At 69.4% G+C, this 113,677-nt stretch carries 100 protein-coding genes and 10 pseudogenes (1 of these 110 cut by a window edge); 47 read left to right on the plus strand and 63 right to left on the minus strand.

From position 1 onward, the window contains the following. Window positions 1-374: 374 nt before the first annotated feature. Window positions 375-1,313, plus strand: a complete 939-nt coding sequence (locus ACZ4UU_RS31645) for a phosphotransferase enzyme family protein (RefSeq protein ID WP_471906825.1) — start codon at window positions 375-377, stop codon at window positions 1,311-1,313. Between the two features lie 175 nt (window positions 1,314-1,488). Here ACZ4UU_RS31645 and ACZ4UU_RS31650 read toward each other — a convergent pair. Together ACZ4UU_RS31650 and ACZ4UU_RS31655 are read right to left on the minus strand one after the other, a co-directional pair. Beyond that, window positions 1,489-2,785 (minus strand): annotated as a pseudogene (locus tag ACZ4UU_RS31650) (transposase). A 78-nt stretch (window positions 2,786-2,863) separates the two neighbouring features. Next, the gene (locus ACZ4UU_RS31655; RefSeq protein ID WP_471906826.1) at window positions 2,864-3,808 is read right to left on the minus strand and encodes a cytochrome P450; all 945 of its coding nucleotides are present in this window, start codon (window positions 3,806-3,808) and stop codon (window positions 2,864-2,866) included. 579 nt (window positions 3,809-4,387) lie between these two features. Between ACZ4UU_RS31655 and ACZ4UU_RS31660 the strand changes: the two genes are divergently transcribed. After that, window positions 4,388-4,594 (plus strand): ferredoxin, encoded by a 207-nt coding sequence (locus ACZ4UU_RS31660; protein WP_471906827.1) that lies wholly within the window; start codon window positions 4,388-4,390, stop codon window positions 4,592-4,594. 201 nt (window positions 4,595-4,795) lie between these two features. Here the strand turns inward: ACZ4UU_RS31660 and ACZ4UU_RS31665 are convergent, their stop codons facing one another. The 4 genes from ACZ4UU_RS31665 to ACZ4UU_RS31680 form a co-directional block, all read right to left on the minus strand. Continuing rightward, complete coding sequence (locus ACZ4UU_RS31665) at window positions 4,796-5,338, minus strand: IS3 family transposase (protein ID WP_471907089.1); 543 nt, start codon at window positions 5,336-5,338, stop codon at window positions 4,796-4,798. Continuing rightward, window positions 5,326-5,622, minus strand: coding sequence for an IS3 family transposase (locus tag ACZ4UU_RS31670; protein WP_471906828.1), 297 nt, complete (start codon window positions 5,620-5,622; stop codon window positions 5,326-5,328). The genes ACZ4UU_RS31665 and ACZ4UU_RS31670 overlap by 13 nt, the downstream gene beginning before the upstream one ends. After that, a complete protein-coding gene (locus ACZ4UU_RS31675) occupies window positions 5,619-5,975 on the minus strand; it encodes a transposase (RefSeq protein WP_471906829.1) in 357 nt (118 codons plus the stop codon). The genes ACZ4UU_RS31670 and ACZ4UU_RS31675 overlap by 4 nt, the downstream gene beginning before the upstream one ends. 1,164 nt (window positions 5,976-7,139) lie before the next feature. Beyond that, entirely contained in the window at window positions 7,140-8,423 is a 1,284-nt protein-coding gene (locus ACZ4UU_RS31680) for a sensor histidine kinase (protein WP_471906830.1), read from the minus strand. A gap of 505 nt (window positions 8,424-8,928) precedes the next feature. Here ACZ4UU_RS31680 and ACZ4UU_RS31685 point away from each other — a divergent pair. Further along, window positions 8,929-9,858: an alpha/beta hydrolase fold domain-containing protein gene (locus tag ACZ4UU_RS31685; protein WP_471906831.1), complete on the plus strand. Its 930-nt coding sequence runs from the start codon at window positions 8,929-8,931 to the stop codon at window positions 9,856-9,858. Window positions 9,859-9,937: 79 nt separating this feature from the next. Here ACZ4UU_RS31685 and ACZ4UU_RS31690 read toward each other — a convergent pair whose 3' ends face one another. The 4 genes from ACZ4UU_RS31690 to ACZ4UU_RS31705 all read right to left on the minus strand — a co-directional run bounded on the left by ACZ4UU_RS31690 (window position 9,938) and on the right by ACZ4UU_RS31705 (window position 15,733). Continuing rightward, window positions 9,938-11,107, minus strand: coding sequence for an AI-2E family transporter (locus tag ACZ4UU_RS31690; protein WP_471906832.1), 1,170 nt, complete (start codon window positions 11,105-11,107; stop codon window positions 9,938-9,940). A 265-nt stretch (window positions 11,108-11,372) separates the two neighbouring features. Beyond that, window positions 11,373-12,029, minus strand: coding sequence for a response regulator (locus tag ACZ4UU_RS31695; protein ID WP_471906833.1), 657 nt, complete (start codon window positions 12,027-12,029; stop codon window positions 11,373-11,375). Beyond that, on the minus strand, window positions 12,026-13,339 hold the full coding sequence (locus ACZ4UU_RS31700; protein ID WP_471906834.1) for a sensor histidine kinase: 1,314 nt from the start codon (window positions 13,337-13,339) through the stop codon (window positions 12,026-12,028). Before ACZ4UU_RS31700 ends, ACZ4UU_RS31695 begins: the two co-directional genes overlap by 4 nt. A gap of 135 nt (window positions 13,340-13,474) precedes the next feature. After that, window positions 13,475-15,733, minus strand: coding sequence for an MMPL family transporter (locus tag ACZ4UU_RS31705; RefSeq protein WP_471906835.1), 2,259 nt, complete (start codon window positions 15,731-15,733; stop codon window positions 13,475-13,477). Window positions 15,734-16,142: 409 nt separating this feature from the next. Between ACZ4UU_RS31705 and ACZ4UU_RS31710 the strand changes: the two genes are divergently transcribed. Then, window positions 16,143-16,910 carry an SDR family NAD(P)-dependent oxidoreductase gene (locus tag ACZ4UU_RS31710; protein WP_133916177.1) on the plus strand — a complete coding sequence of 256 codons (768 nt, stop codon included), beginning with the start codon at window positions 16,143-16,145 and terminating at the stop codon, window positions 16,908-16,910. A 119-nt stretch (window positions 16,911-17,029) separates the two neighbouring features. Here ACZ4UU_RS31710 and ACZ4UU_RS31715 read toward each other — a convergent pair whose 3' ends face one another. From ACZ4UU_RS31715 to ACZ4UU_RS31735, 5 genes are all read right to left on the minus strand, one after another. Further along, window positions 17,030-20,257, minus strand: a complete 3,228-nt coding sequence (locus tag ACZ4UU_RS31715) for an ATP-binding protein (protein ID WP_471906836.1) — start codon at window positions 20,255-20,257, stop codon at window positions 17,030-17,032. Further along, complete coding sequence (locus tag ACZ4UU_RS31720) at window positions 20,254-20,952, minus strand: response regulator transcription factor (protein WP_048580963.1); 699 nt, start codon at window positions 20,950-20,952, stop codon at window positions 20,254-20,256. Before ACZ4UU_RS31720 ends, ACZ4UU_RS31715 begins: the two co-directional genes overlap by 4 nt. A 61-nt stretch (window positions 20,953-21,013) precedes the next feature. Further along, window positions 21,014-22,609, minus strand: a complete 1,596-nt coding sequence (locus ACZ4UU_RS31725) for a streptophobe family protein (protein ID WP_471906837.1) — start codon at window positions 22,607-22,609, stop codon at window positions 21,014-21,016. Between the two features lie 250 nt (window positions 22,610-22,859). Beyond that, on the minus strand, window positions 22,860-23,600 hold the full coding sequence (locus ACZ4UU_RS31730; protein ID WP_048580964.1) for an SDR family NAD(P)-dependent oxidoreductase: 741 nt from the start codon (window positions 23,598-23,600) through the stop codon (window positions 22,860-22,862). A gap of 93 nt (window positions 23,601-23,693) precedes the next feature. Beyond that, entirely contained in the window at window positions 23,694-25,133 is a 1,440-nt protein-coding gene (locus ACZ4UU_RS31735) for an aldehyde dehydrogenase family protein (protein WP_471906838.1), read from the minus strand. A gap of 392 nt (window positions 25,134-25,525) precedes the next feature. Here ACZ4UU_RS31735 and ACZ4UU_RS31740 point away from each other — a divergent pair, with 392 nt between their 5' ends. Beyond that, window positions 25,526-26,725 carry an NAD(P)/FAD-dependent oxidoreductase gene (locus ACZ4UU_RS31740; protein WP_471906839.1) on the plus strand — a complete coding sequence of 400 codons (1,200 nt, stop codon included), beginning with the start codon at window positions 25,526-25,528 and terminating at the stop codon, window positions 26,723-26,725. Window positions 26,726-26,783: 58 nt separating this feature from the next. Then, the gene (locus ACZ4UU_RS31745; RefSeq protein WP_471906840.1) at window positions 26,784-28,004 is read left to right on the plus strand and encodes a cytochrome P450; all 1,221 of its coding nucleotides are present in this window, start codon (window positions 26,784-26,786) and stop codon (window positions 28,002-28,004) included. 171 nt (window positions 28,005-28,175) lie between these two features. Here ACZ4UU_RS31745 and ACZ4UU_RS31750 read toward each other — a convergent pair whose 3' ends face one another. Continuing rightward, a complete protein-coding gene (locus ACZ4UU_RS31750; protein ID WP_471906841.1) occupies window positions 28,176-28,805 on the minus strand; it encodes a TetR/AcrR family transcriptional regulator in 630 nt (209 codons plus the stop codon). A 119-nt stretch (window positions 28,806-28,924) separates the two neighbouring features. On the opposite strand from ACZ4UU_RS31750, the gene ACZ4UU_RS31755 reads away from it, so the two are divergent. From ACZ4UU_RS31755 to ACZ4UU_RS31765, 3 genes are all read left to right on the plus strand, one after another. Continuing rightward, on the plus strand, window positions 28,925-30,127 hold the full coding sequence (locus ACZ4UU_RS31755; RefSeq protein ID WP_471906842.1) for a cytochrome P450: 1,203 nt from the start codon (window positions 28,925-28,927) through the stop codon (window positions 30,125-30,127). Between the two features lie 65 nt (window positions 30,128-30,192). Next, window positions 30,193-30,387, plus strand: coding sequence for a ferredoxin (locus ACZ4UU_RS31760; RefSeq protein ID WP_471906843.1), 195 nt, complete (start codon window positions 30,193-30,195; stop codon window positions 30,385-30,387). 149 nt (window positions 30,388-30,536) lie between these two features. After that, window positions 30,537-32,012 (plus strand): MFS transporter, encoded by a 1,476-nt coding sequence (locus ACZ4UU_RS31765; protein WP_471906844.1) that lies wholly within the window; start codon window positions 30,537-30,539, stop codon window positions 32,010-32,012. Between the two features lie 13 nt (window positions 32,013-32,025). On the opposite strand, the pseudogene ACZ4UU_RS31770 reads toward ACZ4UU_RS31765, so the two are convergent. The 4 genes and pseudogenes from ACZ4UU_RS31770 to ACZ4UU_RS31785 all read right to left on the minus strand — a co-directional run. Then, window positions 32,026-32,406 (minus strand): annotated as a pseudogene (locus ACZ4UU_RS31770) (hypothetical protein); the annotation flags it as partial. Between the two features lie 132 nt (window positions 32,407-32,538). After that, window positions 32,539-33,333: a DUF6281 family protein gene (locus tag ACZ4UU_RS31775; protein ID WP_471906845.1), complete on the minus strand. Its 795-nt coding sequence runs from the start codon at window positions 33,331-33,333 to the stop codon at window positions 32,539-32,541. Between the two features lie 219 nt (window positions 33,334-33,552). After that, entirely contained in the window at window positions 33,553-34,179 is a 627-nt protein-coding gene (locus tag ACZ4UU_RS31780; protein ID WP_471906846.1) for a hypothetical protein, read from the minus strand. After that, window positions 34,176-34,745: an RNA polymerase sigma factor gene (locus ACZ4UU_RS31785; protein ID WP_471906847.1), complete on the minus strand. Its 570-nt coding sequence runs from the start codon at window positions 34,743-34,745 to the stop codon at window positions 34,176-34,178. The genes ACZ4UU_RS31780 and ACZ4UU_RS31785 overlap by 4 nt, the downstream gene beginning before the upstream one ends. A 283-nt stretch (window positions 34,746-35,028) precedes the next feature. On the opposite strand from ACZ4UU_RS31785, the pseudogene ACZ4UU_RS31790 reads away from it, so the two are divergent. The 3 genes and pseudogenes from ACZ4UU_RS31790 to ACZ4UU_RS31800 form a co-directional block, all read left to right on the plus strand. Further along, a pseudogene (locus tag ACZ4UU_RS31790) lies at window positions 35,029-35,256 on the plus strand (MFS transporter); the annotation flags it as partial. 215 nt (window positions 35,257-35,471) lie between these two features. Continuing rightward, entirely contained in the window at window positions 35,472-36,197 is a 726-nt protein-coding gene (locus ACZ4UU_RS31795; RefSeq protein WP_471906848.1) for a carbonic anhydrase, read from the plus strand. Window positions 36,198-36,239: 42 nt separating this feature from the next. Continuing rightward, window positions 36,240-36,935 carry a type 1 glutamine amidotransferase domain-containing protein gene (locus ACZ4UU_RS31800; RefSeq protein ID WP_471906849.1) on the plus strand — a complete coding sequence of 232 codons (696 nt, stop codon included), beginning with the start codon at window positions 36,240-36,242 and terminating at the stop codon, window positions 36,933-36,935. A gap of 60 nt (window positions 36,936-36,995) precedes the next feature. Here the strand turns inward: ACZ4UU_RS31800 and ACZ4UU_RS31805 are convergent, their stop codons facing one another. From ACZ4UU_RS31805 to ACZ4UU_RS31875, 15 genes and pseudogenes are all read right to left on the minus strand, one after another. Then, complete coding sequence (locus tag ACZ4UU_RS31805; RefSeq protein ID WP_471906850.1) at window positions 36,996-37,970, minus strand: alpha/beta hydrolase; 975 nt, start codon at window positions 37,968-37,970, stop codon at window positions 36,996-36,998. Between the two features lie 76 nt (window positions 37,971-38,046). Then, window positions 38,047-39,033, minus strand: a complete 987-nt coding sequence (locus ACZ4UU_RS31810) for a zinc-binding dehydrogenase (RefSeq protein WP_471906851.1) — start codon at window positions 39,031-39,033, stop codon at window positions 38,047-38,049. 132 nt (window positions 39,034-39,165) lie between these two features. Further along, window positions 39,166-39,780, minus strand: a complete 615-nt coding sequence (locus tag ACZ4UU_RS31815; RefSeq protein ID WP_471906852.1) for a TetR family transcriptional regulator — start codon at window positions 39,778-39,780, stop codon at window positions 39,166-39,168. A 468-nt stretch (window positions 39,781-40,248) separates the two neighbouring features. Further along, complete coding sequence (locus tag ACZ4UU_RS31820; protein WP_048580978.1) at window positions 40,249-40,971, minus strand: FadR/GntR family transcriptional regulator; 723 nt, start codon at window positions 40,969-40,971, stop codon at window positions 40,249-40,251. After that, entirely contained in the window at window positions 40,962-41,975 is a 1,014-nt protein-coding gene (locus tag ACZ4UU_RS31825) for an aldo/keto reductase (RefSeq protein ID WP_471906853.1), read from the minus strand. The genes ACZ4UU_RS31820 and ACZ4UU_RS31825 overlap by 10 nt, the downstream gene beginning before the upstream one ends. 36 nt (window positions 41,976-42,011) lie before the next feature. Further along, window positions 42,012-43,061: a PfkB family carbohydrate kinase gene (locus tag ACZ4UU_RS31830; protein ID WP_471906854.1), complete on the minus strand. Its 1,050-nt coding sequence runs from the start codon at window positions 43,059-43,061 to the stop codon at window positions 42,012-42,014. After that, entirely contained in the window at window positions 43,058-43,711 is a 654-nt protein-coding gene (locus ACZ4UU_RS31835; RefSeq protein ID WP_471906855.1) for a bifunctional 4-hydroxy-2-oxoglutarate aldolase/2-dehydro-3-deoxy-phosphogluconate aldolase, read from the minus strand. Before ACZ4UU_RS31835 ends, ACZ4UU_RS31830 begins: the two co-directional genes overlap by 4 nt. After that, a complete protein-coding gene (locus ACZ4UU_RS31840; RefSeq protein WP_048580982.1) occupies window positions 43,708-44,469 on the minus strand; it encodes an SDR family oxidoreductase in 762 nt (253 codons plus the stop codon). The genes ACZ4UU_RS31835 and ACZ4UU_RS31840 overlap by 4 nt, the downstream gene beginning before the upstream one ends. Beyond that, the gene (locus ACZ4UU_RS31845) at window positions 44,466-45,509 is read right to left on the minus strand and encodes a (R,R)-butanediol dehydrogenase (RefSeq protein ID WP_053201127.1); all 1,044 of its coding nucleotides are present in this window, start codon (window positions 45,507-45,509) and stop codon (window positions 44,466-44,468) included. Before ACZ4UU_RS31845 ends, ACZ4UU_RS31840 begins: the two co-directional genes overlap by 4 nt. Window positions 45,510-45,596: 87 nt before the next feature. Next, a complete protein-coding gene (locus ACZ4UU_RS31850; protein ID WP_048580984.1) occupies window positions 45,597-46,478 on the minus strand; it encodes an amidohydrolase family protein in 882 nt (293 codons plus the stop codon). After that, window positions 46,471-47,796: an L-fuconate dehydratase gene (locus ACZ4UU_RS31855; protein ID WP_048580985.1), complete on the minus strand. Its 1,326-nt coding sequence runs from the start codon at window positions 47,794-47,796 to the stop codon at window positions 46,471-46,473. The genes ACZ4UU_RS31850 and ACZ4UU_RS31855 overlap by 8 nt, the downstream gene beginning before the upstream one ends. Before the next feature lie 227 nt (window positions 47,797-48,023). Beyond that, window positions 48,024-48,335 (minus strand): L-rhamnose mutarotase, encoded by a 312-nt coding sequence (locus ACZ4UU_RS31860; RefSeq protein WP_048580986.1) that lies wholly within the window; start codon window positions 48,333-48,335, stop codon window positions 48,024-48,026. Window positions 48,336-48,418: 83 nt separating this feature from the next. Continuing rightward, window positions 48,419-49,177, minus strand: coding sequence for an SDR family NAD(P)-dependent oxidoreductase (locus ACZ4UU_RS31865; RefSeq protein WP_048580987.1), 759 nt, complete (start codon window positions 49,175-49,177; stop codon window positions 48,419-48,421). Continuing rightward, window positions 49,174-49,413, minus strand: a pseudogene (locus tag ACZ4UU_RS31870) (fuconate dehydratase); the annotation flags it as partial. The pseudogene ACZ4UU_RS31870 and the gene ACZ4UU_RS31865, both read right to left, overlap by 4 nt. A 51-nt stretch (window positions 49,414-49,464) precedes the next feature. Then, window positions 49,465-50,316, minus strand: a complete 852-nt coding sequence (locus ACZ4UU_RS31875; protein WP_048580989.1) for a fumarylacetoacetate hydrolase family protein — start codon at window positions 50,314-50,316, stop codon at window positions 49,465-49,467. A gap of 621 nt (window positions 50,317-50,937) precedes the next feature. Here ACZ4UU_RS31875 and ACZ4UU_RS31880 point away from each other — a divergent pair. The 6 genes from ACZ4UU_RS31880 (at window position 50,938) to ACZ4UU_RS31905 (ending at window position 59,785) form a co-directional block, all read left to right on the plus strand. Continuing rightward, complete coding sequence (locus tag ACZ4UU_RS31880; protein WP_471906856.1) at window positions 50,938-51,996, plus strand: sugar ABC transporter substrate-binding protein; 1,059 nt, start codon at window positions 50,938-50,940, stop codon at window positions 51,994-51,996. 88 nt (window positions 51,997-52,084) lie between these two features. Further along, the gene (locus ACZ4UU_RS31885; protein ID WP_471906857.1) at window positions 52,085-53,671 is read left to right on the plus strand and encodes a sugar ABC transporter ATP-binding protein; all 1,587 of its coding nucleotides are present in this window, start codon (window positions 52,085-52,087) and stop codon (window positions 53,669-53,671) included. 2 nt (window positions 53,672-53,673) lie between these two features. Continuing rightward, window positions 53,674-54,714 carry an ABC transporter permease gene (locus tag ACZ4UU_RS31890; protein WP_471906858.1) on the plus strand — a complete coding sequence of 347 codons (1,041 nt, stop codon included), beginning with the start codon at window positions 53,674-53,676 and terminating at the stop codon, window positions 54,712-54,714. A gap of 21 nt (window positions 54,715-54,735) precedes the next feature. Then, window positions 54,736-55,440: a FadR/GntR family transcriptional regulator gene (locus tag ACZ4UU_RS31895; RefSeq protein ID WP_048580993.1), complete on the plus strand. Its 705-nt coding sequence runs from the start codon at window positions 54,736-54,738 to the stop codon at window positions 55,438-55,440. A gap of 113 nt (window positions 55,441-55,553) precedes the next feature. Next, complete coding sequence (locus ACZ4UU_RS31900; RefSeq protein ID WP_471906859.1) at window positions 55,554-57,788, plus strand: alpha-L-fucosidase; 2,235 nt, start codon at window positions 55,554-55,556, stop codon at window positions 57,786-57,788. A 137-nt stretch (window positions 57,789-57,925) separates the two neighbouring features. Next, entirely contained in the window at window positions 57,926-59,785 is a 1,860-nt protein-coding gene (locus ACZ4UU_RS31905; protein WP_471906860.1) for a ricin-type beta-trefoil lectin domain protein, read from the plus strand. Between the two features lie 79 nt (window positions 59,786-59,864). On the opposite strand, the gene ACZ4UU_RS31910 is transcribed toward ACZ4UU_RS31905, so the two are convergent. Then, window positions 59,865-60,134 (minus strand): aldehyde dehydrogenase family protein, encoded by a 270-nt coding sequence (locus ACZ4UU_RS31910; RefSeq protein WP_107083675.1) that lies wholly within the window; start codon window positions 60,132-60,134, stop codon window positions 59,865-59,867. 658 nt (window positions 60,135-60,792) lie between these two features. On the opposite strand from ACZ4UU_RS31910, the gene ACZ4UU_RS31915 reads away from it, so the two are divergent. The 6 genes and pseudogenes from ACZ4UU_RS31915 to ACZ4UU_RS31940 all read left to right on the plus strand — a co-directional run bounded on the left by ACZ4UU_RS31915 (window position 60,793) and on the right by ACZ4UU_RS31940 (window position 68,731). After that, window positions 60,793-62,184 (plus strand): MFS transporter, encoded by a 1,392-nt coding sequence (locus ACZ4UU_RS31915; protein WP_471906861.1) that lies wholly within the window; start codon window positions 60,793-60,795, stop codon window positions 62,182-62,184. Further along, the gene (locus tag ACZ4UU_RS31920; RefSeq protein ID WP_471906862.1) at window positions 62,181-63,713 is read left to right on the plus strand and encodes a carboxylesterase/lipase family protein; all 1,533 of its coding nucleotides are present in this window, start codon (window positions 62,181-62,183) and stop codon (window positions 63,711-63,713) included. The genes ACZ4UU_RS31915 and ACZ4UU_RS31920 overlap by 4 nt, the downstream gene beginning before the upstream one ends. A 17-nt stretch (window positions 63,714-63,730) precedes the next feature. Beyond that, complete coding sequence (locus ACZ4UU_RS31925; RefSeq protein WP_471906863.1) at window positions 63,731-64,603, plus strand: helix-turn-helix transcriptional regulator; 873 nt, start codon at window positions 63,731-63,733, stop codon at window positions 64,601-64,603. A 168-nt stretch (window positions 64,604-64,771) separates the two neighbouring features. Continuing rightward, window positions 64,772-65,385: pseudogene (locus ACZ4UU_RS31930) on the plus strand (dihydroxy-acid dehydratase domain-containing protein); the annotation flags it as partial. Window positions 65,386-66,109: 724 nt separating this feature from the next. Continuing rightward, window positions 66,110-67,216, plus strand: a complete 1,107-nt coding sequence (locus ACZ4UU_RS31935) for an NAD(P)-dependent alcohol dehydrogenase (RefSeq protein WP_471906864.1) — start codon at window positions 66,110-66,112, stop codon at window positions 67,214-67,216. Between the two features lie 54 nt (window positions 67,217-67,270). Then, complete coding sequence (locus ACZ4UU_RS31940) at window positions 67,271-68,731, plus strand: aldehyde dehydrogenase family protein (protein WP_471906865.1); 1,461 nt, start codon at window positions 67,271-67,273, stop codon at window positions 68,729-68,731. Here the strand turns inward: ACZ4UU_RS31940 and ACZ4UU_RS31945 are convergent. Together ACZ4UU_RS31945 and ACZ4UU_RS31950 are read right to left on the minus strand one after the other, a co-directional pair. Continuing rightward, window positions 68,719-69,306, minus strand: a complete 588-nt coding sequence (locus ACZ4UU_RS31945) for a nuclear transport factor 2 family protein (RefSeq protein ID WP_471906866.1) — start codon at window positions 69,304-69,306, stop codon at window positions 68,719-68,721. The two genes, ACZ4UU_RS31940 and ACZ4UU_RS31945, sit on opposite strands and share 13 nt — an antisense overlap. After that, window positions 69,306-70,235 carry a helix-turn-helix domain-containing protein gene (locus ACZ4UU_RS31950; RefSeq protein ID WP_471906867.1) on the minus strand — a complete coding sequence of 310 codons (930 nt, stop codon included), beginning with the start codon at window positions 70,233-70,235 and terminating at the stop codon, window positions 69,306-69,308. The genes ACZ4UU_RS31945 and ACZ4UU_RS31950 overlap by 1 nt, the downstream gene beginning before the upstream one ends. A gap of 102 nt (window positions 70,236-70,337) precedes the next feature. Between ACZ4UU_RS31950 and ACZ4UU_RS31955 the strand changes: the two genes are divergently transcribed. The 6 genes from ACZ4UU_RS31955 (at window position 70,338) to ACZ4UU_RS31980 (ending at window position 75,381) form a co-directional block, all read left to right on the plus strand. Further along, the gene (locus tag ACZ4UU_RS31955) at window positions 70,338-71,015 is read left to right on the plus strand and encodes a DsbA family protein (RefSeq protein WP_471906868.1); all 678 of its coding nucleotides are present in this window, start codon (window positions 70,338-70,340) and stop codon (window positions 71,013-71,015) included. Beyond that, window positions 71,012-71,878 (plus strand): SIR2 family NAD-dependent protein deacylase, encoded by an 867-nt coding sequence (locus ACZ4UU_RS31960; RefSeq protein WP_471906869.1) that lies wholly within the window; start codon window positions 71,012-71,014, stop codon window positions 71,876-71,878. Before ACZ4UU_RS31955 ends, ACZ4UU_RS31960 begins: the two co-directional genes overlap by 4 nt. A gap of 46 nt (window positions 71,879-71,924) precedes the next feature. Further along, window positions 71,925-72,791: an SDR family oxidoreductase gene (locus tag ACZ4UU_RS31965; protein WP_471906870.1), complete on the plus strand. Its 867-nt coding sequence runs from the start codon at window positions 71,925-71,927 to the stop codon at window positions 72,789-72,791. Window positions 72,792-73,156: 365 nt separating this feature from the next. After that, the gene (locus tag ACZ4UU_RS31970; protein ID WP_471906871.1) at window positions 73,157-73,918 is read left to right on the plus strand and encodes a nuclear transport factor 2 family protein; all 762 of its coding nucleotides are present in this window, start codon (window positions 73,157-73,159) and stop codon (window positions 73,916-73,918) included. 50 nt (window positions 73,919-73,968) lie between these two features. Then, entirely contained in the window at window positions 73,969-74,292 is a 324-nt protein-coding gene (locus ACZ4UU_RS31975; protein WP_471906872.1) for a MoaF-related domain-containing protein, read from the plus strand. A 90-nt stretch (window positions 74,293-74,382) separates the two neighbouring features. Beyond that, on the plus strand, window positions 74,383-75,381 hold the full coding sequence (locus ACZ4UU_RS31980) for a protein-ADP-ribose hydrolase (protein ID WP_471906873.1): 999 nt from the start codon (window positions 74,383-74,385) through the stop codon (window positions 75,379-75,381). Between the two features lie 312 nt (window positions 75,382-75,693). On the opposite strand, the gene ACZ4UU_RS31985 is transcribed toward ACZ4UU_RS31980, so the two are convergent. The 6 genes from ACZ4UU_RS31985 to ACZ4UU_RS32010 all read right to left on the minus strand — a co-directional run bounded on the left by ACZ4UU_RS31985 (window position 75,694) and on the right by ACZ4UU_RS32010 (window position 83,372). After that, window positions 75,694-75,849 carry a hypothetical protein gene (locus ACZ4UU_RS31985; RefSeq protein WP_471906874.1) on the minus strand — a complete coding sequence of 52 codons (156 nt, stop codon included), beginning with the start codon at window positions 75,847-75,849 and terminating at the stop codon, window positions 75,694-75,696. Between the two features lie 96 nt (window positions 75,850-75,945). After that, the gene (locus tag ACZ4UU_RS31990; protein ID WP_471906875.1) at window positions 75,946-76,932 is read right to left on the minus strand and encodes an electron transfer flavoprotein subunit alpha/FixB family protein; all 987 of its coding nucleotides are present in this window, start codon (window positions 76,930-76,932) and stop codon (window positions 75,946-75,948) included. 48 nt (window positions 76,933-76,980) lie between these two features. Beyond that, window positions 76,981-77,796, minus strand: a complete 816-nt coding sequence (locus ACZ4UU_RS31995; protein WP_471906876.1) for an electron transfer flavoprotein subunit beta/FixA family protein — start codon at window positions 77,794-77,796, stop codon at window positions 76,981-76,983. 131 nt (window positions 77,797-77,927) lie between these two features. Continuing rightward, entirely contained in the window at window positions 77,928-79,901 is a 1,974-nt protein-coding gene (locus ACZ4UU_RS32000; protein WP_471906877.1) for an oxidoreductase, read from the minus strand. 236 nt (window positions 79,902-80,137) lie between these two features. Next, entirely contained in the window at window positions 80,138-81,790 is a 1,653-nt protein-coding gene (locus ACZ4UU_RS32005) for an APC family permease (protein WP_471906878.1), read from the minus strand. A gap of 658 nt (window positions 81,791-82,448) precedes the next feature. Further along, window positions 82,449-83,372 carry a LysR family transcriptional regulator gene (locus tag ACZ4UU_RS32010; RefSeq protein ID WP_471906879.1) on the minus strand — a complete coding sequence of 308 codons (924 nt, stop codon included), beginning with the start codon at window positions 83,370-83,372 and terminating at the stop codon, window positions 82,449-82,451. A gap of 476 nt (window positions 83,373-83,848) precedes the next feature. On the opposite strand from ACZ4UU_RS32010, the gene ACZ4UU_RS32015 reads away from it, so the two are divergent. The 11 genes and pseudogenes from ACZ4UU_RS32015 (at window position 83,849) to ACZ4UU_RS32065 (ending at window position 92,484) form a co-directional block, all read left to right on the plus strand. Further along, the gene (locus ACZ4UU_RS32015; protein ID WP_107086853.1) at window positions 83,849-84,073 is read left to right on the plus strand and encodes a hypothetical protein; all 225 of its coding nucleotides are present in this window, start codon (window positions 83,849-83,851) and stop codon (window positions 84,071-84,073) included. Further along, window positions 84,070-84,243: a tautomerase family protein gene (locus ACZ4UU_RS32020; RefSeq protein WP_471906880.1), complete on the plus strand. Its 174-nt coding sequence runs from the start codon at window positions 84,070-84,072 to the stop codon at window positions 84,241-84,243. The genes ACZ4UU_RS32015 and ACZ4UU_RS32020 overlap by 4 nt, the downstream gene beginning before the upstream one ends. Then, window positions 84,240-84,812: an amino acid synthesis family protein gene (locus ACZ4UU_RS32025; protein WP_471906881.1), complete on the plus strand. Its 573-nt coding sequence runs from the start codon at window positions 84,240-84,242 to the stop codon at window positions 84,810-84,812. Before ACZ4UU_RS32020 ends, ACZ4UU_RS32025 begins: the two co-directional genes overlap by 4 nt. Next, window positions 84,809-85,960, plus strand: coding sequence for an amidohydrolase family protein (locus ACZ4UU_RS32030; protein WP_471906882.1), 1,152 nt, complete (start codon window positions 84,809-84,811; stop codon window positions 85,958-85,960). The genes ACZ4UU_RS32025 and ACZ4UU_RS32030 overlap by 4 nt, the downstream gene beginning before the upstream one ends. A gap of 10 nt (window positions 85,961-85,970) precedes the next feature. Continuing rightward, on the plus strand, window positions 85,971-86,492 hold the full coding sequence (locus ACZ4UU_RS32035; RefSeq protein WP_078916167.1) for a type II 3-dehydroquinate dehydratase: 522 nt from the start codon (window positions 85,971-85,973) through the stop codon (window positions 86,490-86,492). A gap of 14 nt (window positions 86,493-86,506) precedes the next feature. Beyond that, window positions 86,507-87,022 (plus strand): type II 3-dehydroquinate dehydratase, encoded by a 516-nt coding sequence (locus tag ACZ4UU_RS32040; RefSeq protein ID WP_471906883.1) that lies wholly within the window; start codon window positions 86,507-86,509, stop codon window positions 87,020-87,022. Window positions 87,023-87,122: 100 nt separating this feature from the next. After that, window positions 87,123-87,995, plus strand: a complete 873-nt coding sequence (locus ACZ4UU_RS32045) for an FAD binding domain-containing protein (RefSeq protein WP_471906884.1) — start codon at window positions 87,123-87,125, stop codon at window positions 87,993-87,995. After that, entirely contained in the window at window positions 87,992-88,465 is a 474-nt protein-coding gene (locus tag ACZ4UU_RS32050; protein WP_471906885.1) for a (2Fe-2S)-binding protein, read from the plus strand. The genes ACZ4UU_RS32045 and ACZ4UU_RS32050 overlap by 4 nt, the downstream gene beginning before the upstream one ends. Next, window positions 88,462-90,807, plus strand: coding sequence for a xanthine dehydrogenase family protein molybdopterin-binding subunit (locus ACZ4UU_RS32055; protein ID WP_471906886.1), 2,346 nt, complete (start codon window positions 88,462-88,464; stop codon window positions 90,805-90,807). The genes ACZ4UU_RS32050 and ACZ4UU_RS32055 overlap by 4 nt, the downstream gene beginning before the upstream one ends. A gap of 183 nt (window positions 90,808-90,990) precedes the next feature. Beyond that, a pseudogene (locus ACZ4UU_RS32060) lies at window positions 90,991-91,201 on the plus strand (IS256 family transposase); the annotation flags it as partial. A 143-nt stretch (window positions 91,202-91,344) separates the two neighbouring features. Beyond that, a complete protein-coding gene (locus ACZ4UU_RS32065; protein WP_471906887.1) occupies window positions 91,345-92,484 on the plus strand; it encodes an XdhC family protein in 1,140 nt (379 codons plus the stop codon). Window positions 92,485-93,075: 591 nt separating this feature from the next. Here the strand turns inward: ACZ4UU_RS32065 and ACZ4UU_RS32070 are convergent. After that, the gene (locus ACZ4UU_RS32070; RefSeq protein ID WP_471906888.1) at window positions 93,076-93,705 is read right to left on the minus strand and encodes a transposase family protein; all 630 of its coding nucleotides are present in this window, start codon (window positions 93,703-93,705) and stop codon (window positions 93,076-93,078) included. Between the two features lie 158 nt (window positions 93,706-93,863). Here ACZ4UU_RS32070 and ACZ4UU_RS32075 point away from each other — a divergent pair. The 3 genes and pseudogenes from ACZ4UU_RS32075 to ACZ4UU_RS32085 all read left to right on the plus strand — a co-directional run. Continuing rightward, window positions 93,864-94,133: pseudogene (locus ACZ4UU_RS32075) on the plus strand (Rv2578c family radical SAM protein); the annotation flags it as partial. Between the two features lie 185 nt (window positions 94,134-94,318). After that, window positions 94,319-94,834 (plus strand): annotated as a pseudogene (locus tag ACZ4UU_RS32080) (ADP-ribosylglycohydrolase family protein); the annotation flags it as partial. Between the two features lie 159 nt (window positions 94,835-94,993). Continuing rightward, a complete protein-coding gene (locus ACZ4UU_RS32085; RefSeq protein ID WP_471906889.1) occupies window positions 94,994-95,485 on the plus strand; it encodes an NUDIX domain-containing protein in 492 nt (163 codons plus the stop codon). 12 nt (window positions 95,486-95,497) lie between these two features. Here the strand turns inward: ACZ4UU_RS32085 and ACZ4UU_RS32090 are convergent, their stop codons facing one another. Then, on the minus strand, window positions 95,498-95,698 hold the full coding sequence (locus ACZ4UU_RS32090) for a type II toxin-antitoxin system VapB family antitoxin (RefSeq protein WP_471906890.1): 201 nt from the start codon (window positions 95,696-95,698) through the stop codon (window positions 95,498-95,500). Between the two features lie 77 nt (window positions 95,699-95,775). On the opposite strand from ACZ4UU_RS32090, the gene ACZ4UU_RS32095 reads away from it, so the two are divergent. Next, a complete protein-coding gene (locus tag ACZ4UU_RS32095; protein ID WP_471906891.1) occupies window positions 95,776-96,501 on the plus strand; it encodes an SIR2 family NAD-dependent protein deacylase in 726 nt (241 codons plus the stop codon). A 65-nt stretch (window positions 96,502-96,566) separates the two neighbouring features. Here ACZ4UU_RS32095 and ACZ4UU_RS32100 read toward each other — a convergent pair whose 3' ends face one another. Both ACZ4UU_RS32100 and ACZ4UU_RS32105 read right to left on the minus strand, forming a co-directional pair. Then, entirely contained in the window at window positions 96,567-97,049 is a 483-nt protein-coding gene (locus tag ACZ4UU_RS32100; RefSeq protein WP_471906892.1) for a methylated-DNA--[protein]-cysteine S-methyltransferase, read from the minus strand. A gap of 9 nt (window positions 97,050-97,058) precedes the next feature. Continuing rightward, entirely contained in the window at window positions 97,059-98,537 is a 1,479-nt protein-coding gene (locus tag ACZ4UU_RS32105; RefSeq protein ID WP_471907090.1) for an AlkA N-terminal domain-containing protein, read from the minus strand. A 166-nt stretch (window positions 98,538-98,703) separates the two neighbouring features. On the opposite strand from ACZ4UU_RS32105, the gene ACZ4UU_RS32110 reads away from it, so the two are divergent. Then, the gene (locus ACZ4UU_RS32110; RefSeq protein ID WP_217212654.1) at window positions 98,704-99,066 is read left to right on the plus strand and encodes an ArsR/SmtB family transcription factor; all 363 of its coding nucleotides are present in this window, start codon (window positions 98,704-98,706) and stop codon (window positions 99,064-99,066) included. Between the two features lie 9 nt (window positions 99,067-99,075). Here ACZ4UU_RS32110 and ACZ4UU_RS32115 read toward each other — a convergent pair whose 3' ends face one another. From ACZ4UU_RS32115 to ACZ4UU_RS32180, 14 genes and pseudogenes are all read right to left on the minus strand, one after another. Beyond that, window positions 99,076-99,552: a hypothetical protein gene (locus ACZ4UU_RS32115; protein WP_471906893.1), complete on the minus strand. Its 477-nt coding sequence runs from the start codon at window positions 99,550-99,552 to the stop codon at window positions 99,076-99,078. Window positions 99,553-99,668: 116 nt separating this feature from the next. After that, window positions 99,669-100,178: an O-acetyl-ADP-ribose deacetylase gene (locus ACZ4UU_RS32120; RefSeq protein ID WP_471906894.1), complete on the minus strand. Its 510-nt coding sequence runs from the start codon at window positions 100,176-100,178 to the stop codon at window positions 99,669-99,671. Window positions 100,179-100,216: 38 nt separating this feature from the next. Beyond that, window positions 100,217-101,404: a cytochrome P450 gene (locus tag ACZ4UU_RS32125; protein ID WP_471906895.1), complete on the minus strand. Its 1,188-nt coding sequence runs from the start codon at window positions 101,402-101,404 to the stop codon at window positions 100,217-100,219. Further along, window positions 101,401-102,816, minus strand: a complete 1,416-nt coding sequence (locus ACZ4UU_RS32130; protein WP_471906896.1) for an alkaline phosphatase family protein — start codon at window positions 102,814-102,816, stop codon at window positions 101,401-101,403. Before ACZ4UU_RS32130 ends, ACZ4UU_RS32125 begins: the two co-directional genes overlap by 4 nt. Further along, window positions 102,813-103,970 (minus strand): metabolite traffic protein EboE, encoded by a 1,158-nt coding sequence (gene eboE / locus ACZ4UU_RS32135; RefSeq protein ID WP_471906897.1) that lies wholly within the window; start codon window positions 103,968-103,970, stop codon window positions 102,813-102,815. Before eboE ends, ACZ4UU_RS32130 begins: the two co-directional genes overlap by 4 nt. 7 nt (window positions 103,971-103,977) lie before the next feature. After that, a complete protein-coding gene (locus tag ACZ4UU_RS32140) occupies window positions 103,978-104,832 on the minus strand; it encodes a TatD family hydrolase (protein ID WP_471906898.1) in 855 nt (284 codons plus the stop codon). 2 nt (window positions 104,833-104,834) lie between these two features. After that, entirely contained in the window at window positions 104,835-105,542 is a 708-nt protein-coding gene (locus ACZ4UU_RS32145) for an EboA domain-containing protein (RefSeq protein WP_471906899.1), read from the minus strand. Window positions 105,543-105,606: 64 nt separating this feature from the next. Continuing rightward, window positions 105,607-106,521: a sugar phosphate isomerase/epimerase family protein gene (locus ACZ4UU_RS32150; RefSeq protein ID WP_471906900.1), complete on the minus strand. Its 915-nt coding sequence runs from the start codon at window positions 106,519-106,521 to the stop codon at window positions 105,607-105,609. A gap of 35 nt (window positions 106,522-106,556) precedes the next feature. Then, window positions 106,557-107,579 (minus strand): SCO3242 family prenyltransferase, encoded by a 1,023-nt coding sequence (locus tag ACZ4UU_RS32155; RefSeq protein WP_471906901.1) that lies wholly within the window; start codon window positions 107,577-107,579, stop codon window positions 106,557-106,559. A gap of 264 nt (window positions 107,580-107,843) precedes the next feature. Beyond that, window positions 107,844-109,256: a phytoene desaturase family protein gene (locus ACZ4UU_RS32160; RefSeq protein WP_471906902.1), complete on the minus strand. Its 1,413-nt coding sequence runs from the start codon at window positions 109,254-109,256 to the stop codon at window positions 107,844-107,846. A 144-nt stretch (window positions 109,257-109,400) separates the two neighbouring features. Beyond that, the gene (locus tag ACZ4UU_RS32165; RefSeq protein ID WP_471906903.1) at window positions 109,401-110,246 is read right to left on the minus strand and encodes an inositol monophosphatase family protein; all 846 of its coding nucleotides are present in this window, start codon (window positions 110,244-110,246) and stop codon (window positions 109,401-109,403) included. A gap of 128 nt (window positions 110,247-110,374) precedes the next feature. After that, a complete protein-coding gene (locus ACZ4UU_RS32170; RefSeq protein WP_471906904.1) occupies window positions 110,375-112,201 on the minus strand; it encodes a gamma-glutamyltransferase family protein in 1,827 nt (608 codons plus the stop codon). Window positions 112,202-112,250: 49 nt separating this feature from the next. Then, a pseudogene (locus tag ACZ4UU_RS32175) lies at window positions 112,251-112,472 on the minus strand (site-specific integrase); the annotation flags it as partial. A 188-nt stretch (window positions 112,473-112,660) separates the two neighbouring features. Further along, window positions 112,661-113,065 (minus strand): type II toxin-antitoxin system PemK/MazF family toxin, encoded by a 405-nt coding sequence (locus tag ACZ4UU_RS32180; protein WP_471907091.1) that lies wholly within the window; start codon window positions 113,063-113,065, stop codon window positions 112,661-112,663. A 166-nt stretch (window positions 113,066-113,231) separates the two neighbouring features. On the opposite strand from ACZ4UU_RS32180, the pseudogene ACZ4UU_RS32185 reads away from it, so the two are divergent. After that, window positions 113,232-113,593, plus strand: a pseudogene (locus tag ACZ4UU_RS32185) (transposase); the annotation flags it as partial. A 74-nt stretch (window positions 113,594-113,667) separates the two neighbouring features. On the opposite strand, the gene ACZ4UU_RS32190 reads toward ACZ4UU_RS32185, so the two are convergent. Then, window positions 113,668-113,677, minus strand: partial view of a hypothetical protein gene (locus ACZ4UU_RS32190; RefSeq protein WP_471906905.1) — the 3' portion only. Its footprint extends 1,124 nt past the window's final position; the window shows 10 of its 1,134 coding nt (coding positions 1,125-1,134); its start codon lies beyond the right edge, outside the window; the stop codon is at window positions 113,668-113,670.

A 113,677-nucleotide genomic window follows, 5' to 3' on the forward strand; every position in this document is an offset into this window, starting at 1 on the left:
CCACGGCTTGTTGCTCACACACCCACGAACGGCCGAACGGTCACACCGGACACGCCCGCCAGCACCCCATCACAAGATCGTGTTACGAGCTCTTATGGGGCCGAAGCCCGCTAACGCAGTTTCTCTATCTCCCCCGGGAGAATTTACGAAAGTCAAGCAAGAACGGTCCGCCTCCCGAAACCCCTAAGCCCCCCTAGACACATCCCCTAGCAGCCTCTAAAAAGCATCCATGACCAGCTTTTCGGTCCGATCCGAGCCGGTCTGCACTAAGGTGCGATGCCGGACAGGCCCAAACGAACACTCGCTACGGCGGCGATACAAGACGCCTGCGCCGTCGACGTCAGAAGCATCTCGCGACGAACAGGGAAAGAGCTATGCCAGTTTTCGATCCACTACCGGAAGCCCCTGCCGCCGACCGGCTGCCGCTCCATCTATGGGACGGCCCGGAGTTCACAGTCGTACCCTGGCCCGAAGACTCCTGGCAGATCGGCTACAACTCGCACACCTGGCTGCTGTACGACGGAAAGGAAAACGCGGTCCTGAAGGCCGTGCCGAAGGAGCAGGCGGTAAAGTTCGCCTCCGGTCTGCGCGCCGCGGAAATAGCTGAGAAGGCGGGCATTCCCTCCGGTGCCCCCCGCCTGACCCGTGACGGCGAAATCGTCGCCGAACACGGAGACTGGTGCTGGGGGCTGCTGGAGTACGTCACCGGCAGGCCCACCGACCTGGAGAACCCGGCGGAATTGGCCCGTGCCGGCCAGACTCTCGGCAGGATTCACGCCGCCCTCCGCGACGTCCCTCCGCTGCCGCAGACCATGGTCTGGAAGCACATGGACTGGGTGCTTGAGGAGCAGCCCTTCCTGGAGGGGCTCGACTGGATTCAGCAAGCGATCCGCGAAGGGTTCGACAGCGTACCGGCGGAGATGTCGGACGGCCTGATCCACTGCGATCCGCGACTCACCGAGTTCCGTTTCGACGGAGACCTGGTCGGCCTCATCGACTGGGGTGAGGTGATGCACGGCCCGCACGTCTTCGACCTCGCGGGAACCCTGAGTTTCGTCGAGGACGACACCGACCCCACACCTTTCCTTACCGGCTACCTCCAGACGTCTCCGGCCACCGTGGACGAGTTCCTCCATCTGCCCACCATGCTCAAGATCAGAGCAGCGGTGGAGGGGTGGGTGTACGCGCGACGCCGCTACTACGGAATCGACCTCGGGCAGGTCGGCGAACACACCAACGACACCCTGATCGAGAGGTCCCGAAAGAACGTCCTGGCAGCGGACGCACTACCGAAGGATTTCTATCTACCCTGACCAGGGTGCCCGGGTCGGTCGCATTCCCGAGCTGGCCCCGATGATGTGAGATCCTCACGCAGGCGGGTGAAGTCACCCCGTTCCGTGGTGGGTCGCGGCCCGGCCGCGACCTGCTGCCCTGCCGAGGCAGGACCACCCACCGTCACGTAGTGGGCGGTCAGGAAGAAGCCGCTGGTCAGGTAGCCGGTCTCGGCAGGGCCGCGACACAAACGAAAGCGTTCACTAGCTCGTGCCGCCACGGCCAGGTGGCGGAGATCCGCAGACGGAGGCGGTGGCTGCCGCCGGTGATGCGGGCGGCGTCATGCAGTAGTCGGCAACGGAGCTTCTACGGCTCAGCGGTGGCCGACTCGCCCGCCGACAACAGTTATGTGGGGCCTTGGGGCCAGACGAGCAGGTCGACCGCGGTGAGAGCCAGTTGGAGCCGGGCGACATCGATGTGGAAGCGGTCGAAGCCGGTGGTCTTGGCGTGGAGGATGCGGTCCTCGACGCGGGCGTGCGCGCGGTGGCGGACACCTCCAGGTGCTGCACGGAGCCTTCGCCGCAGGGGGGTGTCGGTGAGGAAGACCCGGTGACGCATGCCCTCGTCCAGGTCGGACAACGAGAGCTGGGCGCCGGGACGCGGGCGTTCGCGCCGCACGATGATCCCGGGTGCCGGCGGGACAGCCGTCCAGGTCGACCATGCCGGTGAGCTCGGCGGCCTACGCATCGTGGCGCAAGGAGCCGTCCTGTTCCGGCGCGGGGTGCCATATCTGCTCGGGCAGGATCCGGATCGCGCGGCGGCGGCTCGGTGGCGGGGCCGACGAAAGAGCGAGCCCGGAACCCGCGGTAGCGCCGGGCACGTATGTGGTCCCTATGTGGTCCAGGAATGCTTTCGCGCCTCCGGCACTGTCGGTGCCGTGGCGGTGGGCGTCGGGGATCTGGGTCAGGGCGGTATCCAGGACGGCGAGGTGCTCGGCGGCTGTGTTGACGGGCTGCAGCACGTTGCAGGTGGGCGCTGTCTGCTCCTTCTCCGAGTGACAGGCCACCAGAGTGGCGCCGACGTCCAGAACCAGACCGGGCAGGTCGCACCGCCCGCGCGGGCAGCGGGGATGCCGTTCTCGGTCTCGTCGACCTGCAGTCAGGCGGCCTCCCCGGCGGCGGCCCAGGTCGCCAGTGGTGCTGCCAGGGCGGCAGGATCGATGCCGACCAGCAGCAGCCAGGCGGTCGGGGGAGACCACCCAAACGAAACCGCCCACAGCAATCCGCCCAGGATCGTGGCCGGTGCCGCAGCCGCAGTCGGTGAAGGCAGCGGCCAGGCCGGTGGCATCGGTGAGATCGGCCGGCAGGCGGGACCCGGCATGGCTGACCACTCCGCGACTGTCGGCCGAGGCGACAAACTCGAAGCGTGACCCGGTACCGTGCGCACAGAAAGTGCCATCGCTGAGACAACCGGACACCGCCGCAAGTGAGACGGGCGGGCTGGGGCGAGGCATTCCCCACCGCCACCCGCCCGATCACCGGTCCTTACCGGGCCCTGTTCCTGTGAGGGTTCCCACGGGACGAACCCGGTGTCAGACCGTCGGCGCGTCCCAGGCCACCGGCAGCTCCTTCACGCCGTACACCAACGAGTCATGCCTGAAGCGGATGTCCTCCGGTTCGATCGCCAGGCGCAGCGCAGGGAAGCGTTCGAAGAGGAGCTTGAACGCCAGCCTCAGCTCCACGCGGGCAAGTTGCTGGGCGATGCACTGATGAATCCCATGGCCGAACGCCAGGTGGTGCACGTTCTGCCGGGTCAGGTCCAGCACGTCCGGGTCGGGGTAATGATCGGGATCCCGGTTGGCCGCGACCATCGACGCAGTCACGGTCTCTCCGGGCTTGATCACGTGTCCGGCGAACTCGATCTCTTCGGTGGCCGTGCGGTTGAACTGGAACTGCACGACCGAGAGATAGCGGAGCAGCTCCTCCACGGCATTACCGATGATCGACGGGTCTTCCTTGAGCTTGGCCAACTCCTGCGGGTGCCGGAGCAGGGCATGAACACCGAGGCCCAGCATGTTCGCGGTGGATTCGAACCCGGCTACCAGGAGCATGACGCTGGTCCCGATGATCTCGTCGATCTCAAGACGGTCATCGGATTTCGGGTGGAGCAGACCGCTGATGATGTCGTCCTGCGGATTCTTGATCTTGTCGTTCACCAGCCCGGTGATGAACGCGAACAGCTCTTTCCTCGCGTGTTGCACCTCCTCGATCGGGAGGTCCATGTTGAGCACGGTCTGCGTCCATGCCTGGAAATCGTGGCGGTCGTGTGCCGACACACCCAGCAGATCACAGATGACGAGGGACGGGATCGGCAGCGCGAACGTCTCGATCAGATCAACACCAGGGCCTACCTGCTGCATCTCGTCGAGCTGCCGGGCCACGTGCTCGGCGATCCCGGGCTCCAGCTCGCGCACCCGGCGCGTGGTGAACTGTCCGGCGAGCATCCGGCGATACCGCGTGTGCTCGGGCGGGTCCATGCTCACCATGGCGCTCCGTCGGCAGCTTCGGCTTCTCGTAGGTGTGCCTGGTGCGCGCCGCGATGTCGCGGTTCGAACTGAACCGGGTGTCCAGCAGCAGAGCTTTGACGTCGTCCTGCTTGGTCAGCAGCCAGCCCACTTGGCCGTCCGCGTACCGCACCCGGCTCACCGGCTCCTCCGCACGCAGCCGCTTGTAGTCGTCCGGAGGGTTGAAGGGGCAGCTTCGCCGAAGGGGCAGATCGTGTACTTCTGACGTCGGTTCCGACACGTCCCATTCCTTTCCAGAGAGCCCGGCCGATGCCAGACGAAAGAATCCATTACGGTCGGCCAGATATGGAAGCGTCCGACGGCGCCTCAAAGACTATGATCCCGGCAGCGGGCAACCTACCGGAACACAAACAACATCTGTTCGTCTTTCGGTATACGTGAAATGGGGTGCACTTTACTCACCTTCCCGGTCTCTTTGTCGCCCGGTCGAAAAATTCTGCCGAAAACCATCGATCAGGAGCCGACGGGCGACCGCGCCTCGTTTTATTTCTTGCGATTGCACTGACGCGTCCTGCTGGATACACTCGCGAAATGCGAATCGAAGTGGACCGCGAAAAATGCACATCATGCGGCAGTTGCGCGATGTACTATCCCGAGCCGTTCGACCAGGATGAAAAGGATGGTCGCGTCAGACTCATCGTGGAATATCCCTCCGAGATTCAGGAGGCCGAGGCAGGGGAAGCCATTGACGCTGGGGGCGGAGACGGCACGGTGCGTCCATTCACAGGGTCGGTATAGGGCGCTGGCGAGTGCGTCGCGGATGGCGCGCATGGCTTTCCATCTGGGTGCCACACACACCGGTTCGGGGACCAGCCGGAAACACTCTGACACCTTCCGGGCAACCAGCCTTTCCCTTCCCCTCCTGATCCGGCACCCGCTCAGCTTCCCTTACCAACCCCGTGGGCCACACCCCCTAAGCACCCCCTGATCACCCATACATCAGCCTGGATCCACCGCTCGACAGTCAGTCTGTGGACTCTCGATGAAGGTGAAGACCTCGGCGCGGGCGGTAGCCCGGTCGGGCCAGATCCGGGTGCCGATTTCCTCCTTGAGCAGGGCCCAGAGACTCTCCGCGGCGACGTTGTCGAAGCATGATCCGGTGCGTCCGCAGCTCTGCCGCAGCCCCAACTCCCGTATCCGGCACCAGAATTGAGTCGAGGTGCACTCGCTGCCGCGATCGCTGTGGATCACGCGGCCCGGCTCCAGGTTCCCCCGGCCGTGGGCCAGGTCCAGGGCATCCACGACGAGTTCGGCGCGGTGGTGATCGGCCATGGCATAGCCGACGAACTCGCGGGTGGCCAGGTCCAGCCAGCAGGCGAGGTAGAGCCAGCCCTCGGCCGTCGGCAGGTAGGTGATGTCGCCGACCAGCTTGCTCCCGGGACGCTCGGCGTGAAAATCGCGGGCGATCAGGTCCGGGGCCGGCTTCGCCTTCTTGTCCGGCCGGGTCAGCGAGCGGTGTTTCCGCCGGGTTACGCCCCGGATGTCGCGCTTTGCATCACGCGGGCGACACGCCTTCGGTTCACCCGCCGTCCCAGGCGCCGCAGTTCGGCATGGATGCGCGGAACACCATAGGTCTTCCGGGAGGCGAGGTGCAGCACAGTGATCTCGTGCGCGAGCGAGTCGTCGGCGAGCTGGCGGGCGCGGCGGGCGGCCTCACTCTCGCGCCAGGCGTAGTAGGAGGAGCGGGTCACGTGCAGGACCCGGCACAGCAGAACGATCGGATAGTTCGCCTTCTCCGCGTGGTTGAACCGGCACAACTCGCTCACCGGTCGTTCTCCTTCACGAAGAAGGCGGTCGCTCTTTTCAGGATCTCGATCGTCTGCTGCTGTTCTCGATTCTCCTTGCGCAGCTGCTTGAGCTCCTCGCGCTCGGCACTGGTCAACTCGCCGGATTCGCCCTCGCCCCGGTCCGTCTTGGCCTTGCGGTACCAGCCGCGCAGGGAATCGGAGCTGATGCCGAGCTCCCGGGCAACGGCGGGTCCGGTGGCGAGCCAGTCGCGCAGGTCTTCGTCGGTGACGACGGGGACGAGGATCTGGTAGTCGGCGAGCAGGCCGAGGTCGATGGCGTCGGAGAAGGTGAGCCGGTAGGCGACGGGGCCGAAGAGGTTCTCGTCGTTCATGGAGGCCACCGCCTCCGTGTTCTCGTCCGGGCTGTCGTCGGGGTCCCCGACGCGGGGGGGTGGCGGTCAGGTAGAGGCGCCGGGCGGTGGGGACCTGGTCGTCGTGGTGGACGGCGGCCCAGGCCTTGCCTGCCGACACATGCCGGGCGATGGCCGTGATTTTGCTGACCGCGTCGCAGCGGCCCGCATGGCACGGCCAACGGGTCTCCGTCGGAGTTCCCCGGCCCGAGGGACGCCACCGGGCGCTGGAGACAACGGGGAGCCTGCGCGTCCTCCGAGGCGCGCCGGGGTGCGCACACCGGAGTACAGCCAGAACGAGATCCCGGCGTGCCGAAGATCGTAGGGCCGCTTGCCAGCTTGGAGGCGAGTTCTCTACGGGTCAGGGCACAGGTCGGGTCGCGGTAGCCGCGCCGCGCTTGAGGGAGTGCAGCTCGTCTACCGAGCCGCCGTCCGTCCACTCCTTGCCTGCGTTGACGACGCCACCCGGGAGGTTGAGCATCCCGTTCGGAGTCGGGCAGATGGTGCTGTTCGAACCGGAGGTGCATAACCTCCGCAGGCCGCATTGCCGCGTAGTACATGCAACCGAAGAACGCCTCCGGGTGAGGGCCGCGACCGCGCTGCTGGGCAACCGCCGTGAGCAGCCGGGCGACCTTGGCCGGGTCGGGAACGGCAGCTGGGTCCACCCCCTCGTCGACCGCTGGAGCGTTCCACCAGAGCCCGTTGAGGGGGTTCTCCGTGAAGCAACCTTTCTCCACAGTGATATTGAGGACTTCGTTGAACGCAGCCCGCTTGCCCGTGCGGTCTTGGCAGCAGCCTCCTTGCCGTCCAGCTTGAGGCACAGGACATCCAGTGCCTCTCGCAGCGCATCGGCTTCCGCGAGAGCGCTGACGGGCAGGGAGTTCCGCCTTCTTGTTGAATGCCCAGGAGTGCAAGGCTCGCCGTAGCACCCGCGGCTCCGGATGGGTCACGCCAGAGCGCACGAGGACAGTCATGATGGTGGCGAATGCGTCGGCCAGTGTGCAGCGGGCGTTGGTGATCAGGCCGGGGCCCCAGGCAGACGTGGCCACGGCCTTGAGGGCCGTGGCCACACTCCCTCCGAAAGGCAGACGACTCGACCACCCGTTGTAGCCACCAACAGGGTTAGTGCCGCCAAGTCGGCGGAGGTCATGCCGGGTGTGCGTCTGAGGCCGTGTTCGTGAGCGCGGTCGGACGCAGAACGGCTCGAACGCTCCAGCCGCCTTCGGAGTTGGGACCGGCGGTGACCGTCCCTTGGTAGAGCGCGGCGCGTTCACGCATGCCGAGAAGCCCCTGCCCGCCGCCTTCCCAGGAATGATCTTGTTTCGTGGCGGGCGGACCAGTGTCCTGGACGGTTACATGTACGGCATCCTTCTCCGCGATCAAGGAGACACGGACCGTGGTGTCGGAGGCGGCGTGCTTGAGGGTGTTGGTCAACGCTTCCTGGACTATGCGGTACAGGGCGAGTTGCAGTCCCGCGGGCAGGCCGGCGAGGTCACCGGCCGTATGGAGGCCGACGTCGGGACCGGCCACACGGATCCGCTCCAGCAGAGCTCCGAGATCGCCGACACCCGGCTGAGGGCGAAAGGGCGTCTCATGAGGTCCCTCTTCACGGATCCCGGTGAGGAGCCGACGCAGGTCGGCGAGGGCACCACGCCCGCTGTCAGCGATGATCCGCAGTGTGTCCGCAGTCTGCTTCGGCTTGGTCTCGGCCAGACCCGCCGCACCGTCGGCCAGACCGACCACGACGGCAAGGGTGTGCCCGAGGATGTCGTGCATTTCCCGGGAGATGCGTGCCCGCTCCCCGGCCTCCGCGAGGCGGGCCCGCTGGTCGCGCTCCACCTCCAGACGCACCGCCTGGTCCTCCAAAGCGGTGATGTACGAGCGCGCCACGCGGCCGGCCAACCCCAGGCCTGCTATGGCGAGGATGCAGAGCACCAGGTCGGTGGTCACCGCCAGGGGGCTGTCGATCCGTTCGATCTGCTGGTCCGGCGCGAACGTCATGATCGTCACGATGGTCTGGGGGACGGTGATCGCGACGGCGACGGCCAACTGCACCGGCGGTGCGAACCGGGCGAGGTTGTAGAGCATGATCAGCTGCGCGAGAAAATGGGCGTAGCTGAGAACCCCCGATACGGCCTCAGCCATGGAGAAGGCCGTGACGACGGCAAAGACCAGGAAGGGATGACGATCCCGCGCAAGCAGCGGGACAGTGAACCCGATCATCACCACGAGCGCGACCGGGAAACCCGGATCGGCCCCGGCGGCACTGTCAACAAGCCCCGGGACACCGAGGGCCGTGCACACCAGCGGCGCCGCCCACTGCCTGACCCGGGGGTGCTCCTGGCCGACTCGCTGTATCGATATCAGCCACGCCAGCAGCCGCACTACCGTGCGATGCTCCGGGCCGCCCAGAAGACTACTGGGTTCCACCGGGCGGACCCTCGAGGAGGAGGTGGTCACTGAATGCGTCTCCGGGGTGCATGCGGACCGTCCGCCCCTGAGTGGGAGGACCGGCGGACGGCGGCTGACAGGAAGCGGCTCACGCCCGCGATCCGATCTCGTCGCGGAAGAGGTGCGGAGGGGCCATCGCGCGGCCCATATTTCACGCTAAAGGCGTCGCCGCGACAACGCGCAGCACCGGAGAACCCAAAACCAGGACGACAGCTACTACCACGGTAGGGGTCGCCTTCCTCCGAAGGGACACACTCCGAGCGCCGTAGCTCCCACCTGTCCTTTCGGACAGGGCCACTCCTACTCAAGTACCAGTCGGCCCCGCCATTTTCACTTCCTCGGTGCCCTGCTGGTCCCGTACGAGATCACTAGCCTGGACACACGCCACAGGGCACCACGGGCGGGTCCGGCAGAGCAGGGCGTTACGCGGTGACCACCCCTCGCAGCGGCAGCCCGGCGCACCATCCCACCGAACGGAGCTGTCATGTCCCTCCTGGCCCGGCCGGCGCTGGCCTCCCCCGCCGCCAAAGTGATGCAGCGTCTGAACGCCCTGCTGGCGGACCGGCACGTCGCGTCCTCCCTGCACAAACGTTATCCGGAGTACCCCCGGCACACCCACGAGTTGACCATCCCGACCTCCGTCGCCCCGGCCCGCGCCGTGGTGTACGTCCCCGACCGTCCCGAGGGCGCGCCTTTGCCGCCGGTCCACGTGAACTTCCACGGTGGCGGTTTCGTCCTGCCGCCGGTCGAGCTGGATGATCCGCTGTGCCGTTTCCTCGCGGCCGAGGCGGGTGCGGTGGTGGTGAACGTGGACTACGTCGTCGCGCCGCAGCACCCCTTTCCCGCGCCGCCTCGCCAGGCGTACGAGGTCGTCGCGTGGGTCGCCGAACACGGCGCCGAACAAGGCTGGGACGGCAGCCTCCTCACCGTGGGCGGTCAGAGCGCCGGAGGGGCCCTCGCGGCGGCGGTGGCCCGTCAGGCTCTGGAAAAGGGCGGTCCCTCCATCGGGCTTCAGATCCTGCACTATCCCCCTCTGGACCTCGTCACTGATGCCAGGGACAAGCGCTCGGTCATTGCCAAGCCGCTGCTACGCCCGTGGATGGCGGACATCTTCGACACCGCCTACGTGCCGGACCCGACGTTGCGCGGCGATCCCCTGGTCTCCCCCGCCCATCCATCCGACACCGCCGACCTGACCGGCATCGCCCCCGCCTTCGTCATCACGCCGGAACACGACCTCCTCCGTACCGAGGGCACTCGCTACGCCGAGCGGCTGCGTGGCGTCAGGGCGCTCTACGACCACCTCGACGTGCCGGGTGCTGACCACGGCTACGACCAGAACGACGCCGAAACGGCCAGAGGCGTCTACGGCCTGATGGCCCAGCACATGCGTCAGGCCGTGCACCCCGACTGATCGCGTGCCGCCCGACCGGAATCGATGAGTGGGGTACCAGCCGACTGCTTCTGGCTGGTACCCCACTCGTGTGCGCGGGTCAGGCTCCGGGCACCGTGCCCTTCAGTCTGCGCGGCAGGCGCGACGTCATTCCCGTGGTCGCGACGCCCACCAGTCGCCGAGACCGGCGTCCGAGGCGCGGCGGCGGCTCGTCCTCACCTGAACGGGAGTCGTCCACCGCCTCGGTCTCGGGCGCCTTGGCAGGAGTCGGTGTCTCCTCGTATCGACCCCGCAGTTCCGAGAGCACTCCGAACACCGCCGCGGTCATGGGCACGGCGAGGAGCATGCCGAGGACTCCGGCGACCGACGCGCCGGCCGTCAGGGCCACAAGGATCACGGCGGGGTGCATCTGCAGGGTGCGGCTCTGGATCATCGGTTGCAGCACGTTTCCCTCGAGGAGCTGCACCACGAAGACGATGCCCAGGACCCACAGCGCGGTCCCGAGGCCGCCGTCGGCGAAGGCGACCAGGACCGCGACCGCGCCGGACAGGAGCGCACCGAGGTAGGGGACGTACGCGCCGATGAAGACCAGGGCCCCGAGCCCTGCCGCGCCCGGTACGTCCAGAACGAGCAGGCCGACGGTGATGCAGACGGCATCGATGAAGGCGACGATCGTGGTGCCGCGCATGAAGCCCTCGATCGCCTGGAAGGCGCGACGGCCCATCACCTCAAGGTTCGCACCGGAGCCCCGGGGGGCGAGCGAGTGCAGTGCGGCGACCGCCCGGTCGGAGTCGCGCAGGAAGAAGAACATGAGCAGGATCGCGAGGGTGCCCGTCGCGGCCATCTCCACGACCACGCTCACGCCGCTCAAGAGGCCGTTGACGGCAGCGCCGCCGAACTTGGACAGCAGGTCCTTCGCGTTCGCGGCCACATCGTCCAGAGACGTCCCCGCCAGGCCGAACCGCTCCTCGATCGAAGCGGCCGCGTCGCGCAGGGAGGAGATGATCTGGTCACCGGTGTCGATGAGCGCGGTCACCACGATGTACGCCGCCCCGCCCATGACCACGACGACAGCGCCACAGGTCAGCCCGGCGGCGAGCGACTTGTTCACTTTCATCGCGATCAATCGGCGATAGAGCGGACCGAGCAGGGCCGCGCCGAGCAGCGCGAGCAGAACAGGCGTCACGACGGTCTCGAACGCGACACAGAACCACACCATCACGGAGATGACACCGCTGACGAGGAGGATCAGCGCGCTCCCCACGGCCACACGCCGGGCGATGCCGTGGAGCGGGTCGTGCCGGTGGTTCGTCCGGCGCCGATTGGGCCATGCCTGTCTGTTCGCGGGCGCACTCGTGCTTCTGATCACCGGACGCGCTCGGTGCACCGGTCCGCGCCGTCGGCTGCGCCCTGCTCCGGGAGAGAGTCTTCGGGGCTCCCCTATGTGCGTACTCACTCGTTCCTCTCCGCTCGCGCAGGGCCGGATGCGGCCACCACGGCCCTTCCTGCTTCGTGAACCACACCGCGCCGGTTGCTCATGCCGGCCGTACGAGCCCCACGTCGTAGGCGAAGATGACTGCCTGGACCCGGTCACGGGCGCCGATCTTGGCGAGGATGCGGCTGACGTGGGACTTCACGGTGGTCTCGGCCAGGTGCAGGTGTTCTGCGACCTCGGCGTTGCTGCATCCGGTGGCGACCGCGGTGAGAACCTCGATCTCACGTTCGGTGAGGGCTTCCAGCTGTCGCGCCTGCTCGGGGGTGTGGCCGGGCAGGCGCGTGGTGAAGGCGTCGATGAGTTTGCGGGTCAGGCCCGGTGAGATGACGGCGTCCCCGGCCGCGACCGCGCGGATTCCGGCGAGGAGTTCTTCGGGCAGGGCGTCCTTGAGGAGGAAGCCGCTGGCTCCGGCGCGCAGGGCGTCGTAGGCGTATTCGTCCAGGTCGAAGGTGGTCATGACCAGCACGCGGGAGCGGCCACCGGAGGTGACGATGCGTCGGGTCGCCTCGATGCCGTCCATGCCGGGCATGCGCACGTCCATCAGCACGACGTCCGGGTGGAGTTCGGCCGCCATACGGACCGCTTCGGCGCCGTGCGTGGCCTCGCCGACGACGGTCAGGTCGGGGTGTTGTTCCATGAGCATGCTGAAGCCGAGGCGTTGCAGGGCCTGGTCGTCGACGATGAGGACAGTGGTCATGCCGGGTGCTTCTCCGTAGGCGTGTCGGTGGGTGGGAGGAGGTGCAGTTCCGCTCGGACGCTCCAGCCGCCCCGGGAGTTCGGGCCGGCGGTCACGGTGCCCTGGTAGAGCAGGGCGCGCTCACGCATACCGAGGAGGCCCTGTCCCCCGTCGCCCCGAGGGCGCTCATGCGGCGTACGCGCAGGCCCGCTGTCCTCGACAGCGACGCGTACCGTGTGGGAGGTCGCCACGACGGTCACGTCGACCGTAGTCGCGAGGGTGGCGTGCTTGAGGGTGTTGGTCAGTGCTTCCTGGATGATGCGGTAGACGGTGAGCTGGAGGCCTGCGGGTAGACCGGAGAGTTCCCCCTCGGTGTGCAGGGTCACGGTGGGGCCGGCGACCCGGACCCTTTCCAGGAGGGCGTCGAGGTCGCTCAGGCCCGGCTGGGGTGCCAGCGGGGAGTCGCGGGACGCAGTGCCGTTCTCGCGGAGGGTGCCGAGGAGCCGGCGTAGATCCGCCAGGGCGCCGCGCCCGCTGTCGGCGATGATCTGCAGTGTCTCGGCACCCCGCTTGGGGTTGGACTCGGTCAGTCCGGTCGCGCCATCGGCGAGACCGACCATGACGGCGAGGGTGTGGCCAAGGATGTCGTGCATCTCCCGGGAGATGCGGGCCCGCTCCGCCGCTTCCGCGAGCCGGACCCGCTGGTCGCGCTCCACCTCCAGCCGTACCGCCCGGTCCTGCAGAACGGTGATGTACAGGCGTGCCACCCGGCCGCCCAGCCCCAGTCCTGCCATCGCGAGCATGCACAGCGACAGCATGACGGCCAGTGCCAGGGCGCTGGTGATGCGCTTGAGCTGTACGTCGGAGGAGAAGGCGAGGATGGTGATCACCGTCTGGGGTACGACGACCGACACGGCCCCGGCCAGAGCGAGGGGCGTGGCGAAGCGGGCCAGGTTGTACAGCATGATCAGCTGGGCGAGGAAGTGCGCGTTGGTCAGCACGCCACAGGCGGCCTCCGCCACGGAGAACCCCGTGACGGCCGTGAACACCAGAACAGGACGGCTCTGGCGCCACAGCAGCGGCACGGTGATTCCGGCCAGCAGACCCAGTGAGACCGGGAGCGCGGGCCCCGGGCCGGGGTATTCCACCAGGGGCTGGAGGCCGAGCGCGGCGCACAGGATCGGCATCCCCCACCTCTTGACATGGGGGTGCGCCTGGTCCGCCCGGCCCAGGGCGGCCAGCAGAGTCAGGACCCGGACCACCGTGCGGTCCTCCGAGCTGCCCAGCAGGCTGCCGGGTTCGGCTGGGGAGTTCTTCGATGCTGAGGTCACGGCGTGTGTCTCCGAGATGCCGGCTGACCGTCCGTCGGCCCTTGGGGGGGTGAGGACCGACGGACGGCGATTGAAGGGGTGGGCTCCCACCGCCGTGGGATCACATGCGCCGGGCTACTGTAAGCGGCGCGGTGGTCAGTCCTGGCCAGGTCGGGCGGGCGCGAGCAGCCTGTCCTTCGCGCTTTCGGGCCCGGTTTCCCCGTCCGGCCCCGTCGTGTCGGTCGGCCGGTCCAGGACGTGCCGCAGCTTCTCGCCCTCGACATCGACGTTGGGCAGGATGCGGTCCAGCCGCTGAGGCAGTGCCCAGGCCCGGCGGCCCAGCAGGGCCATGACCGCGGGCACGATGGTCATGCGGACCACGAAGGCGTCGAAGAGGACGGCCGAGGCGAGCCCCAGGCCGATCGACTTGATCAGTGCGGCGTCGGCGAGCAGGAATCCGGCGAAGACGGAGATCATGATGATCGCCGCGGCCGTCACCACGCGGGCGCCGTGCCGGAAGCCCGCGACCACCGCCTCGATGGGATCGGCACCGTGGACGTACTCCTCCCGCATCCGGGTGACGAGGAAGACCTGGTAGTCCATGGCGAGACCGAAGACCACACCGATCATGAAGATCGGCATCACGCTCACGATGGGCGCGGTGGTATCGACGCCGAAGACGTCCTTGAGCCAGCCCCACTGGAAGACCGCGACCAGGACACCCAGGGTCGCCACCACACTGAGCAGGAACCCCAGCGTCGCCTTGACGGGCACCAGGATCGAGCGGAACACGAGCAGCAGCAGGATCAGCGCCAGGCCGACGACCACCAGGAGGTAGGGCACGAGGGCGTCGCCGAGCTTGTCGGAGACATCGATGTTCAGGGCCGTCGTACCGGTGATCACGACCTCGGCGTCAGTGGCTCGCTGCACGGCCGGGGCGGTGGTGTCACGGATCTCCCCGACCAGGTCCACTGTCTCCTGGCTGCTCGGGGAACCCTTCGGAACGGCCCGGATCAGGGCCACGTCACCGGAGGTGTTGAACACGGCCGGGCTCACGGATGCGACATCCGGCAGCTTGCCCAGCGCGGTGACCGTCTGCTCGGCGGCGGCCTTCGGGTCCTTGCTGTCCCGGGCGTCGACGACGACCGTGAGCGGGCCGTTGTAGCCCGGGCCGAATCCCTTGCTGAGGGTGTCGTAGGCGACCCGCTGGGTGCTGCCCGCGGGAGCCGTGCTGTCGTCCGGCATGCCCAGGCGCATCGACAGGGCGGGGATGGCCAGCACACCGAGGACGGCGACCGAGACCAGAAGCGCCCGCCACGGGTGACGGATGACGTGCTGTACCCAGCGCACGCCCATCGGCTCGCCCTCGCCGCGCTCCAGCGCCCGCATGCGCTTGGTCTGGAGATTGCCCTTCATGATGCGCGTCCCGGCGAAGCCCAGCACCGCGGGCAGCAGGGTCAGGGCGACGACGACGGCCACGACGACCGCGAACGACGCCGCCAGGCCCAGGTCCGTCAGCAGCCGGATGCCGACGACGCTGAGGCCGGCCAGCGCGATGACCACGGTGAGGCCAGCGAACACGACCGCTGATCCGGCCGTCCCCAGGGCACGCCCGCAGGCGTCCTCGGGTTCGTGGCCCGCCCTGATCTCGCTGCGGTAGCGGGAGACGATGAACAGGGCGTAGTCGATGGCGACGGCCAGGCCCAGCATCAGTGCAAGCGTCGACGCCGAGCCGCTCATGTCCCATATGGCGGTCGCGATGGTGATCGACAGGATCGCGATGATGACGCCCAGGAGCGCGGTCAGGAGCGGCAGGCCGGCAGCGAGCAGGGAGCCGAAGGTGATCACCAGCGCCACGGCGGCCACCGCGAGACCGATCAGTTCGCCGGCGTTGGCGCCCTCCTTCTCGTTGACGGCGTTGCCGCCCAGGCTGACCGCCAGGCCCGCCTTCTCGCCCTTGTCTGCGACGGCGTGCAAGGCGTCCCGCGCCTCGGTGGTGATGTCGGCCTGGGCGACCCTGTACGTCACCTGGGCGTAGGTGATGGTGCCGTCCTGGCTGATCAGACGACTGGCGTAGGGGTCACTGACGCTCGCCACCTGGGGAGCCTTCTTGAGGTCGGCGATCAGTGACTCGACCTCGGCCTTGTGGGCCCCGAAGGTCAGCTTCTGCCCGTCGGGGGCCTCGAAGACGACACGAGCGGTGGCGCCCGAGGCAGAGGCCTGCGGGAACTCCTTGTCGAGCAGGTCCAGCGCCTTCTGGGACTGGGTGCCGGGAATGGTGAACTGGTCCGACGTCGTGCCGGACACGCTCGCGGAGCCGATGCCGACGACAGCCAGGATGGCGATCCACAGCATCACCACGAGGCGGCGACGTCTGAACGCGAACCGGCCGAGTCTGTAGAGGAAGGTGGCCACAGGAGTTACTCCCACCTGGGAAAACAACGGGATGGATGACGAGGACTGGGTGGGTCTGCGTGACCCGTCCCTCAAGCTAGGCGGGGAAATCGGGCCGCCCACGGCACCGGGGAAGCGAATACGCCGCTGCCGCCTCCTACTCCGGTACTGGTCGTCCTCCTCCCGAAGCACCCGAAGCACCGCGACGTCGACAGCCGGCCCGTGGTCAGAGCCGCGCCGCAACCGGCGCGGCAGGCTGTCCGGCCACCTTTCGGACGAGGCGGAGCAGTACCCCGGTACTCATCGCCCCGCCCGTTTTGGGTCCTGTGGAGGCTCGGGGCGGGGCCTGGCTCTTCCTAGTGTCGACGCAGGCACGTGAGCCCTTTCCCCGGACTCACCGGTCTCCGACACCACCAGGGAGCATCCACACATGAACAGCACCACAGGCCTGTCCGGCAAGTCCGTGATCGTCACCGGAGCCGGCTCGGGCATCGGCCGAACCGCCGCCCTGCTCTTCGCCGCGCAGGGCGCCCGCGTCGTCCTCGCGGACATCAACGCCGAAGGCACCAAAGCGACGGCGGAGGCCATAGCGGTGGCGGGCGGCACCGCTGTCACCGCGATCGGCGACCTGAGCGACCAGGAGGTCGTCGACCGAGTCGTCACCACGGCCGTGGACGCCTGCGGAGGCATCGATGTCCTGGTGAACAACGCCGGAATCATGGACCGGATGTCCGCCGTGGCCGACATCGGCGACGAGGAGTGGGAGCGCGTTCTGCGGGTCAACCTCACCGCGCCGTTCCTGCTGACCCGCGCTGCGCTGCCTCACCTGCTGGCCACGGGTGACGGGGCGATCGTGTTCACCGCCTCCGAGGCGTCCCTGCGGGGCAGCGCGGCCGGTGCCGCGTACACCGCCTCCAAGCACGGGATCGCCGGGCTCACCAAGTCCCTCGCGGTGACGTACCGCGACCAGGGTGTGCGGACCAACGCGATCGCTCCCGGCGGCACGACGACGGGTATCACGGCCGGGCTGGACATCGAGTCGCACGGACTGGGCGTGCTCGGCAAGTACATGGTCAACGTCGGACGCCAGGCGACCACGGACGAACAGGCCGCGGCCATCGTCTTCCTGGCCTCCGCCGCCGCGAGCAACATCAACGGTGTCATCCTCCCGGTGGACAACGGCTGGTCGGCCGTCTGACCGGGCTTCACCGACGCCTCGCCGAAGCGAGGGTCCGCCCACACCCGCCGAGCCCCGGCTTCACACGGCTCAGATCCCTGCATCCGGTGACATCCGGCGGGCGGGGCGAACCCCGTGGGTCACGACCCCGTCGGTGCCTTCGACCATTCCTCCGAAGCCCGGTCGAGCAGGAGCCCGCGGTCCCTCTCAAGGAGGAGTCCGCTCGCGATCAGGCGTGTGACCCGGGCGTCGTAGGCGCTGACGTAGTCGTCGAGCGAGCCGTAACGCCGGCGCAGTTCGTCCGCCGTGTATGGCTGCCACCCCCCGTAGTTGCCGCACACCGCGGTGATGCTCGCCGTGGACACCGGAGCCACCGCGGGCGGAACCGGTGAGCCGAGCGGCAAATCGGCCGCGGAAAAGCGCACTCCGCCGATCGGGAAACCGTCGGCGTCCGTCCGCGGCACCGTCACCTCCCGGCCGGGCAGGCCGTTGAGGAGTGCCGGATCGGCGGGACGCGCACCGGCTGTGAACACCTGCTCGGGCGGCATCTTCTCGCGCGGACCGCCGATGCCGAGACGGCGTTCCAACGCCACGAGCAGTGCACGGCCGTATGGTTCGCTGTGCAGGGGACTGAGCGGGATCGGCTTTCCGTCATTGCAGCCGAAGCGCTGGAACGCGGTGTCCGCCGCGTCGGCGCTGATTGCCGGGTTGTGGGCGGCCGGCCAGTCGTAGCGGTGGTAGCCGTCGGCCGGGTCGGCCTGCCGGGAGACACTGGCCCGGAGCCGGTAGTAGTCCGTGTAGGCCGCCACGTCCACGAAGACGGGATCCGTCGCCGGCCGGCGCAGCACCTGCCCAGGAGCGAGCGGCACACCGTCCGGCCTCATGTAGGGCACCTGTGGCTGGCCGTCCGCCGCGGCGACGCCGTTGATCGCGAGCTGGTTGCCGGTGCCGTCCTGGGCGTAGGCGCCCTGGAAGACGCGTCCGCCGGCGTCGTTGAAGCCCTCGGCGACGAAGCTGGTGACGAACCAGCTGGCCTGGCTCAACCCCACGAGCAACCGGTGCTCGTACGCACCGAGTGGCGAATGCTCGCCTTCGAGCCGTCCGCTGCGCAGCAGCCGCCCGAAGTCACGGACGATGACCTGGCCGACGCCCTGGGCCGATTCCGGCACTCCCGGTGAGATGCCGGTCTGCCACTGGACCCGCGCGTAGGAGCGTCCTTCGGCGAACAGGAAGCCGTCGCCCATGCCCGCCGGGTACGAGACGTCCTGCGGGGCTCCTACGGGCGGCGGGTCCTGCATCGAGTTGTAGCCGTGGAGCAGCAGGGGAATGCCCCGGTTCTCCACCTCCACCACGACCTCGCTGCGCTGGTCCTGCCCGACCGGGCGGATCAGCTCGAAGCCCGAGGTGTAGGTGTGGACCCCGTCGGTCCCGGCGGCCGAGTCGAGTCCCGCCACGGGTTCCTCGGCCGACACGGTTCCTGAGACGGTGCCGGCCAGCCGCTCGTACGGCACACCGCCGAACGTGCCCAGCGACTCCTTGCGCGTCACCTCGACGCCGGTGACGCGCGAGGAGCGTTCCTCGTCGGCTGGGGTGGGTGTCGCCGCCGTCGCCGTCACCGTCACCGGGAAGGCGAGGGACGAGGTGAGGGTGAGAGCCAGTAGCGTGCGTCGTTTCACGGGATCTCCTTGAATGTGGGGGATCAGTGGGGGGGTACAGCGGAGAGCCGCGCCGGCGGCCGAGGCGGCCGCCTGGGGCCGCACGGAGGTGCGCGGTTCGGTGCGAGGGTCTGGGGGTGGGGGCAGCAGGACGCGGAAGGTGGCGCCCCGGCCCGGTGCCGATCGCACGTCCACATGTCCCGCGTGCGCGGTGACCAGCGACTGGACGATGGCCAGGCCGAGTCCTGCTCCCCCGGTGGCGCGGGTCCGTGAGGTGTCCGCGCGGTAGAAGCGTTCGAAGATGCGGCGGGCCTGTTCCTCGGTGAGGCCGGGGCCTTCGTCGGCGACCTCCAGGACCGCGTGGCCGCCGTCGGTGCCCACGCCGATGCGGATCGGCGTACCGGGTGGCGTGTGCCTGATGGCGTTGCCGATCAGGTTGGTGACGACCTGGCGGAGGCGGGACTCGTCGGCGAGAGCGGGAGCGGAGGCCGGCGGGCCGTCGCCGTTCGGCCCGGTGAGGGTCACGGACCGGGCGGCGTCGAGCGCCCGTATGTCGTGGAGGGCGTCGGCCGCCAGGGTGCGCAGGTCCATCGGGGCGCAGTCCAGGCCCAGCGGGAACGGGTCGGGTGAACCGGCTCCCTGTCCCGGGTCGCCGCCGACAGTTCTCAGGGACTGTTCGTCGAGCCGGGCAAGGAGCAGCATGTCTTCCACGAGCCGGGTGAGGCGTTCGGACTCGCGGGCGATGCGGGCCATGGTGGCGTCGATGTCCTCGCGCTCGGGGAGAGCGCCCATGTGGTAGAGGTCGGTGAGGCCCTTGATGCCGGCCAGCGGGGTACGCAGTTCGTGGCCGGCGTCGGCGACGAAGCGGCTCATCCGCGCCTCGGACTCGGCACGGGCAGCGAAGGCGGCCTCTATCTGGCCGAGCATCCCGTTGAGTGCCGTGGCGAGGCGGCCGACCTCGGTGTTCGGCCCCGCCAGGGCCGGTACCCGGCGGGTCAGGTCCCCGTGTGCGATCTCGGCGGCGGTCCGTTCGATCCGGGACAGGGGCTTCAGGCCCGACCGCATGGCGAACCAGCCGGCCGCCACGAGCAGCCCGAGCAGGGCCAGTCCGGTGGTTTCGTAGACACGCCACATGCGGTCCACGGTGGCGTCCACCTGGTCCATGGACGTGGCCACGACCACACTGCCGCCGTCGCCCGGCAGCGCCGCCCCGAGCGTGCTCCGTGCGGCCCCGTTGCCGGCCCGGGGCACGGCGATCACCCGCCACCGCCCCTCGCCCTGGCTGCTGTCGGCGGTGAAGGGGCGGCCTCCTCCGGCGGCGACCGCCTCAGAGTCCAGCTTCGGCAGCCGCGGACCGCGTGAGCTGCCGGAGCGCTTTCCGGCGAGGGAGTCGATGCTGCCCATGCTCGTCCCGTCAGCCCGGACGTAAGCGATGACCGGGTTGCCAAGGACTTCGGTGCTGAACTCGCCGAGGCCCGCCGGAGGGGTCCGCTCGGCACCACTCTCGGCGAGCCCCGGTGGCAGCAGGGCGAACACCTGTGCGGCGGCCCTGAGTTGGGTGTCGGCCCGGTCCTCCAGGTAGGTGCGCAAGGCGTTGCCGGTGACCAGGCTGAACGCGGTGAAACCCGCCGCGAGCAGAGCCGTCGCCAGCAGGAGCACCCTGCTGCGCAGCGAGGCCCGCGCCCATACCGTAAGGATGCGTCGACCGGTCATGTCTTCGGGCCCCGCAGCACGTAGCCGACGCCGTGCACCGTGTGGATCAGCTTCGGGCCGCCGTTGTCGATCTTCCGGCGCAGGTAACTGATGTAGGTGTCGACGATGCCGGTGTCACCGCCGAAGTCGTAGTCCCACACCCGTTCGAGGATCAGTGCCCTGGGGACGGTGCGTCCCGCGTTGGCCATCAGGGTGTACAGGAGCCGGAACTCGGTCGGTGACAGGCGTATCGGCTGCCCGGCCCGCGTGGTCTGGACTCCCTCCGGGTCGAGTTCCAGATCGGCCACGCGCAGTACGGCGCCGGGGTCGCCGTTCGTGCGGCGCAGCACCGCGCGGACGCGTGCGATCAGCTCCTGCAGATCGAACGGCTTGGTCACGTAGTCGTCTCCGCCGAGGACGAGGCCCTCGATCTTGTCCCGCGTCGTGTCCCGGGCGGTCAGGAACACCACCGGGATGTGTCCCCGCACGGCCGTCCTGCCGGACCGGGGCCGCTCACGCAGGCTCCGGATCACCTCGAAGCCGTCCATGTCGGGGAGCATCACGTCCAGCAGGACGAGATCGGGCGACACGGCACGCGCCTGCTCCAGGGCCTCCTGTCCGGTGCCAGCCGCGGCCACGGTGAAGCCCGCGTGGCGCAGAGCGGCGCACAGCAGTTCCCGTACGGTCGGTTCGTCGTCGACGACCAGCAGGTCCACGTCGGCCGTGTCGTCCTGGGCAGGGGTGAGCCAACAGTCCGTCGCGGACGGGGGAGGTCGGTCAGCGGTTGCCAAGTGAGTTCTCCAAGGGGCCGGATCCAACACCGTGTGCCGTCGCGCCCGGGACGTCCGCGAGGTGCTCGCCGACCGGGGCAACCGGGGTGTTGCGCGGGATCGTACGGAATGGGCGTGTCTGCCCGCCGTGAAGACCGTGCAGCACACTGCCCACGAAGCCGGCCGCCGCTCCGGCGAGCAGTCCCAGCAGCGCGGCCAGCGGCACGCTGCCGCTGAATCCGGCCTGTGTGCCGCCCATCTCGCTGCCGAACATGGTCGCCGAGATCCGGCCGGATGCCTGCGTGAGCCAGGCCGTCAGGCCCAGGGCCACGCCCAGGACGACCCCGAGGCGTGCTGCCGGTGCGAGGTGCTGCCCATGGCGTGTCCGGTGGGCGCTCGGGGCGTGGGCCGGTGTCCGCGCCGCGGCCCGTGCCGCCGCGTAACCGCAGGCCAGCAGGGCGAGACCAGTCACCAGCAGGGCCAGGAGCCACAGCGGCCAGCCCCCTGCCGACAGGTCCCTGAGGTGCTCGACGCGGTCGGGACGCGCCTGCGCCTGCGCGCCGCCCAGCCTGCGCAGCAGCGAGGCGAGCGGGTTGCCGTCCTCGCTCTGCGCCTGGTGTGTCAAGGCCGTCCAGGAGACGCCCAGGCCCAGCGTCACGAAGACGACCACCGCGTCGGGGGCCAGCAGGAGGGCGGCGCCGGCGGCGGTCGCGCCCTTACCGCCGACGACGATGCCGACGAACACGACGGCGATCAGCGGAACGACGGTCATCAGCAGGAGCATGCGCGCGACCGCCGAGACGCTCGGCGCCCACGCGGCACGCAGTCGGCCGGTCTGCCATGGCAGCGGCAGGTGGGCGCGCCGGGTGATCAGGCAGCCGAGGGCGATCACCACGGCCACCCACAAAAGCCCGCCCAGTACGGCCGAACCGGCCTGGACCTGATAGTTCATCACCATGTCCCGGGACATGGTGGAGCCACCGCCCAGACGCCGGCCGAGTCCGCCGCCGAACAGATCGCCCAGCGGGCTGTTGCCGATGCCGAGTCCTCCTGACGTGGAGTCCTCGCCGCGCATTCCGCTCATCGCGGACGCCGGCATGCGGAAGGAGCCTTCCGCGAGTTTGGCCACGACCAGGAAGCCCAGCAGGGCCGTCACCGCGGCCCCGGCGGTCCGCGCGGCCAGCTCACCCGCGGTGGACAGCCGGCGCCGCATCCGCCACGAGAACGCCAGCCACAGCACCATGGCGCCGAGCAGGGTCACCCCGAACGGCACGGCGTCGACCGTGCCGCTCATGGTCGGGCTCAGCCCACCGCCGCCCAGCAGGTTCGAAAGCCCTCCGGAGCCCTCCGCCCCGGAGGACGCCGCCGAGCTCACCGAGCCCCCGACGGCCATGGCCGTCACCGTGAGCGCCAGGGACCACAGCGATCCGAGGGATTCCGCGTCCAGCAGCCACAGGGCCAGTGCGGAGACGGCCACCATGGCGATGAGGGCGCACAGGGCGGCCGCCGCCCCCTCCAGGGCGTTCTCCAACGGGCTTTCGGGGCGGGCGGGCGCGGCCTGTGGCGACCTTCCCTGCCTGGGTTCGACGGTGATGGCAGTCATCTCAGTGGTACTCCGCTGTGTTTCGGTGACGCACGCGGCGCAGGGCCGCGTGTCGTTGGGCTCGACCAGCCTGTCCGCCGCGCATGAGACGTTTCGGAGAGGTTCTGGGAGTTCTCCGGGAATCCGCGGCACCAGCCCAGGGCCGGAGCGTCCGCCGCACGTGCCGAACGCTCCGACTCCCGGAAAACTCCAAGGATTTGTGTTACGGCTCCCCTGCGTCACCGCGCGCACTGCCTGGTGACGGGTGCACTCAGCGGAGCAGCGAGCCCCAGCCGCCGTCGATCGGAACGGCCAGCCCGGTGAGATAGGACGAGCGCTCCGAGGCGAGGAACAGAGCCAGTTCGGCGACCTCCTGAGGGGTGCCGCCGCGTTGCATCGCCGGCTTCTGGAGCTTCTCCGGGGCCGCCTGGACCGCGTTCTGGCCCATGTCGGTGAGGATGATGCCGGGGCAGAGCGAGTTGGCGCGGATCCCGTCGGTGGCGTACTCGGTCGCCGCTGCCCGGGTCAGTGCGATGACGCCCGCCTTGGCGGCCGAGTAGACACCGGCATAGGCGCCGGAGGTGGCCAGGGCGGCCAGCGAGGCCCAGTTGACGATCGCGCCGCCGCCGGTGGCGCGCATGGTACGGATACCGTGCTTGGTGCCGAGGAACACGCCCTTGAGGTCCACGGCCATGATCCGGTCGTACATCTCCAGGGTCGAGTCGGCGAGCGGTGCTCCGTCGGCGATGCCCGCCACGTTCAGTACGGCGTCCACGCGGCCGAACTCGCGTACCGCTGTCTCGAACATCGCGACGACGTGGTCCTCCTGCGAGACATCGCAGTGGACGGGTACGACCGCCTCGCCGAGCTCGGCCGCGGTGTCCTTCTCCTTTCCGCTGATGTCGGCGGCGACGACCTTGGCACCGTGCTGGACGAACAGCTCCGCGCAGGCTTTGGCCATGCCGGCGCCGGCTCCGGTGATCACTGCGACCTTGCCGTCCATGTCACCCATGTGTTTTCTCCTTCGTTGTGGTGGGGGCGTTGTGGTGGGGCAGATCTGCCGAGGGCTAGTCGGCAGGCGTTGGTACGGATGTGTGCCGGGGTGTCAGGCCTTGATGACGGCGGCCTTCTCCCGGGTGAACTCCAGGACGGCGTCGTGGCCGTAGCCGCTGTCCTTCACGCCGCTGAACGGCAGCTCGTACCGCGTCTGGCGGTAGGCGTTGACCCACACGTTGCCCGCGTCGAGGTCGCGGACGAAGCGGTGGGCACGGGCCAGGTCACGGGTCCACACCCCGGAAGCCAGGCCGTAACGGCTGTCGTTGGCCAGAGCCAGGGCCTCGTCGTCGGTGTCAAAGGGGATGATCACGGCGACGGGGCCGAAGATCTCCTCCTGGCAGATGCGCAGCGAGTTGTCCGTGGTGGTGAAGAGGGTGGGCTCGACCCAATAGCCGCCCGGCAGTTCGGGGACCAGTTCGGGACCGTGCCGGCCGCCGAAGACCAACTCGGCTTCCTGCGCACCGGACTTGAGGTAGCCGACGACGCGGTCGTACTGCTCCCGGGAGATGAGGGGGCCCATGGTGGTGGCGTCGTGGGCCGGGTCGCCGAGGACGACGTTCTCGGCGATCGCGCGGATGCGCTTCAGCATCTCGTCGAGGACGGGCCGCTGGACGAGGATCCGGGATCCGGCCACGCACACCTGTCCCGCGTTGCCGGTGAAGACGGACTCGACCGTCACGCCCTGCGCAGCGGCGTCGAGGTCGGCGTCGGCGAAGACGATGTTGGGGGACTTCCCGCCGAGTTCGAAGATGCTCGGGGTGAGGGTGTCGGCCGCCGCCCGCTGGATGGCCCGGCCGGTCTGTGTCGACCCGGTCATGGTGACCTTCCGGACGTCCCGGTGCCGGACGAGGGGGTCGCCCGCGTCCTCGCCGGTTCCGGAGACGATGTTCAGGACCCCGGGTGGCAGCACGTCGGCGACGAGCTCGGCGAAGCGCAGCGATGACACGCTCGCCTGCTCCGGGGGTTTGACGACCACCGTGTTGCCCGCCGCGAGCGCCATGGCGGCCTTGTTGCACAGCATCGCCAGCGGCGCGTTCCACGGAACGATCGCCGCGACGACTCCGAAGGGCTCGCGCCGGGTGAAGCCGAAGCTGGTCGGGTCGAGCACGACGCTGTCGCCGGTGACCGCCTCCAGCGTCCGGCCCGCGGCCTGGTTCCACACGAACGCCATGCCGATTCCGGCGCGTTGGATGTTCTCTCCGAGAAGGCGGCCGTTGTCGCAGGTCTCCAGCCGGGCCAGTTCCTCGCCGTGTTCGGCGAAGACCTTCGCCACCTGCTGCAGGTAGAAGCCGCGGACCGCCGCCGGCAGCGCCGACCAGCCGGGGAACGCCTCCTTCGCGGCCGTGACCGCGGCGTCCACGTCCGCCTGGCCGCCCGCGGGGATGCGCGCCCAGACCTCACCGGTCGCCGGGTTCTCCACGTCGAGCCATCGCCCCGACTCCGGTGGCCGCAGCGTTCCGCCGATCAGGTTCCGATACGCCTCAGTCATGCTTCGCCTCTTTCCGGGAGTGAACCGCCTCCGCCCAAGACAGGGCGGGGCAGAACGCCATGCTGCGCGGGGGCGCACGTCATGACGTCCAGGGCATGAAGCCACTAAACGATTGGAAGCTATCGTTTGACGGAACCAGGCGTCAACGAGTGGAAAAGTCGCACTTCAGATGGCTCTTTTTGACTCGTTCTCCCGGATGCAACCTACGGATGACAGAGTCAACGGGCGCTTACTTCTCAAGTAGGTTGCCCCACTATCAGCGACAAGCGAGAGTAGCTATCAGTACGGAGAGCCGAGCGGTTCATCGCAACGGCTCAGCAAAGGAGACATCTGATGCAACATCTGATGCCACTGACAGCCGACATCGGTGCAGTCGGCCGCAGGGCGGCCTCGTGAACCGGATCGTGGTGGTCGGCGCGTCGGCGGGCGGACTGGCCACGGCGGAGGCACTGCGCCGGGCGCGCTACGAGGGTGCGATCACTCTCGTGGGCGACGAACCCCATGCCCCCTACGACCGACCACCCCTGTCGAAGCAACTGCTCAAGGGCGACTGGCAACTGGACCGCCTGGCGCTGCGCCCGGCGGCGGACATCGACGCCCTCGGCCTCGATCTGCGCCTGGGAGCGACCGCCGTCGGGCTGGACCGCAGCTCCCGCCAGGTGCACCTGGCGGACGGAAGCCGGGTGCCGTACGACGCGCTGGTCGTCGCCACCGGTGTCCGTCCACGCCGCCTGCCGGGCTGCGATGGTGTGTCCGGTGTGCATGTGCTGCGGACCGTCGGGGACGCGCTGGCACTCAAGGAACGCCTGCGGCCGGACCGCCGCCTGGTGATCGTCGGAGGGGGCTTCATCGGGGCGGAGGTGGCGGCCACGGCCCGCGCCCTGGGCGTCGCGGTGACGCTCCTGGAGGCGGGCACGGTCCCCATGGGCCAGGCCGTCGGCGACGAAGCCGGACGGTTCCTGACCCGGATACACCTGGCCCACGGCGTGGACGTACGCACCAACACGTCGGTCCATGAGATCCAGAGCTCCGCCGGCCGGGTCACCGGTGTCCTGCTGTCCGACGGCAGCGTCCTGCCCGCCGACGACGTCCTCGTGGCCATCGGCTCGCTCCCCAACACCGAATGGCTGGACGGCAGCGGCCTGGCCCTCCAGGACGGGCTGCTGTGCGACGAGTACTGCGCCGCAGCGCCCGACGTCCACGGAGTCGGCGACGTGGTCCGCTGGCACAACCCGCTCTTCGGTACGCCGATGCGCATCGAGCACCGTACGAACGCCGCCGAGCAGGCCATGGTCGTCGCCCGCAACCACCTCACCCCCGACCAGCGACGACCGTTCGCGCCGGTGCCGTACTTCTGGTCCGACCAGTACGACGTCAAGATCCACGCGTACGGCTACCTGCGCGGTCACGACGAGGCGCTCGTCCTGCAGGCCGAGGACGCGCGGCGGCTGCTCGTCGTCTACCGCCGGGGCGAACGGCTGACCGGCGTACTCGCCGCGGGGCTGCCGCCCAAGGCCGTACGCGCCTGGCGCTCGCTCGTCGCGGCCAGCACCGCCTGGACGGAAGCCGTCATCGGCACCGCCGTCGCATAGCCCCACATCCGCAGCTCCCCTCTACCCACCAACCCCCACAACCCCCACTGGAGGACCCATGAGCACGGCCACCGATCCGACCGGCAACCTCGATCTGCCGGCCTACCCCGCCGCCCGCTCCGCACGCTGTCCGCTCGATCTGCCCGCCGAGTACGAGCAGTGGCGCCTGGGCGACGGGCTGCAGAAGGTGCGGCTGTGGAACGGTGAGACCGCCTGGGTCGTCACCCGCCACGAGGACGTCAAACTCGTCCTGTCCGACCAGCGGATCAGCGCCGACACCATCCGCTACCCCCGGATGCACCCGGGCGGGGAACAGCAGCAGGTGCCAGCGTTCCCGCGCATGGACGACCCCGAGCACGCCCGGATCCGCCTGATGCTGACCAAGGACTTCACGGTCAAGCGCATGGAGGCGATGCGCCCCCAGGTGCGGGCGATGGTCGACCGGTTCATCGACGAGATGACCGCCAAGGGCGACTCGGCCGATCTCGTCGTGTCCTTCGCGCTTCCGATGCCGTCCCTGGTCATCTCCCTGCTACTCGGGGTGCCCTACGAGGATCACGAGTTCTTCCAGAAGCACAGCATCACGATCAACCAGCCGGACGTCACCCCGCAGGAGAAGAGCCATGCGAGCGCCGAGCTGTTCGGTTTCCTGATGGAGCTCGTGCAGCGCAAGCAACGCGAGCCCGGCGACGACCTGATCAGCCGGCTGATCGCCGAGCGCGTCGAGACGGGTGAGCTCAAGCCGGAGGAAGTGGCCATGAACGGCCTCGTCCTGCTCATCGCCGGCCACGAGACCACCGCCAACATGATCGGCCTGGGCACGCTGACCCTGCTGGAGCACCCGGAGCAGGCGGCCCTGGTCCGGGACAGCGACGACCCCAAGGTGGTCGCGAACGCCATCGAGGAACTGCTGCGTTACCTCTCCATCGCCCAGGACATGATCTGGCGCGCCGCCCACGAGGACCTCGTCATCGGCGGCCAGGAGGTCAAGGCCGGCGACATCCTCGCCGTCAACCTGCCCGCCGCCAACCACGACCCGTCCTTCATGGACGACGCCGGGTCCCTCGACATCACGCGCAGCACCCGCGGCCACATCGCCTTCGGCTACGGCATCCACCAGTGCCTCGGGCAGAACCTGGCCCGGGTGGAACTGACGGAGGCGCTGCCCCGGCTGCTGCGCAGGCTGCCCGGTCTCCGCCTGGCCGTGCCCCTGGAAGAGGTCCCGTTCCGGGGCACGATGGCCGCCTTCGGCGTCCACGAACTGCCGGTCACCTGGTAACGGAGGGAACCCACGGACGGGCGACCTCCACTACGGAGGCGCCCCCAGCGCCGCCACACCGGGGACAGGTCAGGCGGCGCACCGTGGGACCGGCGGCCCCAGCCACCCCCCGCCGCCGGTCCCACGACCCCTCCAGTGGACAGGCCGGCCGAACTCGGCTGCCGTCCTCTGTCAGGCAGGCCGGGAACCTCGCGTCGGCCACTGCCTGAGCGGCTCGGGCGACGGAAGCACGGTGGGCTGCGCTGGCGCGAGGCCGTCGAGCATCAGGGTGATGTAGCGCTTCCAGCCGGCACTGCCGGGCTGCACCGTGTGCAGCACGCTGAGCAGCATCACCGTGATCCGGTGGAGGTCGTCGGGCACGAGGTCGGCGCGGACCCGTCCGGCGATCTGTGCCCGTCGGGTGACCACCATCAGGGCCTCGTAGAACGGTTCGGAGAGTTCGGAGGCCAGGGAGCCCGAGTCGCGCACGGCACCGAGGAGGCCTCGTTCCCGCGCCGCGAAGGAGACCGAGGCCTCCCACAGGGTCGCGAGCGCGCGCAGGGGGTCGCTGTCAGCGAGCGCTCCGCTGATCGCGGGCGACATCTCCTCGGTGATCTTTTGTTCCAGCGCCGCCCGGACGAGTTCCTCCTTGTTCGGGAACCGCCGGTACAGCGTCGCGATGCCGACACCGGCGCGACGGGCGATCTCCTCCAGCGAGGCGTCAGGGCCGCTCTCGGCGTAGATCGCGCGCGCGGCCCGGAGGATCTTCTCGGAGTTGCGGGCGGCGTCGGCGCGCAGTCGACGCGGAGTCTCAGCAGTCACCGCTCCACCTTATCAACCGATAGTCAACTATCCATGAGACACCTCACTGAGTTCTCAACCGAGAGATATAACCGATAGCGTCATCTCAGTTAAACCTTGCCCCCACCAAGGAGTCGTCCATGCCGGTCACCCAGCCCGCCGCATACCCGTTCACGGCCGAGAAGCTCGATCTCAGCCCTCTGTACTCCGCCCTGAGGAGGGAGCAGCCACTGAGCAGGGTGCAACTCCCCTACGGCGAGCCCGCCTGGCTGGCCACCCGCTACGCGGACGCGCGGTTCGTCCTCAGTGACCCCCGCTTCAGCCGGAACGAAAGCCTCCGGCGCGACGAGCCGCGCATGCGGCCCTTCCCGACCCCGCCGGACGCCCTCATGATCATGGACCCGCCGGAGCACAGCCGCCTGCGCCGGCTCGCGGCCAAGGCGTTCACCGTCAAGCGGGTCGAGGACTGGCGGCCCCGGATCGAGCGGATCGCCGCCGATCTGGCCGACCGGATGCTCGCCAAGGGTGCCCCCGCCGATCTGGTCACCGACTTCGCGCTGCCGTTGCCGATCAGCGTGATCAGCGCCCTGCTCGGAGTGCCCTTCGAGGACCGGGAGAAGTTCCAGGTCTGGGCCGAGGCGTTCATCTCCACCACCAAGTACACGGCGGAGGAAGCGGCCGAGCACCGGGCAAGCCTGACCGCCCATATGACCGGCTTGATCGCCGAGCACCGAGAGCATCCCCGCGACGACCTGATCGGCGACCTCGTCGCCGCGCGGGACGAGGACGACCGGCTCTCCGAGGAAGAGCTGCTGACCATGCTCTCCGGCCTCCTCGTCGGCGGCTTCGAGACGACCGCCACCCAGATCAGCGACTTCGTGTACCTGCTGCTCACTCACCCCGAGCAGCACGCGGCCCTGCGCGCCGACCTGGACCGGATCCCGCAGGCGGTGGAGGAACTCCTGCGCTTCGTCCCGCTGACGACCGGCACCGCCTTCGCCCGCTACGCCCTTGAGGACGTCGAGGTCGGCGGGGTGACAGTACGGGCCGGCGAGCCCGTGGTGGTCGCCCTGCACTCGGCCAACCGGGACGAGTCTGTGTTCACCTGCCCCCACCAACTCGACCTGGAGCGCCGTGAGGCCCCCCACCTCGCCTTTGGGCACGGCGCACACCACTGCCTGGGCTCCCCGCTCGCCCGGGTGGAACTGCAGGTGGCCCTGCGCACCCTGCTGACCCGTTTCCCGGGTCTGCGGTTCCACGAGTCCGAGGCGGACGTCGTCTGGAAGTCCGGGGTGCTCACCCGCGGTCCGGAGCGCCTGCCGATCGCCTGGGACCACGACTGACCTGCCTTCCCCGGCCCAAGACCCCACCTGTTGCAGCACAGACCCCCACACCAGAGGAGAAAACCATGCACATCGAGTTCGACGAGCCCAAGTGCGTCGCCGCGGGACAGTGCGTCGTCGCCGCACCCGAGGTATTCGACCAGCGTGACGAGGACGGGATCGCCATCCTGCTCACCGAGAACCCCGCCGCCGGTCTGCACGAGGGCGTCCGGGAGGCCGCGGCGATCTGTCCGGCGGCAGCCATCCGCCTGAAGGAGTAGCCGCGCGATCGGCACCCCCGAGGCCGGGCCGCCGCCGGCCCGGGCGGCGCTCCCCCACTTCCCCGGGGGAGCGCCGCTTCCCCCATGCGCCATGCCACTTCCCCGAGTTCGCACGCCCCTGTCCCGTACCGCACCCGAGAGGCCCTTCCATGTCCGCAGCACCATCCCGCCCGGCCGCCGAGGAGGCGTCCGCCGCTCCGCGAGCGAACGCCGTCGTGGCGGCCCTGGCCTTCGGCGGGATCGTGGTCTCGCTGATGCAGTCCCTCGTCATCCCCCTGATCCCCGAGCTTCCGGAACTCCTCGGCGCCTCCCCGGCCGACACGGCCTGGGCCATCACCGCCACGCTGCTCGCCGGCGCCGTCGCCACCCCCGTCATGGGACGGCTCGGTGACATGTACGGCAAGCGGCGCATGCTGCTGCTCAGCCTCGCCCTCCTCGTGGCCGGCTCGGTGGTCTGCGGCCTCAGCGACTCGCTCACCCCGATGATCATCGGCAGGGCGCTGCAGGGTCTGTCCGCGGGCGCCGTCTCACTCGGCATCAGCATCATGCGTGACGAACTGCCCGCCGAGCGGCTGCCCGGCGCGACCGCCCTGATGAGCGCGTCCCTCGGCATCGGCGGTGCGCTGGGGCTGCCCGCGGCCGCCCTGATCGCCGATCACTTCGACTGGCACGTGCTCTTCTGGGCCTCCGCGGTCCTCGGCGTCCTGGCCGTGGTCCTTGTCGTGACGATCGTCCCCGAATCCGAGGTGCGCACAGGCGGCCGCTTCGACCTGCTGGGAGCGGCCGGTCTCTCGGCCGGACTGGTCTGTCTGCTGCTGGCCGTGTCCAAGGGAGCCGACTGGGGCTGGGGCAGCACGACCACCCTCGGCCTGTTCGCCGCCGCCTCGATCGTGCTGCTCCTGTGGGGACGTTTCGAACTGCGCGTCGGCGCGCCGCTGGTCGACCTGCGTACCACCGCCCGTCGCCAGGTGCTGTTCACCAACCTCGCGTCCGTCGCCATCGGCTTCTCGATGTTCGCGCTGTCCCTGGTCATGCCGCAGCTGCTGCAACTGCCCGAGCAGACCGGCTACGGCATGGGCCAGGACCTGCTGACCGTCGGTCTGGCCATGGCGCCCATGGGCCTGGTGATGATGGCCACGGCCCCGCTCTCCGCCCGCATCACCAAGGCACGCGGCCCCAAGGTCACCCTGATGACCGGCGCGCTGGTCGTCGCCGCCGGTTACGGGATCGGCATCGTGCTGATGTCCGAGATCTGGCAGCTGGTCGCGGTCGGCTGCATCGTCGGCGCGGGCATGGGGCTGGCGTACGGTGCCATGCCCGCGCTCATCATGGGCGCCGTACCGGTGTCCGAGACCGCCGCCGCCAACAGCCTCAACACCCTGATGCGCTCCCTCGGCACCTCCTTCTCCAGCGCCGTCGTCGGCGTGGTCCTGGCACAGATGACCACTGATTTCGCGGGCCACGCCCTTCCGTCGGAGAACGGCTTCAGGACCGTCCTGGCCCTCGGCGCCGTTGCTGCCCTGCTGTGCTGCGCCCTCGCCGCGTTCCTCCCCCGTCAGCAGCCCGGGGCGGTCGGGCCGCACGCGTCCGCCAAGCCGTCGGAGCCGGCGAAGACAGCCTCGTAGCGCCGGCTCGCGGCGTCACTCCGCAGTGCTGGCGGGCGCCCCCGACGGACTTGTCGCCCTTCTTGATCACCTGGGTGTCGTCCGGCACTGGCGTCGCCTCACGATCCCCCGACTCCCGGACCACATAAGCCTGCACATCGGCCGACAACGCTCCCGTGTCCCATGATGTCCCGCCGAGGAACTTCTGGATCCGGTACGGGACCGAGCCCAACACTTTGCCTCCCGTCTCCTCGACGAGCACGGCCGGGTGACACTCGCGGACACCGCTCTCCGCCCCTGCTCGTGCCTGGGCTCCTTCGTATCGCGGGTCGGCTTGGGTGTGCCGTCGTATCGCGGGTCGGCTTGGGTGTGCCGTCGCGGGTGCGCATGCGGGATTTCGGTCGTGTGGCCGCATTGCCGCTGAGCTCGGTGTACGCGCGCAGGCCTGGGCGATGGCGCGTTGGGAGCTCCCCCTGGGTGACGGCGACGGCGAGGTCGACGGCGCGCAGGGGAAGAGGGTGGTGCGGCGGCAGTATGTGGGGTGCAGTTACGAGGCCTTGGTGAGCTTCTGGAGCTCGGCGGGCAGGGACTTGTCGAGGTCGGCCACGTAGATCTGCATCGTGTCCAGGGCGTCGTAGACCGCGATGGCGATGCCGGGGTTGACAACGGGGATCTTGTACGCGGGCGATTCCGGCTGTGGGACGAGGCCGTCGTTGTTGTCGTCGGGTGTGTCGTTGCAGGCGACGTGGACGGCCTTGCCCACCTTGTTCCCGACCTTGACGTCATGGTGGACGCTGATGCCCGTGTAGACCTTGCCGGCGTATTCCACCTCCGCCGCGCATGCGCTTTCGACCATCGGCGTTTCCGTCCCGGTCTCCGCGGCCGCCTCGTCGATAAGCTTTTGGACCTTGGCGGGCAGCTTCTTGCCGGTGTTGACCACGAAGAACATGTCGTTGACCGCGATGGCGACGTGGGGATCGACACCCTCGATCTCATAGGCGGACGATTCCGGCTGAGGGAGCAGAGCGTCGCTCTTCTGGTCCGTGTCGTCGCACATGACCGAGACGGCCTTGCCCACCTTGTTCCCGATCCTGAAATCGACGTTCTCGACGGCCCTGTAGACGCGGCCGTCGAACTCCACATCGAGCGGCTCCGCGCAGGCGGCGGGGGCCAGAGGTGCCGAGTTCTCCGACTTCGTCTTCGAGACCGCCTTGTCCGACTGGGACTTCGAGCTCGCGTCGTCCGACGCAGTCGGCGAGCATCCGACTGCGAGAGCGGCGAAAGCAGTCGTCACCAGCAGGATCTTCTTCACATTTCGGGCAGGATTGATCGCAGTGGTCATTGTTATGTCTCCTTGATGGACGTTCGGCGGACCGGGAGCCTTTCCCATGCCGAGAGATGCAGGTTGTGGTGCAGGCCACGAGTGGGTGCCGCCGCGCGGCGGCCGGAGGCCTCTGCCGCGCGGCGGTTGTGTCGGATGTGTACTGCCGACGTACGAGGATGAGATGCGGTGGGGCCGCCGCCGCGCCCCGCGAGCCGGGCCGCGCCTACCGAGGTTCGCTCACTTCTCGAAGGCTTGGCGGAACAGGTTCCTGTCCTGGTCCGTGGCCCGGATGGTGCCGCCGCATACCGGGACGACGCCGTTCTCGGCGGTCACGAGGTAGTGCTGACCGACCTCGAACGCCGGTCCCTCCGGCCAGTCCTCGTCGTTGCCGAGGCGGGCCGTGGTGGTGTCGCCGCCGCGGTACCAGTGGTCGATACGGAACTCGACCCGGTCGCCCTCTTCGGAGATCACCGTGCCCTCGAAGGCGGTCGAACTGCCGCGCAGGGTGTCGATGGTGGGCTCCGTACACGCGGCTGAGGGTGTCCCGCTGTCGACGCGCTTGACGGTCAGTGCCAGCGGGCCTGCCGAGGGCGGCTGGCCTTGGTTCGTCGCGATTCCCCAGGTGATGCCGCCTCCCCCGAGCAGTGCGGCGGCCGCTGCCAGCCCGAGGAGGCTACGGCGGCCTGCGCCCGGGGTGCGCTTCGGCGACAGAGGTGTGACGGTGGCGGCGCCGGGCGCCGACTGGGTCGTACTGTCATGGGTGATCGCGGCCTCCACAAGACGGCTGATGTCCGGCAGCGGAGCGTTCGAGGTCAGTGCCGGGTCCACGGTCCTCAGGTGGGCCCGCAGCTCGTCGTCGTTCACCGACTGCTCCTTCCTTCACTCGTCTCATGTCCGGCCGGTGCGCTGTTCTTTCGCTCCCCGAGGAGTCCGGCGAGTTTCTTCTTCGCCCGGTGCAGCCGGATGCTCACGGCGTTGGAGGTCATGCCGGTCACCTCCGCGATCTGGCGCGGCTCCAATTCCTCCCACGCCCACAGGAGCACCACCTCACGGTCCAGCGCGCCGAGCTTGTCGAGTGCGGCGTGCAGGTCGGTGTGGTCGGCCGGTGCGGTCGGGAGGGTCTCGCGCGTCCGGGCCAGCCGCTCCACCAGCCGAAGCCGGCGTCTTTCCGCCCGGCGGGCGTTGGCCAGACAGCCGCGGGCCACCCCGTAGCACCAGGGCAGAACGTCATCGGGATCGACCGCGGGGCCTGCTTTGAGCCCCGGCACCTCGTCGATGCGACGCCAGAGCACAAGCAGCGTCTCCGAGAGGACGTCCTCGACCACGTCGGCATCCGCCCGCCGCACCAGATAGCGGTGCAGCGGCTCCACCGCCACGTGCGCCAGCGCCTCGAAGCGGGCCTCTGCGGCCCGGGGCGCTCTCTCCGTCATGGATTCCACACCCTGCTCTGTCCGGCACCGGCCGCATCCTTTCAGAACGAGCAACCCGAACCATCGGCGGGGAAGCAGCCCTGGGCGCGGGTCGTCACGCGGACGCCCGTGTACAGAGCCGGCACCTGCGTGTGTCGGCTCCGTAGCGAATTCTGCGCTGGAGGTTCGCGTCCAGCCATCCGGTGGGCTTGTCATCGGGCTCCAAGCCGACGGAGACCGGCTGGATGTCCCGGTCGGTTCGCGGTTCCCGCGGACCTGCCAAGCGCCGCGTTTCTGCTCGGGCTCCGAGACCGCCGACGCCAACAGCCTCAACACCCTGATGCGCTCCCTCGGCACCTCCTTCTCCAGCGCCGTCATCGCCGTGGTCCTGGCACAGATGACCACCGACTTCGCGGGCCACACCCTGCCGTCGGAGAACGGCTTCAAAACCGTCCTGGCCATCGGCGCCGGCGCCGCCGCGCTGTGCTGTGCGCTCGCCGCCTTGTTGCCCGGCAGGAAGCCCGACGCTACCCGGCGAACGCGTCGGTCAAGCCGTCCGACACGGCGAAGACCTTCTTGTAGCAGTACTCAAGTAGCAATCGCCGCACCCCGATTCACTTCCCGGGTACCGGGGGCGCCGGGAAAACCACTCCTACATTTGGGCTCACCCCAGAACTGACAGCAAAGGAAATACCAATGGGCAGGGTTGTACAGCCGTTGCGCAGATCCATACTCACCGGAGGACTCATGGCCACAGTGGCCGCGCTTTCTGGCTGCTCGTCGGATACGGACAGCACAACAACGGAGAACGCGGCGAAGGCCTCCTCGCCGTCACCAAGTGCCCACGGCGGGTCTTCGGACGCTCGGCCGGACTCGCCGTGGGCGGCCTTCGCCCGGCTGATGGAGGGCAACAAGCGCTGGGTGGACGGGAAGCTGACGCACCCCGACCGGGACCCCAGCCGGCGCCAGTTCGTCGCCGAGGAGCAGGATCCCTACGGCGTGATCCTGTCCTGCATCGACTCCCGGGTGCCGCCGGAGCTGCTGTTCGACACCGGGCTCGGCGACCTGTTCGTGATGCGTACCGGCGGGCAGGTGGTGGGACCGGTGGTCACCGGCTCCGTCGAGTACGGACCCATGACGTCGGGGACGCCGCTGATCGTCGTACTCGGGCACCAGCGCTGCGGTGCCGTCAAGGCCGCGTACAAGGCGCTGAAGGACAACAAGCCGCTGCCCGGCAACCTGCAGGCCATCGCCGAGGCGCTGCGGCCCGCCTACGAGGAGACGGCGAAGGCCAAGCACGCCGATCCGGTCGACGCCATGATCCGCATCCATACCAAGCAGACCTCCGCCGCCCTGCGGTCCAACGCCGACCTCGCCCCGCTCGTGAAGAAGGGCGACCTGGCTGTCGTCAGCGCCTACTACTCTCTCGACACCGGCCGGGTGGAAGTCCTGACCGGTGCGCCTTCTGCCTGACGGCACGGACCACCCGCGTATTTCGTCCCTGAAAGGAATTCCATGCCCCGCACGAACCGCATCCTCGTCATCGTCACCAGCACCGGCGAGTACGAAAAGGTCGGATACCGCACCGGTCTCTGGCTGGGTGAACTCACACACTTCTACGACGTCGCCGAGCAGGCCGGATTTGACGTCACCATCGCCAGCATCCAGGGCGGGGCCGTGCCACTCGACCCGGAGAGCCTCGCCCACACCGTTCTCGGCGACCTCGGCACCGACAAGCGGTACACCGACCGCCAGTTCATGGACAGGCTCAAGGACACCGTGGCCGTGCCCCAGGTGGACGTCGACGACTACGACGCCATCTACCTCACCGGCGGACACGGCGTGATGTTCGACTTCCCTCAGAGCCAGGCGCTGGAGACGCTCATCGCACGGTTCTACGAGACCGGCCGGATCGTCTCGGCCGTCTGCCACGGGCCATGCGGTCTGCTCGACGTCACACTGAGCAGCGGTGAGCCCCTGGTGAAGGGCAGGAACGTCACCGGCTTCTCCTGGCGGGAGGAGGAACTCGCCCAGCGGGCGGGCGCCGTCCCCTACAGCCTGGAGGACCGGCTCAAGGAACTCGGAGCCCTCTACAGCACCGCGGACAAGCCCTTCGACGTCCACGTCGTCGAGGACGGCCATCTCATCACCGGCCAGAATCCCGGCAGCGCCAGGGCCGTCGCCGAGGCAGTGGTCCGACACCTGGCCTGAGAGGTCGTCCCTCATGCGACGGGGACTGCCGACCACGTGGCTGCGCGGACGCCCCCTCCCTCACTCGGCAAGGAGCCGCCGCAGCCAGTTCAACCGCGCGGCCACAGCCGTACGGGCGAGGGCGGCCTGCGGGGCGAAGCCCTCGAAACCGTGGAATCCGCCCGGCCACACATGCAGTTCGGCCACCTCGCCGGCCTGCCAGACGCGGGAGGCGTACGAGACGACCTCGTCCCGGAAGGTCTCCGCCGAGCCGACGTCGAGATAGGCAGGGGGCAGCCCGGACAGGTCCTCGGCACGGGCCGGCGCCGCATAGGGGGACACGTCCGGGCCACCACGCCCGCCGCCCAGCAGCGCTGTCCAGCCCGACTCGTTGGCCGTACGGTCCCAGATGCCCAGACCCTGCATCTGACGGGCGGACGGTGTGTCGTTGCGATCGTCCAGCATCGGCCCCATGAGCAACTGCCCGACAGGCTGCGGCCCCTTGCGATCCCTGAGCAGCAGCGCGAGCCCGGCGGCGAGGCCACCGCCCGCGCTGGCTCCCGCTACGACGATCCGCTCGGGGTCACCGCCAATCTCCCGCGCGTGATCGGCCGTCCACGACAGGCCGGCGTACACGTCCTCGATGGGCGCGGGGTGCGGGTGTTCCGGTGCGAGCCGGTACTCGACGGACACCACCACCGCGTCCAACTCCCGTGCCCAGCCCACGATCATGTCCACACCGGACCGGTTGTTACCGATCACCATGCCGCCGCCGTGGACGTGATAGATCACGGGCCGCGGGCCGCCGGACGCCACAGGGCGGCAGATCAGGAGCGACACGCCGGGGGCACCCTCAGGCCCCGGTACGACCCGGTCCTCGACCTCGAAGAAGCCCTGGTGACTCAGCTGTTCGTCGCCGGAGACCGCGGCATCCAGCATCTGGCGCGCGGCAGCGATCCCCTCCGCGGTGAGATCCGGCAAGGTGCTGCCCTCTGCTGCCATCGCCTGCAGAACAGCGTCGAGCTCGGTGTCGAAGGGGGGCGGTGTCGGTTGCACGGGGTCTCTCCTCACATGGTCGCTCACGGTCAGCCGCGGCGGAACGGTGTCGTCGACGAGGTGGTGGACGTACGCCTCATCGGCGTGCGAAGACCTGGACCAGCTTGCCCCGCACCCGGCGGCCCGACAGTTCGGTCAGCGCAGCGGGCACGTCTTCCAGGGCGATGGTCCGGGTCACCATCGGGTCCAGCCGTCCATCGGCTGCCATGGAGAGCAGCTCGGTGAGCATCGTCGACAGCTGCCTGCGCGCTCGTTCGTCTCCGACCGTGTACGCGGCGCCGAGCGCGATCTCGTGGAGGGAGGGTGCCATGGAGAACGGCGGCACAACGCCGAGGTCGGGCCGCCCCGCGATCGCGGCGAGGCGGCCACCGTGAACCAGAAGACCCAGGTTGGTGGTGGCCGAGTCCGGGCCCACGGTGTCGACCACGGCGTCCACACCCCGGCCCTCGGTCAACTCCCGTACACGGGAAGCCACATGTTCTGTGCGGTAGTCGACGACGGCTTCCGCGCCGAGACCCTTCACATACGCGGCGTTGTCCGCGGACGCGGTGGCCAGCACCCGTGCTCCGGCCATTGCGGCCAGTTGGACTGCGAAGCCGCCGACTCCCCCGGCACCGCCGGTGACGAGAACGGTGTCCTCCGCGGTGACGTGCAGACGGCGCACCACCGCCTGATAGGCCGTCATGCCTGCCGAGGGCAGAGCGGCCGCGGCGGCCGGATCGAGGCCCGCCGGAACCGGCGCCAGGGCCTGGGCGTCCGCCAGGGTGTACTCAGCGAAGCCGCCGCGTTCGCGGATGTCCGCGTGGTACGCCACGCGCTGCCGCGTACGGACGTTCGTCACGCCTGCGCCGAGCTCGTCCACGGTGCCCACGACGTCCAGTCCCAGAACGGCGGGCCAGGTCCACTCGGGGATGCCGTAGGCGGCACGCTGGTAGTCCGACGGGTTCAGTCCGCAGGCCTCGACTCTGATCCGAACCTGCCCCGGCCCGGGCTCGGGGACCGGCAGGTCCGCCAGCCGTAGGGTGTCGCAGGGGCCGGGCTGGTCGAGAACCAGGGCGCGCATGAAGGGGTTTGCTCCTGATGTGTCGTCATAGATGGCCGGGGACAGGCACGAGCATCTCGGCGGAAACGGTGATCCGCTCGGCGTAGGCGCCGTGATGGGTCAGAGGCCGGCGGGCGGCGGGCGGCCCACGAGTCAGTCGGAGACCACATCACGCAGGCGGGCGCAGGTGGTGCGGTAGACCTCGACCAGATCGGCGTCGCCCTCCGGGGCCCGGTGTGAAGCCCACTCGTCGAACGCGACGCGCAGTGTGACGCTCACGGTCTCGAGCATCATCCGGACCCGGAGGTCCACGCTCTCAGTGCCGGTGGCGTCCGCCAGAAGACGGAGGAACCGTTGACACTGTTCGGCCTCCCACCCCAGTGCCGCGCTGCGCAGGACCGTGTCCCGCATGAGCAGGCCGCGGACCCGCCGCATGCGGCCCAGCACGTCGGCCCCATCGGCGCTCAGATCACCCAGGGCTGCGGCAATGACCTCTTCGATGTCGCGAAGCTTCAAGGGTCTGGCCTCGGCATCGCCCAGGCGCGCGACGAAAGCGGACTCGAAGGCGCGGTGCGACCCCAGCGCCGTGTCCTCCTTCGTCGCGAAGTACCGGAAGAACGTGCTCTGCGAGACGCCGGCCGCCCGCGCGATCTCGAGCACGGTCGTGTGCTCGCAACCCTGTCTCTCGAACAGGTCGAGCGCGGCGTCCTCGATCTCGGCCTGGGTTGCCAGGCGACGGCGTTCCCGTAGATCCGACTTAGCAGTCACAGCCATGACGGTAGCAGGTGCTCAATTGATAGAAGCAACAGAGATGGGAGTCACTGTCATGATGGCGACGGATGACGGCCATACCGCACGACGGGTCAGATCGGGAAGTCGCGAGGTTCCCCGCGCCGAAGCGGCCCCAGCCGCTCTCCTTCACCCCGGCGTAGGGCATGCTCGGCTCGTCGTTGACCGGTTGGTCGTCGACATCCACGAAATCCCCAGGAGGAACTCGCCCAGCGGGCGCACGCCGTCCTCTACAGCCTGGAGGACCGGCTCAAGGAACTCGGAGCCTCCTACAGCACTGCGGACAAGCCCTTCGACGTCCACCTCGTCGAGGACGGCCGCCTCATCACCGGACAGAACCCCAGCAGCGCCAGGGCCGTCGCAGAGGCAGTGGTCCAGAACCTGGAGTGAGAATCCTCCGTCACGCAACTCCGGCCGTCCCGAACTCCGGACGTGTCCTGTCCGCTCTCAGCCGGAGCTCGCGGGGGTGCCGGAGGGAAGACCGCCGGACTCTATGTGGTCCCGCAACCACTGTTCCGTGCTGCTGACGTGCAGCAGTGCGGCCGCCTGGCTGAGTGAGGCGTCGCGGCCGGCCAGCGCCTCGAAGATCGCCTCGTGTTCCGTCACGGTCCTGGCGGCGACCCGGGCGTCGGCCTGGCCTCGCCAGATCCGGGCGCGAAGCGTGCGGCCGGAGACGCCTTCGAGGATTGCCAGCAGGGACTCGTTCCCCGTGGCCGCGACAACGGCGCGATGGAACGCCGCGTCGTGCGCGTTGAGCACTTCGACGTCGTCGCGGGCCTCCCGCATGGCGTCGAGGTGGTGCTTAACCTCGGCCAGTTGCTCATCGGTGATGCGGGTGGCGGCGAGCCCGGTGGCGACCGGTTCGAGCAGCCTCCGCACCTCCATCAGGTCCAACAGCGCGCCTGCGTCGGCCTGAAGCAGTTCCACGGCACCGCCCAGGCCCTCCAGCAGTACGCTCGCCTGCAGGCTGCTGACATACGTGCCGTCGCCCCGCTTGATCTCCAGCACGCGGGCGACCGCCAGGGCCTTGACCGCCTCGCGCGCCAGGTTGCGGGACAGTCCCAGCTGAGCCGCCAGCTCCGATTCCGGAGGCAGCTTCGAACCGGGAGGCAGGGCGCCGGTCCGGATCAGCTCACGAATCTCCTCGATGGCCTTGTCCGTCAGTGACACCGTGCCCCCTCTCCGTGCGGGTGCGTCTCCGGCACGTCCGGTCTGATGAGACCCCGGGCACGCAGATCGGCCCAGAGGCCATCGGGGACGGGTCGGCTGTGGAGTCCGGCGTTCCGCGTGACCTGGTTCCCGTCGCGCATGCCAAGAGTGACGTTGATGATACTGGGGTGCGTGAAGGGGAACGCGATCGCCGCCGCGGGCAGGGTCGTCCCGTGCTCCTCGCACACGGCCGCGATGGCCCGCGCCCGCGCGACGAGGTCGACCGGGGCAGCCCGGTAGTCGTATTTCATGCCCTCCGCCGGCCGGTCGAGGGAGAGCAGGCCCGAGTTGAACACGCCGACCGCCACGACGCTCTTGCCGTGCTCCGCCGCCGCCGGCAGGACGTCGTCCAGTGATGACTGGTCGAGAAGGCTGTACCTCCCAGCCAGCATGACCACGTCGGCGGCGGTCTCGCGCAGGAACCGGGCCAGCATGGCCGACTGGTTCATGCCGGCCCCGATGGCCCCGATGACGCCCTGGTCACGCAGGTCCGCCAGGGCGGGCATGGCCTCCTCGGCCGCCCGCTTCCAGTGGTCGTCGGGATCGTGCAGGTACACGACGTCCAGCCGGTCAAGACCCGTGCGCTCGAGAGTGGCCTCGATGGACCGGAGTACTCCGTCCCGGCTGAAGTCCCACTCCCGCCGCAGATCGTCCCGTACGGCGAAGCCTTCGCTGTCGACGCCCCGCGGCCTGTCGTTGGGGACGAGCAGACGCCCCACCTTCGAGGAGATGACGTAGGCGTCGCGCGGACGGTCCCGCAGAACCGCCCCCAGCCGGCGCTCCGAGAGGCCGAGCCCGTAGTGGGGGGCGGTGTCGAAGTACCGGATGCCCGCGTCCCAGGCGGTCTCGACGGCGGCTCTCGCATCATGGGCCGGGGTGACCCGGTAGAGGTTGCCGATGACGGCGGCCCCGAAGCCGAGCTCGGTGAGTTCGACGGGCGTGTTGGTGATCTTCCTGCGGTGCAAGGTGCCCTCCTCGGGACGTTGGTGGAGTGTTGCCGGTCAGCGCCGGACGTGGGCCGAGCCGCCGCCCACCAGCGCGTCGACCTCGGCGAGGGACGCCATGGAGACGTCGCCGGGGGTAGTCATGGTGAGCGCGCCATGGGCGGTGCCGTACGCGAGGGCACGCTCCAGGCCGGTCCCGGTGTGCAGGCCGTAGATCAGGCCGGCGGCGAACCCGTCACCCGATCCGATGCGGTCCAGCACGTGCAGGCCGGGCATCTCGGGGCCGGCGACGAACCCTGTCTGCGCCGACCAGGCCGCCGAGGTCCAGTCGTTGACGCCGGCCGAGGGCACGCCCCGCAGAGTCGTCGCCAGCACCCTCGCCTCGGGCACCCGGTCCGCAACCTCGAGCAACGCCTTTGGCACCTCGTCGGCACCGAGGCGTACCGCTCCGGGATGTTCGCCGGCCAAGCCCAGGGCGCCGACCACGACGTCGGCATGCCGCGCCAGCCGGAGGTCGACCTCGCGTGCCCGCTCCGGCCCGCCCCGGCCGGCCCAGAGGCTCGGGCGGTAGTTGGGGTCGTAGGAGACAGTCACGCCGTGCCGGCGGGCGGCGGTCATCGCCTCCTCGGCGACCTCGACCGTGGCGTCCGACAACCCCGCGAAGATGCCGCCGGTGTGGAACCAGCGGGCGCCCGTGGACAAGACGGAGTCCCAGTCGATGTCGCCCGGCCGCAGCTGGGACACCGCGGTGTTCGCGCGGTCGCTGACCCCGAGGGCTCCTCGAATGCCGAAGCCGCGTTCCACAAAGTTGAGGCCGTTGCGAGCGCTGCGCCCGATGCCGTCGGCGGTCACCCAACGGATGAGCGAGGTGTCGACTCCGCCCTGCAGGATGAGGTCCTCGGTGAGGCGACCCACCTCGTTGTCCACGAGAGCCGTGACGACGGCCGTGCGCAGACCGAAGCAGCGGCGCAGTCCGCGGACGACGTTGTACTCGCCGCCGCCCTCCCAGACCTGGAAGGTACGGGCGGAGCGGATCCGGCCCTCGCCCGGGTCGAAGCGCAGCATCACCTCGCCGAGGGCGACCACCTCCGGTCCCCGCCCGGTCATGCCGCGCTCCTCTCCACGGCCTCGGCCGTCAGTCTCCGGATCTCCGCGTAGTCCCCACGCTCCAGGTGACCGGCGGCGGCCATCCAGCTGCCGCCGACCGCGAGGACAGCCGGATGCGAGAGGTATATGGGCAGGTGCGCGGGCCCGACACCACCCGTCGGCACGAACCGGGCCTGGGGGAACGGCGCCACGAGAGCCTGGATGAACCGGGCGCCTCCCAGGTGTTCGGCCGGAAACAGCTTCACCGTGGTGAGTCCGGCGCGCAGCGCCCGCGTCAGTTCCGTGGCGGTGGCGACGCCCGGCACGACCGGAACACCCAGCTTCCGGCACGTGTGCACGACGTCCGCGTCGAAGCCGGGCGACAGCACGAAGCGCGCACCGGCCGCGACCGCCCGCTCCGCCTGCTCGGGGGTGAGGACCGTGCCCGCGCCGACGGTGAGGCCACCGTGGTCGGCTATCGCCCGCAGCGCCTTTTCGGCGTCCGGGGTGCGGAAGGTGACCTCGGCGCACCGGGCGCCGCCGGCGGCGAGTGCCTCGGCCAGTGGAGCCGCCGTGGCGACGTCCGGCACCGTCAGCACGGGCAGGATCCGGGTCCCGGAGAGAGCGGCGGTCAGGTCGGCGGTCGGGGTGGGGGTCAGATCGGTGCTCATCTGCCGAGCCATCCGCCGTCGACGGGCAGGACGGTGCCGTGGATGTAGGCGGCGGCGTCCGAGGCGAGGAAGACGGTGGCGCCCGCCAGGTCGTCCGCGTCGCCCCAGCGTCCGGCCGGGATGCGGTCCAGGATCGCCTTGCTGCGTACCGGATCCTCCCGCAGGGCCTGGGTGTTGTCGGTGGCGATGTAGCCGGGCGCGATGGCGTTGACGTTGACGCCGTGCGGGGCCCACTCGTTGGCCAGCGCCTTGGTCAGACCGGCGATGCCGTGCTTGGCAGCGGTGTAGCCGGGCACGGTGATCCCGCCCTGGAAGCTGAGCAGCGACGCCGTGAAGACGACCTTGCCCCGGCCGCGGGCAACCATCGCCGCGCCGACCGCCCGGGTCAGCGCGAACTGTGCGCTGAGGTTGACCTGGAGCACCAACTCCCAGTCGGTATCGGGGTGTTCTGCTGCGGGGGCGCGGCGGATGGTACCCGCGTTGTTGACCAGGATGTCCACCGGCCGAGTGCGGCCGGCAAGGTCCGCGCCCAGGGCTCGTACGGCCTCCCGGTCGGCGAAGTCGGTGCGGATCGCCTCGAAGGTGCGGCCCGTGGAGGTGACGTCCTTCTCGACGTCGCTTCCCGACTCCTCCAGCGAGGCGCTGACGCCTATGACGTCCGCGCCGGCCTCGGCGAGCGCGCGGGCCATCGCCCGGCCGATGCCGCGCCGGGCTCCGGTGACGACTGCGAGCCTGCCGGTGAGGTCGAAGGCAGTCATACGGCGGCCTCCTCGGCCTCGTCGGTGCAGTCCACCAGGATCTTCATCACGTCGCCTCCGGACTCCAGGGCCTCGAACGCCGAGGGAGCCTCGGCGAGTGGCACCACCTTGCTGATGAGCTGCTCGGCGGGGATCGTGCCGTCCGCGACCAGCGTCACGGCTCGCTCGAAATCGGACCGGTCGTACAACCGGGCGCCGACCAGCGTGAGTTCACGCCAGAAGAAGCGGTGCAGGTTCACCTCGCGGTGCTGGGGATGAATGGCGACCAGGCACAACCGGCCCCGGACGCCGAGGACTTCCACCGCCGTGTCCATCCCGGCGGCGGCCCCGGACACTTCGAAGGCGACGTCGGCCCCCGCGTCACCGGTCCACTCCCGCACCAGTTCGGGCACGTTCTGCTCGGCGGGGTCCCAGGTCGCCAGGCCCAGCTTCCCGGCCAGCAGGCGGCGATGGGCGCTGAGCTCCACGACCCGGACCTCCGCCCCGACGGTGCGGGCGACCAGCGCGATGAGGAGACCCACCGGTCCGCCGCCGACCACGACGACCCGTTCTCCGCCGCGCACTTCGGCCCGGCCCACGTCGTGCACGGCGACCGCCGTCGGCTCGACCAGTGCGGCCCGGTCCAGGGGTACGGAGTCCGGCAGCCGCAGGAGGGTTGCGGCGGGTACCGTCCAGCGCTGTTGCATCGCGCCGGGCGAGTCGATGCCGATGAAGTCGAGGTGCTGGCAGATGTGCCGGTGGCCGGCCCGGCAGGCGGGACACGTGCCGTCCCAGCGCAGCGGCATCACGGTCACCGCGTCGCCGGGCTGCCAGCCCTCCGTGTCCGGGCCGACGCGTACGACGCGGCCGGACATCTCGTGTCCGAGGACGGCGGGCGCGTGGACCCGCGCATCCATGTCGCCGTGGAAGATGTGCAGGTCGGTGCCGCATATGCCGACGTAGGCGGGGGCCACTTCGACCTCTCCGGGGCCGGGCGGCAAACTCTTCACGGGGGCCGTGTCCAGGGTGCGGGCCGCGATATAGCGGACGGCGCGTGTCATCGTCTTGGGGGTCCTTTCGGCGCGGGTGCCGGTGAGTGAGGGGGCGGCTGTGAGCGGACGCTTCCGGTTCGTTCGCGGACCGTGTGCTCAGCCGGGCCGCAGCCGGTAGAAGGCGGTCGCGGTGCCGGAGAGGATCGCCCGGGTCTCGCTCGCGGAGCAGTCGGCGAGGAGTTCCTCGACGGTGGCGGCCCAGAGGTTCCAGCCGCCGGCGAGCAGGCAGACCGGCCAGTCGGAGCCGAACATGAGCCGGTACGGGCCGAAGGCGGAGAGCAGCACGTCCCACACCGGCCGGATGTCGGCGACGGTCCACTTCGCGTGGTCGGCCTCGGTGACGAGACCTGACACCTTGCAGCGCACCTGCGGGTGTTTGGCCAGCAGGCGGATCTGTCCTTCCCAGTCGGTCAGGTCGCCGCCGGCGAGGGGTGGCTTCCCCGCGTGGTCGAGGACGATGTCCAGATCGGGGATGGCTTCGGCGAGCCGGATCGCCTGGGGCAGCTGGTGGCTGCGGATCAGGACGTCGTAGCCGAGCCCGTGGTCACGCACGGCGCGCAGCCCGGACTCCACGACGGGGCGCTGCAGCCAGTCGGGGTCCGGCTCCCCCTGCACGATGTGCCGGACGGCTCGCAGGTGGGTGCCGCCGGGACTGGCGCGCAGCCCGTCCAGGATGTCCTTGATGTCAAGGCAGGTCAGATCCACCCACCCTACGACCGCGCCGATCAGCGGATCGGCGTCGGCCAGGGCCAGCAGCTCACGGGTTTCGGGCACGGAGGTCACGCACTGGACGACCACGGTTCGCTCCAGACGACGTCCCACGATCGTCCGGGTGGCGGTCCTGCGCAGGTTGCCGGTGTCGAAGGAGCGGCGGATCGGTTCGTGCCCCGGGTCGTCCAGCCAGGGCTGACGGCGTCGGTCGAGGTTCCACACGTGGTGGTGGGCGTCGACGAGACCGGGGCGCGCGGTGTCAGACACGGGCCAGCCAGACGGGTCCGTCGGGGTAGGTGTACTCCTTGAGGGAGTCCGGGTGCATCTGTGCGCTCAGGCCCGGGAGGGTGGGCGCCAGGTAGTGGCCGTCGGCGATGCGCACGGGGTCGACGAAGTGCTCGTGCAGGTGGTCGACGTACTCGATGACCCGGTCCTCGGTGGTGCCGGAGACGGCGACGTAGTCGAACATCGACAGGTGCTGCACCATCTCGCACAGGCCGACCCCGCCGGCGTGCGGGCAGACCGGCACCCCGAACTTCGCGGCGAGCAACAGAATCGCGATGTTCTCGTTGACACCGCCGACCCGGGCGGAGTCGATCTGCACGATGTCCACCGCGCCGGCCTGCAACAGTTGCTTGAAGACGACCCGGTTGGCCACGTGTTCCCCGGTGGCGACCTTGATGGGCGTGACGGCGTCGCGGACGGCGGCGTGGCCGAGGATGTCGTCGGGGGAGGTGGGCTCCTCGATCCAGTACGGGTCGTAGGGAGCCAGGGCACGCATCCAGTCGATCGCGGGCTGGACGTCCCATCTCTGGTTGGCGTCCACGGCCACCCGGATGTCCGGGCCGACCGCCGCACGGGCGGTGCGCATGCGCCGTACGTCGTCCTCCAGCGAGGCGCCGACCTTCAGCTTGATCTGGGTGAAGCCGTCCGCGACGGCCTCCCGGGCGAGGCGGGCCAGCTTCTCGTCCGAGTAGCCGAGCCAGCCCGGAGTGGTGGTGTAGGCGGGGTAACCGCGCTCCAGCAGACGGGCGATGCGCTCCTCGCGGCCCGGCTCGGCGCGTTCGAGGATCTCCAGCGCCTCGTCCGGGGTCAGGGCGTCGCTCAGCCAACGGAAGTCGACCTGGGCCACGAGCTCCTCGGGCGACATCTCGGCCAGGAAGCGCCAGACGGGCTTGCCCGCGCGCTTGGCGGCCAGGTCCCAGGCGGCGTTGACGACGGCGCCGGTCGCCATGTGGATGGCCCCCTTCTCCGGGCCCAGCCAGCGCAGTTGCGGGTCGTGGACGAGCGAGCGGGAGAAGGCTCCGAGATCGCCGCAGACCTCCTCGACGGACAGGCCGACCACGTGCGGGGCGAGCGTCGAGATGGCGGCGGCCTGCGCGTCGTTGCCCCGCCCGGTGGTGAAGGCCAGGGCGTGGCCCTCCAGCCCGTCGCCGGCGTCGGTGCGCAGGACGACGTAGGCCGCCGAGTAGTCGGGCTCGGGGTTCATGGCATCCGAACCGTCCAGGTGCTCGGACGTCGGGAAACGGACGTCCAGGACGTCCAGGGCCGTGATGCGGGGTGATGAGGGTGCGGCGGACGACATGACAGCAACTCCTGTGAACGGGCGGGCGGGAACGAAGGCCGCCTGCGGGACGAGCGGCGGCGTCGGGGACGCTGCGCCAACCAGTCGATGTGACAGTAAATCGAGAAACATCCTACGTCTAGAGGCGTAAGGCGGGAGATGTGGCCAATCCATCTCCCGATTTCACCGCTATAGATGGGATGTATAGGAAGGGCATCTGCCCGCAGCACGTCTGCGCCTCGGGGAACTCACAGCTGCCACACCACGGGGAGCGAGGCGTCGGCGCCGTCCGCCGAGTAGTCGTGCGCGACGGCCAGGAGTTCCCCCATCCGTGCCTGCCAGGCGATATTGACCGGCAGCTCCTCCAACTCGGCGATCATCGCCCCGTAGTCGGGAACCTCCAGCACGTGGAAGAGGTCCGTGCCGCTGCGCCAGATCGTCCACTCGCTCACCCCCGCGGCCCGGATGGCGTCGGTCAGTTCCTCGGGGACCTCGCGGTGGGCGGCCTCGTACTCCTCGACGCGGTCGGCGCGCACCTTGGTGTGCAGGGCGATTCTCATGGCGGTCCTACCTTTCAGGAGTAGGTGCGAACGGGAAGGGTCATGCGTAGGACCGGTGGGCCCAGGGGGTGCGGGCCAGGACGTCAGGTCCCGGCCGCCGGACGCACCCGAAGCCCCTGCATGCCGCCGTCGACGGCGAGTGAGGTGCCGGTCACGGAGGCGGCGGCCGGGCTCGCCAGGTACACGATGGCCGCCGCCACCTCGTCCGGTGTCACCAGCCGGCCCATGGGCTGCCGGGCGTTGAGGGCGGTCCGCTCGGCGTCCGGGTCGTCGGCGGCGGCCAGCAGACGGCCGACCCAGGGTGTGTCGGCCGTGCCCGGGTTGACGCAGTTCACCCGGACGCCTTCCCGGACATGGTCGGCTGCCATGGCCAGCGTCAGGGAGAGCACGGCCCCTTTGCTGGCGCAGTAGGCGGCGCGCCGCGGTAGACCGGCCGTTGCTCCGATCGAGCAGGTGTTCACCACGGCCGCGTGCGACGAGCGACGAAGATGCGGGAGCGCGGCGCGCGTGGTGCGGACGATCCCGAGGACGTTGACGTCCAGGACGCGTTGCCATGCCTCGTCGGAGGTGTCCTCGATGGTGCCGACGGCTCCGACGCCCGCGTTGTTGACGAGGATGTCGATGCCGCCGAGATCCCGGGCGGCCGCCGTGACGGCCGCCCGCACCGAGGTGTCGGCGGTGACGTCGGCGGTGACACCGAGCAGCGGCCGCGGCACAGCGGACGGGTCAAGGTCGAGGACGGCGACGTCCGCGCCCTCCGCGCTCAGCATCCGGGCCGTCGCCAGCCCGATGCCGGACGCGCCGCCCGTGACCACGGCTTTCAGACCTGTCAACGCGCTCATACCGCGTCCTCCACTCCGGCGAGGTCAGCAGCCCGGAACGCGCCGTCGGGACAACGGAGAGAGCCGACGGATCCGGCGTGCACTGTGGCGGAGAAGCCGGGGGTGAGCGGCGCGGCGTAGTGGCCGTCGCGGATCTCGACGGGCGCGGCGAAGTGTTCGTGGAGATGATCGACGTACTCGATGACCCGGTCGTCGGTGGTGCCCGACAGCGCCAGGTGGTCGGACATCGACAGGTGGGTGTCGACCGCGGTGATCCGGTGTGCGTCTGCAGTCACGGGGGCTGCCTTTCAGGCTTGCGCGAAGGTCTGGCGCTGTCCGCCCAGTCCGTCGATGGAGAGTTCGACCGTGTCGCCGGGCCGCAGGAACGGCGTCCTCGGAAGGCCCAGGGCGACGCCCGCGGGGGTTCCGGTGTTGATCACGTCGCCCGGTTCCAGGACCATGTACTGACTCAGGTAGGCGACGATCCGCGCCACCGAGAAGATCATGTCCTTCGTGTGGCCCTGCTGCCGCTTCACACCGTTGACGCTCAGGTGCAGCCCGAGGCCCTGCGGGTCCGCGACCTCGTCGGCGGTGACCAGCCACGGGCCGAGCGGGTTGAAGGTCTCGCAGGACTTGCCGAGGTCCCACTGGGACGAGAAGTCGAGCTGGAACTCGCGTTCGGAGACGTCGTGGCTGATCGCGTAGCCGGCGATGACGTCCGCGGCCTCCTCGGGGCCGGTCAGGTAGCGCGCCCGCCGGCCGATGACGACGGCGAGTTCCACCTCCCAGTCGGTCCTGGTCGAGCCACGGGGGATGAGGACGTCGTCGTACGGGCCGACGACGGTGCCGGGGTCCTTCATGAAGACCACTGGCCGGGACGGAATGGCCGCCCCGGTCTCGGCGGCGTGGTCGAGGTAGTTCAGGCCGATGCAGACGACCTTGCCGGGGCGGGCCACGGGGGCTCCCACCCTGAGGCCGTCGGCGTCGATCTCCGCGAGCGCGCCGACCGCGAGCCCGCCCCGGAGCCGGTCGAGGCCGCCGGAGGCCAGAAAGGCGCCATCGAAGTCCGTGGTGATCGGGGACGCGTCGAGGAACCGGCCGTCATCAGTACGGACGACCGGCGCCTCTCGCCCACGGGCGCCGAGTCGGAGGAGTTTCAACGGGAGCAGCTCCCTCGTGAGGTGGTGCGGATGCGGTACAGGGCACGGCGATCCATATACATCGGATGACTGGCGCCCCAGGTGACTGTAGGCATCCGGCAGGACGACTGGCAATTCAGTGATGGGATGTTTTTTGACTGCGCCCTTCGGCGTGATGTCCCAATAGCGGTGAAAGTACCGGATAGCAAGGCCTATCGAGAGGGAGGAACACCAACTCATTTCACCCTTGCCATAGGAGGACTTCAGCGTCTTTCGTCAGGGGCGTTGCCAAATCGTAAGGCGCTGCCGCCGGGGTCCCGTCGATCCATGATCCACATAAACGCGCAGGTCAGATAGGAGTTGCGGCTCTGTGGACGTCCGCCGTGGGCGTGCGTGCGGCGTTCCGCGACCCGGTGTCCCATGAATCAGTACTTAAGGAGGCTTGTCATCGTCGGCAACGTCGCCGTAACGTCCTCCCCGCTCGGGATACATGGGAGCAATCCGCATCGTCGGGTACCTCGGCTCACCCATGACACCGTTCCGGCACCCGCACGGCGTTCCGCCCGGAAGGCGAGGGCCGTCTCCCATCACCGCCCACCCCTCCCCCGGCCCGCACTCCGGCCAAGAAGAGAGATCCAGGCCATGAAGCTTCTTCGCGCTCGTCCCACCATCACCGCCGCGTCCGCCGTTCTCGCGGTGCTGGCTCTCGCCACCACCGCCTGCAACCGGGAGAGCGACGCCTCCACGTCGGCGGAGGGTGGCGGCAAGGCCGCCATCGGCATCGACCTGCCCCGGTCGGACACCGACTTCTGGAACTCCTACGCCGAGTACCTGAAGAAGGACATCGAGACCGAAGGGGCCAACGCGCTGCCGATCAGCAACTCGCAGAACGACGTCACCAAGCTCGTGTCCAACGTGCAGGTGTTCGAGAACACCGGTGCCAAGGCGATCGTCATGGCACCCCAGGACACCGGTGCCATCGCCTCCACCCTCGACACCCTCGCGTCGAAGAAGATCCCCGTGATCAGCGTCGACACCAGACCCGACAAGGGCGACGTCTACATGGTCGTCCGCGCCGACAACCGTGCCTACGGCACGAAGGCCTGTGAGTACCTCGGCAAGCAGCTCGGCGGCAAGGGGAAGGTTGCCGAGTTCCAGGGAGCCCTCGACTCGATCAACGGCCGTGACCGCTCCGAGGCCTTCGCCGAGTGCATGAAGAAGAAGTTCCCGAAGATCAAGGTGTTCGAGCTGCCCACCGACTGGAAGGGCGACGTGGCCTCCGCCAAGCTGCAGAGCCTGCTCGCCCAGCACCCTGACCTGAACGGCATCTACATGCAGGCCGGCGGCGCCTTCCTACAGCCCACTCTGGCTCTGCTGGAGCAGAAGGGCCTGCTCAAGCCGGCCGGTCAGAAGGGGCACATCACGATCGTCTCCAACGACGGCATCCCGCAGGAGTTCGACGCCATCCGCAAGGGCCACATCGACGCCACCGTCTCCCAGCCGGCCGACCTCTACGCCAAGTACGCCCTCTACTACGCGCAAGCCGCCGCCGAGGGAAAGACCTTCAAGCCCGGTCCCACCGACCACGACTCGACGATCATCAAGCTCCCCAACGGCCTGGAGGACCAGCTGGCGGCGCCACTGGTGACCAAGGACAACGTGGACGACAAGACCCTCTGGGGCAACAACGTCGGAAAGTGACCGACCGATCGCAAGACGCGCGGCGCACGGAGGCGGCCCCGTCTCCCCGCCGCGCGCTCTCTCTCCGCACCGAAGGACGGTACTCACCATGGCGGACACCGCGGCCGCCCCGGCGAACAGCGCCGGAGGCAGGGCCCCTGTGGCCGAGGCGACCGGCGTCTCCAAACGATTCGGCGCGACCGTGGCGCTGCGCGACGCTCACATCACGATCGCCGCGGGCGAGTCGCACGCCCTGGTCGGACGCAACGGCGCCGGCAAGTCCACTCTCGTCTCGATCCTGACCGGGCTGCAGCAGCCCGACACCGGAACGCTCAGGTTCTCCGGGCAAGCGGCTCCCGCGTTCGGTGACACCGACGCCTGGCGTTCCCGGGTCGCCTGTGTCTATCAGCGGTCCACCATCATCGGCGGGCTCACTGTCGCCGAGAACCTCTTTCTGAACCGGCAGAGCCCCGCGGCCCTGACCCCCATTCGCTGGAAAGGTCTGCGCCGCAGGGCGGAGGAACTGCTCGGTGAGTACGGCGTGGACGTCGACGCCGCGGCCGCCGCGAAGGACCTGACCGTCGAGCAGCGACAGTTCGTCGAGATCGCGCGGGCGCTGTCATTCGGCGCGCGCTTCATCATCCTGGACGAGCCGACCGCCAAGCTCGACGCGCGCGGCATCGGCAGACTCTTCGACAAGCTGCGTGACCTCCAGAGCCAGGGCGTCGCCTTCCTCTTTATCTCGCACCACTTGCAGGAGGTCTACGACCTCTGCGGCACCGTCACCGTCTACCGTGACGCCACCCACATCGTCACCGCGCCCGTCGCCCAGCTCGGCCGCCAGGCCCTGGTCGAGGCCATGACCGGCGAGTCCGCGACGGTCACACCCGTCTCCGGCCCAGGCCGGGCCGTCGCGACCGGCACGGGCGAGGAGTTGCTGGCCGTGGACGCGCTCACCCTGCCGGGCGCCATCGAGAACCTCTCCTTGTCGGTCCGCTCGGGCGAGGTCGTCGGACTGGCGGGCGCCACCGCCAGCGGCAACGTGCAGGTCGGCGAGACACTCGCCGGCCTGCACCGCGCGGACAGCGGCACCGTCAAGGTCGCCGGACGCCCTCTGCGCACCGGCGACATTCCCGCCGCGCTCGCCGCGGGCGTCGGCTTCGTGCCGGAGGACCGGCACCTCCAGGGGCTGGTGGCCGACCGCAGCGTCGCCGAGAACGCGACGCTCACGGTCACCGACCAGCTGGGGCCTTACGGGACCGTCCTTCCCGCTCGCACGCGGACCTTCGCCGGACGCATGATCCGCAGGCTCGACATCAAGACACCCGGAGCTGGCATTCCGGTCGCCGCCCTCTCGGGTGGCAACCAGCAGAAGGTCGTCATCGCCCGCGCGCTGGCCACGGACCCTCATGTACTGGTCGCGATCCGTCCCACGAACGGTGTCGACGTCAAGTCCAAGGAGTTCCTGCTCGGCACGATCCGGCAGGTCGCCAACACAGGCAAGGCCGCCTTGATCGTCTCCGACGAACTCGACGACCTCAAGGTGTGCGACCGCGTCGTCGTCATGTTCCACGGACGAGCAGTAGCGGAGTTCGACCGAGGCTGGAGCGACCGCGACGTGGTCGCCGCCATGGAAGGTGTCGCTCAGTCGTCGCCGTCATCCCGCACCGAACAGACAGAACAGCACGGAAGGTAGTCATGTCCGCCACCACAGACGTCGCAGAACCCCACGTGACCACGGCGGAGGCACCGGCCGGCACAGCCCGTCGCGGCCTCGACCTGGGCCGCTTCCGTGACCTGTCGCTGATCCCGGCCATCTTCGTCCTCGGCGTGATCGGCTTCATCGTCTCGCCGGCCTTCCTCACCGCCGACAACCTCATAGGGGTGGCACAGCAGTCCACCGAGCTGAGCCTGCTGGTCCTGGCCACCGCGCTGATCCTGATCTGCGGCCGGATGGACCTCTCCCTGGAGTCCACGATCGGCGTGGCCCCCGTCATCGCCGTATGGCTCGTCCTGCCCACCAGCGGCGCCCGATTCACCGGCCTCGGTATCTTCCCCGAGTGGATGGCGGTCCCGCTCTGCCTCCTGGTCGGCGTGGTGATCGGCGCCGTCAACGGCTTCCTGATTCTGAAGCTGCGTCTCAACGGCTTCATTGTCACCCTCGGCATGCTGACCATGCTGCGTGGCCTCCAAGTCGCGCTCTCCGAAGGCCAGTCCATCATCGAGCTGCCCTCCTCCTTCACTTACCTGGGCAAGGCGTCCTGGCTGGGCGTGCCCGCCGCCATCTGGGTCTGCACGGTGCTCTTCGCGATCGGCTGCAGTGCGCTGGCCTGGCTGCGGCACGGCCGGGCGCTGTACGCGATCGGCGGCAACGCGGAGGCGGCCCGAACCGCCGGCGTCCGCGTAGACCGGATCGTGTGGATCGTCCTCATCCTCGGCAGCGTGCTCGCCGCGTTCGCCGGCATCCTCTACAGCGGCCACTACGGCTCCATCTCCGCCACCCAGGGCAGCGGCTGGATCTTCCAGGTCTTCGCCGCGACCGTCATCGGCGGGGTCAGCCTCAACGGCGGGAAGGGCTCCATCTTCGGCGCCCTGACCGGTGTGCTCACCCTGCAGCTCGTCGTCAACGTCATGACGCTGGCGGGCGTACCGCCCCTGTGGAACCAGTTCCTCAACGGCGCCATCATCATCGTCGCCCTGATCATCTCCCGCTTCGCCTCCGGCGAGAAGCAGGAGTAGCCGGGCAGAGAGGCGACTTCCGTGTCCCTGACGGACGAGGCCATCGAAAAGATCAAGACGATGATCCTCAACGGCGAACTCGCCCCGGGCTCCCGCCTGCCGACCGAGGAGGACCTCGCAGAGCAGTTCGGTCTCTCGCGCGGAACCCTTCGTGAGGCGGTCCGAGCCCTGACCGCCATGCGGATCCTCGTCGTCCGCCGGGGCTCCGGAATGTACGTCTCCAGTCTCGAGCCCCATCTTCTGCTGGAGAACCTGTCCTTCGCCGCGGACGTCTCCCAGGGCCGTACCGCGCTGCAACTGCTCCAGGTTCGCCGGATGCTGGAGCCGGCGGCCACCGGAGCCGCGGCCACGATGCTCGGCGCCAAGGACCTCAGGGCACTGAGGAGAATCCTGGACCGCGGCCGCGCCGCCACCACGGTCGAGGAGTTCGTGGTCCACGACACGGCCTTCCACCTCCGCATCGTCGAAGCGGTCGGCAACCCCGTGCTGTCGACGCTGCTCCAGGCGCTGTCCAGCCGGACCCAGCGGGTTCGGATCCTGCGCGGCAGCCATGTCGAACGCTCCCTGGACAGCGCCCACCAGGACCACGAGGAGATCCTGCGCGCGCTCGAGGCCCGCGACGCCCTCCTCGCCGCATCGGCAGCCGCCGTCCACATCTGCGCGGTCGAACGGTGGCTGACACAGGGCCTCATCGAAGCCGACCGGCGACCGGCGGTCACCGGCTGACAGGCCTCGAATCGATACCTGCCACCCCCGATCCCACACCCGCGCCGGAGCCCCGCTCCCGCGCTGCTCACTGTCAACCATCGGAACACTTCAGTGGCCTTGGAGGTCTCTCAATGTCGAGAGCGATCAACAGACGACAGTTTTTGGCCGGTTCCACGGCCATAGCGGCGGCCGCGGTCGCCGGCGGTCTCTTCGGTGCGGGCCCCGCCCTGGCCGCCGGTCCGGCCACCTACACCCCCACGTGGGACTCGGTCAACCAGCACCCGGCGGCGCCCGAGTGGTTCCGGGACGCCAAGTTCGGCATCTACTTCCACTGGGGTGTCTTCAGCGTCCCCGCCTACGACAGCGAGTGGTATCCGCGGAACATGTACTTCGGCGGCAGCAAGGTGAACCAGCACCACGTCGCCACGTATGGCGACCCCTCGGTGTGGCCCTACCACAACTTCATCAACGGAGCGAACGACAAGGCGGGCAACTTCACCGAGTTCGCGCCCAAGTTGAAGTCGGCCGGCGGCAACTTCGACCCCGACGAGTGGGCGCAGCTGTTCGTGGACGCCGGTGCCAAGTTCGCCGGTCCGGTCGCCGAGCACCACGACGGCTACTCGATGTGGGACAGCCAGGTCAACGAGTGGAACTCGGTCGACAAGGGCCCGCACCTGAACCTGCTGCAGCTCATCAGCAGCGCCATCCGCGCCAAGAACCTCAAGCTGCTGGTGTCGATGCACCACGCGTACAACTACCTCGGCTACTTCCAGGGCGTACCGGCACAGTCGGACCCGAGCCTGAAGAAGCTCTACGGGCAGCTGAGCAAGGCTCAGGAGGACCAGCTCTGGTACGACAAGCTCAAGGAGATCATCGACCTGTCCGAACCGGACATCATCTACCAGGACGTCCACCTGGACAAGGTCGGCGAGACCCAGCTGCTGAACTTCCTGTCCTACTACTACAACCAGGCCAACTCCTGGAACAGGGAGGTCGTCGCCACGTACAAGGACGGCTTCAACAGCCACGGTGAGGTCTTCGACTACGAGCGCGGGGGCCCCGCGGACCTCACCTCGCCCTACTGGCTCACCGACGACAGCGTCTCCAGCACCAGCTGGTGCTACACGGAGGGCATCGGCTACTACACGGCACAGCTGCTGCTGCACGCGATGATCGACCGGGTCAGCAAGAACGGAACCGTCCTGCTCAACATCGCTCCGAAGGCCGACGGCACCATCCCCCAGGGCCAGCGGGACATCCTGCTCGGCATCGGCGACTACCTGAAGCGCTTCGGAGAGTCCGTCTACTCGACCCGGGCCTGGACCTCCTACGGCGAGGGACCGACGAAGATGGGCGGCGGCACGTTCATGAACCCGAACGCCGGCACCGCCCAGGACATCCGCTTCACCCGCAACAAGGCGAACAACACGCTGTATGCCACGGTCCTCGGCTGGCCCGGCAACTCGCTGACCATCAAGACGCTCAGCTCCAGCCGCATCAACCTCGGCTCGCTGACCTCGGTCCAGTTGCTGGACAACACGGCCGGCACCTACGTCAACCTCCCCAACCGCACCCAGGACGGGTCCGGGCTGAAGGTGACCCTGCCCTCCTCGGCACCGTTCTCCGCCCCGATGTACGTACTGAAGCTGACCTTCGCCGGCCAGATCCCGGTCCTGCAGCCCGTCGACGGCGCCCTGGTCTTCACGGACGTGAACTACGCCGGTACCTCCACCGCGCTCGGCCTGGGCGAGTACACCGCCGAGCAGCTCGGCCTGCACGGGGTGCCCGCGCAGAGCATCTCCTCGCTGAAGCTCGCCCCGGGCCAGCAGATCGTCGCCTACTCCGGCGACAACTTCACCGGCACTCAGTGGACCTTCACCGCCGACAACTCCGACCTGAGGTCCACCGGCCAGAACGACCAGATCACCTCGCTGAAGGTGCAGTTCAACCCGTCCGCCTACCTCAGGATCACCAACCTCACCAGCGGCCTGGTCCTGGACAGCGGCGGCAACGTCGCCGGCGGTTCCGACCTCAAGCAGTGGACCTGGTTCAACCACGCCAATCTGCAGTGGCAGGCGGTGGCGGTCGGAGGCGGCTTCTACAAGCTGGTCAACCGGGCCAACGGCATGGTCGCCGACAGCTGGGGCGCCACCGGCAACGGCGCCCCCTGCAGGCAGCTGGAGTGGAACGGCCACACCAACCAGCAGTGGAAGATCACCCACCGCGGCGGCGGCCAGTACAACATCGTCAACCGCACCACCGGCAAGCTCCTGGACAGCGGCGGCAACGTTCCCGAGGGCTCCGTCACCAAGCAGTGGGACTGGGGCAACAGCACCAACCTGCAGTGGACCATCAGCCCCGTCTGATCCGTTCCCCGAAGCCCATGGCCCGGTGCGGTGCTGCCCCCCGGCCCGCACCGGGCCATGTGAACAGGCAAGGCCCCTCGGTACAGCCATGCACCGAGGGCAGACGACCTGACCTCCAACTGAAAAGGGACGCTTTCATGCAGATGAGACAACCGTTCCGCAAACTGAGCGCGCAGGCCGCCGCTCTGGCGCTCGCCGTCACGTGCGGAGTGGCGGTATTGGCCCCGGCTTCGGCGTCGGCCGCGAGCGACACGATCGGTGTGACGCTGACGACGTCGGACCTGAGCCAGGCCCTGACGCCGCAGCCGAGCATCGCACTTGGTCCGGTGTCCTCGGGGACGGTGAACCTGAAGGTCGACAACACGCAGAGCTTCCAGACCATCGACGGGTTCGGTGCCTCGTTCACCGACACCTCGGCCTACCTCCTGCAGAACAAGCTTGACGCCACCACGCGTGACCGGGTGATGCGGGATCTGTTCACGCGTGGGTCCGGTATCGGTCTGTCGCTGATGCGGACGCCGATGGGCTCCTCGGACTACACCGCGACCCCCGCGAACAACCCGGGCACCTACTCCTACGACGACAACAACGGCCAGCCCGACCCCACGCTGGCCAACTTCTCCACCGCGCACGACGACGCCTACATCATCCCGACCATCAAGCAGGCCCAGGCGCTCAACCCGCAGATGAAGCTGTTCGCCAACACCTGGAGCCCGCCGGCGTGGATGAAGACCACGAACACGATGCTGGGGGCGGGCAACGGCACGCTGAAGGCCGACATGTACGGCCCGTTGGCGCAGTACTACGTGAAGTTCCTGCAGGAGTACAAGGCCAAGGGGGTCAAGGTCTGGGGCGTCACGCCGCAGAACGAGCCGACGATCTCCCCGTCGACGTACTCGGCGATGCTGTGGCCCGCCGCCGACGAGGCCCGCTGGATCGCCGATCACCTCGCCCCGGCGCTGCAGCAGGCCGGGCTGGCCGACACCAAGATCCTGGGCGCGGACGCGGACCAGGTGAACGTCTCCTACGCCGACACGTTGATGGCCAACCAGGCCGCCCGTGACGCGATCTACGGCACCGCGTGGCACTGCTATCGCAACAACCTGCGGAACATGACCACGATCCACAACTCCTACCCGGCCAAGAAGCTCTACGAGACCGAGTGCTCCACCGGCCCGGGTATCGCGCCGATGAACGCCGCCCAGCTCGCCCTGGAGTCCACCTTCAACTGGGCCAACGGCGTGCTCCTGTGGAACCTGGCCCTGGACACGAACGGCGGCCCGAAGATGGGCGTCGGCTGCGAGAAGTGCACCGGTCTGGTCACCATCGACCAGGCGACCGGCAAGGCCACCTACACCGACAACTACTACCAGCTGGGCCAGTTCTCGAAGTTCGTCGTCCCCGGCGCGAAGCGCATCGGCTACAGCGACGGCGGCAACGTCTGGGCCCAGGCCTACCAGAACCCCGACGGAGGCGAGGTACTGGTCGCGCACAACAACAACTCCAGCAGTACCGCCTTCACCGTCACCTGGAACAACGCCGGATCCTTCCAGTACACCCTGCCCGCCGGCGCCACGGTGACCTTCACCCGGGGTGCGCAGACCGCCGCCGCCCAGATCGTCGGCCAGGGCTCGAACCGGTGCCTGGACGACACGGGCAACCCCGCCAACGGTGTCCAGCAGTACATCTGGGACTGCACGCCCGGGAACGCCAACCAGGCCTACGCCTACTCGGCCAACCGTGAACTGCAGATCGCGGGCAAGTGCCTCGGCGCGAACGGGAACGGCACCACCAACGGCACGAAGGTCATCACCTGGGACTGCAACGGCGGCTCCAGCCAGAAATGGACGTTCCACGGGGACGGCAGCGTCACCAACGACCTGTCCGGACTCTGCCTCGACGTGACAGGCAAGGCAACGGCGAACGGTTCCAGGGTCCATCTGTGGAGCTGCACCGGCGCATCCAACCAGAAGTGGTCGCTCTCCAGCGGAGGCTGACGGACGAGCGGCGTCTGGCCGGTCTGCGGGTACGCCCGCGGACCGGCCGGACGCCGCGTCATGCTCCGCCGCAGGCCCGTCAGAACGGGAAGTCGCGGGGTTTCCCGCGCAGGGTGATCCAGCGGAGTTCGGTGAATTCCTCGGCCGCGAAGCCCGTGCCGAAGCGGCCCCAGCCGCTCTCCTTCACACCATCGAAGGGCATGCTGGGCTCGTCGGTGACGGGTTGGTCGTTGACGTGCACTATCCCCGCCTCGAGACGGCGGGCGATGTCCAGTCCAAAAACATCACCAATCAACCGACCCGCCCCTTGACGAAAGAGATAGGGGCATCCCCCAGCCCGGGCGTCCACTGCGGCACCAGCCGCACCTCGACCGGCGCTCCTGCCCCCGCCCCGCCCGCGTCCGTTTCCGCCCCGGCATCCGTCACCGTCTCATCACCGGACCGGATCTCGGTCATCGTCTCCCGCGTGATCATCAGCCGGGACAACCCTCATCCCGTCCGGCAAGACGCCCGGTCAACTCCTCAATCTGTGCCCGCAGTTCGGCGATCCCTCCCGTGGTGCAGCCTCCCGCCGACCGAGCGCCTCCAACCACGACACCATCGCCGCCTCCCACCGCGTAGTGAGACTCGACGATCCACCCTCCGACCACGAACGGCAACGGCGCACAGCATCATCAGCTCACTGCAGAAGAGCCGCGCCCGTTTCGATTAACGCCCACTGCGGGTCGGACAAGTCGGTTGCGTACGGCTTCCGTTCCGTGCCCGCGGACTCCATCATGCGCATGACATGAAGCAGGGAGGGACCGCCCCATCACCCACGAATGGGCGACACCACATCATCAGGAGCGGGACTTACGCCCCCTGAGGCTTCCCTGGTAGTCGCGCTACTAGAAGCGAGCGCATCTTTCAGCCGATATGGCGCGGATCATATGCTCCGCCGCATCTCCTCGCCGCGCCTTGCACGGCGTTGATCCACAGACCTCCACCCTGATCGATGAGGATCAGCTATGACGACTGAGTCTCTCGCATCCGGCATGGACGCGACAAAGATCGGCGCTCGGTTTGACCGGATACCCGTGGTCACTCGCAAACACTGGGTCATCCTCTGGATGCTCGGAGCACTGGGGATCTTCGATGCCTTCGACCTGGCCGCGTTCGGCTACACGGCTCCGGCCATCCGCCAGGACCTGGGCCTGTCACTGGGGCAGGTGGGCTGGGTCGCCTCCTCGGTCTACATCGGCAGCTTCCTCGGCGCACTCGTCGGGGGCCGGCTGGCCGACAGGCACGGACGGCGGCCCGTGCTGTTCGTATCGGCCGTGATCTATTCGCTCGGGTCTTTCGCCACCGTCTTCGCAACCAGCCTCGAGACGCTCATCGCCTGTCGCGTGGTGACCGGTCTCGGAGCTCAGGCGCTGACGCTCGTGTCGTTCCTCTATCTCAGCGAGATGTTCCCGGCCAGGCTCCGCGGCCGCTTCGCTGCTCTCCTGCTGGGAATCTCGGTCCTGGGCGCACCGCTGGCCGCAGTCCTGACCTGGACCATCGTGCCCCACGGGGAGTCCCACTGGCGTTGGATCTACGGCATCGGCGCCCTCGGACTGCTCATCGCCGTGACTGTGCGCCGGCTACCCGAGTCGGTCCGCTGGCAGATTCGCCGGGGAGAGCTCGGTGTGGCCGCCGGAACCGTGGTCGCCTTTGAGGACGAGGCACTCGCCAAGACCGGCAAGCCGCTACCCGAGCCGGTCGAGCTGCCCCGCGGCGGGCCCGAGCCCGCCACGTCGGTGAGGGAGCTGCTCTCAGGCAAGAACCTCGAGCGCATGGCCGTACTCACCATCTCCATGATCATGTTCGCCTACGTCATCTACGGCTTCAACACCTGGCTGACCACCTTGCTGGTCGAGCGCGGATACTCCCAACAGCAGGCACTGACCGCCGCCGTGATCATCTCACTGGCGGGTTTCCTTGGATCGGTGTCCGCGGTCGCCTTTGCCGACCGGATCGAGCGCAAGAAGCTGGTCCTCGCCGTCATGGTCGTCGTCGCCCCGTTGCTCCTGGTGTTCGGGCTCGTCGACAGCCTGGTCGTGACCGTGATCACCGGCTCCGTGCTCTCCGGCAGCCTCCAGATCGCCCTGGCAACGATGTACGCGTACTCCCCTGAGATCTTCCCGACCCACCTACGCGGGCTGGGGGCCGGAGTGGGCGGCGGTGCGTTCCGGCTCTCCGCTGCCTTCACCAGCATCATCGTCGGCTTCGTCCTGTCCGGGTTCGGCTTCACCACCGTGTTCGTGGTGTTCGCCGCCGTCGCGGTCGCCTTCGGAGCGGTGTTCGCCATGTTCGGCGAGCGCACCAAGGGCCGCACTCTCGAGGACATCACCGCCGACTTGCGGGGCGGCAAGCGGTGAGCACTCCGATCGAAAGGGTCGCGACGACCACGTCCGGCCGAGTACGCGGACTGGCCGTCGACGGCATCGCCTGCTACCGAGGGGTGCCCTACGCCGCCCCGCCGAAGGGGCCACGCCGTTTCGCCCTCGCGGCACCGGCGCCGACCTGGGACGGCGTCCGTGACGCGACCCGCCCCGGGTCGATGGCACCGCAGCACGTCCGCCGCTTCCCCGGCATCGACATGCGGCCGCTCCTGCCGGAGACCGGCTGGACCGGAGACCATGACTACCTGCATGTGAACATCTGGACCCCGCAGCACCACGACGGGGGCCTGCCGGTCATGGTCTACATCCATGGCGGGGCCTTCATCGCGGGAGCCGCTGACTGCCCCGCCTTCGACGGCTCGAGCTTCGCCCGTTCCGGGGTCGTGCTGATGACCGTTTCCTACCGTCTAGGGGCCGAGGGATATTCGGTACTCCCGGACGCGCCGACGAACCTCGGCCTGCGCGACCAGATCGCGGCATTGCAGTGGGTACAGAACAACGCGGGCGCCTTCGGCGGAGATCCCGGAAACGTCACCGTCTTCGGCGAGTCCGCCGGAGCGATGAGCATCGCGACGCTGCTGAACTCGCGGGCGGCGGACGGTCTCTTCCGACGCGCCATCGTGCAGAGCGGCCACGACGAGCTCCCTCGCGATGCCGCGGTCGGTCGCCGGCTGACCGAACGGATCGCCGCCATTTTGAGCGTCCCGGCAACCGCGGCGGCATTCAGGGAGGTGCCGGTGCCGCGGTTGCTCGATGCTCAAGCGACGCTGCTCGCCCAGCCTCTCGACCTGGCTGACAACGGTCGAGATCCCGCCTACGGGGCGGCGGCATACGGGATGACCATCGACAACGACGTCGCGTGCGCATCGCGCGAGCGGCTCACCACGTCGTCCGTGGATCTCCTCGTAGGCACCACGAAGGCGGAGATGAACCTCTACGGATTCTCCAGTGGTGATCTCGACGCTGTGACCGATACCGAAGCCGTCGCCCGACTGGCCGCGTCGCATCCCCACGCTCGACAAGTCCTCGCCGGCTACGGATTGGGCCAGCCCGGGGCCAAACCGGGACGAGCGCTCGTCGACGCCCTCACCGACCTGCTGTTCCGCTCTCCCGCGCGGCGCTTGGCCCTACGTCACGGCGGGCCGACCTACGTCTACGAATTCGAATGGGAGTCCCCGGCCTTCGACGGCCGCCTCGGCGCGTGTCACGGCCTTGATCTGCCCTTTGTCTTCCACACCCTCAAGACAGCACAGGGACCGCAGGGCCTGGTCGGTGGCGAGCCACCGGTCGCGCTCGCCGACGCCATGCACGAGAGCTGGGTCCGCTTCGCACACACCGGGGACCCGGGCTGGGCCCCCTACGGCCCTGGACGCCGCCTGATGCGCTTCGGCGGAGCCTTCGGAGCAGTACCGAGCCGCCTTGGCGAGGACGAGGCGCCGCTCGCTCACACCGCTGCGGTCGGCGGTCGAGCGAGCGACGCGACGGCCGGGTGCGCGATCGGATGACGAGTAGACTCGCGAGCATGAAAGCCGGCGACGAGCGGCAACATGATCTCGGCGCCTTCCTGCGCAAGCAGCGCGAGAACACCTCCCGTACCGCGCTGGGACTGCCACCGATCAGGAACAGGACGACCGGGCTCCGCCGCGAAGAAGTCGCGGCCATGTCCGGTATCAGCGTCACCTGGTACACATGGCTGGAACAGGGCCGCGATGTCACCCCGTCGCGGCAGGTCCTCGATGCCGTCGCACGTTCCCTCGGTCTGGCCCAGGCCCAGCATGCCTTCGTCCTGCCCCTGGCCGGCTACCCAGCCACCGATTTTGGCTCGGCCCAGCCGATCACGATGCCCCCGAGCGTGCAGCGACTGCTCGACGCGCAGGGCGTCTACCCCAGCTACGCGTTGTCGGCGGACTGGACCATCGTCGGCTGGAACTCGACCTACGGCCGCTTTTATCCGCCAGCCCCAGCCACGCCAGTCGAGCGTCGCAATCTTCTGTGGCTCACCTTCACAGACCCGTACATACGGTCGCTGGTCGTGGACTGGGAGTTCACAAGCAGCCGGGTTATCGCCGAGTTTCGAGCAGAGCTCGGCGCACACCTTCATACCCCGGCGATCGAAATCCTGATCGACCGCCTTTGGCGCACCAGCGCTGAGTTCCGCGAGCGGTGGAAAGCCCACGAAGTAACCCGCTTCACCTCGCGACTACGCACGTTCCGGCACCCCGAAGTCGGCGATCTGCAACTGGAACAGCACCGGATGACCATGTCCGGCGATCCCGACCTGCACGTGATCATCTACGTACCGGATCCCGACAGCGGTAGCCTCGACCGATTGCACCAATTGGCCGACCTGGCCGCATCGAACGAGCCGCGCATGAACGAAGACTCGGAGCGATAGGGACAGGCACCAGGCGTCAACCTCCGTCACGCATCGGGCTGTTACTCGCACTACTAGAATCACGGCAGTCTTCTGCTCCGGCAATCCGTGCCGCAGAGTCAGGGGAGGCCGATGAAGGTCGGCCAAACCACCTGCGGTCGATTCAGTCGCCCGGATGAGGAGCAGGAAGTGCCCGAACTGCGCTCGCGAACCATCACCCACGGCCGGAACATGGCTGGCGCACGAGCGTTGTTGCGGGCCTCGGGGTCGCGGATGGCGACATCGGCAAACCGATCGTGGCGATCGCCAACAGCTTCACCGAGTTCGTGCCAGGTCACACTCACCTCCAACCCGTGGGGCGGATTGCATCCGAGGCAGTGCACCGGGCGGGCGTGATTGCGCGGGAGTTCAACACCATTGCGGTCGACGACGGAATCGCCATGGGCCACGGAGGCATGCTCTATTCGCTGCCGTCGAGGGAACTGATCGCCGGTTCGGTGGAGTACATGGTCAATGCGCACTGCGCCGACGGCCTCGTGTGCATCTCCAACTGTGACAAGATCACGCCGGGAATGTTGATGGCCGCACTGCGCCTCAACATCCCGACGGTGTTCGCATCCGGTGGTCCGATGGAAGGCGGGCGGACCACCCTGGTCGACGGAACCGTCCGAACTGGGCTGAGCCTGGTGACCGCGATGGGCGACTCTGCCAATCCTGACGTATCCGAAGAGGACCTTGCCCGAGTCGAGGTTGCGGCCTGCCCCACTTGTGGCTCCTGCTCCGGCATGTTCACTGCGAACTCGTTTCTGACGCCGAGCTCGAACAGCGTCGCCGGGCCAGAGGAACCGACGGTACACGCCGGCGCCGCGGAAACGCACAACTATGTCGGCGTTGATCAACGCCTGTTCATCGCCAATACGTCCCACAGGAAGCGAGCCACAACGCCGCGTCGGCCGACCCTGCCGCGCGGCCTGCCATGGGCGAAGCTCACGAGGGCCGGACCCGTGCTCAAACGGCGACACATCAGCTCGAGAAGGAGCGCCATGCTACACACCACCACCCGGTCGATCTCCCTGGAGGACAAGTACCTGGAGACCGAGGGGCGTGCCCTCGTCACCGGCATCCGGCGTACCAGGTTCGCGCTCAACGACGAGGAACTCACGCCCGGGCTACGGTCGCTGGCCGCGTAGGTGCGGGACCGGTCCGGCGCCGCGGTGGCCGCGGTCAACGTCGCGGTGCACCTCACGGTATGGAACGCGTCGGTGGAATCCGTCATGTCGCGCATCGAAGCCCGCTTGCGGCGCGCCACGACGGAGATCTCCGCCCGGCTCAGTCATCGTCCGCAGACCTGATCCGAAGCCATCCAGGCATGTTGTTTGAATAATTGAAATATGAGTCCCTGCATATGGAACAGCACGGCCTCATTTCATTGACAGCGGGCTCCGGTCGAGCGCAGACTCACGTCACATTCTGTGGACATTACTTCACCAGACGAACAGCACTGTTCCCTGAGTCCGGAAGGCCGCCATGCGTATACAAGCCGCCGTGTTCGAGAAGCAGGACGGTCCGTTCCAGCTCCAGGAGGTCGAGCTGGACGACCCGGAAGCGGGCGAGGTCGTCGTGCGGATCGCTGCCACCGGCATCTGCCACACCGACGGCCTGGCACGTCACGGTGACCTTCCCTTCCCCGCCCCCGGGGTGCTCGGCCACGAAGGCGCCGGTGTCGTGACGGCGGTGGGTCCAGGTGTCACGTCGGTGCGGGAGGGCGACCACGTCGTCATCGGCTGGCCCTGGTGCGGCGAGTGCCGCAACTGCCTGGCGGGCGAGCCCCGTTACTGCGCCCGGCTCGGCGAACTCCTCGTCAGCGGAGTCCGGCCGGGGACCGGGGCCTCGGCCCTGCGCCGCCCGGACGGGGGCGCCCTCCACGGACACTTCTTCGGCCAGTCGTCGTTCGCCACGCACTCCCTGACCCAGGCCAACAGCCTGGTGAAGGTCCCACACGACGTCCCGCTCGACCTGCTCGGACCCCTCGCCTGCGGGCTGTCCACCGGCGCGGGCGCCGTGCTGAACACGCTGCGCCCGCAGACCGGCTCCAGCCTCGTGATCTACGGCACCGGCTCGGTGGGGCTCGCCGCCGTCATGGCGGCCCGCAACAGCGGCTCGACCACAATTATCGCGGTCGACCGGCACACCTCCCGACTGGAGCTGGCGGCGGAACTCGGCGCCACACACACCGTGAACGCCGCCGACACGGACCCGGTCGCCGCCGTGCACGACATCTGCGGCGGGCCCGCCGACAACGCCCTGGAGTGCACCGGCATCATCTCCGTCGTCCGCCAGGCCGCGGACTCGGTCGGCATGCTCGGCACCTGCGCGCTCATCGGCGGCGCCCCGGCGGGAGCCGAGTTCACCCTCGACCACCTCACCACCCTGTGGGGCAAGCGCATCGTCGGCGTTCTCGGCGGCGGCGGCCGCAGTACCCAACTCATCGGCGCGCTCATCGAGTTGTACCGCCAGGGCCGCTTCCCCATGGAACGCCTCGTCTCCTGGTTCACCTTCGACCAGATCGAGCAGGCGCTGGCGGCGTCGTACGCCGGCGACGCCATCAAGCCGATCGTCCGCATGCCCGCCTGAGACCGCACGCCCCCTGGTCCGCCACGACTGCTCCGTACCGGAAGAAGCCCCTTCATGTGTCTCACCCGTGAACTTTTCATCGGCGGCAAGGACGTACCCGCCCTCTCCGGCCGCACCGCCGAGGACATCAGCCCCTACACCGGCGAGGTCTACGCGACTGTCGCCGCAGCCGGGCCGGAGGATGTGACCCTGGCCGTGGACGCCGCCGACGCGGCGTTCGCCGATTGGGCCGCCGTCTCGCCCTTCGCCCGCCGCGCGATCTTCCTCAAGGCGGCGGATCTGCTGGACGCCCGTGCCGAGCAGGTGGCCGAGATCATGGCCCACGAGGCCGGCGGCACCCGCCCCTGGGCATTCTTCAACGTGGCGCTGGCGGCGAACATCCTGCGGGAGGCGGCCGCCGTGATCACCGCTCCGCGCGGTGAGGTGCTCAGCGCACAGGAGGAAGGCGCTCTGGGCCTGGCCGTGCGGGAACCGCTGGGCGTGGTCGCGGCGTTCGCGCCGTGGAACGCTCCGGTCATCCTCGGTGTCCGGGCCGTGGCGGCGCCGCTTGCTGCCGGCAACACGGTCGTCGTCAAGGCCAGCGAGGACGCGCCGATCGCCTGCGGACTGCTCGTCGCGGACGTGCTGCGCGAGGCGGGACTGCCCGACGGTGTGCTCAACGTGGTCACCAACGCCCGCGAGGACGCGGCGGAGATCGCCGAGGTGCTGATCGCCGATCCCCGGGTGCGTGCCGTGAACTTCACGGGCTCCACCGGGGTCGGCCGGATCATCGGAACCCACGCGGCGAACCACCTCAAGCCGGCCGTGCTCGAACTGGGCGGCAAGAACGCGGTGATCGTCCTGGACGACGCGGACGTGGACTACGCCGTCGACGCCGTCACCTTCAGCGTGTTCATGAACTCCGGGCAGATCTGCATGTCCGGCGACCGCATCCTCGTACATGAGTCGCTGGCCGAGGAGTTCACGCGGAAGTTCACCGCCAAGGTCGCCTCCCTCCAGGCCGGGGACCCGGCCCATCCGCACACCGTGGTGGGCCCGCTGGTCACCGCCTCCGCCGCACAGCGCGTCGCCGCTCTGGTGGAGGACGCCGTCGCCAAGGGCGCCACTGTGCTGACCGGCGGCGGACGACCGGAGGGCGCGGTGCACGCGGCGACCGTGCTCACCGGCGTTCCCAAGGAGGCGGACCTGTACCACGCGGAGGCCTTCGGGCCAGTCTGCGTCGTCGAGACGTTCGGCGACGACGACACCGCCGTGGCCCTCACCAACGACACCGACCATGGTCTGACCTGCGGAATCATCACCGAGAACGCCACCCACGGGCTGAACGTCGCCCGTCGGGTCCGGACGGGCATCGTGCACGTCAACGACCAGTCCGTGGCCGACGAGCCCCACGCGCCCTTCGGCGGCGTGAAGACCTCCGGCTACGGCCGGTTCGGTGGACGGTGGGGCATCGAGGCGTTCTCCAGCACCCGCTGGGTGACGATCGCGACCCAGCAGGCCCACTACCCCTTCTGATCCGTCCGCCCAGGCACCGCGCAGAACGCCGCACCTTCCCCACGGAGGTGCGGGCGTCGTGGTGGCCCTGGCGGGTCAGACCTGCGGGTTGCCGTTGGCGCTCTTCTCCGCGACCGCTTGGAGGGCGTCCCAGTGCCGACGATCCTGCCGCGCCGGTCGAAGCGGAAGGTGTCCACCTCCACCGTGCCGCGGTCCTCGGCCGACGCCTTCGCCAAGCCCTGCACGACCACGAGGTCGCCCTGGGTGACAGTCCGTTTGAAAGTCAGCGAGGCGTCCGGGAACTGCTGGAGGTAGCCCGTGACACCGGTGACGAAGGCGTCGCGGCCGTTGCCGAAGTTCGGGTTGTGCTGGATACAGGTGTCGGAGCTGATGTACTTCTCAGCGTCCTTGCCCGGCCGGTGCTGGTTGAAGGCCTGGTCCAGCAGGGCCACAGCTGCCTTCTGGTTGCGCAGTTCCTGGGCGGACAGCCGGCTCGTCGACGCGTCGGGCGTGCCGTGCTCGTGCGCGGCCAACGCGGAGGGAACGATCACCGTGCCCGCCACGAGTGCGACGGCGGCGTCTCTACCCGGTGCCATTACCCCTGGCCGAGGGCCTCCGACGGCCCGGAGCCCTCGGCCCGTCCCCTGACCCCGTTGCGGAAGTCGATCGGGGAACGGCCCGTGCGTTGCATGAAGTACTTGCTGAACTGGGAAGGCGTGACGAAGCCGAGGCGGTCCGAGATCTGGGCGGCGGTCTCGTCTCCGTGTGCCAGCAGACGCTTCGCCTCCAGCACGACCCGGCGGTCGATGAACTCCTTCGCGCTGAGACCGGCGCCCGCCAGGGCCGCCCGGGCGAGGGTGCGCCCCGAATAGCCGAGCATGCGGGCGTAGTCCTCCACCCGTCGGGTGGCGGTGAAGTGCCGTTCGACCGCGTCCCGGAACCGCAGGTAGGTCTCGTCCGGCTCCGGAGCGAGGCTGCCGACCGGAACGGTGAGATGGGCCAGTCGCAGCAGGAGGACGGCGAGGAGGTGACGCAGGGCCGCGATGTGCACGTCGAGAGGCAGGTGTCCGAGCGACCGAAACTCGCGGCTCAAGTGTTCCGCGGCCATGGTCACGGCCTCCGCATCGTCGGCGACGGGGGTGATGATGACCGGTGCGTGCGGATCGTCGACCCGGGCAACGGTCGCCGTGGCCGGGTCCAACATGTCCTGCTGGAAGAGAATCAGAGTGCCCTCGGCCTTGGTGAGGTCGCCCCACTGGTGCACCTGCCCAGGGCGTACCCACAGCCAGGAGCCCGGCCGCAGGGCGTAGCCGTTGAAGTCGACGACATGCCAGAGGTTGCCCGCGGTGAGCGCGAGCAGATGATGGAAGTCGGGGCGCTGGGGCCGGGCGAGGGTCTGCTCGCAGACGCGCCGCCGTAGCTCCGCCAGCGACATGACCTCCACACCAGCAGGAGTGCCCGCGGGCGCGGCGAACGCGACCTCGGGGATTTCGCGCGCGGAGCCGTGTCGGTTTTTGGCCATCATCAGTCAGAAGTTTATCCGGCTTTCCGTGCGCGCTCTTCGTACGTTGGTTGTGCAGCTGCGGAATCGGGACGTCTCCCTGGCGGAAATCGGAAAGGACGGCACGTGGCGACGACAGGAGAGAGGGTCAGGCTGACGTACGTCTTCGACGCCTACTGCGCTTGGTGTCACGGCTTCGCCCCGACCCTGCGGGCCTTCGTCGAAGCCCATGCCGACCGCGTCGACCTGCGCGTCCTGCCGGCCGGGCTGTATGCGGGAGCGCGTGCGCTGCCTGTCTCGGCCCATCCCCACCTGGTGCGCGAGAGCGCCCGCGTCGCAGAGCTGACCGGCGCCCACTTCGGTGAGGGACACCGGCGGACGGTCGCCGAAGGCAGCATGGTGATGGACTCCACCGACGCGGCCACGGGGCTGGAGGCCCTGCTGGCCCAGCCGGGCGCGGACACCCTGCGGACGCTCGAAGCGATGCAGCACGCCTGGTTCATCGACGGCCTGAGCCTGTCGGACCCGGCGACCTACCGAGAGCTCGCCGTCGAGCTGGGCCTGAGCCCTCTTGCCGTGGCCTGCACATACGCCGCGCCCGTTAAACGCGCGCGAGCGACGGTCGGACTGCGTTCCGTCCGCCGCCTGAACGTGGAGAGCTACCCGGCCCTGCTGCTCACCACCGCTTGCGGAAACCACCACCGGCTGGGCGGACCGCTGACTCGTGTCGAGGAACTGACCACGGCCTTCGACGAGTACACGCACCGGATGTCCACGGCACTGGAAGGAACCTGCGCGCTGTGAGCACCACGAACAACGCTCCCTTCTCGACCGCACCGCCACGCGAGACGATCCGCGCCTGGGTGGAAGAGGCCGACCGGGTCCTGATCGCGGCCGGCGCGGGCCTGAGCGCGGCCGCCGGCTACGACTACGGCGACACCGAACGCTTCCGGGAACTGTTCCCAGCTCTGTACCGGCTCGGCCTGCGTTCGCGCTACCTGCTCGGCGTGCCCCTGTCTCAGAACATGATGTGGGGCTACTGGGCCGTCCACATCGACGACATCCGCTACGACCCCGAACCCAACCCGCTCTACCGCGGGCTGAGGGAGCTGGTCGGCGATCGCGACCACTGGGTGATGACGTCCAACGTCGACGCCCTCTTCGCCCGCAACGGCTTCGAGGCGGACCGGATCTTCACCCCCCAGGGCGACTACGGCCGCCTCCAGTGCGCGGTCCCCTGCTCGCGGGACACCTGGCCCAGCAGACCGTTCCTCGACGCGATCCTCGCCTCGTACGACCGCGACACCGGCCGGGTGACCGACCCGGCGGCCCTGCCGTGCTGCCCCCGCTGCGGCGCCGACGTCTTTCCCAACGTCCGCGTCGGTCCGGAGTTCGTCGACGACGCCCATCTGCCCGCGGGTCGGCGGCTGGTGCAGTGGCTCGACGACGCGCCCACAGACAGCACCTTGCTCGTGCTGGAAATCGGGGCCGGATTCAATACTCCCGGCGTGATTCGCCATCCCACGGAGAACTTGGTGCGCCAGACCCCTCGGGCCCGCCTCGTCAGGATCAATCCCGACCATCCCGACGTCCCCTCGGACCTCGGTGAACGAGCACTGTCCGTTCCCCTCGGCGCAGACCGGCTCCTCGACGGGCTCGAACCCTGACATCCGGCGGCAGCGCGCCTCCGCCACCACAGGAAGAGAAGTCATCATGTCCCAGGTATCCGAGACATCCGTCCCCACGATCGCCGTCACCGGCTCCACCGGCCGGCTCGGCGGGCGCGTCGCCCGGCGACTGGCCGAGCGGGACGTCCCGCAAAAACTCCTGGCCCGCAACCCGGCACGCGCTCCCCGGCTTCCCGGCTCGGTAGCGGTGCGAGGCGACTACGCCGACCAGGACGCCGTGCGGGAGGCCCTCGCCGGCACCCGCACCGTCTTCATGGTCTCCGCCTCCGAGAGCGCCGACCGGCTCGCCCAGCACAAGGCGTTCGTGGACGCCGTCGCGGAGGCGGGTGTCAGGCACCTGGTGTACGTCTCCTTCTACGGCGCCGCCCCCGACGCCACCTTCACGCTGGCACGCGACCACTTCCACACGGAGCAGCACATCCGCGCGAGCGGCCTGGCGTACACCTTCCTCCGAGACAACTTCTACGCGGAGTTCGTCCCCGACCTCGTCGGCGAGGACGGCGTCATCCGCGGTCCGGCCGGGCACGGACGCGCCGCGTTCGTCGGCCAGGACGACATCGCCGACGCCGCCGCCGCGGTGCTGTCCCGGCCCGACGACCACGCTGGCCTCGCCTTCGACCTGACCGGGCCCGAGTCTCTGACACTGGACGAAGCGGCCGTTATCCTGTCCGAGCGACTCGGACGCACCGTCACCTATCAGCAGGAGACGGTCGAGGAGGCCTACGCCTCCCGTGCCTCCTACGGCGCTCCGTCGTGGCAGCTGGACGCCTGGGTGTCCACCTACACGGCCATCGCGTCCGGCGAGCTCGACGGGGTCAGCGACGCCGTACCGCGCCTCACCGGCCACCCCGCCACACCCCTCGCCGAGGTCGTCCGCTCCACAGGGGGATGACCCGCACGGCCAATCCGGCTACTGCGACCCCTTCATCCCCCACGACTCCGGTGCCACCCGGACCGAGGCACCACCCCGGTTGCTGCTCAACGGGCGCCTGCTCCGCGGTGACACCGAAGACGACAGCGACTTGCCCGTCGTCGTCCCCTGTCTGGTCATCCCGTACCGGCGGGGCGGTTGCCGGACGGCGAGCGGTCGGCCTCACTCCTGGTAGCGCCGGACTCCCTCAACACAAAGCCTGTCACTTTCTGACTATCAGAAGTCGTTATTACTGCCGATCAACTGGCTTCCGTACGCATAGTTTGAACACATCGCCGCTGGACCACCGGTCCCCCTCGCCAGGTCCCCAAGCAAGGAAGACAGTCATGAGCAACACGAAGAACACCGTCCTTCAGGCCGCCACCGAACTGTTCGGCGACAAGGACCCCTCCGCCGTAGACCGCTGGGTGGCCGCGGACTACAAGCAGCACAGCGCGCTCGCCGCCGATGGCCCCGATGCCCTCCGCGCAATGGTCGCCGACCTGGGCGGGGACTTCCGCTACGAAGGCGCCCGGGTCATCGCCGACGGCGACCTGGTAGCCCTGCACGGCACCTACCACGGCTTCGGGCCGGACCCGCTCGTCGGGTTCGACATCTTCCGAGTCGACGCCGACGGCAAGCTGGCCGAGCACTGGGACGCCCTGACCCCTCAGGTCAAGGACACCGTCTCCGGCCGCTCCCAGACCGACGGCGCCGCCGCGGTCACCGAGACCGACAAGACGGACGCCAACCGCGCCCTGGTGGCCGAGTTTGCCGAGAAGGTTCTCGTCGGCGCCGATTACTCAGTGCTCACCGACTACATCTCCACCGTGACCTACCACCAGCACAACCCCGATGCCGGCGACAGCCTCGACGGCTTCGGGGCGGCCGTGGCCAAGTGGGGCGAGCAGGGCAAGCACCTCGTCTACAAGAAGGTCCACAAGGTCATCGCCGAGGGCGAGTTCGTCCTGACGCAGTCCGAGGGCGAGTTCGGTGTGCCTGTCGCCTACTACGACCTCTTCCGCGTCGCGGACGGCAAGATCGTCGAGCACTGGGACGTCGTCGCGCCCATCCCGGGCGAACTACCGCACGGCAACGGCCTGTTCTGACCGGCTCGAACGGCGCCGGATCACCGACCGCATCGACGGAACGCACAGGCATGAGCAACCTCACCTACGCGGGAAAGACGTACAAGTTCAGCATCGACAACGGCGTCGTCTTCCACAACACCTACAGCCCTGACGGCACCACTCTGCATTACAAGACCGTCGCCGGCCCCAACACCGGCGCGAGCGAGGACGTCACGCTGCACGCGGCCGAAGTCGCCCCTGGCGTCTTCCTCCTCGGCTGGGTGGAGAAGTCCGGCATGACCGTCACCCACGCGATGAACCTCAACACCCTTACGGTCCACCTCTTCTGGACCTACGACACCCCCGATAGCCGAATCGGCGAGCTGCACGTCGGCACACTCAAAGAGATGTGATCCACTCGCCGATGGCCCGGACCCGCGCGCACCGACGTGCAGGGCCGGGCCATCGGCACACCTCGTTCACCCGCCCCACCGGAGCCTTTGATGATCCCGATCCGCGCCGAGTCCGATGCCGCCGCCGGGACGGAGACACAGCTCTCCGCACTGCCCCTGACCGCTTACCGATCGGCCGTCGCCCTCGACGAGCCCTTCCTGCCCACGGCGGCCCCAGCCACAGCCGCTCGGCTGGACGCCCATGTGCGCTCAGCACTGCACCTGCTCAGCGCCGATCCGGCCGTATCCCGGCTCGGCCTGCGGTCCGACTCGCTGAGACACCTCACCAATGCCGACACCCCCGCCGACGCCGACACGGCCCGGCGGGTGCTGCGAGCCTTGCTGACCGTACGTGATCCCGGTCCGCTGCCGAAGGGGGCGGACCGGGAACTGGATGCCCTCCTCGGCGCGGAGCGGAACCTGCGGCCCACCGTCTCGGTACGTGAACTGCCCACGATCGAAGAGGAGTTCCACGGCACGCCCTCCCAGGCCGCGGCCGAGGCCGTGCTGTGGCGGGGAGACATCACCACGCTGGCCGCCGACGCAGTGGTCAACGCCGCCAACAGTCAACTGCTCGGCTGCTTCCGCCCTCTGCACCCGTGCATCGACAACGCCCTGCACAACGCCGCCGGACCTCACCTGCGCGACGACTGCCACACGATCACCACGGCGCAAGGGGCCGTCGAACCCACCGGTACGGCCAAGATCACCCGGGGCTACCACCTGCCAGCCCGATACGTCCTGCACACCGTCGGCCCCGTCATCCAGGGCCGTCCGCGCGCGCATGACGCGCAGGTGCTCGCCTCCTCCTACCGGGCATGCCTGGACCTCGCCGCCGAGGTGGAGACCATCCGCACCCTCGCCTTCTGCGCCATCAGCACCGGCGTCTTCGGCTACCCCAAGGAGGAAGCCGCACCGGTCGCACTGCACACCGTCGCCGACTGGATCGCAGCGCATCCCGGACGGTTCGACCGCGTGGTGTTCACCGTGTTCGAGGACGACGACGAACGGGCCTACCGGAACGCCCTCGGCGTTGGCGCCCGCCCCTGACACGACGTCCCTCACGCGTTCGGCTGTCGACGCGGCGCGGGCGAGCCGTGAAGCCTGGCAGGAGCAGGCTGAACGGACAATCTCGACACGCTCGCCGAGCCCTCACTCCATCACCGACGCCCACACAGCGCCACGAGCTTCAAGGGCGACGGGATCCGCCCGGACGGGCAGCGCCATGCCAGTCACCTGCTCCAGCGTTCCCCTCGTGAACGGCACATGTTCATCTGGATCAACCGCGGCCGTCCACCAACATGCGGGACCATCGCCGATCGAGAAGGCGACGCTGGCGGGCCTACCCGCGGCCGTTCGTCGCTAGTGGATCAGCTGTGGCATGCGTCGCAAGTCGCCGCATCCGGTCCAGGCTGTCGCTGCCGGGTTCCGCACGTAGATGATCACTCGCAGGTCGGGATCGTCGGAAATGGTCACCCGGTACTGTTCCAGGTACAGGTCGCCGACTTCGGTCCGCACCGGGCCCTTCTTCCCGTCACTGCTGGAACGCCGGCTCGGGGGCCATCTCGTGCGACAAACGGTGCCAGGCCACCGTCGCCCGTATCTGTGCACGCGTCAGCCCTTGCGTTGCCTGACCTCCTCGGTCACGGCGGGGAGGACCGTGTGGAGGTCGCCCACGACACCGAAGTCGACGAGCTCGAAGATCGGGGCCTCCTCGTCCTTGTTCACCGCGACGATGGTTTTCGAGGTCTGCATGCCGGCGCGGTGCTGAATGGCGCCGGAGATCCCGGCGGCGAAGTAGAGCTGGGGGGCGACGGTCTTTCCAGTCTGGCCGATCTGGTAACTGTGCGGCTTCCAGCCGGAGTCGACCGCGGCCCGCGAGGCACCCACGGCCGCGCCGAGGGCGTCGGCGAGGTCCTCGACCGGATCGAAGTCGCCGCCGGTGCCGCGACCGCCGGAGACCACTATCGCGGCTTCGGTCAGTTCGGGGCGGCCGGTGACGGCCCGAGGCTGGGAGGCCACGATCCGGGCACCCTGGGCAGTCTCGGACACGGTGACGGCCACCTCCTCGACCTGGCCGGCGCCGTCGGCCTCCACCGGCACCGCGGAGTTGGGCTTGACGGTGATGATCGGGGTGCCCCGAGTGACCCTGGCCTTGACCGTGTAGCTGCCGGCGAACACCGACTGGGTGATCACCGGGCCGTCGTCTCCGGCCTCGATGTCGATGGCGTCGGTGATCAGCCCGGAGCCGGTTGTGATCGCGAGCCGCCCGGCGACCTCCTTGCCCTCGGCCGATGAGGCGATCAGTACCGCGCCCAGGCCACCGGACTGCGAGGTCTTCTCCACGAGCTGCTGGAGCGCCTCGGCCTTCGGTGCCACCAGGTATCCCTTCAGCTCCTCGTCGTCGACGACGTAAAGCCTCTGCGCGCCGTACCTCTTGACGGCTTCGGCGACGTCCGCTCCCTTGGCTTTCGGACCGATGAATACCGCCGACGGCTCGCCTATGCGCGCCGCGAGCGTGAGCATCTCGTACGTTGGCTTCTTGATCGCCACGCCCTCAGGAACGGCGGCGTGGTCGATGACCACCAGGATCTCGGACATTGAATCGCTCTCCGCAATCTATGGGTCGGATGACTCGGACGGACTTGCCTAGATGAACTTCTGGGTGGCGAGGAAGTCAGCCAGCGCGCTGGCGCCCGAGCCCTCTTCGTCCTTGACGATCTCGCCGGCCTCACGCGGCGGACGCGCGGTCGTCTCCTCGACCACGGTCCACGCTGCGGACAGACCCACGTCGTCGGCGTCTACTCCGATGTCGGACAGCGTCAGGATCTTCACCGGCTTCTTCTTGGCCGCCATGATTCCCTTGAACGAGGGGTACCGCGGCTCACCGGACTGGTCGGTCACTGACAGCACCAGGGGCATCTCCCCGACCACTACCTGGGTCGCGTCGTCGCCGTCGCGCTGGATCCGCACCTTGGCGCCTTGCGTCTCGATCTTCGAGGCCAAGGTGAGCTGAGGCAGCGACAGCCGCTGGGCCAGCATCGCCGGCACCACGCTCATCGCGCCGTCGGTGGACGCCATGCCGCACATCACCAGGTCGTACGGCATGCCTGCTCCGTCAGCGCCGCCGCCCCGTTGCACCGCCTTCGCCAGTACCAGCGACGTGGCGATCGCGTCGGAGCCCGCGATCGCGTCGTCCTGGACGTGCACGCCGTTGTCGGCGCCCATCTGCAGCGCCTTGCGGACCGCATCGACGGCCTGCTCGGGGCCCACGCACAGCACGGTCACCTCGACGTCGTCGGGGCTCCCGGCCTTCTCTTTGATCTGGAGCGCCTGCTCCACGGCGTACTCGTCGAGCTCGGACAGGAGTCCGTCCACACCCACGCGGTCGACGGTCTTGTCGTGCTGGAAGTGGCGGTTCCCGGTGGCGTCGGGCACGTACTTCACACAGACAGCGATCTTCATGGGTCCTGCTTCCTGATGTTCGTGGACTTCGCGTCGCGTGCGTGGCCACGGTGCGAGGGGCGATGTGACGCGCAATCACTTGGGCTCCGGCGCTGCGCGCCTTGGGGCTGGACTCCTGCCCTGTGCATCTGTCAGATCTCGCGACCGGCCTGGTGCCCCTGGACGATGGCGATCTCGATATCGCGCGGCTGGTAGCAGTCACCGATCGCTTGGACGTCCGGGTGTTGCTTCGCCAGCTGTCGGTAGAGCGAGTCGTCAGCAATGCCGCCCGCGGCTACGACGACGGTGTCGATGCCTTCGATGCTGTCGGGCTCCCAGGTGACGACATTGAACGTGGTGATCGAGCCTTCTTCGATCTCGTGGATCGAGGTGTGGGTCTGCAGCTCGACTCGTGGGCTGTTCATGAGTACTTCGAGCAGATGGTGTCGCGCCGGCGACGGCATTTCGGGGGCCACGGTCTCCATCCCGGTCACGAACCTGACGTTGTGTCGCTTGGCGGCGAGGTAGTCGGCTGTAGTGGCCCCTTCTGCCCGGCCGCCGACGTCGAACACGAGCACGTTCCTGCCGGCCACGGTGTCGTCGGCGAGGACTTCTCGCGCAGTGCGCACATGCGGGAGGTCCGCGCCAGTCACCTCTGGAACGAAGGGCGTGGACCCGGTGGCGACGAGGATGACGTCGGGAGACTCGGCCAGGACGGTCTTCGCGTCAGCCTCCACGCCGAGTCGAACATCCACCCCGAGCTTCGGCAGCTGTCGTTCGAACCAGAGGATGACCTCCTCGAAGTTGCCGCGTTTCGGTGTCGTCATGACGAGATTGACCTGGCCGCCCATGCGCTGGTCGCGTTCGAAGAGGACCACGTGGTGTCCCCGCATGGCAGCGGTGCGGGCGGCCTCCATGCCGGCCGGTCCGGCGCCGACGATGACGACCCGCTTCGGTTCGTCAACCGGCTCCAGCTCTCCCCACGCCTGTTCCCGGCCGGTGACGGGGTTGTAGATGCATCCGACGCCGAGACCTTTGTCGACGTGGCCGACGCAGGACTGGGTGCAGGCGATGCAGGTGCGGATGTCGTCGGTGCGGCCTTCCCTCGCCTTGTTCGGGAAGTGGGGGTCGGCGATGAGGGTCTTCGCCATTCCGACGATGTCGAGCTTTCCGTCGGCGATACTCTGCTCTGCGAAGGCTGGTGAGTCCTGACGGCCCGCTCCGATGATCGGCAGTTTGATGCCGGCGTCCTTCATGGCCTCGGACAGGTGGATGAAGGCTCCGGTCTCGAAGTAGTGGCTGGGCCAGTGTGCGCGGCCGCTTCGAGGAATGGAGGTGATGGCCTGCCAGATGCTGATGTAGTCGACGAGCTGCTCTGCTTCGAGGATCTTCGCCAGCTCGACGTGGTCGGGCAGACTCATGCTGTAGTCCACACCGTCGTCGTAGAGTCGGACGCCGAGAATCCGGTCCTTGCCGATGCCCTGGCGCGTCACCGCGAGCACTTCGTTGAGGAACGTCATCCGTTCACGGAGGTCATTGCCGCCGTACTTGTCGTCGCGGCGGTTGCCGTGCGGATGCAGGAAGTTCGCGAACAGGTAGTCCATGCCGATGGACAGCTCGATCCCGTCGAAGTCGCAGCGACGCATACGGTCCGCGGCGGCGCCGAACGACTCGACGATCCCTTCCACTTCGCCGGTCGACAGCTCGTGGGGCATGAACAGCGGCACCGAATAGTCGGGGGTCGGGACCGGCGACGGGGCGACGATGTCGCGGCGAAGGAATCCAGCGTGATCCATGAGGCGACGTCCACGGTGACCGAGCTGCGCGATGAGGGGGACGTCGAACTCGTGGCACCCCTGCGCCATCTTGCTGAACGCGCCCATGGTCACGTCGCTGTAGGTGGCCAGCGAGAGTGACGCGTCGCCGTCATAGACGGGAACCGTATGCCCGGTGACGACGACACCGGCGCCGCCCTTGGCTCGTTCGCGAACGTAGTAGGCGTACGCATCGGTCGGGGTGCCGTCCCCCAGTTGGAAGTGTGCAGCGTGTCCGGTGTTCATGATCCGGTTTTTCAGGGTGTATGGACCTACCTGAATCGGGTTGAAGAGGTTCGGGAAGTCCGTCATGTCAGAGTCCTGGGTCTTGTGCTCGGGTCAGGTGCGAGTGCGCGCAACCGGCGCATTCGGTCCCTCGAGGTGTCCTGGGGCCGGAATTCGCGTGCCCGGGTCGTGGCGCCGGCCGGTCGTTGAGCCGGGTCACTCCTGCGCTCGCCGGCGCATGGACCCTCTGGTCGATGTTCATGTCTCGCGACTGGCTGAGTCTGTGTCGCGTGGCGCCGAGGGTCGGGTGCACTGCTGGACGGCTAAGCAAGGGTGGTCGCTCCCATCTCGCGGGACTCAAGGTTGAGTTCGCCGTCGCTCGGGGCGTACTGCTGCGCCTTCTCGGTCGGCAGCCGCGTCGCGATCGCCAGGTAGTAGACGGCGAGACTGAAAGCAACCATGACTGCGGTGTCCCAGTAGGGGAACGGCAGGTAGCCCAGACCGCTGGGGTGGGAGGCTTGGCCGAAGGTGCCCATGTAGCTGATGGCCGCTGTCCCCAGGATCCAGACCCACACCCACCAAGAAGAACGGAAGTCGAGGTCGGGTCGGTCCTCGGCTTGCTGGAAGGCGCGGTTGATGAAGAATACCGCGTAGCCGATGCCGATGGCGACGAAGACCTTCCAGTCCGTTTCCCAACCGGTCCAGTACACGAGCAGGTTGGCTGCGGCGAAGCCTAGAGGCGCCCAGAGACCAGCTGGCCTGAGTCTGAACGGACGGGCCGCGTCGGGGAATGAGCGCCGGAGCGACCCGAGCGCGATGGGAACGCCTGCCCACAGCATGGCCGTCGCGGAGGTGAGGAATCCGAGGAGGGACTGCCAGCTCGGGAACGGCAGCAGGCACAGCAGGCCGACCACGAAACTGATGATCACGCCGATGACGGGGACGCCACGCTTGTCGACACGAGTGACCACGTCGGGAATGTACCCGTTTCGACCCATTCCGTAGGTGACTCGCGCGGTCGAGGTGACGTAGGCAACTCCGTTGCCGGACGGGGAAACGACGGAGTCGATGTAGACGATCGCGGCAATCAGGCCCAAGCCAAGAGACGTGGCCAATGCCGCAAACGGACCAGTGGTGACGTCGACGCTGGTTCCTTCCCAGCCATGCGCCAGTTTCGCGGGCGAGAGCGCGCCGATGTACGCGACCTGAAGGCCGATATAGAGGATCGAGCAGACAACGAGGGATCCGAGGAGCGCGAACGGGATGTTCCGGCCGGGGTTCTTGGTCTCGGCGCCGAGCTGAACAGCCTGCTCGAAGCCGGTGTAGGCGAAGACGATGCCGCCGATGGCGACAGCGGCCAGCACGCCATGGAAGCCGTACGGCGCGAAGCCGTGGGAGTGGAAGTTCGACGGTTGGAAGCGGGCGAACAGGATAGCCACGATGACCAGCGCGATGGTGCCGATCTTCCACCAGGTGATCGCGTTGTGTACTCGGCCCAGGGCCTTGATCGCGAACAGGTTGAGCACGACGAAGATTGCCAACAGTGAGATGGCAACGACATAGCCGAGCGAGGTCAGGGTCCCGTCGCCGTCGAACAGGTTCAGGTGCGTGTAACCCTCGGCGTAGCTGAGGACTCCCTGAACCTCGATGGGGGCGGTCGCCGCTCCGTAGATCCAGGCCATCCAGCCGATACCGAATCCGGCGAGGGTCCCGTGAGAATAGTGGACGAACCGGGCCGAGCCTCCGGCCACGGAGAACATCGCGCCCAACTCGGCATGGTTGAAAGCGATGAGTACGAGAATCGCGATCGCGACAAACCAAGCGAGCAGCGCCGCCGGGCCGGCAATCGCGGCAGCGTTCATCGCACTGAACAGCCACCCCGTTCCGATGATCGAGTTGATCGTGATCTGAAGGATGCTCATGCGGGACAGTTGGCGCTTGAGGCCATGGTCGGCTACATCGGTACTCGCACTCACGCTGTCTCCTAGTCGCTCGTGGTGAGGTGGGGCTGAGGTGGCTCGCGACCCCGGTACGCGACGTGACGAGCAGCGGTCGCGCACCGTGGGCACAGGCCGGTTCGATGCAGTTCTTCACGCGCTTTGCAGACATCGAGTCGCCAGCCCTCGATCAGCGTGGGGCCAAGTGACGCACGTCCTGCTCTCCAGGTAAAGCGGGGAAAGATGGATGGAACCTTTAAGAAATGCTTCTCTATGTAGCCGGGCCCAACAGCCGCAAATCTGTTGACCGACGTTCGGCGTGACCAGGGGACGATGTCGCGGTGTTCATGCCGTGGGGCCGAAAGAGCCCCGCCAGGTCTTCCGGCGGGGCTTCGCGATCACGCCGGCGCCAGGGTGGGCGCGTTGGCGTCGCGGTCAGGGTTGTGCCGGGTCGATGGTCATCGCGCTGTCATTCCGGACGCGGCGGAGCGGACACCGGGCCGTGGGGGATCACATGACTCCCCGACCTCTGCCGCGGACACGTGATACCCGCCAACTCCTGAGCATGACTGGACACACCATCCATCCCGCCGGCCCCCACCTCACCACCCCTGGAGCACCTCCACGACCACGGGAGCGCGGCGGGTGTCACGGTCTCACCAATGATCAAGACAGCGAGTTGATGACCCTCAGGGGCCTAACGGTCGGTGATGCTGGGCCTGCTGTGCTGGTAGGCCTGTCGAAGCGCGCCGCGCACGGCAACGAGCGCGGGGTTGCGGTGTGAGCCGGCCCGGCAGGTCGTGACAATTTGCCGTACGTGCGAGGCCGCCATCTGGCGCAGGTGGAACCTCGGTTCGCGGTCGAACCAGGTGAGGTCCGGCAGAAACGCCGCCGCGTGGCCGCTCGCGACGAGTTGCGCTTGCACCAGTACGTCAGAGGTTTCGTGCGCCACTTTTGGTTCGAAGCCGGCTTGGCGGCAGGTGGCCATGGCCCAGTCGCGCCCTGGACTGCCTTCTGGCTCCAGAACCCAGGGGCAGCCGGCAAGATCAGTGAGAACTACCTCGCTCGGTTCGCGTCCCTCGGGCGGCTGCAAGAACGCGACGCGGATGGGATCTTCGGCAACCACATCGAAGTTCATCTCGCTCGAGCGGCTGGTCGGATAGTCGACGTAGTTTTCGCCGCAGACCAGATCGAACTCGCGTGCCAGTAGCCCGGGCAGGGCGACTTCGGGCTCGGCTTGGGTGAACTGAACCTTCAGTCCGGGGTGGCCCTCCGCCAGCGAGGTCAGCGTCGCGGACACGAGTGCGAGCGCGGCGGTCTGGACCGTGGCGAGTCTGATCGTGCCCACGACGGTGTCCAGCGACGCGAGGATGTCTGTTTCAGCACGCTCCAGCTGCTCAAGCACGGCGGCCGTGTGAGCGACGAGGATGTGCGCCTGCTCGGTGAGTCTGATGCGCCGGCCGTCCGGCTCGAGAAGCCTCGTTCCGATCTCTTCCTCGAGCACAGCGAGCTGTTGGGAGACGGCTGACGGACTGTAGGCCAGCGCGGCGGCCACCGAGGTGACGGTGCCGCGTTGCGCCAGCTCTCGAAGCAACCGCATGCGGTGGAGATCGAACTTCACGCCCGGAACCTACCATGAAGGAATTCTGCAAGGTACTGGACAAGTTTCCGCGCTATTCATGAATCAATTGTCGCGGCATCCTGTGTTGCACCGGCGCTCATGCGCCGCACCGGCTGCGAAGTCAGGAACGACGATGGAATCCCATGACAGCGACGTGCGGACCACGCGGTTGCCCGGCGCCGGCTCGAGGCTGAAGCGCCAGAACAACAGTGCGCAGATGTCCTGATCGGTTCGGCCGTCTTCATCGGCGGCGTCCCGTGTAGAAGCGGGGCCGCGGTTGGCGGGTCTCGCGGTGATCTCGTCATTGCGGGCGGTTCGAGCCGCCGGAGACGGTCCTGCTCGGGTGCGGTCGTATCCCATTCGGTTGGGACATGGCCGTGGGTCGCGGCCTGGAGCCTCGCGATCTTCCACTGGGCGTTGGCCGTCCGCCCGCGATCAGGGCTCGTCGAACAGAACCCTGCGAAAGGAGAAGCTCAATGAATTCCCGGGTGGCCGCCGTCACGGGCGGCTCGAGCGGACTCGGAGAGGCCGCGGCGCGACGCCTGGCCGCCGACGGTCATGACATCGCGACGAAGACCAGGGAGTTCGGCAACGGTGTGCGCGCGACGGTCTGCGGATCGCCGTGGATCCGTCCGGTGAGCAAGCAGGCCGCGCCGGGTGCTCGTTCGGACGGGAGTGTGCTGTGCCGCTGGTGGATGTGACGTGGTACGAGGGCCGCTCGCACGAGCAGAAGGAGAAGCTCGCGCGTGCGATCTGCAAGGCATTCGTGGAGATCGGCGATGCGCGTCCGGACACGGTCCACGTGATCTTCCGAGACATAGACCCCGCGCAGTGGTTCAAGTCGGCAGGACTGTTGGAGGAAGAGCGATGACACTGCGGATCCGCAAGATTTTGACCGTCCGGGAAGAGACCCGGTCCGAGGGCGGCCAGGACGCCGACCGGCCTCTCGTCAAGGCGGCCGCTATCGCCGTGCTGAGCAATCCCTATGCCGGCCTGCCCTACTCCGACGACCTGGCGGCCATCACCGACGACAACTACGAGCTCGGGCACTTGTTGGCCTCCACGGCTGCCGAGACCCTCGGACTCGAGGTCGAGGGCTACGGCAAGGCATCCCTGGTGGGCGTCAACGGTGAGATCGAGCACGGCGTCGCCCACAAGATCGGCGAGTTCGGCAAGGGCGTCCGCGATGCGGTGGGCGGCGAGGCGTGGATCTCCTCGGTCAGCAAGCGCTCCGGTCCCGGGGTACAGATCGACGTCCCCCTTGCCTACAAGGACGAGATCTGGGTCCGCTCGCACTACGACGCCTTCACCCTGTTCGTCCCCGACGCACCGCTCGCGGACGAGGTGGCCGTCATTGTGGCCGTCTCCTCCCGCGGCCGGCTCAACGACCGCGTCGGCGGCATGACGGTCGAGGACGTCAAGAACCAGGAGAAGCCGTGAGTACCCTCAACATCATCAACCTCGCCGGTGCCGTCAGCGGCCGACTCGGCGACCCACTCATGGCGATCGAATCGGTCCGCTGTGTCGACGGGAAGATCGCGGCGCTCGGCGTCGACGGTGAAACCGGCGACGCCGACGTCACCCTCGACGCCAACGGCGCGATCCTCGCCCCGGGCCTCATCGACACCCACGTGCACGTCACCTTCGGCGACTGGACTCCCCGACAACAGACCGTCGGCTGGATCGAGAGCTACATGCACGGTGGCACGACCCTGATGATGTCGGCCTCCGAAATCCACGTCCCCGGGCGTCCCAGCGACCGCGCCGGTCTCAAGGGCCTCGCGATCGCAGCGCAGCGATCCTGGGAGAACATCCGTCCGGGCGGCGTCAAGGTGCTCGGTGGTTCGGTCATCATCAGTCCCTCCCTGAAGGAAGAGGACTTCGCGGAGCTTGCCGCCGAACGCGTCGGCTTGGCGAAGGTGGGATTCGGTGCCTTCGAGAGCCAGTCGGAGGCAGCCCCGCTGGTACGCGCAGCCCAGGCCGCCGGGTTCATCGTCATGAACCACACAGGCGGCGCGTCCGTTCCCGGGTCCGCGGCTGTCTCGCTCGACGACGTCATCACGCTCGGCTGCGACATCGTCGGCCACGCGAACGGCGGCACAACGTCCCTTCCCGACGAGCACCTCAAGGCCGTCTTCGAGGCCCCCGGAGCTCTCCAACTGGTGCAGGCCGGCAACCTGCGCTCCAGCCTGTTGATGCTCGAGATCGCCAAGGAGCGCGACGAGCTGGACCGCATCCTGATCGCTACGGACTCCCCCACCGGGACCGGCGTGATGCCGCTCGGCATGATCAAGACGATCGCCGAATTCTCCTCCCTCGGTGGCCTCAGCGCCACGGACGCCCTGGCGCTCGCCACCGGGAACGGCGGCCGGGTGCTTCACCGCCACGAGGGCATCATCGAGATCGGCCGCCCCGCCGACTTCGTGCTCATGCAGCCTCCCAGCGGAGGCGTCGCCGTCGACGCGCTCTCCGCCATCGAACGCGGGGACATCCCCGGCATCGGCGGCGTCGTCATCGACGGCGAGGTCCGAGCGCTGCGTTCCCGCAACACCCCGGCCCCGGCCCGGCTCGCGACCCAACGGTCCTGACTCTTTCCCGATGCGCAAAGGACACGCCGTGGACCTGAAGACACTTCGTACGACCGACCAGCGGTGGGAGATCGCCGTCCTGAGCGGCCCCAACACCACCAGGCAGCTCCAGCCTGCCGACGAGTTCGAGCGTGAGCTGCGGACGTGGGGCGACAGCCTCGGGATCGCGGTTCGGCACTACCAGTCCAACCACGAGGGCAAGCTGCTCGAGTACGTCCACGCGAACGCCGGCCAGGTCAACGGGTTCCTCGTGAACCCCGGCGGCCTGGTGCGCGTAGGAGAGTCCCTGCGGCACGTCCTCAAGGACGCCAAGAAGCCCGCCATCGAGCTGCACCTGAGCCAGGAGGAGCTCCGAGGCGAATCGATCTTCGCCCCCAGCGTCACCGGAATCTTCGCCGGGCCCGGCCGACACGCGGTCCTGGGAGCCCTGGTGGCCCTCTCCCTCGCGCTCGACGACCTCGACTTCCTCAACCCCGAGGGAACGAGCGAGATCAACCGCTCGCACGGCAACCCACGCTCTCTCTACGGCTGAGCCGGAGGCTTCAGATGACCAACGCAGACACCGCGGGCACCGCAGGCACCGCTGGCACCGCTGGCACCGCTGGCACCGAGGACGGCAGGCGCCTCCGTTTCGCGCTGCTCAACGGCCTGAACATGACGAATCTCGGCCGGCGCGACAGGAACATCTACGGGAGCATCGCCTCCCTCCAGGCGCTTGAGGACCTGGTCACCAAGGTCGGCGACGTCGTCGGCGCCGACGTAACCGCCTTCCACTCCAACCACGAAGGCGACCTCGTCGATTTTCTCGAGACCAACCCCGACATGGACGGCTACATCATCAACCCCGGCGGGCTGTGGGCATTCGGCGACCCGACTCGCATCGCCCTGGAGGAGACCGGCAGGCCGTTCGTCGAGGTGCACTTCGCCAATATTTTCTCGACCGGGCATCTCTCCACGTTCACCCAGTCCTGCGACGCCACCGTCATGGGTCTGCGCCACCACGGCTACATAGGAGCGGTCGTCGCACTGGCCGCTTCGGTCCGCGCGCCCGCCAGCAACTGACCACGGTTCCGCAACCCGCACAAACGGGATCGACATGCCGAACACCCCACGCCGAGACGCTCATCGTCCCGACACGGCAACCATGACGAGGAGGACGGAGATGTCCGAGCCCGACGTCGGCGCCTACAGGCGGCCCGACAACCTTTCCGAACTCCTGACCCTGCTGGACCGCCGACCGACGTCAGTGCTCGCCGGCGGCACCGACCTCGTCGTGATGCGTGCCGACGGCATGGTCGACCGCGCCCAGGACATCGTCGATATCAAGGACGTATCCGACCTGCGAGGAATCAGTCTCGACGCGGACGGCACGCTCACCATCGGCGCCGCCACCTCCTTGCAGGAGCTGGCGAAGACGACCGTCATACCGCCCAACGCGATCACCGACGGAGCCTCGCTTGTCGGCGGCTGGCAGACCCGCGCACGCGGAACGATCGGCGGCAACATCTGCCGGGCCTCACCGGCAGGCGACACCCTCCCCGGGGTTCTGGCGGCAGACGCTCAGCTGGAGCTCGCCTCCACCACCGGGACACGGCTGGTGCCAGGACACGCCTTCTTCACCGGGCCCGGCCGGACGGTCCGCAAACCCAACGAGTTGCTCACACGGATCATCGTTCCCGCGTCCCTCGGTGCCTCCGCGTATCTGCGCTTCACCTACCGTCTCGCGATGGACCTGGCCGTCGTCGGCGTGGCAGCCCATCTGGACATCGAGAACGGACGCTGCGTCGCCGCCCGCGTGGCGCTCAGCGCCGCCGCGGCCACCCCTGTGCTGGCCCCCGACGCCGCCGACGCACTCGTCGGGACCGAGCTGGACGAACCCTCCATCGAGGCCGCCGCCCGGTTGGTGCTCAACACCGCCACCCCCATCGACGACGGCCGAGGCTCACGTGCCCACCGGCGCACCGTGCTACCAGTGCTCGCCAAGCGCGCGATCGGCATCGCGTTCGAGCGGGCGCGAGGAGGACACCAACGATGACTACACGCATGACCCTGCGCGTCAACGGCGCAGACCACGACATCGCGGTCGCGCCGGACACGCTGCTCCTGGACGCCCTCCGGTACGAGTGCGGCCTCACCGGCGCGAAGCTCGGATGCGGCACCGGCGACTGCGGCGCCTGCACCGTCACCGTCGACGGCGAAGCGGTCAACAGCTGCCTCATGTACGTGCTGGAATGCGAAGGACACTCGGTAGAGACGGTCGAAGGCGTCACCGCGAGCGGAATCGGCGCGGTCGTCGCCGAGGAGTTCGTGAAGGCCGACGCCGTCCAGTGCGGCTTCTGCAGCCCCGGAATCATCATGTCGACCTGCGCGCTGCTCGCCAGAACCGAATCAGGAGCGGCTACCGACGAGGACATCAAGGAGGCGCTCGCCGGCAATCTGTGCCGCTGCACGGGCTACCTGCCGATCCTAGACGCCGTCCGGCGAGCGAGCGGGGCACCGCGATGAGCGCAGAAGAGTCCGGCCAGTACCTGAACGTCGGCAACCGGCTCGTCCGCCGAGACGCGGTCGAGCGCCTCACCGGCCACACCACCTACACCGAGGACATCCGCCTCCCGGGGATGCTCTACGGCGTCCTCGTGCCGTCGCCCGTCGCGGCCGGCCGGCTCCGGGGCATCAACGTCGACCGGGCAGTGGCGCTCGACGGCGTCGTCAGGGTGCTGACAGCGAAGGATGTGACCGACCGCTGCTACGGGAACTACGTCAAGGACCAGCCGATCTTCGCCCGTGACCGGGTCAGGTTCGTCGGCGAACCCGTCGCGATGGTCGCGGCCACGTCCCTGGCCATCGCCCGCCGAGCGGCAGGCATGGTCGAGGTCGACATCGAGGTGACCACTCCCGTCGTCGACCTCCGCGAGGCACTGACGAGCGCCGAGGTACCGGTGCACGACAGGGACACCAACGTCATCGAGGACGTCCACATCTCGCGCGGTGACGTCGACGCCGTCTTCGACACGGCACACGCCGTGGTGCACACCGAGATCGAGTCGCACCGGGCGCACCAGGCCTACCTGGAACCACGGGCCGTGACCGCCGCGCCCGCACCCTGCGGGTTCTCGCTGATCATGAGCACGCAGCAGCCGTTCGGCGTACGGGCCCAGCTCGCTGAGCTGTTCGACCTGCCCACCGGCGCGATCGAGGTGAGGGTGCCCGCCATCGGCGGCGGTTTCGGCGGCAAGCTGCACCTGCTGTTCGCGCCCCAGGCAGCCGCGATGACCCTGGCCACCGGTCGTCCCGTCCAGATCGTCTGCTCCCGCGCGGAGGACATGGTGACCGGCAACCCGCGCGAGAACTCGGTCGTGCGGATGTCCAGCGCGGTCGACGAGTCGGGCCGCATCCTGGCCCGTAGGTGCGACGTCGTGCTCGACGCCGGCGCGTACGCGATGGACACCCCCGTCCTGACCTCGATGGCCGCGTTCTACGCGACCGGCCCCTACCGCATCGACGCCCTCGACATCCGAGGACGTGCCGTCTACACCAACACCTGCCCGACCGGCTCGTTCCGCGGCCCGTCGGGCCCGCAGATGGTCTACGCCGCCGAGGCGCAGATAGAGGACATCGCCCAGCAGCTGGGGCTGGACCCAGCAGAGGTCCGACGACGCAACTTCATCGGCGAAGGCGACCGCGGCCCCACGGGCGAGCTCATCACCCTCCGCGGGACGACCGACGAGTGCCTGCGGGTCGTCGAGAGCCGCCTCCAGCGATGGCGGCAGGCCGACGTCGCCCCGGGCGACCACCGGCGACGCGGCTACGGGCTCGCCTGCGCATGGTGGTCCACCCTCGGCACGCCGTCGGCCGCGACCGTCGAACTGCACGAGGACGGCACCGCGACGCTCTCCTCGGGCGGAACCGAGATCGGGACCGGCGCCATCTCGACCGCCCTGCCGAGCATGGTCGCCGAAGAGCTCGGACTGCGGCCCGACCGCGTCATCCTGAAGTCCGGCAGCACCCGGGACTCCCCCTACGACTCAGGCTCCCGCGGCAGCCGTACCATGTTCGCCACCGGCAACGCCACAGTCCTCGCCGCCCGCGCCGTCGCCGAGCAGATCAGGAACGAAGCGTCACGACTGCTCGACGTCGACCCGGCCGACCTGGTGCTCCGCGAAGGGCGTGTCGAGGTCAAGGGCGCACCGGAGACCTGCATGACCATCGCCGAAGTGTCCGCATCCGCTCACATGCATTCCGGCCCGGTGGTCGCGACCGGTCGATACCGAGCAGAGCTTGCCCCCGTCGAAGGCTCCGACCTGCAGGGCGCCCGCTTCCTCAGACTGGGCGAGCCCACCTTCCACTGCCACGGCGTGGAGATCGCCCTGGACGAGGAGACCGGACGCGTCGACGTCCTCAACTTCATCGCCGTCCATGACGTCGGCAGGGTCGTCAACCCCGTCGGCGCACGCGGACAGGTCGAAGGAGGCGTTGTGCAGGGCATCGGCTACGCCCTGACGGAGAACCTCAGGACAAACGACCTGGGAGTCATCGTCAACGGCAACTTCCACGACTATCGGCTTCCGACCATCGCCGACGTACCGCCACACATCGAAACCGTCTTCATCGAGACCAACCACTCGCACACCGGACCGTTCGGAGCCAAGGGCCTGGGCGAGCCGCCGGTGATCCTCCCGGCGGCGGCCATCGGCTCGGCGCTCCGTGACCTCCTGGGAGTACAGCCGTACCACCTGCCCCTGGATGCGGACCGAGTCGTTCTCACGATGGCCGAGCGGGACTCTCGTCCGGCGCCGGGGCAGCCTCCGTCGACGGCGCGCCCACCGGACCCGGAGGTCGGGAAGTGAAGTGGTTCCGGAGCCTCGTGCGCTTCCTCAGCGACGCCTTCGACGGCGTCACCAAGGCATGGAGCAAGGACGACCCGTCGTCGCCGCCGAAGCCGCCGGTCACGCCCCCCTGGTGAGAGACTGACCTCTGCGTCCAACGGACTCGCCGGTGCGCTCCGGCGGCCCTCGCGCACCTTTCCGGGCCGCGCGAGGGTACTGACGACGCAAGTCGGGACCTGGACCTGGCGACCCCCGAAGTCCGCACCGGCCAGGCCCGCTGCACCGTGATCGTGGAGGCACGCACGAGGTGCCCACCAGCAGCGTGGACGACCTGGTCCGGGCCCTGGGCGGTAACACCGGGATCTCCCCAAGCGAGGTTGGCCGCATCCGCGGCGCCCTGGACACGGAACTGAGCGTAGGAGGTACGAGGTGAGCCCTCAGTCGCAGGCGGCCGTGGGTGCACGCCCACCCTCGGGCAGCCCGTCCCCCCCTTCCGGCTGCCGACACTCCCCAAGGTGCGGCAGCAGCCCGCCCCTCACCTCCACGGAGACAGGCCCCATGCTGAACATCGCGCAGACACTGCTCCGCTGGTGCCGGGACGCACGCCCCTTCGCCCTGGCCACCGTCGTCGACGTCTGCGGCAGTGCACCCTTGCCCATCGGCACAGCCGTAGCGGTGGACACGGACGGCAACGCGGTCGGCAGCATCTCCGGCGGCTGCGTCGAGGGCGCGGTCTATGACATGTGCCGGCAAGTGCTTCGTGAGGGGGGCGCCGCTCACCGTGCCTGGTTCGGGTATTCCGACGACGACGCCTTCGCGGTGGGCCTGACGTGCGGCGGCGAACTTGATGTCCTCGTCCAGGCTGTCGATCCTGCTGCGCAACCGCACATCGCCGCGGCCCTCGACGAAGTTGTGCAGGGCCTGCCCGTCGCCGTGGCCCAGGTCGTGGACGGGCCAGCCGGCCTCCTCGGGGCGACACTCAGCGTTCTCGGGGACGGCCAGGTCATCTCCGGGACGCTGCACAACGGCTCGGTGGACCCTGAGGTGGTTGACGAGGCCCTTGCCCTGCTGCGCGCGGGGCGCACCGCCCGCGTCGCGCTCGGCGGGAGCGGACAGGGCTGCCCAGGGCCACTGTCCGTCCTCGTGCACGTCCACGCGTCCCGCCCGCGCATGCTGGTCTTCGGCGCCGTGGACTTCGCCGCCGCTCTCAGCCAGGCTGGGGCCTTCGTGGGCTACCGGGTCACGGTGTGCGACGCCCGGCCCGTCTTCGCCACCCCGGCGCGCTTTCCATACGCGGACGAGGTCGTGGCCGACTGGCCCCACCGTTACCTGGAACACACCGAGGTGGACGCCCGTACCGCCGTGTGCGTCCTCACTCACGACGCAAAGTTCGACGTTCCCCTGCTACGTCTGGCGCTGAACCTGCCCGTCGGCTACATCGGCGCCATGGGATCCAGGCGTACCCACGACGAACGCCTGCGCCTGCTGCGGGAAGAAGGCGTGAGCGAAGAACAACTGGCCCGGCTGTGCTCCCCGATCGGCCTGGACCTCGGAGCGCGCACACCCGAGGAGACGGCGGTGTCCATCACCGCGGAGATCATCGCCCACATCAGCGGGGGCTCGGGGCTGCCCTTGTCCCAGGGCACGGGCCCGATCCACCGCACCGTGCCGCGGAGGCAGCCCTCCCCCGTCAGCTGACAGGTGACGAGGGCGGCACGTGCTGTTCGGCGGCCCAGGAGGCGAGGATGCGCAGCCGTTCACGGGTATGGCTTTATCGGTGCAGTTGGCCCCACCTCTTCCGGCCCGACTTGAACCCACTCGTATGTTCGGTTCCGGCCCGAAGCGGCCCCACCGGGGGACGCACAGGCACGTGGGAGCCGGGGCCAGTTCAGACCGGAACAGCAGGTGTCCGTTATTCGAACGGGGCGAATGGAAGGCGATACGACCCGGATTCGCCCCTGCCCCCCTCCCATCACGGGCAACCAGTCGGCAACTCAAGCCCAAGGCACGACTGCCCGCTCCTGCAAGCGGGCATCCTCACCACACCCCCCATCACACCTCTTACCACCCCGGGGCACTCCTGCTCGGCCGGCCGGCGGCGGACCGGCTGCGCTATCGACAGTGTCGGCACCGGGTCGAGCGAGCGTGAACGGGCCGACCTCGCCGGGCTGCTGTCCCTCGCCGCAGCCACGTCCTGCTCGTTCACCCCAGAGCCATGGATCGCGGGCACACACTCGGTACTGCCGCGCCTGGTCGGCGAGATCAAGTACATCTCCCGCACCCGGCCGACTACCTGCGCGCCCTCCTAGCACCGGCTCCGCCCGGACCTCGCACTGGAGGGGGCACCCTACGGCCTGCGGAGATCGTGTCGAGTACCCGCCGGCTTCGCCAGGCGGAAGGAAGACTTGCACCCGGCGTTTGCCCGGACAGGCGCGGTGGGCGCCTGATATCGGAGGCCGCAGCGCGGGCATCCCCGGATTGGCCATGGGTGCGGCGGAGTTCGGGATCTCGGGACCTGGTCATCGCGGAGTTGTCGATAATCCCTGCCCGGTAGGGCCCGAACGCCGACGGGCAGCCCGGATGGCAGGCAGACCGTTCGTCGGGATGGCGCTCGGCATGCGGGGCGTGACGTTCACGGACTCCTCCGGGATCAACGCCGGCCTGCCCGGCCAGCGGAAGGTCCTGCAGCCGACGCTCGTACCGGTCATGCACGCGCGCCGACACCCCGCCGCAGGACGGACATGCGCCTTCACCGCTTCGGCCGGCCAACCGCACCAACAGCCCGCACATTCCGTGCACCGCGGCGGTCACCAGTACCCCGAAGCCCTCGAACAGCACGTCCTGCCAGGAGATCTCGTCATGGCCCATGCCCTGGACGTCGACACCGGCAGCACGGTTCAGCCCGGGCCAGCAGAACATGACGGATCGTCAAAAACGCTACAGCTCGTCCTGGCGCGCCCTGGCTCACAAGCAGGAATCGAACAGCCCCTTCACCGACCGTGACGGCTCCCCGTGATCGCTGCCAGAGCCCAATTCGCGTCGCGCCACCCTGCCTCATGCCTCCCGCCTCGGGCACGAGAAGATACCGCGGGGGAAGCAGTACCTGCGTCTACTGCTTCGCCCGCAAGACGCACACCTATCTCGACCTCGACACCGGGATCGACTTCGACTCCCAGATCGTGGTCAAGGTGAACGCCCCGGAGCTGCTGCGCCGTCAACTCGGCTCACGCCGCTGGCAGGGCGAGCACATCGCGATGGGCACGAACGTGGACTGCTACCAGCGCGCCGAGGGACGGTACGGCCTGATGCCGGGCATCCTCACCGCCCTGCGCGACCACGCGAACCCGGGTGACGCCGAGGTCGGCAGCCGTCTCGGAGTGCTCCGCGTGCTGCTGCTCGGGGCTGCGCTCGGTGCCCGACTTGTCGACGCTGACGCGGAGCTACTCGCGGGCGCTGAGCGCTGCTGTGGCGGTGGTCATCGGTCCTCACCTGGGTCACTTCCTGACCCCTTCCAGGGTAGCCCTAAGAACGGGGTTTTAGCGTGTACGGCGCGATGTGGGCGGCGGCGCTGATCGCGGCGGCGTTCACGGCGCCCACGGTCCGCAAGGCGGTCGACGAGGCGCTCGCCGTGATCCCGGCGAGCAGCCGCCTCGCCCGTACCGTACGCCGTGTCGTCTCGCTCCATGCCACCCGGATGACCTGGGAGGACACGCTCACCACGGTCGCCGAGGAGACCGCCGGGCTCGGCTGGATCCACACCGTCCCGAACGCCGCCGTGCTCACCGCCGGGCTCCTGTACGGCGACGGCGACTTCACCCGCACCATCGCCCTCACCATTCGCGGCGGCCTGGACACCGACTCCAACGGGGCCACGGCCGGTTCGGTGGCGGGTGTGCTGAGCGGGGCGGAGGCGATCCCGGGCCAGTGGACCGAGCCGCTGGAGGACACGGTGCGCAGTGCGGTGTTCGGGTTCGACGGGGCGCGGATCAGCGAGCTGGCGGAGCGGACGGTGCGTTTGGCCCGGGCGGAGGCTCAGGAGGGCGGATAGGTCCGGTGGGTACGGCAGGTCCAGGGGACCTGAGGGTCCGGTTGCGGCGCGCGGGGGGGCTTGGGGCGCGCGGCTTCGGCTTCAGGGAGCGGGGCGTGTGCTTCCCTGAGCCGACCCCATGGCCGGGGCGTGTGCGCGTGGGCTGGTTACTCTTCCTGGATGACGACGCAAGACTTCGCCACGTACATCGCGGGTCTCCCCCGCGTCCTCGCCGGTGCCGCCGCCCTCTTCCGGGACGCCGAGGGCCAGGTGCTGCTCGTGGAGCCCAACTACCGTGAGGGCTGGGCGCTTCCGGGCGGCACGATCGAGTCCGACGACGGCGAGACGCCCCGCCAGGGCGCGCGCCGTGAGACGGCCGAGGAGATCGGCCTGGACGTGGAGCTGGGCCGCCTGCTCGCCGTGGACTGGGTGCACGGGACGGGGCGGCCGCCGCTCGTGGCGTATCTCTACGACGGCGGGGTCCTGGGCGAGGACGACCTCAAGGCGATCCGGTTGCAGGAGGAGGAGCTGCTGTCGTGGCGGCTCGTCCCGCGCGAGGAGATCACCGCTCATCTGCCCGGCTCCCTGGGCCGCCGGGTGCTGGCCGCCTTGGACGTCCTCGCGGACGGCGGCGGGACGGTGGAGCTGGAGAACGGTCACCGGGTGGGCTGACCTGGGGCGCGGTCAGCCCTCGACGTCCCGGGGCTTCGCGTCCACGGCGCGCAGCGCGTCGTCGCGTTCGGCGACCCGGGCCTCGGTGCGGTGGCCGCGCGCGATGTAGTCGCGGACGACGAGCTCCACGGCGTCCTGAGGGCTGCCCACCCCTGCGAGGACCATGACTTCCACGACGAGTTCGGCATCGAGCGACACGGTGACCTTGGCCATGCCGGGACGCTAGCACCCCACCGGGCCGCTCGAATATCCATTCGCCGCCCGAACGGCGCCGTCCTACCCTCGGCAGCATGACCAAGCCCCTCGTCGCCCTCCTCAGCGGCGCCGGTATCTCGACCGACTCCGGGATCCCCGACTACCGCGGTCCGAACGGGCTGTGGCGGCGCGATCCCGAGGCCGAGAAGCTCGTGACGTACGAGTACTACATGGGTGATCCGGAGATCCGGCGGCGCTCCTGGCAGATGCGGCGCAAGAACCGGACGCTGAAGGCCGAACCGAACGCGGCGCACCGGGCGGTGGCCGAACTGGAGCGGTCCGGGGTGCCGGTGCGGGTGATCACACAGAACGTGGACGGGCTGCACCAGCTCGCCGGGATGCCCGCCCGCAAGGTGCTCGAACTGCACGGCAGCGCACGCAGTGTGCTCTGCACTAAGTGCCATGCGCGCGGGCCGATGGAGGACGCCCTCGCCCGGGTGGAGGCCGGTGAGGAGGATCCGCCGTGTCTGGAGTGCGGCGGGATCCTGAAGTCGGCGACGGTGATGTTCGGCGAGCGGCTCGATCCCGTGGTGCTCGGCGAGGCCGTCGCGATCACCAAGGCCTGCCAGGTGTTCATCGCCGTCGGCAGCAGCCTCCAGGTGCAGCCCGCCGCCGGCCTCGCGGGCGTCGCCGCCGACCACGGCGCCCGGCTGGTCATCGTCAACGCCGAGCCGACACCGTACGACGACCGCGCCGACGACGTCGTACGGGAACCCATCGGCACGGCGCTGCCGAGGCTGCTGCGCGAACTGGCCGGGTAGGTCACCGGCCGGGAGGGCCGCTGTGCATGGCTGGGACCTGTCCGGCCTGATCCGCCGGCCCCGTCCTAGAACAACGCCTTTCCGCTCTCGAAGTCCAGCAGCCGCTGCTTGCGGTCCAGGCCGCCGCCGTATCCGGTGAGGCCGCCGCCCGCGCCGACGACGCGGTGGCAGGGGACGATGATGCCGATCGGGTTCTTGCCGTTGGCGAGGCCGACCGCGCGGGAGGCGCCGGAGTTGCCCAGGGTGGCGGCGAGTTGGCCGTAGGACCGGGTCTCGCCGTAGGGGATGCGGCGCAGTTGTTCCCATACGCGGCGCTGGAACGGGGTGCCGACCAGGCGCAGTTCGAGCGTGAAGTCCTTCAACTCGCCTGCGAAGTAGGCAGCGAGCTGGTCCGTCGCCTCGTCGAAGAGGGAGTCGTCGCGGGTGCCGAAGGTCTCCTCATGCGGGCGGTGGCGCTGCTCGGTCATGTAGAGGCCGCACAGGACGCCGTCCTCGGCGACGAGCGTGAGCGGGCCGTAGGGGCTGTCGATGACGGTGTGCTGTTTCACTGGCTTTCCTTAGACGGGGAGGAAGTTGATCGGGTGGCTGTCCGTCGCCCACAGGTACTGGACGGCGTACGCCCGCCAGGGGCGCCAGGCGGTCGCCCGGGCCGTGAGGGCCGCCGGGGTGGACGGGAGGCCCAGTTCCTGGGCCGCGCGGCGGATTCCGAGGTCGGTGGGGAGGAAGGCGTCGGGGTCTCCGAGGGCACGCATCGCGATGACGTCGACGGTCCAGGGGCCGAAGCCGGGGAGGGCGAGGAGGCGGGCCCGGGTCTCCGGCCAGTCGCTGTCGGGGCCCAACCGGACCTCGCCGTCGGCCAGTTGACGTACGAGCGTGGTGAACGTCGTGCGGCGGGTGCGGGGCATCGCCAGTGACTCGGGGTCCACGCGGGCCAGCGCCTCGGGCGACGGGAAGAGGTGGGTGAGACCGCCCTCGGCGTCCTCGACCCGCTCGCCGTGCGCGGTGACCAGGCGGGCCGCGTGGGTGCGGGCGGCGGCCGTGGAGACCTGCTGGCCGAGCACGGCCCGGACGGCGAACTCCGCCTCGTCGACCGTACGCGGCACCCGGCGGCCCGGCGCCTTGTCGACCAGGGGCGCGAGCAGGGGATCCGTACGCAACTGGTCGTCGATCGCCACCGGGTCGGCGTCCAGGTCGAGCATCCGGCGGCACCGGCTGATCGCTACGGTCAGATCGCGCAGGTCGCTGAGGGTGAGGCGGCAGGCGATGTGGTCGGGCTGCGGTGACAGGGACACGAGGCCGTGGCCGTAAGGCAGCCTGAGCGTGCGCCGGTAGGCGCCGTCCCGCCATTCCTCGACGCCGGGTACGGCGGTCGCGGCGAGGTGGCCGAACAGGTTGTCGGGGTTGAGGGGGGCGCGGAACGGGAGGCGCAGGGTCAGGGCGCCCGTGGTGTTCGGTGGGGTGCCCGGGGTGCTGCGGGGCGCTCGGGCGCGCAGGCCGGTCGGGGCCAGGGCGAAGACCTCGCGGACGGTGTCGTTGAAGGTGCGGATGGAGGCGAACCCGGCCGCGAAGGCGACGTCCGCCATGGGCAGGGGCGTCGTCTCGATGAGGAGTCGGGCCGCCTGGGCGCGCTGGGCGCGGGCCAGCGCGAGCGGACCGGCGCCCAGCTCGGCGAGGAGCTGGCGTTCGATCTGCCGGGTGCTGTAGCCGAGCCGGGCGGCGAGGCCGGGCACGCCCTCGCGGTCCACGACACCGTCGGCGATCAGCCGCATGGCGCGGGCCACGAGGTCGGCGCGCTGGTTCCACTCCGGGGAGCCGGGGCTGGTGTCGGGGCGGCAGCGCTTGCAGGCCCGGAACCCGGCCTGCTGGCAGGCGGCGGCGCTCGGGAGGAACCGCATGTTCTCCGGTTTGGGCGGGACCACCGGGCAGCTGGGCCGGCAGTAGATCCCCGTCGTCACGACCGCCGTGAAGAACCAGCCGTCGAAGCGGGCGTCTTTGGACTGGACGGCGCGCACGCAGCGCTCGGTGTCGGTGTGCATCCCCTTCTGCATGAGTCCAGCATCGATGACGTGGGGCGCCGAGGGCTGGCGAGAATCCGACATCAACCTCGTCTGTGCTGGGAGCCACCGGATCGCCTTTGGGAACCCCGAGCACGCCACATGAAGAATCATTCATGTGTTCGCGTACGATGAGTAAGATACCCCCATGGGTCATGGAGCCGTCACCACCGCGCAGGACGCCCCGGAGCGCGTACGTCTGGACGCGGCCAACGTGGCCAAGGTGGCCACCACCCTCCAGGCCCTCTCCACCCCCTCCCGTCTGCTGATCCTGGCGCGGCTGCGCGAGGGACCGCTGCCGGCCACGGAGCTCGCGGCCGAGGTGGGCATGGAGCAGTCCGCCTGTTCACACCAGCTGCGCCTGCTGCGCAACCTCGGCCTGGTGGTGGGCGAGCGGCGCGGCCGTTCGGTCGTGTACGCGCTGCACGACCACCATGTCGCCGAACTGCTCGATCAGGCCGTGTACCACGTGGAGCATCTGCGGTTGGGCATCAGCGACGCGGCCGAGTGAGCCCGGTCGTCACGACGCCGTCGGGCCCGCAGTCGGCCCCACGCCCCGCAACTGCTGGATCCTTCCGCCCAGTCGGGGGCGCAACTGCTCCAGCAACGCCGGTTTCGCGCTGACCACCCAGCGGGTGCCCACGAGGTACTTGCCGCCGTAGACGGCGGCCGCGTCCAGCCAGGTGAGCTTGAGCTTCTCCTGCGGGAACGTCGTGATGAGGTAGTCGCCCCTCTCGGTGTGGCAGACCCCCTCGCGCAGTTCGTCCGCCTCGGTCCGGATCTTGACCTCGCAGCCGGTCAGGTCGGCGATCACCTCGACCTTGGCCGGGGCCACGACGCCGGCCACCGTGGCGGCGACGTTCGTCGGGCTGCTCTTCGCGGCGGCCTCCTTGTCCTCGCCTCCGCCGCACGCGGTCGCCAGGAGCAGAAGGGCCAGACTTCCGGTCGCCGTCGCGGTACGGGCGCCGCGGCCGACGCGTCCTCGGTGTGACTGCACGGAGCTTCCTCGGTGTGACTGTGGCTGCACGAGAGGTGGTACGGATCAGCGCCGGGAGCCGTTCACCTCGGGGCACGTCATCGCGGTCGGCAGCCGACGGGAGCTCTGGAGGCCGGTCAGCGGACCTGCGCCGCGAACACCTCGTACGCCCGCTCGTCGAAGAGGACGAACCTGACCTCCTCGACCTCGGTCTCCGTCGACCGCACCGTATCCACGGCGATGCGCGCGGCGTCCTCCAGCGGATAGCGGTAGACGCCGGTGGAGATCGCCGGGAAGGCGACGGTGCGGGCGCCGAGTTCGTCGGCCACCCGCAGGGACTCGCGGTAGCAGGAGGCGAGGAGATCGGAGCGGTCCTCCTGCGCGGAGAAGACCGGGCCCACCGTGTGGATCACCCAGCGGGCGTCCAGTTCCCCGGCCGTCGTGGCGACCGCCTGCCCCGTCCGCAGGCCCTTGCCGTACCGGGAGGCGCGCAGCTTGCGGCATGCGTCGAGGATGGCGGGGCCGCCGCGGCGGTGGATCGCGCCGTCCACTCCTCCCCCGCCGAGGAGGGAGGAGTTCGCGGCGTTGACGATCGCGTCGGCGCTCTCCCGCGTGATGTCGCCCTGGACGAGCCTGATGGTGGTCATGGCTGCCTCTATATCAGGTCGGCCCGGCCACCACAGGTTCACTGCCAGGCGACCGGCAGCGAGCGCACCCCGTGGACCGTGCTCGTCGAGAGGGCGAGCGATTCGGGCGGGGCCGTCATACGCAGGGACGGCAGCCTGCGGAACAGGGTGGACAGCCCGATCCGGAGTTCCGTGCGGGCCAGGGACTGGCCGAGGCACTGGTGCAGCCCGTGGCCGAACGCGAGGTGGCCGCTCGCGTCACGGCGGACGTCGAGGGCGTCGGGGTCGGCGTACACGGCCGGATCACGGTTGGCGGCCTGCAGGGCGACCACCACGCCCTCGCCCGCGCGGATGCGGACGCCGGACAGGTCGACGTCCTCCGTGGCGACCCGCCGTATCCCGGAGTGGATGACGGTCAGATGGCGCAGGAGTTCCTCCACCGCCCCCGGCCACAGGGAGTCGTCGGCGCGCAGTGCCTCCAGTTGGGCCGGGTGCTGGAGCAGGGCGATGGCGGCCAGCGGGAACATGTTGGCGGTCGTCTCGTGGCCCGCCAGCAGCAGGAGGGAGACCATGCCTGTCGCCTCGTCGAGGGTGGCCTCGCCGGTCGCGACGCGTTCCGTGGCCAGACGGGAGACGAGATCGTCGGCGGGGTCCTGCGTGCGGCGCTCGATCAGGGCGCGCAGATAGCCGTAGAGCGCCATGCGGGCGGACATCGCCTCGGCCGGGTCGCCGGCGACGCTCGTGAGGGCGTTGGACTTCGCACGGAAGAAGCCGTGGTCCTCGTAGGGGACGCCGAGCAGTTCGCAGATGGCGAGGGTGGGCAGCGGCAGCGCGTACGACGCGACCAGGTCCGCCTCCGTCGCGTCGCCCTGCGTCATCGCGTCCAGCAGGTCGTCGCAGATCCGCAGGACGGCGCCGGCCATCTGCTCGATGCGCCGGAAGGTGAAGTCGGGGATCAGCATCCGGCGCAGCCGGGTGTGGTCCGGCGGGTCCATCTGGTGGAAGAGGCCGGGGGCCTGTGGGGGCGCGCCCGGGCGGGTGTGGGGGAAGTTCGGGTGGTTGGCGTCCGCGCTGAAGCGGGGGTCCGCGAGGACCGTGCGGGCGTCCTCATGGCGGGTGACCAGCCAGGGGCTGTTGTCACCCCAGATCGTCACCCGGCGGATCGGCTCCTCGGACTGCCACTTGGCGTACTCGGGGGCCGGGTCGAGCAGAGGGCGGATCGTGGGGAGCGACGGGTGGGTCGTCATGTGGCCGTTCCTTCGGTTCCTTCGGTGTTCAGGCCCGCCAGGCCCAGCAGCAGCGACTTGACCTCCGTGGCCGCGTAGGCGTCCTGGGCGCGCTCCGGCTCCGAACACAGCAGCACGGGGCCGTGGTCGGGGTCGCCGGGCAGCCGGCCGTGGCTGCCGCGGACGCCGGAGGGGTCCAGGGGGACGGTCTTGAGGCGGTAGCGGAAGCCGAGCTTCTTGCGGGCGACCTGGCCGACGGCGCGCAGCTTCACCGCGGGGACCGTCTCGTCGTAGAGGAGCTCGGCGGGGTCGTAGCCGGGCTTGCGGTGGATCTCGACCTGGCGGGCGAAGTCGGGGGCGCGTTCGTCGTCCAGCCAGTAGTAGTACGTGAACCAGGCGTCGGGGTCGGCGACGGCGACGAGCTCGCCGGAGCGCTCGTGCTCCAGGCCGTGCGCCGCCTTGCCCTCGGCGTCCAACACCCGCTCCACGCCGTCGAGTTCATCGACGATCTTCGCGACCGCCCCGGTGTCGGCCGGGTCGCGGACGTAGACGTGGGCGATCTGGTGGTCGGCGACCGCGAAGGAACGGGAGGTCCACGGGTCGAGGTACTCCATGCCGTCCTGCGTGTACACCTCCAGCAGCCCGGCCCTGCGCAGGGCGCGGTTGATGTCGACCGGGCGGGAGACGGGAGTGATGCCGTACTCGCTGAGCGCCACGACGGTCGCGCCCTCGCGCAGGAAGTGGTCGATCAGCGGGCGGAGGGCGTCGTCGAGCCGGCGGGCCGCCTCGATCGTCGCGTCCGAGTCGGGGCCGGAGCGCTGGGGCTCGTAGTCCATCTGCGGGATGTAGACGAGCGTGAGGTCGGGGCGCTTCTCGTCGAAGACCTGGCGGGCGGCGGCGAGGATCCACTGGGTGGAGGGCAGGCCGGCGTTCGGGCCCCAGTAGGTGAACAGGGGGAACGGGCCGAGCCGGTCGGTGAGTTCGTCGTGCAGGGCCGGCGGCCAGGTGTAGCAGTCGGGTTCCTTGCGGCCGTCGGAGTAGTAGACGGGGCGCGGGGTGACCGTCCAGTCGACGTCGGCGCCCATCGCGTACCACCAGCAGATGTTGGCGACCTTGTAGTCGGGGTTCGACCTGCGGGCCGTCTGCCAGATCTTCTCACCGCCGACGAGCGCGTTGTGCTGGCGCCAGAGCATGACCTCGCCGAGGTCGCGGAAGTACCAGCCGTTGGCCACCGCGCCGTGCGTGGACGGGGGTTCGCCGGTGAGGAGGGTGGACTGGACGGTGCAGGTGACGGCGGGCAGCACGGTGTCGAGGCGGGCCTGGAAGCCGCGTTCGCCGAGGGCTGCGACGGCCGGCATGTGCTTGAGCAGGTTGGGGGTGAGGCCGACGATGTCGAGGACGACAACGCGGTTCGCCGGGTGGTCGGTCGTCATGACGGGTCCTCCTTGAGGCCGAGGCCGGTCAACCGGTCGCGGGCCCAGGCGAGTTCGGCGGCGATGCCGCCGGGCAGGTCGGCGGGCGGTTCGGGCAGGACGGACCAGGTGTAGGTCTCGACCTCGATGTGGTCGCAGGCGGCCGAGGTGCCGCCCAGCAGCCCGGTGAGGACCTGGTCGAGCTGGTCGGCCGTCGTACGCAGCGGGGCTTCGGGCTCGGTGTGCAGCGGGGCGTGGAAGTGGACGCGCCAGGGGCCGCCGCCGGCGGGAAGCTCGCCGTCCAAGGCCTCCGGGAGGTCGTCCACGCCGACGACCTCACCGTCGCTCGTGGTCCGGGTCTGGTGCAGGAACCGGGGTTCGGCGAGCCGGCGCAGGGCCGCACGGGCGGCGGGGTCGGCCGGGTCGGCGGCTTCCACGGCGCAGGACGCCTGGAGCTTGACGACGGGCATCCCGGCTTCCGCGAGCCGGCGCAGGGCCTCGCCCGGTTGCTCGAACTGCACGGCGAGATGGCAGGCGTCCAGGCAGATGCCGAGCCGGTCGGGGTCGAGTCCGCCGAGTTCCCGTACCGCCTGGGTGGTGGTCTCGACGACGCAGCCGGGTTCCGGTTCGAAGCCGACGCGGATACGGCGGCCCGTCCACGCCTCCAGCGCGGCGAGCCCCGTGGTCAGCCGGCCCAGGGCGTGCCGGGCCTCCTCGGCGCAGGCGGGCGTCCACGGGGTGCGCCAGGCCAGCGGGAGGGTGGAGACGCTGCCGTGGTCGACGTCGTCCGGGAGGAGCGCGGCGAGGACGCGGGCGCAGTCCAGGGTGTACTTCAGCCGGGCCTCGTCGGCCCAGTCGGGCAGGTACACGTCCTTCTTGACGACCTCGCGGTGGAACCCCGCGTACGGGAAGGCGTTGAGGGTGACGGTCTCCAGCCCGCGCGCCCGCAGCTCGCGCTGCAGGCGTGCCAACGCCCGCTCGTCGTCGGCGAGTTCGCCGACCACGCCCCGGGCCAGCCACAGCCCGATGCCGAGCCGGTCGAGGCCGAGGTGTTCGCGCACCGGCTCGGCGTACGTGGCGAGTTGGGCGATGACGCCCTCCAGGTCCTCGGCCTGGTGGACGTTGCTGCAATACCCGAGGTGGACGGTCGTACCGTCCGGATGCAGAAAGCGCATGGGACGATCACGCTCCCCCGCGGCGTATGGAGTTGCCCTGGAAGGTGGCCTCCTCGTCCGGCTTGGGCTCGTCCAGCTCCAGCCGCCCGCTCTGGCCGTAGAAGGCGACGGGGTTGCGCCAGAGCACCTTGTCGACGTCGTCCTCGTCGAACCCGGCGGCGAGCATGGCGTCGGCCGTCCTGCGGGTCTTGAGCGGATCCGAACGCCCCCAGTCCGCGGCGGAGTTCACGAGCACGCGTTCCCTCCCGTGCTCCTTGAGGATCTCCACCATCCGGTCCTCGCTCATCTTGGTCTTCGGGTAGATCGAGAACCCGGCCCAGCAGCCGCTGTCGAGGACCATCCCGACGGTGAGCTCGTTGAGGTGGTCGAGGACGACGAGCTCGGGGGCGATGCCCGACTCCTTCACGACGTCCAGGGTGCGCCGGGTGCCGGCCGCCTTGTCGCGGTGCGGGGTGTGCACGAGTGCGGGCAGCTCGTGCTCGACGGCGAGCTGGAGCTGGCGGGCGAGGGCCTCGTCCTCCTCCGGCGTCATCGAGTCGTAGCCGATCTCGCCGACGGCGACGACCCGGTCCTTGGCGAGATAGCGGTCCAGTTCGTCGAGGACCGGCACGCAGCGGGGGTCGTTCGCCTCCTTCGGGTTGAGCGCGATCGTGCAGAAGTGCTGGATGCCGAACTGGGCGGCGCGGTACGGCTCCCAGCCGAGCAGCCCGTCGAAGTAGTCGTAGAAGCTCTCCGGCGAGGTGCGGGGCTGGCCGAGCCAGAAGGCGGGCTCCACGACAGCGCGCACCCCGGCGGCGTACATCGCCTCGTAGTCGTCGGTCGTGCGGGAGGTCATGTGGATATGGGGGTCGAAGATGCGCACGGTCAGCCCTCTTCCTTGAGTACGTCCGTGAGTCGGTCCGTGGGTCGGTCCATGAGTGCCTGCTTGAGTTCCGCGCCGATGACGTCCGGGAAGGCGTGGACGACGGGCACGATGTCCTGGGGTACGTCCCGTCCCGCGACGATCCGCTCGTGGGCGAAGTCGGCGAGCATCCGGGCCAGTTCGCGGTCGGCACGGCGGTCGAGGCCGGTGATCCGGTCGAGCGGGATCTCGCAGAACACGCACTTCAGTACGGCCTGGCGGAACTCTGCGTCCGGGAGGTGCGCGGCGGCGTACGGGCCGAGGGCGGCCTCGATCAGGGTGGTGTCGTTGCCGCGCAGGGTTTCCCGTACGAGGGGCAGGGCGAGGTCGCCGAGGTCGAGCAGCGGCAGGGTGCGCAGGACGGCGCGCTGTTCGGCCGGGTCGCCGTGCCGGTGCAGACGGGTCACCTCGTCGGCGAGGGCCTGGCCGCGCAGGGGCAGAGCGGTGAGCAGGACGGCCCGGGCGGCCTCGTCGACGGTCCAGTGGTCGTCGACGCGGCCGTGTCCGCAGCGCCTTCGGACGGCGGGGAAGAGCCTTTGCACGGCGGCGGGTTCGGCCGTCACCTTGACGACGCAGTCGTCCAGCCAGGCGCGGGCGGTGGGATCCAGTACGGCGATCAGGGCGGGGTGGGGGTTCGGCGGGGCCGAGGCGGAGGCGGTCGTGACAGCCATGGAGGAACACCTTCTGCGAGGTGGGAGGGGTGGGGCCAGAAGGGGTGGGCGGGCAGGGGTGCGCCTAGCCGATCGCGCGCAGGAACTCGATCGAGCGGCGGGCGACGTCGGGCGCGTCGAGCGAGCCGCCCTGGATCTCCACGGAGATCAGACCGCGGTGGTTCATCGCGCGCAGGGCGTCCAGGACGGGCGGGAAGTCGATCTCACCGGCGCCGAGTTCGAGGTGCTGGTGGATGCCGCGCCGCATGTCCTCGATCTGCACGTTGCGCAGAAGAGGCGCCGCGTCGTGCACGCAGTCGAGCACGGAACGGTTCTCCACGCAGTGCGCGTGGCCGATGTCCAGGGTGATCCCGAACAGCTCGTGTCCGCCGATCAGTTGGGCGAGGTGCAGGCAGCGTTCCACGGTGTCGACGAACATGTACGGCTCCGGCTCGAAGGCCAGCGCCACCCCGTACGTCTCCGCCGCCTCCAGCACGGTCTCGACACCGGCCGCGAGCCGCTTCCACGCGTCCCGCTCCGGCAGCCCGTCCGGCGCCGGGCCGCTGCACAGATGCACGGTGGGCGACCCGAGGTCGGCCGCGATACGCAGGGCGCGCCGCAGCAGGTCGACCCTCGGCTCGGAGCCGTCGGACATCAGCGTGGGCAGGTGCTTGCCCCAGGGGTCGAGGAAGTACGGCGCCCCGGTCTCCACCGTCACGTCCAGCCCGTGCCGCCCGAGTTGCCGCGCGAGGTCGCTGACGCGTCGGGGCAGGTCGTCGGCGTACGGGTCGAGATGGCCGTGGTCGAGGGTCAGCGCGACGCCGTCGTAGCCGAGGTCGGCGAGGACGACGAGGACGTCGGAGAGCCGGTGGTGCGTGAAGCCGTTGGTGCCGTAGCCGAACTTGAGGGGAGTGGAGGGGGAGGTGGGCGGAGTCGTGGGGGGAGTCGTGGGGGGAGTCGTGGGGGGAGTCGTGGGGGGAGTCGTGGGGGGAGGTCTCATGGTGCGGGTTCCTCACACGGAGCGTGTGGCGGGTCTCAGGTGGGCGATATGCGCCGGGCGAGCCGGCGTGCGAGGGGATGGATCACACCGAGCGCCGCGGCGACACCCGGCGCCCCACCGCGCGCGGTCAGCGCGGCCTGCAAGGGCATCAGCCCCAGAATCCCGGCCCCGACGGCCCCCCGCACGTTCTCCCCCGACGGCTCCCGCACAGCACGGACTTGGGCGGCCCCATAGGTCCCGAGATAGGCAAGGGCACCACCAACGGTGACGGCGGCCCGCAGCTTCTTGGAAGTCACGGCGCCGGCAACCCCCTCAAGGGGCGCGGGGCTGTGCCGAACAGCGGCTCCGCCGCGGGGCGCGACAAGCCCCAACGGCGCCGCAGCCGCTCGACAACCCTTGGCAGCACCCCCTGAGGCGCCCCGCTCGACCGGAGCGGCCCCCGCAGCCAGGGCCGTCACCGCAGACACCGCAAGCGTCGCCGAAGGCACCCGCACAGGTGCCCCACCGACCTCATACCGGCTCAGCGCCATCAACGTCCCGGTATGCACCCCGACCAGCCCCGCAGGCACCGCGGCCCGCCGCAGCGCACCCCCGACCGACTCCGCCCCGCCCCCGGCCGCGACCGCTCCGGCCAGAACGTCCAGAACCCGAGCCCCAGCCATGGCGAAGCCCCCCGCCGGGGTGGACTTCAGCTTCAGGTCGTACGCCCACACCAGCCCCGCCAGCGGAAGCGCGACACCCACACTGCGCCGACCCCCCGCCGCGGCGGCGAGACCGAGCCCTGCCGCCGTGAGTGTTCCGGCCACGGCGAGCGCGGTACGCCGTGGTATCCGCCCCGACGGCACAGGTCGCCCCGGCCGCTCGACGGAGTCCACCGCAGCGTCGGCGTAGTCGTTCAGGGCCATGCCGGCCCAGTACAGGCAGACGGAGGAACCGATCACTCCGAAGGTACGGGCGCCCAGCGGGCGTCCGGCGGCGGCCGCTCCCGCGATCACGTCGCCGGGCACACTCAGCGCGGCCGGAGCTCTGACGAGCTCGGCGAGGTCACTGAGGCGCACGCCAGACCGGGATCCGCAGCGGGCAACCGCTTTCCGATCTTTCATGCGCCGCACCCTACTCGCGGCTGTTGACCATTCAGATACCTACCCCCCGGTAAGCGGAGTGACAAAGTAGACAGAGAATCTTTCTTACCCTGGTACCCGAACACCCGGTAAACGTGGGCCGTTTGAGCAGTTCGACGCGCCCCGCCGAGCGGCCTCATGCTTCCCGCCGAACAGCCGCGCACTCCCCGCCGAGCAGCGTCGCTCTCCCCGCCGAGCAGCTCACGGCTCCTGCCTCAGCCGCCGCCACACCGCCTTGGCCGCGTTGTGCCCCGACATCCCGTGCACGCCCGGTCCGGGCGGGGTGGCCGACGAGCAGATGTAGACGGCCGGGTGCGGGGTGCCGTAGGGGAAGAGCGACAGCTTGGGCCGGAGCAGCAGTTGAAGCCCGGAGGCCGCGCCGGAGGCGATGTCACCGCCGACGTAGTTGGCGTTGCGGGCGGCGAGTTCGGGCGGGCCGGCGGTCGCGCGGGCGAGGACGCGGTCGCGGAACCCCGGGGCGAAGCGCTCCAGTTGGCGTTCCAGGGCGTCGGTGAGGTCTCCGGTCCAGCCGTTGGGCACATGGCCGTACGCCCAGAAGACATGCCCCCCCTCGGGGGCCCGGGTGGGGTCGACCACGCTGGGCTGCACCGTGATCATGAACGGCTTGTCGGGCGCCCGGCCCTCCCGGGACGCGGCCCGCAGCGCGGCGCCGATCTCCGCGCTGTTACCGCCGACCTGCACGGTGCCGGCCCGCCGCGCCTCCGGCGAGGTCCACGGCACGGGGCCGTCCAGCGCGTAGTCGATCTTGAAGGCGGCGGCGCCGTAGCGGTAGTTCTCGTAGTAGCGGCCGAAGCCGGCGATGCGGGCCAGCGCGGTGGGTGAGGTGTCGAAGACGTACGCGCGGGCGGGCGGCAGGTCGTCGAGCCGCTTGACCTCGTAGTCGGTGTGGACGGTGCCGCCGAGGTCCTTCAGGTAGGCGGTGAGGGCGTCGGAGATGGACTGGGAGCCGCCGCGGGCCACGGGCCAGCCCCGGGCGTGCGCGGCCAGGGCGAAGACCAGGCCGATGGCACTGGTGGCGAGACCACCCAGCGGGGCGATGACGTGCGCGACGAGGCCGGCGAACAGCGTCCTGGCCCGCTCGTCGCGGAAGCGGCGCGTCAGCCAGGTCGACGGGGGCAGTCCGACGAGGCCGAACCTGGCGAGGGTGACCGGGTCCCGGGGGAGGGCGGTGAGGGGCAGGGACATGAAGTCACGGGCCAGGGTGTCCCACTTGGCGAGGAACGGCTCGACCAGCCTGCGGTACGTGCCCGCGTCGCGCGGACCGAACGACGCGGCGGTCTCGGCGACGGACCGGGAGAGCACTGCGGCGCTGCCGTCGGTGAAGGGATGCGCCATGGGCAGGTCGGCGTGCAGCCACTCCAGGCCGTAGCGGTCGAGTGGCATGGTCCGGAACACGGGCGAGTTGATGCCCAGGGGATGCGCGGCGGAGCACGGGTCGTGCCGGAAGCCGGGCAGGGTCAGCTCCTCGGTGCGGGCTCCGCCGCCGACGGTGTCCCGCGCCTCGAACACGGCCACGGAGAAGCCGCGGCGGGCCAGCTCCACGGCAGCGGTCAGTCCGTTCGGCCCCGCACCCACCACGACCGCATCGAGCATCGACGGCACCTTCGGACTCCTTCGTCAGCCGATGGCCATTGAAGGATCAGGATATGCCGCGGCACTGACAGCGCAGGGGTGCGGTGCCGCACCCGGGGGACGCGGGGCCGTGTCGGTACGGGGCCGGGCCGAGCTGTTGGACGATCAGCGTCCTGCCGACAGCAGTCCCGCGACCCGGCGAGCCGTGGCCGCGTCCCGGGCCGTGGTGAACGGCAGGGCGTTGCCGCCCGTGATGCGGAAGGGCTCGCCCGCGTGGGTCAGGTGGGCGCCGCCCGCCTCCTCGACCAGGAGAATGCCCGCGGCGTGGTCCCAGGCCAGGTCCCAGCTGAACGCGGTCGCGTCCAACTCGCCCCGGGCGACGGCCAGATACTCAAGGCCCGCCGAGCCGCAGGGGCGCGGCCTGACCCCGTCGGTCCACAGGCCCAGCAGCTGGCGCTTCTGTTCGTCGGTGGTGTAGTCCGGGTGGGAGGTCGCGACGTCCAGGTCCCGGCCGGGCTCCGGCGCGCCCGAGCGCAGTCGCACACCGTCCAGGTAGGCACCCTTGCCCCGTACGGCCGTGGCCAGTTGGTCGCGGGCGGGGGCGTAGGTCCAGGAGGCGAGCAGGACGCCGTGCCGTGCGAGCGCCACCAGCGTGCAGAAGCCGGGGTCGCCGTGCACGAACTGGCGGGTGCCGTCGACGGGGTCGACGATCCAGACCGGGGCGTCGCCCTGGAGCGCCTCGTACGACGCCGGGTCGGCGTCCACCGTCTCCTCGCCGACCACGACCGAGCCGGGCAGCAGCGCGCCGAGCACCTCGGTGAGGTACTTCTCGGCGAGCCGGTCGGCGTCGGTCACCAGGTCGTGCGGTCCGGCCTTCTGGTGGACCTCGTGGTCGGCCAGCTGCCGGAAGCGGGGCATGATCTCGGCCGCGGCCGCCTTACGGACCGCTTCTTCCACGTCTGCCGCGTGCTTGCCGAGAAACTCGTCGATGGTTTCGTTTTCTTCGATCACCCCTCCATGAGAGCACGCCCCACTGACAATCCCCGCCCGCCGGGTGGCCGGCGGATGGCCTCGGCGTGAACATGAGGGGCGGATATCAGCAGGTCAGACGTCGAAGGCTCGGCGTCCGGGGCCTGTCCTCAGCGCCCGACCGCGTAGCCCTGCATCCCCCGGGGATTCGCCGCCGCCGACAGCACCCCGGTCTCCGGGTCCCGCGCGACGGCGCACAGCCGCCCCTCCGACCAGGCGTCGCCGACGGTCACCTCATGCCCGCGCCGCCGCAGCTCCTCCACCACCTCGACGGGTGTACGGGACTCCACGGTGACGCTTCCCGGGCGCATCCCGCGCGGGTAGAAGGAGCCGGGGAAGCTGTCGTTGTGCCAGTTCGGGGCGTCGATCGCGCCCTGGAGGTCGAGGCCGCCGCGGACCGGGGCGCGCAGGGCGACCGCGAGGAGGAAGTGCAGCTGCCACTGGTCCTGCTGGTCGCCGCCGGGCGTACCGAAGGCCATGACGGGCACGCCGTCGCGCAGGGCGATCGAGGGTGTGAGCGTCGTACGGGGCCGCCGGCCCGGCGTCAGTGAGTTCGGCAGGCCCTCCTCCAGCCAGGCCATCTGGAGCCGGGTGCCGAGCGGGAAGCCCAGTTCGGGCACGACCGGGTTGGACTGGAGCCAGCCGCCGCTGGGGGTGGCCGCGATCATGTTGCCCCAGCGGTCGACGATGTCGAGGTGGCAGGTGTCGCCCTGGGTGGCGCCGTCGGCGGAGACGTCGGGCTCGCCCGGCACCGGCGACGTCGGGCTCTTGGCGACCGTCGGCTCGCCCACGCCCAGCACGTCGAAGCCGGGTTCGTCGGAGGCCACCACGCGCGCGTGGGCGCACAGCCGCGGGGCGCGTCCGCCCGGGCTGCCGGGGCGCAGCTCGTGGGAGGCCTTCTCGCCGACCAGTTCCCGCCGGGCGGCGTTGTAGCCGTCCGACAGCAGGTCGGCGAGCGGCACCTCGGCCGCGTCGCCGTACCAGGCCTCCCGGTCGGCCATGGCCAGCTTGCAGCCCTCGATCAGCAGATGGACGTACTCGGCGGACCCGTACCGGGGCAACTCGGGCGGAAGCAGCGCGAGCTGCTGGAGGAGGACGGGGCCCTGACTCCAGGGGCCGGCCTTGCACACGGTCCAGCCGTTCCAGTCGTACGTCGTCGGCGCCTCGTAGGTCGCGGACCAGCCGGCGAGGTCGGCGGCCGTGAGCGTGCCGGAGTGCCGCTCGCCGCTGGTGTCCATGGTGGGGCGCTGGGCCTGCCGTACCAGGGCCTCGGCGATGAACCCGGTGCGCCACACCTCCCGCGCGGCCTCGATCTCGGCGACCCGGTCCCCGGCACCGGCGACCTCGTCGAGCAGCCGCCTCCAGGTGGCGGCGAGGGCCGGGTTGCGGAACGGCTCCCCGGGCCGGGGCGCCTTCCCGCCGGGCAGGTACACCTCGGCCGACGAGGTCCACTCGGTCTCGAACAGCTCCCGCACGGTCTCCACGGTCTCGCCCACCCGCTCCACGGGCGCGTGGCCGTGTTCGGCGTAGCCGATGGCGTACTGGAGCACCTCGGCGAGCGACTTTGTGCCGTGGTCCCGCAGCAACAGCATCCAGGCGTCGAACGCGCCGGGCACGGCGGCGGCGAGCGGTCCCGTGCCGGGCACGAGGTCCAGCCCGAGCCCCCGGTAGTGCGCGACGGTCGCCCCGGTTGGTGCCACGCCCTGCCCGCACAGCACGCGCACCTCGCCGCCCGCCGGGGCGACGAGGATCGGTACCTCACCGGCCGGTCCGTTGAGATGCGGCTCGACGACGTGCAGCACGAACGCGCCGGCCACGGCGGCGTCGTAGGCGTTGCCCCCGCGCTCCAGCACGGCCATCGCGGACTGCGAGGCGAGCCAGTGGGTGGAGGACACCATGCCGAAGGTGCCCTGGAGGGTGGGGCGGGTCGTGAACATGGGGCCTCTCACCTCGTTGTTTCCGCACGGCGGCCGGATCGGTCGACGCTCAGTATCGGTCCTGGGGAGAATCTGGGGGGTTCGGGCCGGAGGGCTCCTCCGTCGGCTCCCCTAGCAGGCTATCGATCGCTCTGCGCCCCTTCTTCCCCGCCTCCGGCATGAAGTGGGCGTAGTGGTCAAGGGTGATGGTCGGCGAGGAATGCCCCAGCCATTGGGCGAGGGTTACGACGGACTCGCCTGCCTCCAGCACGAGGGACGCGTAGGCGTGCCTCGGGCACACCCGGCACCCAGTACTGCTCAACGTATTCAGCGAGTGTGATGGAGCCGTCACGCGGATCAACGAACTCCAGCCGTAGATCGTGATCCCGATGGTGAGGGGCGTCGAGGCGGCAGGTGTCCAGCGTGGATCATCTCGCCCGAGATCGCCCATGCCGTCGCGGGCGTCGGCTCCTTCTCCGTCTACCCGAGTTCACCGCGACGGAGGGCGTCCCTTATCTCGTTGAGCTTCGCGGTCGTTACCGGCGTCCGCTCCTGTGCTTGTTCAGCGAGTCGGAGGGCATCGTCGATCTCGCTGAGCTTCCTGGAGGACAGGACGGCCGCCCGCTCTATCAGGTCGTCCCGGGACACGGTGGTCAGCCACGTGCACGGGGTGAAGCCTGGACGCGGGAACGCGAGCCGCAGCACGCCTTCGAGCGGCAGCCCTTCACCGGCGCCGACCGTCACTTCGATGCCCAGACCGCTGATGTCGAGGCCCGCCGGAGCGACGACCTGCATCACCTGGAACCCGGACGCGTCGTCTCCTGACAGCAGTACGACCAACCTCCGCTCGTCGAACTGGACCCACCAGACTTCGCCACGTTGCACAAGCCCTCCGATACACAGGCCGGCAGGCAGACGCTGCGCGACCTGACGCGGTGTGGAGACGGGTGCGGCCACCGTTGATCATCGGTGTGTGAAGACAAACGATCCTGCGGTGGCCGCAGGTCACAGCGTAGGCCCTGCCTGCTGCCAGGAGGCGTTCGAGGGCCTGATGAGCCGGATGGCGGGACGCTTCACACGGGTCGCGCAAGAACTGCTGGACCATCGCCGAGTAGGCCGGGGACAGGACCCCGGACGGCATGCGGCACCTGCTCGGGAGGGCGAAGTGGGATGCCGACCAGGTCAGCGACGAGGTGGGTGACCACGTGGTGGAGCATCTGCACGACGACGAGGCGGTGCTGGTGGTCAACGAGACCGGCGACGTGAAGAAAGGCACCGACACCGTTGGAGTCCAGCGGCAGTACACCGGCACCGCGGGCAGGATCGAGAACGCCCAAGTCGCCGTCTATCTACCTGGTCTACGCCGGCCGCCGCGGGCAGGCCGCAGTGGACCGGGAACTCTGTGTTCCGCAGGGCAAGGATGCCGTGAACGAGCAGGCACAGGACCCGGGCCTCTGAGGAGGTCCGGGTCCCTGCAAGGGGCAGTGTCACACGGTG

The organism is Streptomyces sp. NPDC028907 (genome assembly GCF_055564995.1).

What these genes read in the sequence shown, in the direction of transcription:
- ACZ4UU_RS31645 (WP_471906825.1), top strand. Translation starts at nt 375, where the DNA reads ATGCCAGTTTTCGATCCACTACCGGAAGCCCCTGCCGCCGACCGGCTG.
- ACZ4UU_RS31655 (WP_471906826.1), bottom strand. Translation starts at nt 3,808, where the DNA reads ATGGACCCGCCCGAGCACACGCGGTATCGCCGGATGCTCGCCGGACAG.
- ACZ4UU_RS31660 (WP_471906827.1), top strand. Translation starts at nt 4,388, where the DNA reads ATGCGAATCGAAGTGGACCGCGAAAAATGCACATCATGCGGCAGTTGC.
- ACZ4UU_RS31675 (WP_471906829.1), bottom strand. Translation starts at nt 5,975, where the DNA reads ATGAACGACGAGAACCTCTTCGGCCCCGTCGCCTACCGGCTCACCTTC.
- ACZ4UU_RS31685 (WP_471906831.1), top strand. Translation starts at nt 8,929, where the DNA reads ATGTCCCTCCTGGCCCGGCCGGCGCTGGCCTCCCCCGCCGCCAAAGTG.
- ACZ4UU_RS31695 (WP_471906833.1), bottom strand. Translation starts at nt 12,029, where the DNA reads ATGACCACTGTCCTCATCGTCGACGACCAGGCCCTGCAACGCCTCGGC.
- ACZ4UU_RS31710 (WP_133916177.1), top strand. Translation starts at nt 16,143, where the DNA reads ATGAACAGCACCACAGGCCTGTCCGGCAAGTCCGTGATCGTCACCGGA.
- ACZ4UU_RS31715 (WP_471906836.1), bottom strand. Translation starts at nt 20,257, where the DNA reads ATGACCGGTCGACGCATCCTTACGGTATGGGCGCGGGCCTCGCTGCGC.
- ACZ4UU_RS31725 (WP_471906837.1), bottom strand. Translation starts at nt 22,609, where the DNA reads ATGACTGCCATCACCGTCGAACCCAGGCAGGGAAGGTCGCCACAGGCC.
- ACZ4UU_RS31730 (WP_048580964.1), bottom strand. Translation starts at nt 23,600, where the DNA reads ATGGGTGACATGGACGGCAAGGTCGCAGTGATCACCGGAGCCGGCGCC.
- ACZ4UU_RS31735 (WP_471906838.1), bottom strand. Translation starts at nt 25,133, where the DNA reads ATGACTGAGGCGTATCGGAACCTGATCGGCGGAACGCTGCGGCCACCG.
- ACZ4UU_RS31745 (WP_471906840.1), top strand. Translation starts at nt 26,784, where the DNA reads ATGAGCACGGCCACCGATCCGACCGGCAACCTCGATCTGCCGGCCTAC.
- ACZ4UU_RS31755 (WP_471906842.1), top strand. Translation starts at nt 28,925, where the DNA reads ATGCCGGTCACCCAGCCCGCCGCATACCCGTTCACGGCCGAGAAGCTC.
- ACZ4UU_RS31760 (WP_471906843.1), top strand. Translation starts at nt 30,193, where the DNA reads ATGCACATCGAGTTCGACGAGCCCAAGTGCGTCGCCGCGGGACAGTGC.
- ACZ4UU_RS31765 (WP_471906844.1), top strand. Translation starts at nt 30,537, where the DNA reads ATGTCCGCAGCACCATCCCGCCCGGCCGCCGAGGAGGCGTCCGCCGCT.
- ACZ4UU_RS31775 (WP_471906845.1), bottom strand. Translation starts at nt 33,333, where the DNA reads ATGACCACTGCGATCAATCCTGCCCGAAATGTGAAGAAGATCCTGCTG.
- ACZ4UU_RS31785 (WP_471906847.1), bottom strand. Translation starts at nt 34,745, where the DNA reads ATGACGGAGAGAGCGCCCCGGGCCGCAGAGGCCCGCTTCGAGGCGCTG.
- ACZ4UU_RS31795 (WP_471906848.1), top strand. Translation starts at nt 35,472, where the DNA reads ATGGCCACAGTGGCCGCGCTTTCTGGCTGCTCGTCGGATACGGACAGC.
- ACZ4UU_RS31800 (WP_471906849.1), top strand. Translation starts at nt 36,240, where the DNA reads ATGCCCCGCACGAACCGCATCCTCGTCATCGTCACCAGCACCGGCGAG.
- ACZ4UU_RS31810 (WP_471906851.1), bottom strand. Translation starts at nt 39,033, where the DNA reads ATGCGCGCCCTGGTTCTCGACCAGCCCGGCCCCTGCGACACCCTACGG.
- ACZ4UU_RS31830 (WP_471906854.1), bottom strand. Translation starts at nt 43,061, where the DNA reads ATGACCGGGCGGGGACCGGAGGTGGTCGCCCTCGGCGAGGTGATGCTG.
- ACZ4UU_RS31835 (WP_471906855.1), bottom strand. Translation starts at nt 43,711, where the DNA reads ATGAGCACCGATCTGACCCCCACCCCGACCGCCGACCTGACCGCCGCT.
- ACZ4UU_RS31840 (WP_048580982.1), bottom strand. Translation starts at nt 44,469, where the DNA reads ATGACTGCCTTCGACCTCACCGGCAGGCTCGCAGTCGTCACCGGAGCC.
- ACZ4UU_RS31845 (WP_053201127.1), bottom strand. Translation starts at nt 45,509, where the DNA reads ATGACACGCGCCGTCCGCTATATCGCGGCCCGCACCCTGGACACGGCC.
- ACZ4UU_RS31855 (WP_048580985.1), bottom strand. Translation starts at nt 47,796, where the DNA reads ATGTCGTCCGCCGCACCCTCATCACCCCGCATCACGGCCCTGGACGTC.
- ACZ4UU_RS31860 (WP_048580986.1), bottom strand. Translation starts at nt 48,335, where the DNA reads ATGAGAATCGCCCTGCACACCAAGGTGCGCGCCGACCGCGTCGAGGAG.
- ACZ4UU_RS31865 (WP_048580987.1), bottom strand. Translation starts at nt 49,177, where the DNA reads ATGAGCGCGTTGACAGGTCTGAAAGCCGTGGTCACGGGCGGCGCGTCC.
- ACZ4UU_RS31880 (WP_471906856.1), top strand. Translation starts at nt 50,938, where the DNA reads ATGAAGCTTCTTCGCGCTCGTCCCACCATCACCGCCGCGTCCGCCGTT.
- ACZ4UU_RS31885 (WP_471906857.1), top strand. Translation starts at nt 52,085, where the DNA reads ATGGCGGACACCGCGGCCGCCCCGGCGAACAGCGCCGGAGGCAGGGCC.
- ACZ4UU_RS31890 (WP_471906858.1), top strand. Translation starts at nt 53,674, where the DNA reads ATGTCCGCCACCACAGACGTCGCAGAACCCCACGTGACCACGGCGGAG.
- ACZ4UU_RS31900 (WP_471906859.1), top strand. Translation starts at nt 55,554, where the DNA reads ATGTCGAGAGCGATCAACAGACGACAGTTTTTGGCCGGTTCCACGGCC.
- ACZ4UU_RS31905 (WP_471906860.1), top strand. Translation starts at nt 57,926, where the DNA reads ATGCAGATGAGACAACCGTTCCGCAAACTGAGCGCGCAGGCCGCCGCT.
- ACZ4UU_RS31915 (WP_471906861.1), top strand. Translation starts at nt 60,793, where the DNA reads ATGACGACTGAGTCTCTCGCATCCGGCATGGACGCGACAAAGATCGGC.
- ACZ4UU_RS31925 (WP_471906863.1), top strand. Translation starts at nt 63,731, where the DNA reads ATGAAAGCCGGCGACGAGCGGCAACATGATCTCGGCGCCTTCCTGCGC.
- ACZ4UU_RS31935 (WP_471906864.1), top strand. Translation starts at nt 66,110, where the DNA reads ATGCGTATACAAGCCGCCGTGTTCGAGAAGCAGGACGGTCCGTTCCAG.
- ACZ4UU_RS31940 (WP_471906865.1), top strand. Translation starts at nt 67,271, where the DNA reads ATGTGTCTCACCCGTGAACTTTTCATCGGCGGCAAGGACGTACCCGCC.
- ACZ4UU_RS31945 (WP_471906866.1), bottom strand. Translation starts at nt 69,306, where the DNA reads ATGGCACCGGGTAGAGACGCCGCCGTCGCACTCGTGGCGGGCACGGTG.
- ACZ4UU_RS31950 (WP_471906867.1), bottom strand. Translation starts at nt 70,235, where the DNA reads ATGATGGCCAAAAACCGACACGGCTCCGCGCGCGAAATCCCCGAGGTC.
- ACZ4UU_RS31965 (WP_471906870.1), top strand. Translation starts at nt 71,925, where the DNA reads ATGTCCCAGGTATCCGAGACATCCGTCCCCACGATCGCCGTCACCGGC.
- ACZ4UU_RS31970 (WP_471906871.1), top strand. Translation starts at nt 73,157, where the DNA reads ATGAGCAACACGAAGAACACCGTCCTTCAGGCCGCCACCGAACTGTTC.
- ACZ4UU_RS31975 (WP_471906872.1), top strand. Translation starts at nt 73,969, where the DNA reads ATGAGCAACCTCACCTACGCGGGAAAGACGTACAAGTTCAGCATCGAC.
- ACZ4UU_RS31980 (WP_471906873.1), top strand. Translation starts at nt 74,383, where the DNA reads ATGATCCCGATCCGCGCCGAGTCCGATGCCGCCGCCGGGACGGAGACA.
- ACZ4UU_RS31990 (WP_471906875.1), bottom strand. Translation starts at nt 76,932, where the DNA reads ATGTCCGAGATCCTGGTGGTCATCGACCACGCCGCCGTTCCTGAGGGC.
- ACZ4UU_RS31995 (WP_471906876.1), bottom strand. Translation starts at nt 77,796, where the DNA reads ATGAAGATCGCTGTCTGTGTGAAGTACGTGCCCGACGCCACCGGGAAC.
- ACZ4UU_RS32000 (WP_471906877.1), bottom strand. Translation starts at nt 79,901, where the DNA reads ATGACGGACTTCCCGAACCTCTTCAACCCGATTCAGGTAGGTCCATAC.
- ACZ4UU_RS32015 (WP_107086853.1), top strand. Translation starts at nt 83,849, where the DNA reads ATGAATTCCCGGGTGGCCGCCGTCACGGGCGGCTCGAGCGGACTCGGA.
- ACZ4UU_RS32025 (WP_471906881.1), top strand. Translation starts at nt 84,240, where the DNA reads ATGACACTGCGGATCCGCAAGATTTTGACCGTCCGGGAAGAGACCCGG.
- ACZ4UU_RS32035 (WP_078916167.1), top strand. Translation starts at nt 85,971, where the DNA reads ATGCGCAAAGGACACGCCGTGGACCTGAAGACACTTCGTACGACCGAC.
- ACZ4UU_RS32040 (WP_471906883.1), top strand. Translation starts at nt 86,507, where the DNA reads ATGACCAACGCAGACACCGCGGGCACCGCAGGCACCGCTGGCACCGCT.
- ACZ4UU_RS32045 (WP_471906884.1), top strand. Translation starts at nt 87,123, where the DNA reads ATGTCCGAGCCCGACGTCGGCGCCTACAGGCGGCCCGACAACCTTTCC.
- ACZ4UU_RS32050 (WP_471906885.1), top strand. Translation starts at nt 87,992, where the DNA reads ATGACTACACGCATGACCCTGCGCGTCAACGGCGCAGACCACGACATC.
- ACZ4UU_RS32055 (WP_471906886.1), top strand. Translation starts at nt 88,462, where the DNA reads ATGAGCGCAGAAGAGTCCGGCCAGTACCTGAACGTCGGCAACCGGCTC.
- ACZ4UU_RS32065 (WP_471906887.1), top strand. Translation starts at nt 91,345, where the DNA reads ATGCTGAACATCGCGCAGACACTGCTCCGCTGGTGCCGGGACGCACGC.
- ACZ4UU_RS32070 (WP_471906888.1), bottom strand. Translation starts at nt 93,705, where the DNA reads ATGTTCTGCTGGCCCGGGCTGAACCGTGCTGCCGGTGTCGACGTCCAG.
- ACZ4UU_RS32085 (WP_471906889.1), top strand. Translation starts at nt 94,994, where the DNA reads ATGACGACGCAAGACTTCGCCACGTACATCGCGGGTCTCCCCCGCGTC.
- ACZ4UU_RS32090 (WP_471906890.1), bottom strand. Translation starts at nt 95,698, where the DNA reads ATGGCCAAGGTCACCGTGTCGCTCGATGCCGAACTCGTCGTGGAAGTC.
- ACZ4UU_RS32095 (WP_471906891.1), top strand. Translation starts at nt 95,776, where the DNA reads ATGACCAAGCCCCTCGTCGCCCTCCTCAGCGGCGCCGGTATCTCGACC.
- ACZ4UU_RS32105 (WP_471907090.1), bottom strand. Translation starts at nt 98,537, where the DNA reads ATGCACACCGACACCGAGCGCTGCGTGCGCGCCGTCCAGTCCAAAGAC.
- ACZ4UU_RS32110 (WP_217212654.1), top strand. Translation starts at nt 98,704, where the DNA reads ATGGGTCATGGAGCCGTCACCACCGCGCAGGACGCCCCGGAGCGCGTA.
- ACZ4UU_RS32120 (WP_471906894.1), bottom strand. Translation starts at nt 100,178, where the DNA reads ATGACCACCATCAGGCTCGTCCAGGGCGACATCACGCGGGAGAGCGCC.
- ACZ4UU_RS32125 (WP_471906895.1), bottom strand. Translation starts at nt 101,404, where the DNA reads ATGACGACCCACCCGTCGCTCCCCACGATCCGCCCTCTGCTCGACCCG.
- ACZ4UU_RS32130 (WP_471906896.1), bottom strand. Translation starts at nt 102,816, where the DNA reads ATGACGACCGACCACCCGGCGAACCGCGTTGTCGTCCTCGACATCGTC.
- eboE (WP_471906897.1), bottom strand. Translation starts at nt 103,970, where the DNA reads ATGCGCTTTCTGCATCCGGACGGTACGACCGTCCACCTCGGGTATTGC.
- ACZ4UU_RS32145 (WP_471906899.1), bottom strand. Translation starts at nt 105,542, where the DNA reads ATGGCTGTCACGACCGCCTCCGCCTCGGCCCCGCCGAACCCCCACCCC.
- ACZ4UU_RS32150 (WP_471906900.1), bottom strand. Translation starts at nt 106,521, where the DNA reads ATGAGACCTCCCCCCACGACTCCCCCCACGACTCCCCCCACGACTCCC.
- ACZ4UU_RS32160 (WP_471906902.1), bottom strand. Translation starts at nt 109,256, where the DNA reads ATGCTCGATGCGGTCGTGGTGGGTGCGGGGCCGAACGGACTGACCGCT.
- ACZ4UU_RS32170 (WP_471906904.1), bottom strand. Translation starts at nt 112,201, where the DNA reads ATGTTCACGACCCGCCCCACCCTCCAGGGCACCTTCGGCATGGTGTCC.